The organism is Serratia bockelmannii, assembly GCF_051803255.1.
Classification (GTDB): domain Bacteria; phylum Pseudomonadota; class Gammaproteobacteria; order Enterobacterales; family Enterobacteriaceae; genus Serratia; species Serratia bockelmannii.
This window is the reverse complement of the sequence record NZ_CP196512.1, coordinates 2,102,993-2,212,949: the sequence shown is the minus strand read 5'-3', so window position 1 is coordinate 2,212,949 and position 109,957 is coordinate 2,102,993. Positions and strand designations below refer to the sequence as shown.

116 protein-coding genes, 1 pseudogene and 1 other annotated feature (2 of these 118 cut by a window edge) are annotated in these 109,957 nt (G+C 59.8%); of the genes and pseudogenes, 61 read left to right on the top strand and 56 right to left on the bottom strand.

The annotated features are described in order from the left end of the window. The 8 genes from pheS to ACSJLU_RS10645 all read right to left on the bottom strand — a co-directional run. Nucleotides 1-443, bottom strand: the start of a protein-coding gene (gene pheS / locus ACSJLU_RS10680) for a phenylalanine--tRNA ligase subunit alpha (RefSeq protein WP_043143373.1). 541 nt of this gene lie to the left of the window's left edge; only the first 443 of its 984 coding nucleotides appear in the window; its start codon is at nucleotides 441-443; its stop codon lies beyond the left edge, outside the window. Nucleotides 444-630: 187 nt separating this feature from the next. Continuing rightward, nucleotides 631-753, bottom strand: a sequence feature (Phe leader region). Then, nucleotides 705-749, bottom strand: coding sequence for a pheST operon leader peptide PheM (pheM, locus tag ACSJLU_RS10675; protein ID WP_121626058.1), 45 nt, complete (start codon nucleotides 747-749; stop codon nucleotides 705-707). Its footprint overlaps the feature before it by 45 nt. A gap of 113 nt (nucleotides 754-866) precedes the next feature. Beyond that, entirely contained in the window at nucleotides 867-1,223 is a 357-nt protein-coding gene (gene rplT / locus ACSJLU_RS10670; protein WP_004931417.1) for a 50S ribosomal protein L20, read from the bottom strand. A gap of 43 nt (nucleotides 1,224-1,266) precedes the next feature. Further along, nucleotides 1,267-1,464, bottom strand: a complete 198-nt coding sequence (rpmI, locus tag ACSJLU_RS10665) for a 50S ribosomal protein L35 (RefSeq protein WP_004931418.1) — start codon at nucleotides 1,462-1,464, stop codon at nucleotides 1,267-1,269. Nucleotides 1,465-1,562: 98 nt separating this feature from the next. Next, nucleotides 1,563-2,114 (bottom strand): translation initiation factor IF-3, encoded by a 552-nt coding sequence (infC, locus tag ACSJLU_RS10660; RefSeq protein WP_048233542.1) that lies wholly within the window; start codon nucleotides 2,112-2,114, stop codon nucleotides 1,563-1,565. A gap of 3 nt (nucleotides 2,115-2,117) precedes the next feature. Beyond that, nucleotides 2,118-4,046: a threonine--tRNA ligase gene (thrS, locus tag ACSJLU_RS10655; RefSeq protein WP_025159696.1), complete on the bottom strand. Its 1,929-nt coding sequence runs from the start codon at nucleotides 4,044-4,046 to the stop codon at nucleotides 2,118-2,120. A 218-nt stretch (nucleotides 4,047-4,264) separates the two neighbouring features. Further along, nucleotides 4,265-4,888, bottom strand: a complete 624-nt coding sequence (locus ACSJLU_RS10650) for a hypothetical protein (RefSeq protein WP_025302616.1) — start codon at nucleotides 4,886-4,888, stop codon at nucleotides 4,265-4,267. A 240-nt stretch (nucleotides 4,889-5,128) separates the two neighbouring features. After that, nucleotides 5,129-6,178 carry a YrzE family protein gene (locus tag ACSJLU_RS10645; RefSeq protein ID WP_043143370.1) on the bottom strand — a complete coding sequence of 350 codons (1,050 nt, stop codon included), beginning with the start codon at nucleotides 6,176-6,178 and terminating at the stop codon, nucleotides 5,129-5,131. A 223-nt stretch (nucleotides 6,179-6,401) separates the two neighbouring features. Here ACSJLU_RS10645 and ACSJLU_RS10640 point away from each other — a divergent pair, with 223 nt between their 5' ends. Then, complete coding sequence (locus ACSJLU_RS10640; protein ID WP_025302614.1) at nucleotides 6,402-6,629, top strand: hypothetical protein; 228 nt, start codon at nucleotides 6,402-6,404, stop codon at nucleotides 6,627-6,629. Between the two features lie 107 nt (nucleotides 6,630-6,736). Beyond that, nucleotides 6,737-7,423, top strand: a complete 687-nt coding sequence (locus ACSJLU_RS10635) for a MarC family NAAT transporter (RefSeq protein ID WP_025302613.1) — start codon at nucleotides 6,737-6,739, stop codon at nucleotides 7,421-7,423. A gap of 36 nt (nucleotides 7,424-7,459) precedes the next feature. Here ACSJLU_RS10635 and ACSJLU_RS10630 read toward each other — a convergent pair whose 3' ends face one another. From ACSJLU_RS10630 to ACSJLU_RS10605, 6 genes are all read right to left on the bottom strand, one after another. Continuing rightward, complete coding sequence (locus tag ACSJLU_RS10630; RefSeq protein WP_025302612.1) at nucleotides 7,460-8,593, bottom strand: ABC transporter substrate-binding protein; 1,134 nt, start codon at nucleotides 8,591-8,593, stop codon at nucleotides 7,460-7,462. A gap of 150 nt (nucleotides 8,594-8,743) precedes the next feature. Further along, the gene (locus ACSJLU_RS10625; protein ID WP_043143391.1) at nucleotides 8,744-10,027 is read right to left on the bottom strand and encodes a serine/threonine protein kinase; all 1,284 of its coding nucleotides are present in this window, start codon (nucleotides 10,025-10,027) and stop codon (nucleotides 8,744-8,746) included. A gap of 257 nt (nucleotides 10,028-10,284) precedes the next feature. Next, complete coding sequence (locus tag ACSJLU_RS10620; protein WP_043143369.1) at nucleotides 10,285-11,622, bottom strand: c-type cytochrome; 1,338 nt, start codon at nucleotides 11,620-11,622, stop codon at nucleotides 10,285-10,287. 12 nt (nucleotides 11,623-11,634) lie between these two features. Then, nucleotides 11,635-13,416: a GMC family oxidoreductase gene (locus ACSJLU_RS10615; protein WP_025302609.1), complete on the bottom strand. Its 1,782-nt coding sequence runs from the start codon at nucleotides 13,414-13,416 to the stop codon at nucleotides 11,635-11,637. Nucleotides 13,417-13,418: 2 nt separating this feature from the next. After that, the gene (locus tag ACSJLU_RS10610; protein ID WP_025302608.1) at nucleotides 13,419-14,144 is read right to left on the bottom strand and encodes a gluconate 2-dehydrogenase subunit 3 family protein; all 726 of its coding nucleotides are present in this window, start codon (nucleotides 14,142-14,144) and stop codon (nucleotides 13,419-13,421) included. 307 nt (nucleotides 14,145-14,451) lie between these two features. Beyond that, on the bottom strand, nucleotides 14,452-15,117 hold the full coding sequence (locus ACSJLU_RS10605; RefSeq protein ID WP_025302607.1) for a transglycosylase SLT domain-containing protein: 666 nt from the start codon (nucleotides 15,115-15,117) through the stop codon (nucleotides 14,452-14,454). 109 nt (nucleotides 15,118-15,226) lie between these two features. Here ACSJLU_RS10605 and ghoS point away from each other — a divergent pair, with 109 nt between their 5' ends. The 6 genes from ghoS (at nucleotide 15,227) to ACSJLU_RS10575 (ending at nucleotide 20,310) form a co-directional block, all read left to right on the top strand. After that, nucleotides 15,227-15,526: a type V toxin-antitoxin system endoribonuclease antitoxin GhoS gene (ghoS, locus tag ACSJLU_RS10600; RefSeq protein ID WP_025302606.1), complete on the top strand. Its 300-nt coding sequence runs from the start codon at nucleotides 15,227-15,229 to the stop codon at nucleotides 15,524-15,526. 131 nt (nucleotides 15,527-15,657) lie between these two features. Next, the gene (locus tag ACSJLU_RS10595; protein WP_342096762.1) at nucleotides 15,658-16,602 is read left to right on the top strand and encodes a metal ABC transporter substrate-binding protein; all 945 of its coding nucleotides are present in this window, start codon (nucleotides 15,658-15,660) and stop codon (nucleotides 16,600-16,602) included. Then, the gene (locus ACSJLU_RS10590; protein WP_043143367.1) at nucleotides 16,599-17,489 is read left to right on the top strand and encodes a manganese/iron ABC transporter ATP-binding protein; all 891 of its coding nucleotides are present in this window, start codon (nucleotides 16,599-16,601) and stop codon (nucleotides 17,487-17,489) included. The genes ACSJLU_RS10595 and ACSJLU_RS10590 overlap by 4 nt, the downstream gene beginning before the upstream one ends. Beyond that, complete coding sequence (yfeC, locus tag ACSJLU_RS10585; RefSeq protein ID WP_015377686.1) at nucleotides 17,489-18,349, top strand: iron/manganese ABC transporter permease subunit YfeC; 861 nt, start codon at nucleotides 17,489-17,491, stop codon at nucleotides 18,347-18,349. The genes ACSJLU_RS10590 and yfeC overlap by 1 nt, the downstream gene beginning before the upstream one ends. Next, the gene (locus ACSJLU_RS10580) at nucleotides 18,349-19,203 is read left to right on the top strand and encodes a metal ABC transporter permease (protein WP_025302603.1); all 855 of its coding nucleotides are present in this window, start codon (nucleotides 18,349-18,351) and stop codon (nucleotides 19,201-19,203) included. The genes yfeC and ACSJLU_RS10580 overlap by 1 nt, the downstream gene beginning before the upstream one ends. Nucleotides 19,204-19,440: 237 nt before the next feature. Then, complete coding sequence (locus tag ACSJLU_RS10575) at nucleotides 19,441-20,310, top strand: fructosamine kinase family protein (protein ID WP_033642864.1); 870 nt, start codon at nucleotides 19,441-19,443, stop codon at nucleotides 20,308-20,310. 35 nt (nucleotides 20,311-20,345) lie between these two features. On the opposite strand, the gene ACSJLU_RS10570 is transcribed toward ACSJLU_RS10575, so the two are convergent. Next, entirely contained in the window at nucleotides 20,346-20,906 is a 561-nt protein-coding gene (locus tag ACSJLU_RS10570) for a YniB family protein (RefSeq protein ID WP_025302601.1), read from the bottom strand. Nucleotides 20,907-21,091: 185 nt separating this feature from the next. On the opposite strand from ACSJLU_RS10570, the gene ACSJLU_RS10565 reads away from it, so the two are divergent. The 4 genes from ACSJLU_RS10565 (at nucleotide 21,092) to ACSJLU_RS10550 (ending at nucleotide 25,645) form a co-directional block, all read left to right on the top strand. Next, nucleotides 21,092-22,372 (top strand): HdeD family acid-resistance protein, encoded by a 1,281-nt coding sequence (locus tag ACSJLU_RS10565; protein ID WP_025302600.1) that lies wholly within the window; start codon nucleotides 21,092-21,094, stop codon nucleotides 22,370-22,372. Nucleotides 22,373-22,436: 64 nt separating this feature from the next. Continuing rightward, on the top strand, nucleotides 22,437-23,102 hold the full coding sequence (gene hxpB / locus ACSJLU_RS10560; protein WP_043143363.1) for a hexitol phosphatase HxpB: 666 nt from the start codon (nucleotides 22,437-22,439) through the stop codon (nucleotides 23,100-23,102). Between the two features lie 421 nt (nucleotides 23,103-23,523). Beyond that, nucleotides 23,524-24,072, top strand: a complete 549-nt coding sequence (locus ACSJLU_RS10555; RefSeq protein ID WP_004931456.1) for a metal-dependent hydrolase — start codon at nucleotides 23,524-23,526, stop codon at nucleotides 24,070-24,072. Nucleotides 24,073-24,253: 181 nt separating this feature from the next. Then, nucleotides 24,254-25,645 carry an L-cystine transporter gene (locus ACSJLU_RS10550; protein ID WP_197824787.1) on the top strand — a complete coding sequence of 464 codons (1,392 nt, stop codon included), beginning with the start codon at nucleotides 24,254-24,256 and terminating at the stop codon, nucleotides 25,643-25,645. A 63-nt stretch (nucleotides 25,646-25,708) separates the two neighbouring features. Here ACSJLU_RS10550 and phnX read toward each other — a convergent pair whose 3' ends face one another. Both phnX and phnW read right to left on the bottom strand, forming a co-directional pair. Beyond that, nucleotides 25,709-26,518 carry a phosphonoacetaldehyde hydrolase gene (gene phnX / locus ACSJLU_RS10545; protein ID WP_197770161.1) on the bottom strand — a complete coding sequence of 270 codons (810 nt, stop codon included), beginning with the start codon at nucleotides 26,516-26,518 and terminating at the stop codon, nucleotides 25,709-25,711. 9 nt (nucleotides 26,519-26,527) lie between these two features. Continuing rightward, nucleotides 26,528-27,631 (bottom strand): 2-aminoethylphosphonate--pyruvate transaminase, encoded by a 1,104-nt coding sequence (gene phnW / locus ACSJLU_RS10540; RefSeq protein WP_049209394.1) that lies wholly within the window; start codon nucleotides 27,629-27,631, stop codon nucleotides 26,528-26,530. A gap of 155 nt (nucleotides 27,632-27,786) precedes the next feature. Between phnW and phnR the strand changes: the two genes are divergently transcribed. The 5 genes from phnR (at nucleotide 27,787) to ACSJLU_RS10515 (ending at nucleotide 32,495) form a co-directional block, all read left to right on the top strand. Beyond that, entirely contained in the window at nucleotides 27,787-28,506 is a 720-nt protein-coding gene (gene phnR / locus ACSJLU_RS10535) for a phosphonate utilization transcriptional regulator PhnR (RefSeq protein ID WP_033633223.1), read from the top strand. Nucleotides 28,507-28,680: 174 nt separating this feature from the next. After that, nucleotides 28,681-29,691: a 2-aminoethylphosphonate ABC transporter substrate-binding protein gene (locus ACSJLU_RS10530; protein WP_049205185.1), complete on the top strand. Its 1,011-nt coding sequence runs from the start codon at nucleotides 28,681-28,683 to the stop codon at nucleotides 29,689-29,691. 2 nt (nucleotides 29,692-29,693) lie between these two features. Next, nucleotides 29,694-30,824 (top strand): 2-aminoethylphosphonate ABC transport system ATP-binding subunit PhnT, encoded by a 1,131-nt coding sequence (phnT, locus tag ACSJLU_RS10525; protein WP_376782269.1) that lies wholly within the window; start codon nucleotides 29,694-29,696, stop codon nucleotides 30,822-30,824. Nucleotide 30,825: 1 nt separating this feature from the next. After that, nucleotides 30,826-31,689: a 2-aminoethylphosphonate ABC transporter permease subunit gene (gene phnU, locus ACSJLU_RS10520; protein ID WP_025302593.1), complete on the top strand. Its 864-nt coding sequence runs from the start codon at nucleotides 30,826-30,828 to the stop codon at nucleotides 31,687-31,689. Between the two features lie 2 nt (nucleotides 31,690-31,691). Then, nucleotides 31,692-32,495, top strand: a complete 804-nt coding sequence (locus ACSJLU_RS10515; RefSeq protein WP_025302592.1) for an ABC transporter permease — start codon at nucleotides 31,692-31,694, stop codon at nucleotides 32,493-32,495. 46 nt (nucleotides 32,496-32,541) lie between these two features. Here the strand turns inward: ACSJLU_RS10515 and kdgR are convergent, their stop codons facing one another. Then, on the bottom strand, nucleotides 32,542-33,333 hold the full coding sequence (gene kdgR, locus ACSJLU_RS10510) for a DNA-binding transcriptional regulator KdgR (RefSeq protein WP_025302591.1): 792 nt from the start codon (nucleotides 33,331-33,333) through the stop codon (nucleotides 32,542-32,544). Nucleotides 33,334-33,564: 231 nt separating this feature from the next. On the opposite strand from kdgR, the gene ACSJLU_RS10505 reads away from it, so the two are divergent. Continuing rightward, the gene (locus ACSJLU_RS10505; protein WP_025302590.1) at nucleotides 33,565-34,959 is read left to right on the top strand and encodes an MFS transporter; all 1,395 of its coding nucleotides are present in this window, start codon (nucleotides 33,565-33,567) and stop codon (nucleotides 34,957-34,959) included. Between the two features lie 112 nt (nucleotides 34,960-35,071). Here the strand turns inward: ACSJLU_RS10505 and ACSJLU_RS10500 are convergent, their stop codons facing one another. The 5 genes from ACSJLU_RS10500 to ACSJLU_RS10480 all read right to left on the bottom strand — a co-directional run bounded on the left by ACSJLU_RS10500 (nucleotide 35,072) and on the right by ACSJLU_RS10480 (nucleotide 40,682). Further along, a complete protein-coding gene (locus ACSJLU_RS10500; RefSeq protein WP_043143349.1) occupies nucleotides 35,072-35,779 on the bottom strand; it encodes a hypothetical protein in 708 nt (235 codons plus the stop codon). 336 nt (nucleotides 35,780-36,115) lie between these two features. Beyond that, nucleotides 36,116-37,000, bottom strand: coding sequence for a protease HtpX (gene htpX / locus ACSJLU_RS10495; protein ID WP_016927998.1), 885 nt, complete (start codon nucleotides 36,998-37,000; stop codon nucleotides 36,116-36,118). A 309-nt stretch (nucleotides 37,001-37,309) separates the two neighbouring features. Next, a complete protein-coding gene (gene prc / locus ACSJLU_RS10490) occupies nucleotides 37,310-39,358 on the bottom strand; it encodes a carboxy terminal-processing peptidase (RefSeq protein WP_016927999.1) in 2,049 nt (682 codons plus the stop codon). Nucleotides 39,359-39,377: 19 nt separating this feature from the next. Then, on the bottom strand, nucleotides 39,378-40,088 hold the full coding sequence (gene proQ, locus ACSJLU_RS10485; protein ID WP_004931497.1) for an RNA chaperone ProQ: 711 nt from the start codon (nucleotides 40,086-40,088) through the stop codon (nucleotides 39,378-39,380). A gap of 96 nt (nucleotides 40,089-40,184) precedes the next feature. Further along, nucleotides 40,185-40,682 carry a GAF domain-containing protein gene (locus ACSJLU_RS10480; RefSeq protein WP_025302587.1) on the bottom strand — a complete coding sequence of 166 codons (498 nt, stop codon included), beginning with the start codon at nucleotides 40,680-40,682 and terminating at the stop codon, nucleotides 40,185-40,187. Nucleotides 40,683-40,937: 255 nt separating this feature from the next. On the opposite strand from ACSJLU_RS10480, the gene yebS reads away from it, so the two are divergent. The 10 genes from yebS (at nucleotide 40,938) to ACSJLU_RS10430 (ending at nucleotide 52,804) form a co-directional block, all read left to right on the top strand. Continuing rightward, complete coding sequence (yebS, locus tag ACSJLU_RS10475; protein ID WP_025302586.1) at nucleotides 40,938-42,185, top strand: membrane integrity lipid transport subunit YebS; 1,248 nt, start codon at nucleotides 40,938-40,940, stop codon at nucleotides 42,183-42,185. Then, the gene (locus ACSJLU_RS10470) at nucleotides 42,154-44,784 is read left to right on the top strand and encodes a PqiB family protein (RefSeq protein ID WP_025302585.1); all 2,631 of its coding nucleotides are present in this window, start codon (nucleotides 42,154-42,156) and stop codon (nucleotides 44,782-44,784) included. Before yebS ends, ACSJLU_RS10470 begins: the two co-directional genes overlap by 32 nt. A 102-nt stretch (nucleotides 44,785-44,886) precedes the next feature. Continuing rightward, nucleotides 44,887-46,323 carry a 16S rRNA (cytosine(1407)-C(5))-methyltransferase RsmF gene (gene rsmF / locus ACSJLU_RS10465; RefSeq protein WP_380827390.1) on the top strand — a complete coding sequence of 479 codons (1,437 nt, stop codon included), beginning with the start codon at nucleotides 44,887-44,889 and terminating at the stop codon, nucleotides 46,321-46,323. Between the two features lie 275 nt (nucleotides 46,324-46,598). Further along, entirely contained in the window at nucleotides 46,599-47,138 is a 540-nt protein-coding gene (locus ACSJLU_RS10460; RefSeq protein WP_016928005.1) for a Csu type fimbrial protein, read from the top strand. Nucleotides 47,139-47,140: 2 nt separating this feature from the next. Further along, entirely contained in the window at nucleotides 47,141-47,644 is a 504-nt protein-coding gene (locus ACSJLU_RS10455) for a Csu type fimbrial protein (protein WP_025302583.1), read from the top strand. A gap of 5 nt (nucleotides 47,645-47,649) precedes the next feature. Further along, nucleotides 47,650-48,198: a Csu type fimbrial protein gene (locus ACSJLU_RS10450; protein WP_162838013.1), complete on the top strand. Its 549-nt coding sequence runs from the start codon at nucleotides 47,650-47,652 to the stop codon at nucleotides 48,196-48,198. Nucleotides 48,199-48,223: 25 nt separating this feature from the next. Then, nucleotides 48,224-48,988 (top strand): fimbrial biogenesis chaperone, encoded by a 765-nt coding sequence (locus ACSJLU_RS10445; RefSeq protein WP_025302581.1) that lies wholly within the window; start codon nucleotides 48,224-48,226, stop codon nucleotides 48,986-48,988. A gap of 67 nt (nucleotides 48,989-49,055) precedes the next feature. Next, the gene (locus tag ACSJLU_RS10440; RefSeq protein ID WP_439041088.1) at nucleotides 49,056-51,476 is read left to right on the top strand and encodes a fimbria/pilus outer membrane usher protein; all 2,421 of its coding nucleotides are present in this window, start codon (nucleotides 49,056-49,058) and stop codon (nucleotides 51,474-51,476) included. Between the two features lie 20 nt (nucleotides 51,477-51,496). Beyond that, a complete protein-coding gene (locus ACSJLU_RS10435) occupies nucleotides 51,497-52,429 on the top strand; it encodes a Csu type fimbrial protein (protein WP_025302579.1) in 933 nt (310 codons plus the stop codon). Between the two features lie 135 nt (nucleotides 52,430-52,564). Continuing rightward, on the top strand, nucleotides 52,565-52,804 hold the full coding sequence (locus ACSJLU_RS10430) for a DUF1480 family protein (protein ID WP_025302578.1): 240 nt from the start codon (nucleotides 52,565-52,567) through the stop codon (nucleotides 52,802-52,804). Between the two features lie 55 nt (nucleotides 52,805-52,859). Here ACSJLU_RS10430 and ACSJLU_RS10425 read toward each other — a convergent pair whose 3' ends face one another. Beyond that, entirely contained in the window at nucleotides 52,860-53,459 is a 600-nt protein-coding gene (locus ACSJLU_RS10425) for a C39 family peptidase (RefSeq protein ID WP_025302577.1), read from the bottom strand. Between the two features lie 4 nt (nucleotides 53,460-53,463). Next, complete coding sequence (locus tag ACSJLU_RS10420) at nucleotides 53,464-53,856, bottom strand: ASCH domain-containing protein (protein WP_004931522.1); 393 nt, start codon at nucleotides 53,854-53,856, stop codon at nucleotides 53,464-53,466. Between the two features lie 338 nt (nucleotides 53,857-54,194). Between ACSJLU_RS10420 and yniD the strand changes: the two genes are divergently transcribed. Then, the gene (yniD, locus tag ACSJLU_RS10415) at nucleotides 54,195-54,287 is read left to right on the top strand and encodes a small membrane protein YniD (RefSeq protein WP_016928013.1); all 93 of its coding nucleotides are present in this window, start codon (nucleotides 54,195-54,197) and stop codon (nucleotides 54,285-54,287) included. A gap of 38 nt (nucleotides 54,288-54,325) precedes the next feature. Here yniD and ACSJLU_RS10410 read toward each other — a convergent pair whose 3' ends face one another. Next, entirely contained in the window at nucleotides 54,326-54,478 is a 153-nt protein-coding gene (locus ACSJLU_RS10410) for a hypothetical protein (protein ID WP_162837925.1), read from the bottom strand. 159 nt (nucleotides 54,479-54,637) lie between these two features. On the opposite strand from ACSJLU_RS10410, the gene ACSJLU_RS10405 reads away from it, so the two are divergent. After that, on the top strand, nucleotides 54,638-54,847 hold the full coding sequence (locus ACSJLU_RS10405; RefSeq protein ID WP_004931526.1) for a hypothetical protein: 210 nt from the start codon (nucleotides 54,638-54,640) through the stop codon (nucleotides 54,845-54,847). A gap of 146 nt (nucleotides 54,848-54,993) precedes the next feature. Here the strand turns inward: ACSJLU_RS10405 and ACSJLU_RS10400 are convergent, their stop codons facing one another. Together ACSJLU_RS10400 and ACSJLU_RS10395 are read right to left on the bottom strand one after the other, a co-directional pair. Beyond that, nucleotides 54,994-56,412, bottom strand: coding sequence for a serralysin family metalloprotease (locus ACSJLU_RS10400; protein ID WP_025302576.1), 1,419 nt, complete (start codon nucleotides 56,410-56,412; stop codon nucleotides 54,994-54,996). A gap of 332 nt (nucleotides 56,413-56,744) precedes the next feature. Further along, complete coding sequence (locus ACSJLU_RS10395; protein ID WP_043143342.1) at nucleotides 56,745-58,088, bottom strand: 2-hydroxycarboxylate transporter family protein; 1,344 nt, start codon at nucleotides 58,086-58,088, stop codon at nucleotides 56,745-56,747. Nucleotides 58,089-58,519: 431 nt separating this feature from the next. On the opposite strand from ACSJLU_RS10395, the gene pckA reads away from it, so the two are divergent. Then, the gene (gene pckA / locus ACSJLU_RS10390; RefSeq protein WP_141997885.1) at nucleotides 58,520-60,139 is read left to right on the top strand and encodes a phosphoenolpyruvate carboxykinase (ATP); all 1,620 of its coding nucleotides are present in this window, start codon (nucleotides 58,520-58,522) and stop codon (nucleotides 60,137-60,139) included. A 56-nt stretch (nucleotides 60,140-60,195) separates the two neighbouring features. Here pckA and ACSJLU_RS10385 read toward each other — a convergent pair whose 3' ends face one another. Further along, entirely contained in the window at nucleotides 60,196-60,840 is a 645-nt protein-coding gene (locus ACSJLU_RS10385) for a TetR/AcrR family transcriptional regulator (RefSeq protein ID WP_049204082.1), read from the bottom strand. Nucleotides 60,841-60,933: 93 nt separating this feature from the next. Between ACSJLU_RS10385 and ACSJLU_RS10380 the strand changes: the two genes are divergently transcribed. The 5 genes from ACSJLU_RS10380 (at nucleotide 60,934) to ACSJLU_RS10360 (ending at nucleotide 66,363) form a co-directional block, all read left to right on the top strand. Further along, nucleotides 60,934-61,632: a DAPG hydrolase family protein gene (locus ACSJLU_RS10380; protein WP_141997881.1), complete on the top strand. Its 699-nt coding sequence runs from the start codon at nucleotides 60,934-60,936 to the stop codon at nucleotides 61,630-61,632. 82 nt (nucleotides 61,633-61,714) lie between these two features. Then, nucleotides 61,715-62,101: a GFA family protein gene (locus ACSJLU_RS10375; RefSeq protein WP_025302571.1), complete on the top strand. Its 387-nt coding sequence runs from the start codon at nucleotides 61,715-61,717 to the stop codon at nucleotides 62,099-62,101. Nucleotides 62,102-62,191: 90 nt separating this feature from the next. Next, entirely contained in the window at nucleotides 62,192-63,496 is a 1,305-nt protein-coding gene (locus ACSJLU_RS10370) for an MFS transporter (RefSeq protein WP_337146778.1), read from the top strand. Between the two features lie 168 nt (nucleotides 63,497-63,664). Further along, nucleotides 63,665-64,924, top strand: a complete 1,260-nt coding sequence (locus ACSJLU_RS10365) for an MFS transporter (RefSeq protein WP_025302569.1) — start codon at nucleotides 63,665-63,667, stop codon at nucleotides 64,922-64,924. Beyond that, nucleotides 64,921-66,363 (top strand): glycoside hydrolase family 32 protein, encoded by a 1,443-nt coding sequence (locus ACSJLU_RS10360; RefSeq protein WP_380827372.1) that lies wholly within the window; start codon nucleotides 64,921-64,923, stop codon nucleotides 66,361-66,363. Before ACSJLU_RS10365 ends, ACSJLU_RS10360 begins: the two co-directional genes overlap by 4 nt. 41 nt (nucleotides 66,364-66,404) lie before the next feature. On the opposite strand, the gene ACSJLU_RS10355 is transcribed toward ACSJLU_RS10360, so the two are convergent. From ACSJLU_RS10355 to ACSJLU_RS10345, 3 genes are all read right to left on the bottom strand, one after another. Continuing rightward, nucleotides 66,405-67,406: a LacI family DNA-binding transcriptional regulator gene (locus ACSJLU_RS10355; protein WP_167324257.1), complete on the bottom strand. Its 1,002-nt coding sequence runs from the start codon at nucleotides 67,404-67,406 to the stop codon at nucleotides 66,405-66,407. Nucleotides 67,407-67,475: 69 nt separating this feature from the next. Continuing rightward, the gene (locus tag ACSJLU_RS10350) at nucleotides 67,476-68,033 is read right to left on the bottom strand and encodes a HutD/Ves family protein (protein ID WP_025302566.1); all 558 of its coding nucleotides are present in this window, start codon (nucleotides 68,031-68,033) and stop codon (nucleotides 67,476-67,478) included. Then, nucleotides 68,033-69,403 (bottom strand): formimidoylglutamate deiminase, encoded by a 1,371-nt coding sequence (locus ACSJLU_RS10345; protein ID WP_025302565.1) that lies wholly within the window; start codon nucleotides 69,401-69,403, stop codon nucleotides 68,033-68,035. The genes ACSJLU_RS10350 and ACSJLU_RS10345 overlap by 1 nt, the downstream gene beginning before the upstream one ends. Before the next feature lie 180 nt (nucleotides 69,404-69,583). Between ACSJLU_RS10345 and hutC the strand changes: the two genes are divergently transcribed. The 4 genes from hutC (at nucleotide 69,584) to ACSJLU_RS10325 (ending at nucleotide 74,304) form a co-directional block, all read left to right on the top strand. Beyond that, nucleotides 69,584-70,339, top strand: coding sequence for a histidine utilization repressor (gene hutC, locus ACSJLU_RS10340; RefSeq protein ID WP_049204077.1), 756 nt, complete (start codon nucleotides 69,584-69,586; stop codon nucleotides 70,337-70,339). 157 nt (nucleotides 70,340-70,496) lie between these two features. Next, entirely contained in the window at nucleotides 70,497-71,720 is a 1,224-nt protein-coding gene (gene hutI, locus ACSJLU_RS10335; protein ID WP_038877714.1) for an imidazolonepropionase, read from the top strand. Then, a complete protein-coding gene (gene hutG, locus ACSJLU_RS10330) occupies nucleotides 71,717-72,523 on the top strand; it encodes an N-formylglutamate deformylase (RefSeq protein WP_380827364.1) in 807 nt (268 codons plus the stop codon). Before hutI ends, hutG begins: the two co-directional genes overlap by 4 nt. Nucleotides 72,524-72,768: 245 nt before the next feature. Continuing rightward, nucleotides 72,769-74,304 carry a serine hydrolase domain-containing protein gene (locus tag ACSJLU_RS10325; protein WP_342096758.1) on the top strand — a complete coding sequence of 512 codons (1,536 nt, stop codon included), beginning with the start codon at nucleotides 72,769-72,771 and terminating at the stop codon, nucleotides 74,302-74,304. Nucleotides 74,305-74,307: 3 nt separating this feature from the next. Here the strand turns inward: ACSJLU_RS10325 and ACSJLU_RS10320 are convergent, their stop codons facing one another. After that, nucleotides 74,308-74,838: a chorismate mutase gene (locus ACSJLU_RS10320; RefSeq protein WP_049204074.1), complete on the bottom strand. Its 531-nt coding sequence runs from the start codon at nucleotides 74,836-74,838 to the stop codon at nucleotides 74,308-74,310. 115 nt (nucleotides 74,839-74,953) lie between these two features. After that, entirely contained in the window at nucleotides 74,954-75,439 is a 486-nt protein-coding gene (locus tag ACSJLU_RS10315; RefSeq protein ID WP_025302560.1) for an anti-virulence regulator CigR family protein, read from the bottom strand. A 442-nt stretch (nucleotides 75,440-75,881) separates the two neighbouring features. Between ACSJLU_RS10315 and ACSJLU_RS10310 the strand changes: the two genes are divergently transcribed. Then, nucleotides 75,882-76,061, top strand: coding sequence for a hypothetical protein (locus ACSJLU_RS10310; protein WP_025302559.1), 180 nt, complete (start codon nucleotides 75,882-75,884; stop codon nucleotides 76,059-76,061). A 52-nt stretch (nucleotides 76,062-76,113) separates the two neighbouring features. Here ACSJLU_RS10310 and ACSJLU_RS10305 read toward each other — a convergent pair whose 3' ends face one another. Further along, nucleotides 76,114-76,995 carry a nucleoside-specific channel-forming protein Tsx gene (locus tag ACSJLU_RS10305; protein ID WP_004941293.1) on the bottom strand — a complete coding sequence of 294 codons (882 nt, stop codon included), beginning with the start codon at nucleotides 76,993-76,995 and terminating at the stop codon, nucleotides 76,114-76,116. A gap of 356 nt (nucleotides 76,996-77,351) precedes the next feature. Beyond that, nucleotides 77,352-77,993 carry an HD domain-containing protein gene (locus tag ACSJLU_RS10300; protein ID WP_342096757.1) on the bottom strand — a complete coding sequence of 214 codons (642 nt, stop codon included), beginning with the start codon at nucleotides 77,991-77,993 and terminating at the stop codon, nucleotides 77,352-77,354. A 115-nt stretch (nucleotides 77,994-78,108) separates the two neighbouring features. Between ACSJLU_RS10300 and ACSJLU_RS10295 the strand changes: the two genes are divergently transcribed. Beyond that, entirely contained in the window at nucleotides 78,109-79,089 is a 981-nt protein-coding gene (locus ACSJLU_RS10295; protein WP_025302557.1) for a GlxA family transcriptional regulator, read from the top strand. Between the two features lie 2 nt (nucleotides 79,090-79,091). Here the strand turns inward: ACSJLU_RS10295 and ACSJLU_RS10290 are convergent, their stop codons facing one another. The 4 genes from ACSJLU_RS10290 to ACSJLU_RS10275 form a co-directional block, all read right to left on the bottom strand. Continuing rightward, the gene (locus ACSJLU_RS10290) at nucleotides 79,092-79,364 is read right to left on the bottom strand and encodes a hypothetical protein (RefSeq protein ID WP_025302556.1); all 273 of its coding nucleotides are present in this window, start codon (nucleotides 79,362-79,364) and stop codon (nucleotides 79,092-79,094) included. A 73-nt stretch (nucleotides 79,365-79,437) separates the two neighbouring features. Beyond that, on the bottom strand, nucleotides 79,438-80,331 hold the full coding sequence (gene yddG / locus ACSJLU_RS10285; protein WP_025302555.1) for an aromatic amino acid DMT transporter YddG: 894 nt from the start codon (nucleotides 80,329-80,331) through the stop codon (nucleotides 79,438-79,440). Between the two features lie 91 nt (nucleotides 80,332-80,422). Beyond that, complete coding sequence (locus tag ACSJLU_RS10280) at nucleotides 80,423-81,793, bottom strand: APC family permease (RefSeq protein ID WP_025302554.1); 1,371 nt, start codon at nucleotides 81,791-81,793, stop codon at nucleotides 80,423-80,425. A 308-nt stretch (nucleotides 81,794-82,101) separates the two neighbouring features. Further along, nucleotides 82,102-83,520, bottom strand: a complete 1,419-nt coding sequence (locus tag ACSJLU_RS10275) for a glutamine synthetase family protein (protein WP_167324254.1) — start codon at nucleotides 83,518-83,520, stop codon at nucleotides 82,102-82,104. 219 nt (nucleotides 83,521-83,739) lie between these two features. On the opposite strand from ACSJLU_RS10275, the gene puuD reads away from it, so the two are divergent. From puuD to ACSJLU_RS10255, 4 genes are read left to right on the top strand one after another with little or no spacing between them, the layout of a single operon-like run. Further along, entirely contained in the window at nucleotides 83,740-84,501 is a 762-nt protein-coding gene (gene puuD / locus ACSJLU_RS10270) for a gamma-glutamyl-gamma-aminobutyrate hydrolase (protein WP_167324253.1), read from the top strand. After that, on the top strand, nucleotides 84,498-85,055 hold the full coding sequence (gene puuR / locus ACSJLU_RS10265) for an HTH-type transcriptional regulator PuuR (RefSeq protein ID WP_016928041.1): 558 nt from the start codon (nucleotides 84,498-84,500) through the stop codon (nucleotides 85,053-85,055). Before puuD ends, puuR begins: the two co-directional genes overlap by 4 nt. Before the next feature lie 15 nt (nucleotides 85,056-85,070). Beyond that, nucleotides 85,071-86,567: an aldehyde dehydrogenase PuuC gene (gene puuC / locus ACSJLU_RS10260; protein WP_025302551.1), complete on the top strand. Its 1,497-nt coding sequence runs from the start codon at nucleotides 85,071-85,073 to the stop codon at nucleotides 86,565-86,567. 11 nt (nucleotides 86,568-86,578) lie between these two features. Next, nucleotides 86,579-87,859, top strand: coding sequence for an NAD(P)/FAD-dependent oxidoreductase (locus ACSJLU_RS10255; protein WP_025302550.1), 1,281 nt, complete (start codon nucleotides 86,579-86,581; stop codon nucleotides 87,857-87,859). 44 nt (nucleotides 87,860-87,903) lie between these two features. Here ACSJLU_RS10255 and ACSJLU_RS10250 read toward each other — a convergent pair whose 3' ends face one another. Both ACSJLU_RS10250 and ACSJLU_RS10245 read right to left on the bottom strand, forming a co-directional pair. Continuing rightward, entirely contained in the window at nucleotides 87,904-88,659 is a 756-nt protein-coding gene (locus tag ACSJLU_RS10250) for an SDR family NAD(P)-dependent oxidoreductase (RefSeq protein ID WP_016928044.1), read from the bottom strand. 315 nt (nucleotides 88,660-88,974) lie between these two features. After that, nucleotides 88,975-89,403, bottom strand: a complete 429-nt coding sequence (locus ACSJLU_RS10245; RefSeq protein ID WP_025302548.1) for a universal stress protein — start codon at nucleotides 89,401-89,403, stop codon at nucleotides 88,975-88,977. 253 nt (nucleotides 89,404-89,656) lie between these two features. Here ACSJLU_RS10245 and ACSJLU_RS10240 point away from each other — a divergent pair, with 253 nt between their 5' ends. Then, nucleotides 89,657-90,334 carry an isochorismatase family protein gene (locus ACSJLU_RS10240; protein WP_060447268.1) on the top strand — a complete coding sequence of 226 codons (678 nt, stop codon included), beginning with the start codon at nucleotides 89,657-89,659 and terminating at the stop codon, nucleotides 90,332-90,334. Between the two features lie 213 nt (nucleotides 90,335-90,547). On the opposite strand, the pseudogene ACSJLU_RS10235 reads toward ACSJLU_RS10240, so the two are convergent. Beyond that, nucleotides 90,548-90,625: pseudogene (locus ACSJLU_RS10235) on the bottom strand. A 114-nt stretch (nucleotides 90,626-90,739) separates the two neighbouring features. Then, on the bottom strand, nucleotides 90,740-90,952 hold the full coding sequence (gene cspE, locus ACSJLU_RS10230) for a transcription antiterminator/RNA stability regulator CspE (protein ID WP_025302547.1): 213 nt from the start codon (nucleotides 90,950-90,952) through the stop codon (nucleotides 90,740-90,742). 376 nt (nucleotides 90,953-91,328) lie between these two features. Between cspE and ACSJLU_RS10225 the strand changes: the two genes are divergently transcribed. Beyond that, a complete protein-coding gene (locus ACSJLU_RS10225) occupies nucleotides 91,329-91,952 on the top strand; it encodes a LysE family translocator (protein ID WP_043141429.1) in 624 nt (207 codons plus the stop codon). On the opposite strand, the gene ACSJLU_RS10220 is transcribed toward ACSJLU_RS10225, so the two are convergent. From ACSJLU_RS10220 to ACSJLU_RS10210, 3 genes are all read right to left on the bottom strand, one after another. Next, the gene (locus tag ACSJLU_RS10220) at nucleotides 91,942-92,586 is read right to left on the bottom strand and encodes a Qnr family pentapeptide repeat protein (RefSeq protein WP_261464024.1); all 645 of its coding nucleotides are present in this window, start codon (nucleotides 92,584-92,586) and stop codon (nucleotides 91,942-91,944) included. The two genes, ACSJLU_RS10225 and ACSJLU_RS10220, sit on opposite strands and share 11 nt — an antisense overlap. Before the next feature lie 75 nt (nucleotides 92,587-92,661). After that, nucleotides 92,662-93,735, bottom strand: a complete 1,074-nt coding sequence (locus ACSJLU_RS10215; protein WP_342096755.1) for an SMP-30/gluconolactonase/LRE family protein — start codon at nucleotides 93,733-93,735, stop codon at nucleotides 92,662-92,664. A gap of 153 nt (nucleotides 93,736-93,888) precedes the next feature. After that, on the bottom strand, nucleotides 93,889-94,098 hold the full coding sequence (locus ACSJLU_RS10210; protein ID WP_004941260.1) for a hypothetical protein: 210 nt from the start codon (nucleotides 94,096-94,098) through the stop codon (nucleotides 93,889-93,891). A 141-nt stretch (nucleotides 94,099-94,239) separates the two neighbouring features. Between ACSJLU_RS10210 and ACSJLU_RS10205 the strand changes: the two genes are divergently transcribed. Further along, nucleotides 94,240-94,590, top strand: coding sequence for a GFA family protein (locus tag ACSJLU_RS10205; protein WP_043141436.1), 351 nt, complete (start codon nucleotides 94,240-94,242; stop codon nucleotides 94,588-94,590). Nucleotides 94,591-94,603: 13 nt separating this feature from the next. On the opposite strand, the gene ACSJLU_RS10200 is transcribed toward ACSJLU_RS10205, so the two are convergent. The 5 genes from ACSJLU_RS10200 to ACSJLU_RS10180 all read right to left on the bottom strand — a co-directional run bounded on the left by ACSJLU_RS10200 (nucleotide 94,604) and on the right by ACSJLU_RS10180 (nucleotide 98,978). Then, nucleotides 94,604-95,776: a Gfo/Idh/MocA family protein gene (locus tag ACSJLU_RS10200; protein WP_142590470.1), complete on the bottom strand. Its 1,173-nt coding sequence runs from the start codon at nucleotides 95,774-95,776 to the stop codon at nucleotides 94,604-94,606. A gap of 14 nt (nucleotides 95,777-95,790) precedes the next feature. Further along, complete coding sequence (locus ACSJLU_RS10195) at nucleotides 95,791-96,714, bottom strand: TIM barrel protein (RefSeq protein ID WP_025302541.1); 924 nt, start codon at nucleotides 96,712-96,714, stop codon at nucleotides 95,791-95,793. 186 nt (nucleotides 96,715-96,900) lie between these two features. Further along, nucleotides 96,901-97,932 (bottom strand): LacI family DNA-binding transcriptional regulator, encoded by a 1,032-nt coding sequence (locus ACSJLU_RS10190; RefSeq protein ID WP_089180813.1) that lies wholly within the window; start codon nucleotides 97,930-97,932, stop codon nucleotides 96,901-96,903. Between the two features lie 72 nt (nucleotides 97,933-98,004). Next, nucleotides 98,005-98,421, bottom strand: coding sequence for a DUF2000 domain-containing protein (locus ACSJLU_RS10185; RefSeq protein ID WP_004941246.1), 417 nt, complete (start codon nucleotides 98,419-98,421; stop codon nucleotides 98,005-98,007). Nucleotides 98,422-98,519: 98 nt separating this feature from the next. Then, nucleotides 98,520-98,978 carry a hypothetical protein gene (locus ACSJLU_RS10180; RefSeq protein ID WP_043141449.1) on the bottom strand — a complete coding sequence of 153 codons (459 nt, stop codon included), beginning with the start codon at nucleotides 98,976-98,978 and terminating at the stop codon, nucleotides 98,520-98,522. 233 nt (nucleotides 98,979-99,211) lie between these two features. Here ACSJLU_RS10180 and ACSJLU_RS10175 point away from each other — a divergent pair, with 233 nt between their 5' ends. Next, complete coding sequence (locus ACSJLU_RS10175) at nucleotides 99,212-100,423, top strand: MFS transporter (protein WP_342096754.1); 1,212 nt, start codon at nucleotides 99,212-99,214, stop codon at nucleotides 100,421-100,423. A 64-nt stretch (nucleotides 100,424-100,487) separates the two neighbouring features. On the opposite strand, the gene ACSJLU_RS10170 is transcribed toward ACSJLU_RS10175, so the two are convergent. Continuing rightward, a complete protein-coding gene (locus tag ACSJLU_RS10170) occupies nucleotides 100,488-100,625 on the bottom strand; it encodes a hypothetical protein (protein WP_162837928.1) in 138 nt (45 codons plus the stop codon). 294 nt (nucleotides 100,626-100,919) lie between these two features. Here ACSJLU_RS10170 and ACSJLU_RS10165 point away from each other — a divergent pair, with 294 nt between their 5' ends. Together ACSJLU_RS10165 and ACSJLU_RS10160 are read left to right on the top strand one after the other, a co-directional pair. Further along, nucleotides 100,920-102,038: an AI-2E family transporter gene (locus ACSJLU_RS10165; protein ID WP_025302537.1), complete on the top strand. Its 1,119-nt coding sequence runs from the start codon at nucleotides 100,920-100,922 to the stop codon at nucleotides 102,036-102,038. A gap of 93 nt (nucleotides 102,039-102,131) precedes the next feature. Then, nucleotides 102,132-102,344, top strand: coding sequence for a hypothetical protein (locus ACSJLU_RS10160; protein ID WP_025302536.1), 213 nt, complete (start codon nucleotides 102,132-102,134; stop codon nucleotides 102,342-102,344). Here ACSJLU_RS10160 and ACSJLU_RS10155 read toward each other — a convergent pair. Then, on the bottom strand, nucleotides 102,341-102,760 hold the full coding sequence (locus ACSJLU_RS10155; RefSeq protein ID WP_164099523.1) for a GNAT family N-acetyltransferase: 420 nt from the start codon (nucleotides 102,758-102,760) through the stop codon (nucleotides 102,341-102,343). The genes ACSJLU_RS10160 and ACSJLU_RS10155 overlap by 4 nt on opposite strands. A 146-nt stretch (nucleotides 102,761-102,906) precedes the next feature. On the opposite strand from ACSJLU_RS10155, the gene ACSJLU_RS10150 reads away from it, so the two are divergent. Both ACSJLU_RS10150 and ACSJLU_RS10145 read left to right on the top strand, forming a co-directional pair. Beyond that, the gene (locus tag ACSJLU_RS10150) at nucleotides 102,907-103,197 is read left to right on the top strand and encodes a hypothetical protein (protein WP_025302534.1); all 291 of its coding nucleotides are present in this window, start codon (nucleotides 102,907-102,909) and stop codon (nucleotides 103,195-103,197) included. Between the two features lie 168 nt (nucleotides 103,198-103,365). Beyond that, nucleotides 103,366-103,902, top strand: a complete 537-nt coding sequence (locus tag ACSJLU_RS10145; RefSeq protein WP_025302533.1) for a GNAT family N-acetyltransferase — start codon at nucleotides 103,366-103,368, stop codon at nucleotides 103,900-103,902. Nucleotides 103,903-104,018: 116 nt separating this feature from the next. Here the strand turns inward: ACSJLU_RS10145 and tolA are convergent, their stop codons facing one another. After that, on the bottom strand, nucleotides 104,019-104,459 hold the full coding sequence (gene tolA, locus ACSJLU_RS10140) for a cell envelope integrity protein TolA (protein ID WP_043141467.1): 441 nt from the start codon (nucleotides 104,457-104,459) through the stop codon (nucleotides 104,019-104,021). A gap of 346 nt (nucleotides 104,460-104,805) precedes the next feature. Between tolA and ACSJLU_RS10135 the strand changes: the two genes are divergently transcribed. From ACSJLU_RS10135 to uspF, 3 genes are all read left to right on the top strand, one after another. Next, a complete protein-coding gene (locus ACSJLU_RS10135; protein WP_019454814.1) occupies nucleotides 104,806-105,039 on the top strand; it encodes a YgdI/YgdR family lipoprotein in 234 nt (77 codons plus the stop codon). Nucleotides 105,040-105,051: 12 nt separating this feature from the next. Next, nucleotides 105,052-105,279: a YgdI/YgdR family lipoprotein gene (locus ACSJLU_RS10130; protein ID WP_025302531.1), complete on the top strand. Its 228-nt coding sequence runs from the start codon at nucleotides 105,052-105,054 to the stop codon at nucleotides 105,277-105,279. 218 nt (nucleotides 105,280-105,497) lie between these two features. After that, the gene (gene uspF, locus ACSJLU_RS10125; protein ID WP_149570187.1) at nucleotides 105,498-105,953 is read left to right on the top strand and encodes a universal stress protein UspF; all 456 of its coding nucleotides are present in this window, start codon (nucleotides 105,498-105,500) and stop codon (nucleotides 105,951-105,953) included. A gap of 83 nt (nucleotides 105,954-106,036) precedes the next feature. On the opposite strand, the gene icd is transcribed toward uspF, so the two are convergent. Further along, nucleotides 106,037-107,290 carry an NADP-dependent isocitrate dehydrogenase gene (gene icd / locus ACSJLU_RS10120; RefSeq protein WP_015377612.1) on the bottom strand — a complete coding sequence of 418 codons (1,254 nt, stop codon included), beginning with the start codon at nucleotides 107,288-107,290 and terminating at the stop codon, nucleotides 106,037-106,039. 131 nt (nucleotides 107,291-107,421) lie between these two features. Between icd and rluE the strand changes: the two genes are divergently transcribed. The 4 genes from rluE to mnmA all read left to right on the top strand — a co-directional run. Further along, nucleotides 107,422-108,048 (top strand): 23S rRNA pseudouridine(2457) synthase RluE, encoded by a 627-nt coding sequence (gene rluE, locus ACSJLU_RS10115; RefSeq protein ID WP_043141474.1) that lies wholly within the window; start codon nucleotides 107,422-107,424, stop codon nucleotides 108,046-108,048. Nucleotides 108,049-108,070: 22 nt separating this feature from the next. Further along, entirely contained in the window at nucleotides 108,071-108,409 is a 339-nt protein-coding gene (locus ACSJLU_RS10110) for a lysozyme inhibitor LprI family protein (protein ID WP_025302527.1), read from the top strand. A gap of 9 nt (nucleotides 108,410-108,418) precedes the next feature. Then, complete coding sequence (locus tag ACSJLU_RS10105) at nucleotides 108,419-108,865, top strand: NUDIX hydrolase (RefSeq protein ID WP_025302526.1); 447 nt, start codon at nucleotides 108,419-108,421, stop codon at nucleotides 108,863-108,865. Nucleotides 108,866-108,971: 106 nt separating this feature from the next. Beyond that, nucleotides 108,972-109,957: the 5' portion of a tRNA 2-thiouridine(34) synthase MnmA gene (gene mnmA / locus ACSJLU_RS10100; protein WP_049204195.1), read on the top strand. It continues 115 nt past the right edge of the window; 986 of the gene's 1,101 nt are visible here — the first part of the coding sequence; its start codon is at nucleotides 108,972-108,974; its stop codon lies off the right edge, out of view.

The following is a 109,957-nucleotide window of genomic DNA, read 5'->3' as shown; positions in this document are numbered from 1 at the left end:
TGCCCTGGAATATTCAGCGCGTCGAAGTTATGGTAATCGTCTTCAATCTCCGGGCCGGTAGCGACGGAGAAGCCCAGCTCGCCGAAGAAGGTTTCGATACGGTCGATGGTGCGGGTCACCGGGTGCAGGCCGCCGTTTTCCATACGACGGCCCGGCAGGGAGACGTCGATGGTTTCAGCCGCCAGGCGCGCGTTCAGCGCGGCGCTTTCCAGCGCGTTCTTGCGCGCGTTCAGGGCGTCTTGCACCTCTTGCTTGGCCTGGTTGATCACCGCGCCGGCCGCCGGGCGGTCTTCCGCCGGTACGTCGCGCAGAGACTGCATCTGCAAGGTGAAATGACCTTTCTTGCCAAAATATTCGACGCGTACCAAATCTAACGCGGCAACATCCTGGGCATCTTCTACGGCTGCCTTGGCACTGGCAACCAGCTCTGCGAGATGTGGCATTGCTTTCCTCTTCCTCTGGCCGGGATGGCCCTAAGTAATTGTTATCTATTATTCGAACACGCCTTTGAGCAATCTTCAAAGACTTTTCAATGCGTTGTCGGCCGGATGGCTCACCTGCGCGGCACAGGGCCGGCTGAGTACCCGCCGTTCTCACCGCAACGCTTTGCAAGGCGAGCCGATGGCCAAAAACAAAAAAGCCTCCACGAGGGAGGCTTAGGCGCTACTTTTCGTTTCTTTTCTTACGCGCAAAGCCTCCTGAAATCAGGCGCTAAAGTAAAAAAAGAAACGAAAAATAGCTGCGTGCATGATTGCGGTACCTTGTCGATGATTGACCACCAGTGATATAGCGGCGGGCAATGAAAGTCAATATTTGTCGCTGAAAACAAAGATTAAAAGAGGGAGCAAGCTCCCTCTTCTACTGACTTACGCCAGAGCTGCTTTCGCTTTCTCAACCAGTGCGCCGAAGGCCACTTTGTCGAAGACTGCGATGTCAGCCAGGATCTTACGGTCAATTTCGATCGACGCTTTTTTCAAGCCGTTGATGAACTTGCTGTAAGACAGACCGTTCTGACGAGCAGCTGCGTTGATACGTGCAATCCACAGCTGACGGAACTGACGCTTACGTTGACGACGGTCACGGTAAGCATACTGGCCTGCTTTGATTACTGCCTGGAAGGCAACACGATATACGCGCGAACGGGCACCGTAGTAACCTTTCGCCTGCTTCATAATTTTCTTGTGACGTGCGCGTGCAATTACACCACGTTTTACGCGAGCCATATGCTCTCTCCTAAAGTCTTATTCTAAATTCAAAAAAAATGGCTTATGCGTACGGCAGGCACGCGGTAACCAGGACCAGATCGTTTTTAGACACCATGCCTTTCGGACGCAGGTGACGTTTACGCTTGGTTGCTTTTTTGGTCAGAATATGACGCAGGTTGGCATGTTTACGCTTAAAACCACCGCTGCCGGTTTTTTTGAAGCGCTTGGCTGCACCACGTACAGTTTTAATCTTTGGCATTTTAATTAAATCCACTTCGCATTGTTAAACAACGAATCAGTTGGGCGAATAAAACCCACACAGCGCAAGCGCCGCGCGGGTTCCATTACTTGTAAGCCTTACTGTTTCTTCTTAGGAGCGAGCACCATAATCATCTGGCGGCCTTCGATCTTCGTAGGGAAGGATTCGACCACTGCCAGATCCATATCTTCACACAGGTCTTTACGGACGCGGTTAAGCACTTCCATACCGATCTGCTGGTGCGCCATCTCACGCCCACGGAAACGCAGGGTGATTTTGGCTTTATCGCCATCTTCCAGAAAGCGAATCAGGTTGCGTAGTTTGACCTGATAGTCGCCATCATCGGTGCCAGGACGGAATTTGATTTCCTTAACCTGGATAACTTTTTGCTTCTTCTTCTGTTCTTTCGTCGACTTGCTCTTCTCGTAGAGGAATTTGCCGTAATCCATGATTCGGCAAACTGGCGGTTCGGCATTTGGGCTGATTTCTACTAAATCAACGCCCGCTTCCTCAGCTTTTTCAAGAGCTTCATTCAGACTGACAATACCAATCTGCTCGCCATCGACGCCGGTTAGGCGAACTTCTTGCGCGCGAATTTCTCTGTTAATGCGATTAGGACGCGCCGGTTGAACTCGTTTTCCGCCTTTAATACTTTATTCCTCCAGTTGATGAAGACTACGGCTGCGAATCTCTTTCAGCAGCTTGTCTACGACTTCGTTTACGTCCAGGCTTCCCAAGTCTTTGCCACGGCGGGTACGAACGGCAACTTTGCCTGCTTCGACCTCTTTGTCACCGCACACCAACATGTAAGGGACTCGACGTAAAGTATGTTCGCGAATTTTAAAGCCAATCTTCTCATTTCTCAAGTCCGCTTTCACGCGAATACCTGCATCCTGCAGTTTTTTGGTCAATTGCTGGACGTAATCAGACTGGCTATCGGTGATATTCATCACCACCACCTGCACCGGAGCGATCCAGGTCGGGTAGAACCCGGCATATTCTTCGGTAAGGATACCGATGAAGCGTTCCATGGAGCCCAAAATGGCGCGGTGAATCATTACCGGCACGACGCGATCGTTGTTTTCGCCAACGTACGATGCGCCCAAACGGCCCGGCAAGAAGAAATCGAGCTGCACGGTACCACATTGCCATGCGCGATCCAAACAATCATGCAGGGTAAATTCAATTTTCGGTCCGTAGAAGGCGCCCTCACCCGGCTGATATTCAAACGGAATGCCGTTCTCGGTCAGCGCGGCGGCCAGGTCTTCTTCCGCACGGGTCCACATGTCGTCGGTGCCGATGCGTTTTTCCGGACGCGTGGACAGCTTGACGGCAATCTTGTCGAAGCCGAAAGTGCCGTACACGTCATACACCATGCGGATACATTCGTTCACTTCGGCGCGCACCTGCTCTTCGGTACAGAAGATGTGGGCGTCATCCTGCGTGAAGCCGCGCACGCGCATCAGGCCGTGCAGGGAACCCGAAGGCTCGTTGCGGTGGCAGCTGCCGAATTCACCCATGCGCAGCGGCAAATCACGGTACGACTTCAGGCCCTGGTTGAAGATCTGCACGTGACCCGGGCAGTTCATCGGCTTGATGCAGTATTCGCGGTTTTCCGACGCGGTGGTGAACATGGCGTCTTTGTAGTTTTCCCAGTGGCCGGTTTTTTCCCACAGCACGCGGTCCATCATGAACGGACCTTTCACTTCCTGGTACTGATACTCTTTGAGCTTCATGCGCACGAAGGCTTCCAGCTCGCGGAAGATAGTCCAACCGTCGTTGTGCCAGAACACCATACCCGGCGCTTCTTCCTGCATGTGATACAGGTCGAGCTGTTTGCCGATCTTGCGGTGATCGCGCTTGGCCGCTTCTTCCAGACGCTGCAGGTAGGCGTTCAGCTGCTTCTTGTCTGCCCAGGCGGTACCGTAGATACGCTGCAGCATTTTGTTTTTGCTGTCGCCGCGCCAGTAAGCGCCGGAGGTTTTCTGCAGTTTGAAATGGTGGCAGAAACGCATGTTCGGCACGTGCGGGCCGCGGCACATGTCGACGTATTCTTCGTGGTGATACAGGCCCGGACGATCGTCATGGCTGATGTTCTCATCCAGGATCGCCACTTTATAGATTTCGCCGCGCTCAGCGAAGGTGTCACGGGCTTCTTGCCAGCTGACCTTCTTCTTGATGACGTCGTAATCCTTATCGGCCAACTCGTGCATCCGCTTTTCCAGCAGATCCAGGTCTTCCTGCGTCAGGGTGCGGTCGATGTCCACGTCATAATAAAAACCGTTGTCGATCACCGGACCGATCGCCATTTTGGTATCCGGCCACAGCTGCTTGATCGCATGACCCAGCAGGTGCGCGCAGGAGTGGCGCATGATTTCCAGACCGTCTTCATCTTTGATGGTGATGATGGCCAGCTGCGCATCCGATTCGATCAGATCGCCGGCGTCAACCAGCTCGCCGTTGACGCGGCCGGCGATACAGGCTTTCGCCAGGCCAGGGCCGATATCGCGCGCGACATCCATCGGGGAAACGGGGTGGTCGAAATGACGCTGACTTCCGTCAGGAAGGGTAATAACAGGCATTAATAATTCCTTATCTACAGTGGTGACCCACACGACAGATCACATGCAGTACGAAAATTGGATTTTGGGTTTGGTCAGCCAGGTTTCAGATCTCGCCCACAATTGCCAGATTGAAACCTCACTGGGTATACAGAATGGAACGCATACCTTCTCAGCCGCATTCGGCTAAGCGAATAGTATCACTAAAATTGTTCCGGATAAATAAAGTGCCACCGCCCTCACACTTTCGCCTCATTCGATGCCAAAACGCCTTTCAGATAGCTGAGGGTAGCCAACAGACACAGGCCGTAGCCCAACAGTTCGCACCCCTCTTCCACCATGTTTTTCACCACTCGGTTGTAGCCGTCCAGCATCAGCGTTTGCCACAGCGCGCTCATGCCGAACAGGCGTGAAAAAACCAGAATGCACAGCAGGCCGGCGCACATCATGCCGTAGCCGGGATGCGTCACGAAATAGGCCAGACCGCGCACCGTGGCCGCAATATGCCGTGCCGCATGCCACAGGCAGGCCAAGGCGACCGCCAGTGCGAACCACACCCAGGCGCCATGCCACAACGCATCGAACGCGAAGTCCATCTCGCGGATCAGCATGCAGAGAAAGAAGCCGCCAACCAGCAGCCAGGCGGAACGCCGTTCAGCCTGTCGCCGGGCCGCGGCGAAAAAACCGCCGGAGATGGCGAGCAGCAACAGTTCCTGTGCCGCTTCGGTCAGCGAGGTTTCATGAACGAAGTTATGCAGCCAGTGCACATCGATAAACACCAGGCCGACCAATGCCGCCATGAAGGCGGCGGAAAGCGCGAATGCGCCGATTTTCCCCAGTAAAAGATGCAGTTCTTGTTTCATAATCACACTCATTATTATTTACAGCGCATCTATGGTATCCACCTGTTCTCAGGGATCGTGGCAATTGGTGCCTAATGCCCTGAGCCACGCGAAAGGTGGTCGTTAATTACGCCGAAACAATAAAAAAACCCCGGCACCTGGGCCGGGGTGGGGCCAGTCTTTCCTGGCTGTCACTTCATCGTCGTCAGTATTCCAGGCTCTCATCCCTCTATCATCGAGACGCGCAAAGGAGCCCGAAGATTACGCCTGCGCAGGTGATACCGCGATACGGCGGGCATTGGTATTAACGCCCCACAAGCCTGCCAACGCACTGACCACTGCGCCAATCAACAGCGCAAAGAATGACCATAATGCAGCCCGCGACAATTCGTCTGCAGCAGCGGCAGCCTGTTCGCGCGCCTTCTGTTTCAGCTCCACATACTCCTGTTTTGCCTGATTGATTTTTGCTTCGGCGTCATCCAAACGCTGATTAACCAGCTGCGCAGTTTTATTTTTGGCTTCGACCAAATTCTTCACCGTCTGGTCCACTTCCTGCGGCGTCATATCGGTATTTTCTGCCAAGGCCTTTTTCAGGGCGTCTTGATCCACATCTTGCGAGATGGCCTCACCCTGTTTTTTAAGCTTGGCGACCAGTTGATTAATAATGGCGTCGCTATTGTCAGGCTGAAGTGCCAGGGCTTTTACTGCGTCCGCCAAATCAGTTTTGGCCGCATTCAACTGCTGTTGCATGAATTCAGGCTGCAATGACGGGATACCGCTTTTTTTAAGCGCCGTAACCACATCGCCTTGCAGCTGTTCAGGTTCCAAGGTTGTGTCAATGCCCAACTTGTCAAACACTTTACCGCCGGCGTCCGCCAATCCGGATGCCCCTTTGCCAATCGCTGAACCGGCGCCGGAGAGCAAGCTGCCGGAGGTCGAAGCGATAGCGCCCAGCGCATTGCCGGTCGCCTTCACTGCAGACCCGACCAGCATCCCACCCAGTACCGCCGCCACAATCAGTGACGTAGCCCAGACCAGGAAGCCATGAATAAGTCCGTCATTAGCAGCCAAACGCCCAGCAATAAAAGCGCCGGCGGCCAAACTAATAATGATTGAAACAGCGGACCAAATCACTACGGTGGTACCGGCGCCGTTTATCGGATCGTCTGATGTCGGATCCACGATGGAGAATCCAAGACTGGTGCCTAACGTCGACAGCAACAGTGAAACAGCCAATACGGTGATCACGCCGCCGATGACGCTGCCCCAGGAGATTTTTTTCGCCGCTACCCATTCTTTTGCCACTTCCATAGTAAAACTCCTTTTAAGTTTTCGATTATAAAGAAATGCCAGAAAGCCTTACCATTATAGACTCGCTTCATCAATCAGGCGGTTAAAGGGTGAAAACAGTTAAAAATAATTAATGATAATAACATCAAGAGTGCGTCTACTCTCAGCGGCGATACGCTGACAGACCGTCTTAGCATCACTATTCTTACGCTATCCACCAGTGAACAGGGTCTTAGCGCAAAACATGAACCGGTTACTCGCAGCCCTCATCGTGGCGTGCGCGGCATTGGCGACGTTATATGGGCTGGTGCATTTTGGCGCACGTTCGGTGCCGCGCGCGATTGCGGTCAACGAGGCGCCGCTGGGGTGTGAGGATGAACCTGAGCTCGCCGGCGAGTGCGGCGATGACGATGAGGCTCCCGCCGACGAATTTCGCCGGCCGGCGACGCTGAACGCCCGGGCCGACGGTTAATTAACGTTACGAGCTATCCCCATTGCCGCCAGGCGTACGGCAGGCTAGGCTGTTCAGCTCATGGGCCGCCGTTTGGCGGCTTGAACGTTGCACAGGGAGTCTATTTTATGACGGGTATTTTGCAGTTATTCCAGGCCATCGGACTGGGTTTGGTGCTGCTGTTGCCGCTGGCCAACCCGCTGACCACGGTGGCGTTGCTGCTCGGGTTGTCCGGCAATATGACGCGCGAAGAGCGTAATCAGCAGTCGCTGATGGCCTCGGTTTATGTGTTCTGCATCATGACGGTGGCGTTTTACGCCGGGCAGGTGGTGATGAACACCTTCGGCATTTCGATCCCCGGCCTGCGCATCGCCGGCGGCCTGATCGTCGCCTTCATCGGTTTTCGCATGCTGTTCCCGCAGCAGAGCCCCGAAGACGCGCCGGAGGTGGAGAGCAAGTCGCACGAGCTGCGCCACAAGACGTCGGCCAACATCGCCTTCGTGCCGCTGGCCATGCCGAGCACCGCCGGGCCGGGCACCATCGCGATGATCATCAGCTCGGCATCGAGCGTCAAAGCGAACTCGCTGGGCTTTGAACCCTGGGTGTTGGCCGTGGCGCCGGTCGCCATCTTCCTGACGGTCGCGGTGATCCTGTGGGCCTGCCTGCTCAGTTCCGGCGCCATCATGCGGTTGGTGGGGAAAAGCGGCATCGAGGCGATCTCGCGCCTGATGGGGTTCCTGCTGGTGTGCATGGGCGTTCAGTTCATCATCAACGGCGTGCTGGAGATCATCTCCACCTATACACCGACCGCCTGATCATACAAAACGGGCGCGACATCGCGCCCGTTGCCGTTATTTCCCCGCCGGCGCCTGCGCGCCCAAAATGCCCTTGCCTTCCGGCACTTCGGTAAAGCGACTGAGGATCTCGCTGTAGGTCTTGGCCGGATCCAAATCCGGGAACTGCGCCGGATAGATAAACTTCGCCAGATACTCCAGCCCGACGATGTTGTACGGGTGGTTGTAGAAGTTATGGTAGATGCCGTAGAACCGCCCTTCCTTCACCGCCGACACCTGTGAGAACCCTGAGCGCTGCTTCATGCGGTTGAAGGCCTCATCCACCTGCTGCTGCGTCACGCCATAGCCGAACGGCACCGCGGCATTGGTCTTGCTGGCCCACTGCGAGCCGGAAACGATATACGCATCCGGTTTCATACTGATCACTTTTTCCAGCGCCACGTCGCCGGTCGCACCCGGCAGCAGCGCAGAACCGATGTTACGCGCGCCGACCGCTTCGACCAACGCGCCCCAGCCGACGTGCGCATGGGTGAAGCAGCAGGATTCCAGGCCATTCAGACCGGCCTTGGCTTCGAAGAACACCAACGGTTTGGGTGCCACCGCCTGCGTTTTGGCCAGAATGGCCTGATAATGCTGCTGATAATAATCGGTATATTGCTTGGCTTCGCTTTCACGGTTGAGGGTTTCCCCCAACAGCGTCACGCTTTTCGGCGTGTTTTCCACCGGCTTGAGCATGGTATCGATAAACAGCACCGGCACGTTCAGCGCCTTCAGCTTATCCAGCACGCCGGTTTGGCTCAGCGAAGGCTTGGAGCGCAGCTGGGCGATCATCAGATCGGGGCGCTTGGCGATCACGCTCTCCAGATTCACTTCGCCTTTATCGCTGAATCCCATATCGATGATGTTTTTCGCCGCCGGCCATTTGCTCTGCAAGATTTCCCAGGTCGCCGCGTCGCTTTTCTTCAGCAGGTTATTCCAGGCCACCAGCCGGCCGAACGGGTTGGCGCGATCGAGCAGCGCCAGCGTGAGAATGTCGCGCCCGTCCTGCACCACGATGCGTTTCGGCTCCTGCGGGAGGGTGACCGTCTGGCCAGAGGTGTCGGTCAGGGTCAACGGATAGGTAGTGGCCATCGCCGGAGAGGCGAGTAAGGCGGCGCAGACCAGCGCCGGCAAAGTGATTCGACGGTGCACGAAAGACTCCTTAGTCATGAATACATTCAGGAAATACTAATGAGAATGGCTTGCATTATCAAAGATAACGCCCAGCATGCCGGCGATTAATTGCAAAGGGATGTGTAAAGGAAGGATAAGAGGCGCACCGGAGCCGGCGCGCCCAGGGGATCACATCAGGCCGTAGATCAGCGCCGACAGCGCAATCAAGCCCATCACCAGCACGAAGACGTTGCTCGCCGCGCGATATTGGCGCATGGCCGGCACCGCACGCACCGCGTACATCGGCAGGATGAACAGGATCGCTGCAATCAGCGGGCCGCTGATGGTTTCGATGATGTGCAGCGCGCTGGGGTTCCACACCGTCGCCGCCCAGGTGAGCAGGAACAGTGCCACCGCCGAGATGCGGTGCGTCATGCGCGAGCTGAGCGGCTTGCCGACCGCGCGCGTGACGCCATCGATCAGGCTGGTCGCCCCTTCCGTCACCCCCAGCGAGGTGCCGAGATAGGATTTAGCCATTGCCAGCATTGCCATCACCGGGCCGAGATAGGCGATCAGCGGGTTGGAAAACTTGTTGGCCAGCGTGGTCAGCACCGTGATGTTCTGATCTTTCGCCTGCTGCATGTCTTCATGGGACAGGCTCAGCACGCAGCTGAACACGAAAAACAGCACGGTAACGCAGATCAGCACATAGCTGTAGCGCATGATGCGCGCGCAGCGGCGCTCCGCCTTGTCGCCATACAGGCTCTTCTGCGTCGAGGCGAAGGAGGAGATGATCGGCGCATGGCTGAAGGAAAACACCATCACCGGCACCGCCAGCCACAGTGAATGCCACAGCCCCGGCGTGTCGAAGCGGGTGGTGGCCAGGCCGTGCACGAAGTTGGCGGTATTCCAGCTCGGCATCAGGTACAGCGAAATACCCATCAGGAACACCAGCAGCGGGAACACCAGCATGCCCATCGCCGCCACGATGCTGTCTTTGCCACGCAGCAGCACCAGATTGAGCACTACGACCACCGCCAGACTCAGCCAGATACGCGGCAGCGGCGCCACGTGGAACTGGTGGATCAGGAAGCTGTCCAGCGCGTTGGTGATCGAAATGCTGTACACCAGCACGATCGGGAAGAACGCCATCAGATACAGCATCATGATGATTTTTCCGGCCAGCACGCCGAAGTGTTCCACCACCACATCGTGAATATTGCCGTCGCGGCTGGAGCCAGAAAGCACGAAGCGGCTGAGCGCGCGGTGCGGCAAATAGGTCAACGGGAAAGCGAACAGCGCCATCAACAGCAGCACCAGCGGGCCGTTCAAACCGGCGTTGATCGGCAAGAACAATGTGCCGGCGCCCACCGCGGTGGCATAGAGACCGAACATCCAGACGGTGTCGGTTTTGTTCCATTTGGCAGGCTGAGCGGCCGTCAGCGTGCCTGAATCGGGAGAAATCGTACTCATGAGACAGTCTACCTTAATCTGCAGCGCCAACGATTGCGCCTAACGGGATATCCTTCTCCGCGAATTTTTTAATAGTAATCAGTGAATTAAAGCGATATTTCATACTTACGCCTGATGAAAGGACGGCAAAGGATAATGAAAAATCCGCTGCGGGTCTATGTTTTATCGGCTGAACGGATGATTTGCGAACAGAAAATGCTGAAAAAACCGGCACGGGCAGGAAAAACTAAGGGCTCCTTGCGGAGCCCTTAAGCGGTTTACTTCTTCGCGTCCGGATGGTCCGGCACCTCGGCGCTGCCCATCTCCTTCTCGTCGCGGATCATCGAGCGGTCTTTACGCACGTCGGCCACGTCGGAGGCGCTCACCGGTTTGGCGCTGTTGCCCCAGCTGGTACGGATGAAGTTCACCACGTCCGCCACCTGCTGATCGTTCAGACGCCAGCCAAACGGCGGCATGGTGATATTGGATACCGCCCCCTGCACCGCCGGCGTGGTGTTGCCGGTCAGCACGATGTGGATCAGCGAGGTCGCGTCCTCGGTCTGCACCACCGGGTTGCCCTTCAGCGACGGGAAGGCGCGCTTATAGCCCACGCCGTCGGTGCGGTGGCAGGCCGCGCAGTTATCGACATACAGCGCCGCGCCGGGCTTGCTGTCGTCACCGCGCCACAGATCCTTGGCCACGCTGTCTTCGACCGGTGCCGCCTGCTGCTTGCCGTCTTTCGGCGGCAGCGATTTCAGGTAGCGTGCGATGGCGGTCAGATCGTCGTCGCTCAGGTATTGCAGGCTGTGCTCCACCACGTCGCTCATGCCGCCAAACACGATCGCCTTGTCGTTACGGCCGGTTTTCAGGAACTCGGTCAGCTCGGCTTCGCTCCAGCTGCCCAGGCCATCCTTACGGTCGCTGCGCAAGCTGGAAGCCACCCAGCCGTCGATCGGCGCGTTGCTGCCGGACAGGTAGTCGTCGCTTTCGCTGTTGCTCAGCGCTTTTTCCTGCATGGTGATGCTGCGCGGGGTATGGCAGGCACCGCAGTGGCCCAGGCCTTCCACCAGGTAGCGGCCGCGCTCAATCACCGGATCGGCCTTGGCGTCAGCGACGAAATCCGCCGGCGACGGCGCGAACATGCCGCGCCAGATGCTCAGCGGCCAGCGCATCGACAGCGGCCACGGGATGTCGGAGTCCTTGTTGGCCTGCTCCACCGGCTGCACGCCGTGCATGAAATAGGCATACATGGCGCGCATGTCGTCCTCTTTCACCAGCGCGAACGACGGGTACGGCATCGCTGGGTACAGGGTGCTGCCGTTTTTGGCTACGCCCTTACGCACCGCGTTGTCGAAATCCTCGAAGCTGTAATCGCCGATGCCGGTTTTCTTGTCCGGCGTAATGTTGGTCGAGTAGATGGTGCCGATCGGCGTCTCCATCGCCAGACCGCCGGCGAAGGTTTTGCCGCTCTTGCCGTCGGTGTGGCAAGCCACGCAGTCGCCGGCGCGCGCCAGGTATTCACCGCGCTTGATCAGCTCGCTGCTGACGGTGGCGTCCTGCGCCCAAACGGAAAAACTCACTGCACTGAGAACCAGTGCCGGTACAAATGCTTTCATCGTTCGCCGTCCTTATGCCTGCACCAATGGGCCTGGGTTTTTCAGATACTGCTCGCGAATGGCGCGGGCAGACCAGTAAGCCAATGCCGCCACGGTGCCGGTCGGGTTGTAGCCCAGCCCTTGCGGGAAGGCCGATGCGCCGATCGAGAACACGTTGTGCACGTCCCAGCTCTGCAGATAGCGGTTGACCGCGCTGGTCTTCGGATCCTCGCCCATCACCGCGCCGCCGTTCATATGGGTGGTTTGGTAGCTGGTGGTGTCGAAGTGGCTGTTGGCGTTTTTCGGGCTGCCGGCGATCAGTTTCGGGTTCATCGCCTTGGCGATCGGCGCCATCTTGTCGTACATGAACTGCGCCATCTTGATGTCGTTTTCCTGCCAGTCGAACGTCATGCGCAGCAGCGGCTGGCCAAAGACGTTCTTGTAGTTGGGATCCAGATCCAGATAGTTGTTGCGGTACGACTGGTGCGCGCCGTGGGCGTCCATCGAGACGTGATGGGTGTAGGCATCCGCCACCGCCGCTTTCCATTTGCTGCCCCAGGCCGGGGTACCCGGAGGCGTCGGCAGGCCGGAGATCGGCTTGGTGCCTGCCTGGTTGACCCAGAACGGCGAACCGCCGACGAAGCCTTCTTTGGCGTGGTCGAAGTTATCGGCGTTGAAGTCGTCCACGCCCACGCCGTTGCCGCCGGCGCCGATGAACGGGTTGGTGAACACGTCTTTATCGAAGAACGCCTTGATGGTGGTCATGTTCTGGTAGGCGAAGTTGCGCCCGACCACGCCTTCGCCGGTCACCGGATCGTAAGGCTTGCCGATGCCGGACAGCAGCATCAGGTGCACGTTGTGGAACTGGAACGCGCCCAGGATCACCAGATCGGCCGGCTGTTCAATCTCGCGGCCCTGCGCATCGACGTAGTTCACGCCGGTGGCGCGGGATTTGTCGTCGGTCAGGTTGACCTTCAGCACGTTGGCGTTGGTGCGCAGCTCGAAACGTTTCTCCATGCGCAGCGCCGGCAAAATGTTGACGTTCGGCGAGGCCTTGGAATACATGTAGCAGGCGTAGCCGCTGCAGAAACCGCAGAAGTTGCACGGGCCCATCTGCGCGCCGTACGGGTTGGTGTAAGAGTCCGAGGTGTTGGCGGACGGCAGGTTGTAAGGGTGATAACCCACCTCCAGCGCCGCTTTCTCGAACAGCTGGGCGGAGTAGGTATTTTTCTGCGCCGGCAGCGGGAAGTCGCTGGAACGATCCGCCGCAAAGCGGTTGCCGCCCTTCTGCGCCACTTTCTGCCCTTTGATGGTCCAGGCGGTGCCGGAGGTGCCGAACACTTTCTCCGCTTTATCGAAGAACGGTTCCAGCTCGTCGTAGGTCACGCCGAAGTCCTGGATGGTCATGTCCTTCGGAATGAAGTTTTTGCCGTAGCGCTCTTCATAGTGGCTGCGCATGCGCAGTTCGATCGGATCGACGCGAAAATGCACGCCCGACCAGTGCAGGCCGGCACCGCCAACGCCGGTGCCCGGCAGGAACGCCGCCAGCTGGCGGTAAGGCACCGCGGTCTGGCTGCTGTTGTGGCGAATGGTGACGGTGCTTTTCGACAGATCCTGGAACAGTTTGCGGCGGATGTTATAGGTCAGCTCGTCGATCACCTGCGGATAAGAACCGTCCGGATAGGTGTCGCGCATCGGGCCACGCTCCAACGCCACCACGTTGAGGCCGGCCTCGGTCAGCTCTTTGGCCATGATCGCGCCCACCCAGCCGAAACCGACGATCACCGCATCTACTTTTTTCATTACCGTTGCCATGATCAGCCCCTCTCCCCACGAATCGAGACGGGCGGGAAGGGATAACGCTCCCCTCGCTCAACCCAGTCCATAAAATCGGCGCGCGCGCCCGGAAAATTAATCAGCTTCCAGCCCACCATGTCTTTGTTGCCGCCATGGATAGGATCGCTGAAGAAACCTTCGCGGGTGTTTTGCAACAGATAGGAGAAGAACAGTTTCGACGGCAGCTGCTGGAACTCCGCCTCGCCGGACTCGAACTTTTGCAGCATGGCGTCTTGCTGCGCGCCATCCAGTTCGGCGAAGGGCTTGCCGGCGGTTTTCTTGCTGTAGGCGTCGGCGTCACTGATGCCGAGGTTGTAGATTTGCTTGGGCACCAGCGGCAGCTGATAACCCATCTCCTTCGGCACATCGGGGTTGAATGGCCCCTGCATGTACCAGATGGAGCCGGTGGCGTATGGGGTATTCATCTGGCGATCGATAAACTCCGGTACGCCGGCTTCCAGTGCGCCAGGGCCGCGTTCGTCGGCCGGGATCAGGCGCGCGACGGCGGCCCTGATGAAGGCCCACTCTTCCGGGGTGAAAAAGGTCGGTTGGTAATCGTTCTGCGTTGAAGTGTTCGGGGCCGCGACCGCTGGTGCCGGTGCCGTCAGCGCGCCAACGCCACTGCCACCAATTACCGCCGCAGGAATTAAGGTCATCGATTTCAACAAGAAATCGCGCCGCGAATTGTTGGTTTTATGATTCGACATGTCACATTCCATCCAAAGATAGTCACAACTATTTAACCGCAACCTTGCGGTCGATACGGGTTTTTAAAATAATTTGTTACTTATTTGTCTATTTATTGAAGGTCAGAATGCGAGCAAATGCAAAAATGTTACCGGTAACTTATTGAATGAACGTAAAGATTTATCTGCTAACGTAAATTTAACTTTTTGTGCGGTTTTTCTGATAACCGGTGAGGAAATAACGAAAAATGAGAGGTGCGTCGTGCTCTTAAGCGGCGCCATAAACAAAATCGGCCGCGTTCAGCGGCCGATTCGACAAAAGAGAGGGTTACTGCGACATCGCCTGGTAGGCGGTGGTCACCTTCCACAAATAGCGCGGCGCCTGCGGTGCCGGGTGCTTTTTCTGGATGTGCTGATAAAACTCGTCCGGACTCATCTGATTGATGCGATTCACCGCCACACGCTTGTCCGAGGAGAAGGTGCGTAACATGGCACCCGCCCCGTTCACGTACGAAACGATGGTGGCATAACGCAGAGTCTGAGGGTTGTTGATCCCGGCTAGCTGCTGGCTTTGAAGAATATTGATATAGGCCGTTCCCAGATCAATATTGACCGCCGGATCTTTCAGCTCACGCGAGCTGGGTTGCCCGTTTCGTCCTTTCATGCGATAGGCGTCGCGGCCGGCGGTAGAAGCCTTAAGCTGCATCAATCCCACTGCGTTCGAGGTGCTGACCACGTTCGGGTTAAACCCGGACTCCACCTGAATAATCGCTTTAATCAGCGTTTCGTCAACGCCGTAGTTGCTGGCGGCCTGACGAATGTAATCGTTATAAGCAACCGGGGTGCCTGTGCGGTTTACCGGTGCCTGCGGAGGGGGTTTTAACCAACCGCCGCGCGTTGTGCCACTGCCTGAAATATTGCTTGCCGTTTGTGGGTCTTTGGCGCACCCCGACAAAAGCAAAATTGCCGTAAGGCAACCTATTTTTGTTTTCACAGAATCCCTCACTCCTTTCAATGAGTTGCGTAGCATATACAACTTGTAAGGACACCTGCAGTAATTTTTTGGGCTAATCTCAAGCTATCCATATACCAAGAGGTGATTTATGAGTCAATCTGCAACAAACTGCTTTGTGGTGACTTTTCGCTATCAGGAAGCGGGATTAACCGACCTGGCGAAGCTGACCGGGCAATTGACGCGCGAAGGTTTTGTCACGTCGGTGACAGACGAAAATGGCGTTCACCATGAGCTCGGCAGCAACAGTTTCGCGTTCATAACCGTGCTGGATCAAGAGGATGTACTGCGCCTGGCGCAGGGGTTCGGGCAGTTGGCATTGGGAAAACAGCCGGAGGTGACGATATGCGCCTGTGAGGACTACCTTCAGCGGTTACATACTGATACATAAAATGCTATAACTCCCCGGACGGTATTATTTTTTCAGTTGGAGAAATACCCCGCCGGCGGTGGGCAAGTGACGCTTGACTTCGCTTCAATTGATATTGATAATCATTTTCATTTGAACCAGGAGACGTCATCATGCCATTGATAAGTTGCGCTTTTCGTCGCAGTCGCCCTTCCCGCGCTGCCGCACTGTTACGCCCTTTTACGCTCGCCTGCCTACTGCTCGGCACCGCCTTGGTCAGTCAACACGCGCTGGCGGATAAAAAGCTGCGCGTGGTGACGACCTTTACCATCATTCAGAACATTGCCCAGAACGTGGCCGGTGACGCCGCCGTGGTGGAATCCATCACCAAGCCGGGCGCCGAGATCCACGACTATCAACCGACTCCGCGCGACATCGTCAAAGCGCAGCACGCCGACCTGATCCTGTGGAACGGCATGAACCTGGAACGTTGGTTCCAGCGCTTCTTCGAAAACATCAAACAGGTGCCGGCGGCGGTTGTGACCGAAGGCATCACTCCGCTGCCGATCCGCGAAGGGCCGTATAACGGCAACCCGAACCCGCATGCCTGGATGTCGCCAAGCAACGCGCTGGTGTACATCGAGAACATTCGCAAAGCCCTGGTGGAGCACGATCCGGCACATGCGGAAACCTATAACCGCAACGCCAAAGCCTACGCAGAGAAAATCGGCGCACTGGACGCCCCACTGCGCGAACGCCTGGCGCGCATTCCGACCGCACAGCGTTGGCTGGTGACCAGCGAAGGCGCTTTCAGCTACCTGGCGCAGGACTATCAGCTGAAAGAAGTCTATCTGTGGCCGATCAACGCCGATGAGCAAGGTTCGCCGCAGCAGGTGCGCCGGGTAATCGACGCGGTGCGCGCCCACCATATTCCGGTGGTGTTCAGCGAAAGCACCATTTCCGACAAGCCGGCCAAGCAGGTAGCGAAAGAAACCGGCGCCAAATACGGCGGCGTGCTGTACGTAGATTCGCTGTCCACCCGCGACGGCCCAGTGCCGACCTATATCGACCTGCTTAACACCACCGTGCAAACCATCGCCAAAGGATTCGATCAATGACCCATGAACCGTTTGTCCGCCCTGAATTGAACGTGGACGACGTCACCGTGACCTACAACAACGGACACACCGCCATTCACAACGCCAGCTTTACCCTGAGCGGCGGTTCGATCTGCGCACTGGTCGGCGTCAACGGCAGCGGTAAATCGACGTTGTTCAAAAGCATTATGGGCCTGGTCAGGCCCACCAGCGGCCGGGTGTCGCTCAGCGACAAACCGGTAGCGGACGCGCTGAAAAAGAACCTGATCGCCTACGTGCCGCAGACCGAAGACGTCGACTGGAACTTCCCGGTGCTGGTGGAAGACGTGGTGATGATGGGCCGCTACGGCAAGATGAATTTCCTGCGCATTCCGTCGCGCGAGGATCGTTTGCGGGTCGACAAGGCGCTGGAGCGCGTCGGCCTCAGCGAGCTGCGCGGTCGGCAGATCGGCGAGCTGTCCGGTGGCCAGAAAAAGCGCGTGTTTCTGGCGCGCGCGCTGGCGCAACAGGGCACGGTGCTGCTGCTGGATGAACCGTTCACCGGCGTGGATGTGAAAACCGAGAATGCCATTATCGAGCTGCTGCGCGCATTGCGCGACGAGGGGCATCTGATCCTGGTCTCCACCCACAACCTCGGCAGCGTGCCGGAGTTTTGCGATCGGGTGATCCTCATCAACCGCACGGTGCTGGCCGCCGGCCCAACCGAAACCACCTTCACGCAGAGCAACCTGGAGCAGGCATTCGGCGGCGTGCTGCGCCATATCAACCTCTCAGGCCCGGATCTGCACGACGACAACGATCCGCGCACCGTTACGGTATTGACCGACGATGAGCGCCCGGCGGTGTTCTACGGCCACACCAAGAGCGATCCGCCGGCCAACAGCCAGGCCAGGGAGAAACAATCCTGATGCTGGACCTTCTGCTGCAACCTTTCAGTTATAACTACATGGTGAAAGCCATCTGGGTCAGCGCCATCGTCGGCGCCGCCTGCGCGTTCCTGTCCGCCTATCTGATGCTGAAGGGATGGTCGTTGATGGGCGATGCGCTGTCGCACTCGGTGGTGCCCGGCGTGGCCGGCGCCTACGCCCTCGGCCTGCCCTACGCCGCCGGCGCCTTCTTTACCGGCATGCTGGCGGCGCTGGCGATGACGCTGGTGCGCCACATCACCCGCCTGCGCGAAGACGCCATCATCGGCTTCATCTTCTCCACCTTCTTCGCCGTCGGCCTGCTGATCGTGTCGCTCAACCCCACCTCGGTCAACGTACAGTCGATCATCTTCGGCAATATCCTCGGCATCGCCGACGAAGACGTGCTGCAGGTGGAAATCATCATCGGCGTTTCGCTGCTGATCCTGTGTCTGGTGTGGAAAGACCTGCTGGCGGTGTTCTTCGACGAAAGCCACGCGGTATCGATCGGCCTGTCGCCGCTGAAGCTGAAGATCCTGTTCTTCACCCTGCTCAGCGCCTGCACCGTCGCCGCGCTGCAAACCGTCGGCGCCATTTTGGTGATCGCCATGGTGATCACGCCGGGCGCCACCGCCTATCTGCTGACCGACCGCTTCAGCCGGCTGGTGATCATCGCCATCATCATCGGCGCATTGACCAGCGGCATCGGCGCCTACCTGAGTTTCTTCCTCGACGGTGCCACCGGCGGGGTGATCGTCACCCTGCAAACGCTGGTGTTCCTGGCGGCGTTCTTCTTCGCGCCGAAACACGGCCTGCTGGCGTCCCGGCGCCGTGTGGCGCATTCGCAAACCGGAGGCCGCTGATGGACACCCTGTATCAACTGCTCAGCGAACCCTTCGCCTACCCGTTCATGCAGCGGGCGATCGTCGCCGCCATCGTCACCGGAGTAGTGTGCGCCGTGCTCTCCTGCTATCTGGTGCTCAAAGGCTGGTCGCTGATGGGCGACGCCATCTCGCACGCGGTACTGCCCGGCATCGTGGTGGCGTTCGTGGTCGGCATCCCGCTGGCGATCGGCGCCTTCCTCTCCGGCATCTTTTGCGCGGTGGCCACCGGCTACCTGAAAGAGAACAGCCGGGTGAAAGAAGACACGGTGATGGGCATCGTCTTTTCCGGCATGTTCGCCTTCGGCCTGGTGCTGTTCTCGCGCATCGACACCGACCAACACCTAAGCCACATTCTGTTCGGCAACATGCTGGGCATCACCGACGGCGAGCTGAAGCAAACCCTGCTGATTGCCGGCATAACCCTGGCGGTGGTGTTGCTCAAGCGCAAAGACTTCATGCTGTACTGTTTCGACCCGCACCACGCCCGGGTGATTGGCCTGCCGGTCAAGCTGCTGCACTACGGGCTGCTTTGCCTGCTGGCGATGACCATCGTCGCCTCGCTGCAGGCCGTGGGGGTGATCCTGGTGATCGCCATGCTGATCGCCCCCGGCATCATCGCCTTTATGCTGTGCCGCCGGTTTGATCGCATGCTGATGGTGGCAACGGTGGTGTCGGTGTTCTCTTGCGTGCTCGGCACCCTGATCAGCTTCCACATCGACGGCGCCACCGGGCCCTGTATCGTCATCGTGCAGGCCGTGCTGTTCGTTGTCGCCTTGTTGTACAGCAAGCTGCGCCCGTTACAGGGTAACCAAAACGCCCCGATGGGCAGTTAAACGCCCCTCTGATGCGGCGGTGTGCCCCGCCGCATCCTATTCCTCCGCTGGCTTATTCGTTGTCATCAAGTTGCAATCGGTATTGCGCTTAAATTAATCAATAGGGTATATACTTTGAGCTGGCGAGGCGCTGAAAAAATCGCCGCCTTTGACGCCGGCTGTGCGCCGCGTCGTGTTTTCACCACGGGAAAGACGCTAACCTAATGAATTATCAGGCAGCACAGAGGGGGAAATACCATGTGGCAAGCCGTTAGCCGTCTGTTAAGTGAACATCTTGGCAGCGCAGAGATACGCGAAAGGATTGAACTGCCCGGGGGCGACATTCACCCGGCGTGGCGCGTGAGTTACGGTGACAACGAGGTGTTCGTGAAATGCGACGCCCGTGAACAACTGCCGATATTCACCGCCGAGGCCGATCAGCTGGCGTTGCTGGCGCGCAGCAAAAGCGTGCGGGTACCGGAAGTGTATGGCGTCGGCAGCGATCGCGACTACAGCTTCCTGCTGCTGGAGTATCAGCAGTTGAAACCCCTCGACGCCCACGGCGCCTACTGTCTGGGCCAGCAGTTGGCGCACCTGCATCAGTGGAGCGAGCAACCGCAGTTCGGTCTCGACTTCGACAGCGATCTGACCACTACCCCGCAACCCAACGCCTGGCAGCGCCGCTGGTCGGAATTCTTCGCCGAGCAGCGCATCGGCTGGCAGCTGCAGCTGGCGGCGGAAAAAGGCATGACCTTCGGCGACATCGACGACATCGTCGATCGGGTGTATCTGCGCTTGCAGCACCACCAGCCGCAGCCTTCCCTGCTGCACGGCAACCTGTGGCCGGGCAACTGCGCGATGACCGCCAACGGGCCGATACTGTTCGATCCGGCCAGCTACTGGGGCGACAGAGAGTGCGATTTGGCGATGCTGCCGCTGTATCCGGAGCTGCCGCCGCAGATCTACGACGGCTATCAGAGCGTGTGGCCGCTGGGGGCCGGATTTATCGAACGCCAGCCGCTGTATCAGCTGTACTACCTGCTCAACCGCAGCAATCTGTTCGGCGGCCAGCATTTGGTGGCTGCCCAACGCGCGGTGGAGGCGCTGCTGCAGCCGGAGGCGTCGTAACGTACCGGGGCGCCGAGCGGCGCCCCGGTCATGGTTCAGGCCGCGCCGGCCAACTGCCCCAACAGGCGGATCACGAACCAGGCGATCACCGCAATCACGATAGGCAGGATGTACAGCGGGAAGTATTGCAGGAAGATGGTGTGGTGCGGCAGCGTAATGCGCTCCTCAAGCTGTTGGCGCGTGTGCCCTTCGCTGCCCTTGGCCTGCTCCAGGATCATCTGGTCTTCCAACCCTTCGCGGATGAACTTGACCTGACGCGACATGCGCGCGCCGGAGGCCTGCAGCGCCAGCCCGACGAAGATCAGAATATAGATGATGATGAACATCAGATTGGCGCCGCTGAACAGGCTTTTATCCACGTCAGGCACCGGTGAGTTGTACCAGAAAAGGTTCAGGAACGGCGTGTTGAAACGCACCATGTCCACCATCACGTGGACAAAATCCAGCATCACTGCGTTGATGCCCTTGGTTTTTTCACTGTGCTGATAGATAAAGCCCAGCACGGAAATCAGCGTCGACAGCAACGCCGGGATAAAAACCACCCATCCGAGAATGCGTTTCAAAATGGCGAGACGCCCGGCCTGTTGATACGTCATGTGTTCCCCTTGTTAGCGACGTAACCGAATCGGCTAAGTCTACCTGCTGTTGGCGAAACTCGCCCACCGTTTTCTTCACTCCCTCTGTGCTACAAGCTTAGCCGAATTCGTCGAAATCAAAAACTTAACGGCGCCGGCACACTATCATTGAAGGGGTAACGTTATCCATTCGGACAGAGGCCGCCATGATTCGACTGATTATCTTATTGCTGGGCGCCCAGGCGCTGCACGGCCAGCGCCGCCTGCTGGTGCTGTTCGGTTGGCTGTGGATAGCCGCAGGGGCGCTGATGTTGTTCGACATCCTGCAGGATGGCCGGTCGGTGCTGGCGCTGGATGCGCTGGCGGTCATCCTGGCGCTGGAGGGGCTGGTGGCGATATCCGCTGCGCTGGTGATCGGCTCTTCGGCCAGCAGGCCGGTGTTGCTGAAGGGATTGGGTTTCGTGTTTATGGCCTTTTTAATGCTGGACGTGCCCGCAGACGATAACATCGTCGCCACCGTGGTGTTTGGCAGCGCGCTGCTGCTTGACGGCGCCGTGCGCATCGCCTCCTCCACGGTGATTCAACACAGTCGATGGAAAGGCGTGGCGCTGGCGGGCGGCGGCGAGATCCTGCTTTCGTTGATGATTTTTGTCGGCTGGCCGGCGCCGCATCGGATGACGGTGCCCTTTTGCCTCGGCGTGATGATGGTGCTTTCCGGCTGGGCCTTATTGCGTATCGCCCGGAGACTGACAAGCTTCTCTCTGAATCAGCACCCCGCGCGGCAGCCACCGCACCCGGAGGATGAGACTGCGCCACTCACGGTGTACGTCTGGACACCGATTGGTGCGGCTAAAGATCCACGCCGACGTTACATCGTCGACCGATACATCGCGGCGGTCGACGGCGGCGGCAATATCTCCACCGGTCATGCCGCCCTGGCGCTCGCGCCGGATGTGTATATCAGTCACTACCCGCTCAACGACATCAGCCATTCCGTTCAGGATTTCCGCCAGTTGTTGCATGCCGGCGAGCAGAACAACGTCGACGGGCGTTTCCTGCCCGACCTGCCGGGTGAGATCGCCGCCTGGTGCCCACCGGACAAGAAAATTCAATTCTACCGCTATAACCCGGCGGCGCTGCGCGCATTCTGGCTGCGTTATCGGCAAGACGCCACCTACAATCTGACCCGACGCAACTGCTCCACCACGGTCATCGGCGCGCTCGACAGCGCGTTGGAAGGCGTGCTGGGCGATAAACACCTGTGGCGCCGCTTTCTGTTGCTGGTGTTGGATCCCAATCTGTGGATGCTGGCGGTACTGCGCAGCCGCGGCGAAAGCATGACCTGGACGCCGGGTTTGGTGCTGGACTACGCACGCATGTTGCAACAGGTCACCGAGCGTCAACATCAGCGCTGGTGGCTAAAATTGCGCGAGGCGTGGAATATCCTGCGTTTTGGCAAAAGCCAAACGCGCAGGCAAAGGTTTTAGTCTCGTCACCGGCGATGATAAAGTGTCGGGCACATTCACCCGCGCCGGCAGGAGTTAACCGTTAATGGCTTATTCGCAACGCATTGAAACCGCAATTTTTGATATGGACGGCTTGTTGATCGACTCGGAACCGCTGTGGCTGCAGGCCGAGCTGGATATCTTCGGCGCGCTGGGTTTGGATCTGTCCGACCGTCACAAGCTGCCGGACACGCTGGGGTTGCGCATCGATCTGGTGGTGAAGATGTGGTACCAGGCGATGCCGTGGCAAGGGGTTTCGCTCGATGAGGTGTCGGCGCGGATTATCGAGCGCGCCATCGAGCTGGTGCACGAGACGCGCCCGCTGCTGCCGGGCGTTCAGCAGGCGCTGGAGCTGTGCCGCAGCCAGGGGCTGAACATTGGCCTCGCCTCCGCCTCGCCGCTGCACATGCAACAGCAGGTGCTGAAGATGTTCGATCTTGAAGGTTACTTCGATCAGCTGGTTTCCGCCGAATACCTGCCGTACAGCAAACCACACCCTGAGGTCTACCTGATCGCCGCCGAGCGCCTGGGCAGCGATCCGCTGCGCTGCATCACGCTGGAAGACTCCTTTAACGGCATGATCGCCACCAAGGCCGCACGCATGCGTTCCATCGTCATCCCGGCGGCCGAATACCGTCACGATCCGCGCTGGGCGCTGGCGGACCACAAGCTGGAGACCCTGGAACAGCTCACTCCCGCCCACTTTGCCTGACCTGCGGCGCCGGCCATCGGCGCCCTGGCTTTCCGCTCTGCGCCATAAAAGGGATCCGTGCCGCAAAACAAACGAAACATCGTTTCATTATTATTGAATCGGCATGCTGTTGTTATTATGCTGGGTGGCAGGGAAAGCGACGGCCCACGGCGCGTTGTCACTGCCACGCAGCGCGGTTCAAGGCCGCCGCTTCCTCCCGCCACACGCCAAGCCACCGTCTTTTTTCTCATCTTCATGCATCGCCCATCGCCCGCTTTTTGTTCTCGCCAGTCAAAATCGATGATTTGTTACGCAGCACCGTAACAAGCCGTTGTAAAACAGGGAAAAATAAACAATTGGTTACAGGGTAACTGCTTCCACTACTGGGAATTTTCCCATATACTGGATAAATTAACAGTTTACCAGCCGGAATCGCAACAGCATGACCGCGGAAGGACATCTCATTTTCTCTGTCGCTTGCGCGATCTTCGCCAAGAAGGCGGAAGTGACGCCAGAGCTGGCTACCGGCGACTGGTGGCACATCATACCCGCCGCGCTGCTCACCTCGCTGCTGCCGGACATCGATCACCCCAAGTCGGTACTGGGCCAGCGCCTGCGCTGGATCGCCCTGCCCATCGCCCGCGCCTTCGGCCACCGCGGTTTCACCCACAGCCTGCTGGCGATCGCCGGCGGCATGGCGCTGTTTCAGCTGGACGTGCCGCGTAGCTGGCCGATCCCGGCCGACGCGCTGCACGCCATGATCATCGGTTACTTCAGCCATCTGCTGGCCGACATGCTCACGCCCGCCGGCGTGCCGCTGCTGTGGCCGTGCCGCTGGCGTTTTCGCCTGCCCCTGCTCAACTCGCAAAAAGGCAACCAGCTGGAGCGCGTACTGTGTCTGTGCCTGGTGGCGTTTGCCATCTGCTGGCAAGGCGATTTCACCCTGCCGGTGCAATCCTATGTCGAGCAAATCAGAAATATCAGACTCTGATCACAAAAATACGCCCAATCCATCATCTTGATGTATATAAAACAAACAAAAACACACAAAAAGCTATATCAAATTCCATTTGGATATAAGTAGGCCACTCAGCAAACTGTTACGATATTTACATCGCGACATACGTGATGCGTAGTCGTTTTTATAAGAAAGATTATTGGAGACATTGGGGATGAATCTTCCGCTCGTGATTAACGTGCTGGTGTTTGTCGCGCTTCTTTTGCTGCTGGCGCAAACCCGCCACAAGCAATGGAGCCTGGCGAAAAAAGTGCTGGTCGGCCTGGTGGTCGGCGTAGTATTCGGTCTGGGCCTGCAGCTGGTGTACGGCGCCGACAACCCGGTACTGAAAGAATCCATCAGCTGGTTCAACATCGTCGGCAACGGCTATGTGCAACTGCTGCAAATGATCGTCATGCCGCTGGTGTTCGCCTCAATCCTGAGCGCGGTCGCCAAACTGCATAACGCCTCTTCTCTGGGCAAAATCAGCGTCCTGACTATCGGCACGCTGCTGTTCACTACGCTGATCTCGGCGCTGGTGGGCGTGCTGGTCACCAACCTGTTCGGCCTGACCGCCGAAGGCCTGGTGCAGGGCGCACAGGAAAGCGCGCGCCTGACGGCGATCCAGACCAACTACGTGGGTAAACTGGCCGATCTGACCGTGCCGCAGATGGTGCTGTCGTTCATCCCGAAAAACCCGTTCGCCGACCTGACCGGCGCCAGCCCGACCTCGATCATCAGCGTGGTGATTTTCGCCACCTTCCTCGGCGTGGCGTCGCTGCAGCTGCTGAAAGACGACAAGCCGAAAGGCGAGCGCGTGCTGGTGGCTATCGACACCCTGCAGGCCTGGGTGATGAAGCTGGTGCGTCTGGTCATGAAGCTGACGCCGTACGGCGTGCTGGCGCTGATGACCAAAGTGGTCGCTGGTTCCAACATTCACGACATCGTCAAGCTCGGCAGCTTCGTGGTGGCCTCGTACATCGGCCTGGCCATCATGTTCGTGGTACATGCCATCTTGCTGGCCTTCACCGGCGTTAACCCGATGAAATTCTTCCGCAAGGTGTGGCCGGTGATCACCTTCGCCTTCACCAGCCGCTCCAGCGCCGCCAGCATTCCCTTGAACGTGGAAGCGCAGACCCGCCGCCTGGGCGTGCCGGAATCCATCGCCAGCTTCTCGGCGTCCTTCGGCGCCACCATCGGCCAGAACGGCTGTGCGGGCCTCTACCCGGCGATGCTGGCGGTGATGGTTGCGCCGACCGTCGGCATCAACCCGTTGGATCCGGTGTGGATCGCCACCCTGGTTGGCATCGTCACCCTCAGCTCCGCCGGTGTGGCGGGCGTGGGCGGCGGCGCCACCTTCGCCGCGCTGATCGTACTGCCGGCGATGGGCCTGCCGGTGACGCTGGTCGCGCTGTTGATCTCGGTCGAACCACTGATCGACATGGGCCGTACCGCGCTGAACGTCAACGGCTCCATGGCGGCAGGCACCATCACCAGCCAGCTGATGAAGCAAACCGACAAAGCCGTGATGGACAGCGAAGACGAAGTCGAATTGGCTCACAGCTAACGCCCTCTCAGATCGAAAAAACCGGGGATTATCCCCGGTTTTTTTATGCCCCGCGTTCGGTCGTTACGGCCGCTCGCCGTTCGCCAGCCGCCGGTTGATATCGGCGATCACATCCGGTAATTGCGCCAGCGTGTCTATCACATAATGCGCGCCCGCCGCGTACAGCTTATCGGCGGCCGCCGTGCGGCGCTGCTCTATTTCCCCTGCCGCCATTTGACGGTACTCCGACCAGGTAGCGCCGAACTCGTTGCCGGACAGCGCCAGCCCGACGCTCCACATCCCGGCGTTCAGCCCTTCGGCAATGCCCGGCACCGCGTCATCGACCTTCACGCAGTGCGCCACCGCATCGATGCCCAGCGCGATGACGTTCTGCAACGCCATCCACGGCCCCGGTCGGCCGCCGGCCGCAAGATCGTCGGTGGCGACCCAATAATCCGGCGCATAGCCGCGCTGTGCGCCGGCCGGCGCCAGCACCTCCATCACCGCGCGCGGATAACCGGAGCAGGAACCGATTTTGATGCCCTGTTCGCGCAGCCCGGCAATCACCTGCGGCACGCCCTCGATGGGATCGGCAAAGTCGATCACTTTGGCGATTTGCAGCGGCATAAACGCCTGATACAGCGCGTCGATATCCTGGTGGCTCATCGAGCGGCCCAGCTTCTGCCGCCAGCGCGCGTCAACCGCCGGCAGTTTGCCCAGCGCCTCGATGTGCTGCCATTTGCCGAGCCCCATCGGAATGCGCGCCTCCGCCAGGCTGATGTCGATATCGAAGGTTTGCTTGAACGCCTCGACAAAAATCTGCGTTGGCGCAAAGGAGCCGAAGTCCACCGTGGTGCCGGCCCAGTCGAGGATCACTGCGTTGATCTGTTTCATGGTCAATCCTTATTGATTCCAGTACATCGCCTGCCCGACGGCCGCCAGCAAACGTTCGATATCCTGCGGATAAATTTCCCCGATGTTGCCGATGCGGAAACAGTCGCTCTGCGACACTTTGCCGGGATAAATCACGAAGCCTTGCTGCTTCAGGCGCTGATAAAACTCGGCGAAGCGGTAAGTGTCGGCCTTCGGCGAATAGAACGCGGTGATGATCGGCGAGTGCAGCGCATCGTCCAGCAGGGTCTCAAAGCCCAGTTCACGCATGCCCGCCACCAGCCGACGCTGATTGGTCTGATAGCGGTGGTGGCGCGCGGCAATACCGCCCTCGTGTTCCAGCTCTTTCAGCGCCTGCGCGAAGGCCAGCACGGTGTGGGTCGGCGACGTAAAGCGCCATTTGCCGGCCTGGTCTTCCATACAGCGCCACTGGGCATACAGATCCAGCGACAGCGAGCGCGAACGGCCGGCGCATTTCTCCAGCTCGCTGCGGCGGGCGATGACGAAAGCGAAGCCCGGCACGCCCTGAATGCATTTGTTGGCGGAGCTGATCAGAAAATCGATGCCCAGCGCGTCCACATCCAACGGAATGCCGCCGAAGCTGCTCATGGCGTCAACGATAAAGGTTTTACCGTTGCGCGCCGCCAGACCGGCGACCTTCTGCAGCGGGTTGAGCATGCCGGTGGTGGTTTCACAGTGCACCATGGCGATATGGCTGATGCGCGCATCGCTTTTCAGCACCGCCTCCATCGCCGCCACGTCCGGCTCATTGACCTCGCCGCAGTCGAAAGCGTGGTGGTCAATATCCATCAGCCGCGCCATTTCGATCATTCGCGCCCCATAGGCGCCGTTGTTGACGATCAGCAGCTTGTCCTGCGGGCCGATGACCGTGCCCAACACGCCTTCCACCGCAAAACTGCCGCTGCCCTGCAGCAGCACCGCGGTGTAACCGGCGGACGGCGTCGCCAGCGCCACCAACCGTTGGCGGATGCGCTGCACCACGCCCAGGTTGTAATCTTCATCCCAGGTGCAGCTGTCATACAGCATCGCCTCTTTCACCGTTTTCGATGTGGTCAGCGGACCGGGGGTCAACAGCAGGTAGTTACGATCGGACATGTCATTCACCTATTTGGTCTATACCAGATTACGGGCATTGTGGCGGCAAATTCCTTCCCCGGTCAAACGACAAAGCGCGGTGAAACAAAAAATTCATCTGGCTATGTATAATAAGCGCGTGCCGGAATGTCGGGCCGATGCCATAGCGAGATGAAATGAAAGAACATCAGGGCGATATGCCCCATTACCTGCAGATCAAGGATCAGCTTCAGGCGCGCATCACCCGCGGCGCGCTGCAGGCGGGCGACAAGCTGCCTTCGGAGCGCGAGCTGTGCGCCATCTTCTCCACCACCCGCGTTACCATTCGCGAGAGCCTGGCGCAGCTGGAGGCCACCGGCGCCATCTACCGCGCCGATCGCCGTGGCTGGTTCGTCACGCCGGAACGGCTGTGGCTGGATCCGACGCAGAACACCAACTTCCACCGCCTCTGCCAGGAGCAAGGGCGCACGCCGCGTACCGCGCTGCTGTCCGGCGAAAAAACCACGGTGCCGCTCGACGTGATGCAGCCGCTGGCGCTCGAGCCGTTCGATCAGGTGTATCTGCTGCGCCGCGTTCGCTATGCCGACGGCCGCGCCATCTGCTATTGCGAGAACCACTGCCTGCCGCAGCGGGTGCCGGAACTGCTCCGCCACGATCTCAACGGCAGCTTGACCGAGGTTTATCAGCAGCATTACGATTTGATTTACAGCAACATGCACCTGTCGTTCTACCCGACCGCCCTGCCTTACCGCGCCGCCAACGCGCTCGGCGCCATGGTCGGCCTGCCCGCCTTATTGCTGCGCCGCTTGAATTACGATCAGCACGGCCGCATTCTCGATTTCGATATCGAATACTGGCGCCACGACAGCCTGCGCATCGAGGTCGATACGCTTTAATCTCCTGAATATCGGGGCTGCGCCTGCCGCCCCCTTTTCTCTCCCACGCCCAATCCCCGTTGCCGGTAAATATATTTTGCCGCTTTCATTTGTTTGTCATATTCGCCGATTAGCTTGGCCGCATATCTGGTGTATACCAGTTCCGCATTAACCCGCAACAGTGAGGCTGAAGCTATGAAACTTTCTCGTCTGGTCGTGATGACCGCCATCGCACTCGGCTCCGCGCCGGCCTGGGCCGCCGATGCGGTGGTGACCGTCTACTCCGCCGATGGCCTGCACGACGGCGATCACAGCTGGTATCAAACCCAGTTTGACGCCTTCACTCAGGCAACCGGGGTCAAGGTGCAGTACGTCGAAGGCGGTTCCGGCGCCATCGTCGAGCGGCTGTCGAAAGAGCGCAGCAACCCGCAGGCCGACGTGCTGGTGACGCTGCCACCGTTCATCCAGCGCGCCGCCGCGGAAAAACTGCTGCAGGACTTCACCCCGCAGGATGCGGCGCAGATCGCCAACGCCCAGCCGCAGTTCGTGCCGCTGGTGAACAACTACCTGAGCTTCATCTATAACGCCAAACTGCTGCCGCAGGCGCCCGCCAGCTACCAACAGCTGCTGGACGCGCAGTTCCGCAACAAGCTGCAGTACTCCACGCCGGGCCAGGCGGGTGACGGTACCGCGGTGATGCTGCAGGCGTTCCACAGCTTCGGCAGCAAAGACGCCGGTTTCGACTACCTCGGCAAGCTGCAAAGCAACAACGTCGGCCCTTCGGCCTCCACCGGCAAGCTGACCGCGCTGGTCAATAAAGGGGAGCTGCTGGTGGCCAACGGCGATCTGCAGATGAACCTGGCGCAGATGCGCAGCAACCCGAACGTGAAGGTGTTCTGGCCGGCCGGGCCGGACGGCAAGCGCAGCACGCTGGTGCTGCCTTACTATGTCGGCCTGGTGCAAGGCGCGCCGCAAAGCGCCAACGGCAAAAAACTGATCGACTTCCTGCTGAGCAAAGAAGCGCAGAGCAGCGTCAGCGCCATTTCCTACGGTATGCCGGTGCGTAAGGACGTCACCCCGACCGACGATAACTTCAAGCAGTCGCAGGCGGCGCTGAAAGGCGTGGACATCTGGGCGCCGGACTGGAATCAGGTGGTGAGCAGCCTGTCCGCCGATATCTCCCGCTGGCACCAGGTGACCGAATGACGCTGACGATGCCTTCTACCCTCTCTTCCCGCGCCGAGGCGCGGGATCGCAGCCAGGACATCGCCGGGCCGTCGGGCATTCAGCTCGACCGCGTCAGCGTGTCGTATCGCGGCACCGAGGTGCTGAAACCCCTGACGCTCGCCATCGCCCCCGGCGAAGTGCTGGCGCTGATCGGCCCCTCAGGCTCGGGCAAAACCACCGTGCTGCGGGCCATTGCCGGATTCGTGCAGCCGTCCGCCGGGCGTATTGCCATCGGTGACGTCGATGTCACCGACGTGCCGCCTTATGAGCGCGGCCTGGGCATGGTGGTACAGAACTACGCGCTGTTTCCGCATATGCGCGTCGAAGACAATGTGGCGTTCGGCCTGCGCGCGCAAGGCAAGCCGCGCGGCCTCACCGCCGAGCGCGTCGAAGAAGCGCTGGCCATCGTCGGCATGTCCGCCTACGCCAAGCGCTATCCCAGCCAGCTTTCCGGCGGCCAGCAGCAGCGGGTGGCAATCGCTCGCGCCATCGCGGTGCGCCCCAAAGTGCTGTTACTGGATGAGCCGCTGTCGGCGTTGGACGCGCAAATTCGCCACAGCATGGTGGAAGAGATCGCCCGCCTGCACCGCGAGCTCCCAGAGCTGACCATCCTGTACGTCACCCACGATCAGGGCGAAGCGCTGACGCTGGCGGACAAGATCGGCATCATGCGCGACGGCCACCTGATCGCCCACGGCGAGACCCGCGCGCTTTACCATCATCCCACGAACCGCTTCGCCGCCGAGTTCCTCGGCCGCGCCAACCTGCTGCCGGCCACCGCGCTGGAGACCACTACCGGGCAAGGCATGACCACCGTCAGCTGCGCCGGCAAAGTGATCGGCTGTTTCACCTACGGCGCACAACGCGGCTTCGACAAGCTGCTGTGCATCCGGCCGCAGCATATTGCGCTCGATGCCGACGCCCAGCGCAGCAACAACCTCATCGGCACGCTGCGCGATATTCACTGGCAGGGGGAACTGACGCACCTGCAGTTCGACGTTCAAGGCCATCCTCTGCGCGTGGTCACCACCCATCGCAGCCGGATGCCGCAGATCGGCGAACGCGTGCCGCTCTATTTCGCCCCCGACGATGCGGTACTGATCGAGGACTGACATGATCGACTCTACGCTTATTCGCCCGGCCCTGCGGCTGCGTTTCCCGCGCCGCCTGTGGATCCTGCTGCCGCTGCTGGTGCTGGCGACGCTGTTTTTCTACCCGTTGGCGCTGATCGTCAAACAGGCATTTACCGACGATCAGGGGCTATTCAGCGCCGACGCGCTGCAGCAGGTGTTCGAATCCCGACGCTTTGTCGGCGCCCTGCTCAACACGCTGCAGATTGCGCTGCTGGCGACGCTGGGCTGCCTGGTGCTCGGCACCCTGCTGTCGCTGCTGCTGGTGTTCACGCCGTTCCCCGGCAGCCGACCGATCGCCCGGGTGATCGATACCTTTATCGCCATGCCGACCTTCCTGATCACGCTGGCCTTCACCTTTATCTACGGCTCCGCCGGCCTGCTGAACGGCACGCTGATGGCGACCTTCGGTTTCACCCTGCCGCCGGTAGACTTTCTTTACTCCATCTGGGGGGTGATCCTGGCGGAAATCACCGTGTTTACGCCGCTGGTGATGCGCCCGCTGATGGCGGCATTGTCGCAGATCGATCGCAGCCAGCTCGAGGCCGCCAGCATTCTCGGCGCCCGGCCGGGGCGCGTGGTGCGCCAGGTGATTTTGCCGGCCGCGCTGCCGGCCTTGCTGGCCGGCGGCAGCCTGTGCCTGTTGTTGACCACCAATGAGTTCGGCATCGTGCTGTTTATCGGCGCCAAGGGCGTCACCACGCTGCCGATGATGGTCTACTCCAAAGCGATTCTGGAGTCGGATTACGCCGTCGCCTGCACGATCGCCGTCGTGAATATCGCGCTGTCGCTCGGGCTGTTCTCCCTTTACCGCTACGCCGCGGCGCGCGCCGGGCTGAGGAACTGACAATGTTGATTTGGTCCCGCACCGGACGCACCCTGACCTGCACGTTGACGATCACGCTGTTCGCCCTGTTCTTCTGCCTGCCGCTGGCGGTGATCCTGATGTCCAGCCTCAGTGAGCAGTGGAACGGCGTGCTGCCGAGCGGTTTCACCCTCAACCACTTCCGCCAAGCGTTCAGCGGCGCCTCCTGGGACGCGCTGGTCGCCAGCCTGGCTATCGGTTTCAGCGCCAGCCTGTTCGCGCTGCTGTGCGGTACCTGGGCGGCGCTGGCGCTGCGCCACGTGCCTGAACGCGGCCGACAGCTGCTGGGCACGCTGTTTTTCATTCCCAGCGCGGTGCCTTCGGTCTCTATCGGTTTGGGGATGCTGGTGGCGTTCAGCCAGGGGCCGCTGCAGATGAACGGCACCTTCCTGATCGTGCCCGCCGCTCACTTCGTGCTGATTTCCGCCTTTACCTTCGGCAACGTGATGGCCGGGCTAACCCGGCTACCTGGCGACTACGAGAACGTCGCCGCCAGCCTGGGCGCGTCGCCGCTGTTTCGCCTGCGCCACGTCACCCTGCCGATGATCGCCCCCTATATGATCTCCGCCTTCGCGCTCAGCCTGTCGCTGTCGATGGGGGAGCTGGGCGCGACCATGATGATCTACCCGCCGAGTTGGGCGACGCTGCCGGTCACCATTTTTAGCCTGACCGATCGCGGCAGCATCGCCAACGGCGCGACGCTGACCATGATCCTGGTGGCGGCCACGCTGTTGCTGATGTTAGTACTGGAGCGGATTGCTCAGCGGCTGACGCCGGGCGCAAAATAGCAACAAGGCGCTGCCATGGCGGCGCCTTGTTCTTCGAAGCGAAGGGTCAGAACGGGTAGTCGTGATAGCCCTGCTGTTCGGAAATGCGTCGGGCGGCGACGTGCAGCAACGCCACATACTCCTCCCGCGCCGCTTCGGAAAAGCGCAGCGTCGGGAAAGAGATGCTCAGCCCGGCGATCGCTACCCCGAACCTGTCAAAGACCGGTACCGCGATGCAGCGGATCCCCGCTTCTTGCTCTTCGGCATCTTCGCCGTATCCCTGCGCTCGAACCCGATCCAGCACCGGCAACAGTTCGGCGGCGCTGGCCAACGTATGTTCGGTGCTGCGGGTAAACTCAATCTGCGACAGGATCTGCGCCACCTCATCCCGCTCGCGCCAGGCCAGCAGCACTTTACCGATGGCGGTGCTGTGCAGCGGGTTGCGGCGACCGATGCGCGAATACATACGCAGGTTATACATCGCGTCGATCTTGTGGATGTAGACGATGCCATCTTCGTCCAGAGCGCCGAGGTGGATGGTCTCGCGGGTAAGATTCGACAATTCGCGCATCTGCACGTCGGCGCTGCGGATCAGATCGACGTTCTGCAACGATTTGGCGCCCAGCTCGAACAGCTTGAGCGTCAGCGCATACTTTTCCGTCTCGCCCTCCTGTGAAACGTAGCCCAGCGCTTTCATGGTCTGCAGAAAACGGTAGACAGTGCTTTTAGACATCATCACCCGCTGGGACAGTTCGGTAATGCCAATCTCGCGCTCATCGCCGAGCGCCTGCAAAATGCCGAACACTTTCATCACGGATGAAACGGCATCCGGTTGCTTGTCTGAATCTGCGTTAGCCATGGTGCATACCCTACTTAACGGTTTTGTTTCAGGAAATTTAAACAAGGGTTTCAGTATAATCGGAACAGATCGCAGCGCGCAACGCAGCTGAGCGCTAAGCAATTGAAGCCAAATGGATAACCGTTGGCCCGCTCACCGCCGTTTACAATTAAGCGGACAAGGGGCATGCAATCACGGGCGAATATGATTAGCATGATAATACTCCCCTGAATAAATACCGCTGAGACCAACATGCGTCCTTGTTCCGACGGCCTCCCCGTCCCGCAACGCTATGGGGCGATCCTCGCCATCGCCCTCGGCATTACCGTATCCGTGCTCGACGGCGCGATAGCCAACGTGGCGCTGCCCACCATCGCTCGCGATCTCAACGCCAGCCCGGCCAGTTCCATTTGGGTGGTCAACGCCTATCAGTTGGCGATCACCGTCTCTCTGCTGTCGCTGGCGTCGCTCGGCGATCTGGTCGGCTACCGCCGTATCTACCAGGCCGGGTTGCTGGTGTTCAGCATCACCTCACTGTTCTGCGCCCTGTCCGACTCGCTGCTCACGCTGACCATCGCCCGCGTGCTGCAAGGCTTTGGCGCCGCCGCTATCATGAGCGTCAACACCGCGCTGATCCGCATCATCTATCCGCAGCGTTTTCTCGGCCGCGGCATGGGCATCAACTCGCTGATCGTCGCCTGCTCCTCGGCGGCCGGGCCGACGGTGGCGGCGGCGATCCTGTCGGTCGCATCCTGGCAATGGCTGTTCGCCATCAACCTGCCGATCGGCATCGTCGCGCTGCTGCTGGGGATGAAATTCCTGCCGGCCAACGGCCAAAAAAGCGATAACCGCCGTTTCGATCCCACCAGCGCCGTGCTGAACGCGCTGACCTTCGGCCTGCTGATCACCGCCATCAGCGGCTTCGCCCAGGGCCAGAGCCTGACGCTGATCTTCAGCGAGATCGCCGCGCTGCTGGCGATTGGCGCGGTGTTCGTGCGCCGTCAGTTACGCCAGGAATTCCCTCTGCTGCCCGTCGACCTGCTGCGCATCCCGATCTTCGCCCTGTCGATGGGCACCTCAATCTGTTCGTTCGCCGCGCAAATGCTGGCGATGGTGTCGTTGCCGTTCTTCCTGCAAAGTGCATTGGGCCGCGACGAGGTGGCGACCGGGCTACTGCTGACGCCGTGGCCGCTGGCGATCGTGGTGATGGCGCCGATCGCCGGCCGGCTGGTGGAGCGCGTACACGCCGGCCTGCTGGGCTGCATTGGGCTGGCGGTGTTCGCGCTCGGACTGTTCTCTCTGGCGCTGCTGCCGGCGGCGCCGTCGAATATGGACATCATCTGGCGCATGATACTGTGCGGCGCCGGTTTCGGCCTGTTCCAGTCGCCCAACAACCACACCATCATCTCCGCCGCGCCGCGCAACCGCAGCGGCGGCGCCAGCGGCATGCTGGGCACCGCGCGCCTGCTGGGGCAAACCTCGGGGGCTGCGCTGGTGGCGCTGATGTTCAACCTGTTCCCCACATCCGGCACCCACGCTTCACTGATCCTGGCTGGGGTGTTCGCCACCCTGGCGGCGGCCGTCAGCAGCCTGCGCATCACCCAATCGACGGCGCAAGCGGCGCAGCCGAGCCGCGAGGTGAAATAGCGGGTAAACGAACCGGGCTCCCATCGATTGTAAAACCGACGGGGCCAGCACTGACGGCCGGCCTGAGCCGGACCGCGTCGGATGCAATGCCGTGAGCATTGCAGGCCAGGCGTCAGTCTCCGTGCCTCAAGGGGCTTCGGCCTTGTCGTAAACAGGCTAAATAGGCGTCGTCATCCGGATACCAGCCAACAATGCGTTGGCCGTCGTGATCCATCCCCTCGAAGGCTTTCAGTAGGCCGGGGGTGAACATGCGCTTTATCAGATCTTCGGACTGCGCGCTGTCGATTCGACAGTCACAGCGCGTCTCTCCGTCAACCTGAACGAAGTTCTGCAACGAAGCGAGACATCGCGCGTCGAGGTCGCCATGGACATGGATAAACTCCCCCGTTTCTACCAGGGTGAGCGCGGTCAGGTCTCCCCCCACCACGAACGCGCCGTCGTTTCCTGAGCTGCAATAGGCATGGCGTATGCGGACATCGTCACGCACGACCAGTCCGCCCCAGCAAATCAGCGTATCCGCCTGCAGCCGCCCCAGCACGACAATGCCGCCGTCCTCTCGCTGCGGTGACACCGCCAGGCATCCCTCCACGATCACATCGCCGTCCACGATCAGGTAATCGTAATCGTGGCCGTCGTGCTCGTCGGGGAAAAACGCCGGCAGGCGCAGATCGCCTGAATGCCAGCGAATAGCCGGCGGTTCATCATCGTCATCATGCCGGTTCAACAATTCCGCAACCGCATCGGCGACACCGCCAGCCAATGCGGCCAGGCGCGCCGACACCTCATCACCGTTGAGTAAGGGAAGGTGGTTGATTTTCATAGGGCCTCAGGGACAAATGTCATTGCGCCAAAGCATATAACATGCGCATCCAAAGCCAAACAGGCGGTCGTGACCGAGCCCGATGCGGCTTGCCCTCTCACCGGATGGACTGGCACCGTGCCGGCCCAGACCGAGAAGCCGAAAGACGCTGTTTGCAGGTGGGCTTCAGGGACTTCGGACGCTGCTGCACCGCGTTAACGCCTGTAAATTCTGGTAAAGCGCTTTACCCCATTCATCGCCGAATTTCATTGCTGAATCCGCCGCCGCTGAAAAAGCGGTTCAGGCATGCCATAAAAAAACCCCGGCAAGCCGGGGTTTTTCCTTTCATTCAGCCGATTACTTCAGGTACTGGCCGGAACGCAGCGCTTCGATACGCTTGTCGAGCGGCGGGTGCGACATGAACAGCTCGCTGAACGACTTGGATTTGCCGTTGATGCAGAACGCCATCATGCTGCCCGCTTCCTGCGGTTCGTAGCTGGTTTTCAGGCGCTGCAAGGCGGCGATCATCTTCTCGCGGCCTACCAGTTTGGCAGAGCCTGCGTCGGCATAGAACTCGCGGTGACGCGAGAACCACATGGTGATGATGCTCGCCAGGATGCCGAACACCAGTTCCAGCACCATCGACACGGCGAAGTAAATCATCGGGTTGCCGTTGCCTTCCCCTTCGCCATCACCGTCGCGGTTGCCGAGGAAACCGGCGGCGACCTGCGCGATCAGGCGTGAAATGAAGATGACAAAGGTGTTCACGATGCCCTGAATCAGGGTCATGGTCACCATATCGCCGTTGGCGACGTGGCTGATTTCGTGCGCGATGACCGCTTCCGCTTCGTCGCGGCTCATGCTCTGCAGCAGGCCGGTGCTGACGGCGACCAGCGAGGCGTCGCGGCGTGCGCCGGTAGCGAAGGCGTTGATGTCCGGCGCGTGGTAGATAGCGACCTGCGGCATGGCGATGCCCGCCTGCTGCGACTGACGGCGTACCGTTTCCAGCAGCCAGTTTTCTGTTTCGTTACGCGGTTGTTCAATCACTTCCCCGCCGACGGAGCGCAGCGCCATCCATTTGGACATCAGCAACGACACGAAAGCGCCGCCGAAGCCGAACAGACCAGCCATGATCATCAGGCCCTGAACGCTACTGGATTGGATTCCTGTCAGGCTGAGCACCAGCCCGAAAACCAACATCACCGCCAGGTTGGTGAGCAGGAACAGAGCTATACGCATCATAAATTGTTTACTTCCTCATAAATGTTAACAAAACGCTGTCTAAGATACCCTAGATCGTATGGGCATTCGTCACAGTTTCAAGAGTCGCGCGTCATTAACCTACTAAAAATACGAAACTTTACAAAAACGGCACGCGACCGGGATTTGGCAAATTGTAAACGATTGTTGCGTAAGGCGTAGGGTTTTTTACCCTAAATTTGTCAGGCGATGCATCAGCCCACCTCCCTTCACCCTGCTGGGAAGCCGGCTTTCGCGTCGCCATAAAAAAACGCACCCGAGGGTGCGTTTTTCATCCTGCCGTACGCGGCCTTATTTGGCCGGCGTTGGCTGCTGAGCGGGCTGATCTTTTTCCAGATGAGCCAGGTCCAGCGCGATATGCACGGATTCATCCAGGTACGGATCCGGCTCCTGGTAATCCTTCGGCAGATCGTCGAGCGATTTCAGCGGCTTCTTGCCCGCACGTTCCAGACGCTCGTTGATGCGTTTCAGACGGGTCGCGTCGTCATCGTGGTTCTCTTTCTCGCGCACCGCCAGATTGAGGGACACGATGTTGCGTTTATCCTTCAGCGCCTTGTAATGCGCGATATCCTGCGCGATGTACTGGAACTCTGGATTTTGCGCAATGCGCTGCTGGTGATCTTTCAGCAGCTCCGGCTCGAACGGCGTCATATCGCCTGTCTTGCTGTAGGTCGCCGCATTGATGCTGTCCCACGGCATAGCGTTGTCTTCAAACGCTTCGCCGGTTTCCGCCGGATCGACGCCGGTCGGCATCAGAATGTCCGGCGTCACGCCCTTGCGCTGGGTACTGCCGCCATTGACGCGGTAGAACTTCTGAATGGTGTACTGCACCGAGCCAAGCGCTGGCCACTCAGGGCGCAGCATCTGGTCGTAGATGCGGTTCAGAGAACGGTACTGCTGCACGGTGCCTTTACCGAAGGTCGGTTCGCCGACAATCAGCGCGCGGCCGTAATCCTGCATTGCCGCCGCGAAGATCTCGGAGGCGGAGGCGCTGAAGCGATCGACCAGTACCACCAGCGGGCCTTTGTAGTAGGTCACGCCGTCGGTGTCGGCGTCTTCACGCACTTTGCCGTTGTTGTCGCGCACCTGCACCACCGGGCCGCTCGGAATGAACAGGCCGGACAGCGACACCGCTTCAGTCAGCGCGCCGCCGCCGTTGGTACGCAGATCGATGATCACGCTCTTGACGTTCTGCTTGGCCATCTTCTGCAGCTGCACTTTCACATCATCGGTCAGACCGACGTAGAAGCCAGGGATGTCGAACACCGCCACCTTCTCTTTGCCAACGGTCTTGATGGTCATTTTCACCGCGCGGTCTTCCAGGCGAATACGCTCGCGGGTCAAGGTGACCACGCGGGTTTTGGTGCCCTTGCCGGCCGGCAGGACTTCCAGGCGCACCTTGCTGCCCTTCGGCCCTTTGATCAACGACACCACGTCGTCCAGACGCCAACCGATCACGTCCACCATCGGTTTGCCGGCCTGGCCGACGCCGACGATGCGATCGCCTACGGTGATCGCCTTGCTCTTCGCCGCCGGTCCACCCGGCACCATCGAGTTGATCAGGGTGTAGTCGTCATCCATCTGCAGCACCGCGCCGATGCCTTCCAGCGACAGGCTCATCTCGGTGTTGAACTGCTCGGTGTTGCGCGGAGACAGATAGTTGGTGTGCGGGTCGATTTCATGCGCAAAGGCATTCATCGCCAGCTGGAAGACGTCTTCGCTGTTGCTTTGCGTCAGGCGCTTGATGGCGAACTGATAACGCTTGGTCAGCGTGTCGCGGATTTCTTTGTCGGTCTTGCCGGTCAGCTTGAGGTTCAGCTCGTCATACGTGACTTTCGCATCCCACAGGCTATCCAGCTCGGCCTTGTCTTTCGGCCACGGCGCTTTGCTGCGGTCGAGATCGATAGTGCCGTTGCCGGTGAAGTTCATCGGCTTGTCCAGCAACGACAACGCATAGGTGTAACGCTCAAAGCGGCGTTTCTGCGCCAGATTGAACAGCGCGTAGAAGGTGTCCAGCTTGCCGGTTTTCAGCTCTTCGCCAACCTGATTGCGTTTGCCGGCGAACTGCGCCACGTCGGAGGCCAGCAGCACGTTATGGTTGTAGTCCAGCATGTTCAGGTAGCGATCGAAGATCTTGCCTGAAAACTCCGCATCGAGGGCGAACTGGCGGTAATGAGAGCGAGTGAAGCGCGAGGTGACGCGCTCACTCACCGTAGCGTGCTGGGGTTCCTGTTGCAGTTGGGGCAGTTGGCCGATGCGGATGTTGGCTGTTTCCGCGCCGTAACTGACACCCGCCCACAGCAGCCCTGCAATCGCTGTTAATCTGACGAATTTGTTCATGCCTGGGTTGGCCTCCGTATCAGAACTGCAAGTGTTCTGCGCGCACAATCATCGCCAGACCGGAAGAGAGCTGCACACGTACGCCATCTTTAGCGATTTCGAGTACGGTAGCATCCATCGCGCTCTTGCCTGCTCTGACTTTGATTTCCTGGCCAATTTGCAGTTTAGAGATATCCGTGACTGGCGCATAACGCGGCTGGCTTTCCTCTTTGGCTGCACGAGGTTGGCGAGCGGGCTGTGGGCGAGTTTGTGGGCGCGGCTTGCGGTTTTCCGGCGCGGCTCCGCCTTCGCGACGTGCAGCGGGTTTTTTACCGGCTGGACGCGGACGGCGCGGAGCGGCATCGGCGGATTCGCCGGCGGCTTCACGTTTTTTGGCGTTTTGTTCGGCACGCTGTGCCTGAACGCGCGCTTTGGCTTCTTCAAGCTGCTGGCGAGCATGATCGACATGCTGCTGCTCAAGTTCACCGCACGGATTGCCGTCCAGATCGACGCGCTGTGCGCCAACCTTGACACCGTACAGATAACGCCAGCTTGAGGTATATAGGCGCAGGGCAGAACGCAATTGCGTTTTGCTGAGATTTTCTTCCCCCTGCACGCGCTCTACCAAATCCTGAAAAATACCGATTTTCAGCGGACGAGCTTCGCCTTCGGCGCTAAAGCAGAGCGGAAAACGCTCGGCAAGAAAAGCAATGACTTCTTTACTAGAGTTCAACTTAGGTTGATTTTCCATGAAATTTCCTGATTACAACGGTATTGCCAACAAGCCACAGGCATGAACAGGCGTCATTATAATGACGCCATCGGTAATTGCCACGTTAACCGTCGATCAACTTGCCGCTACAGTCACATATTTCGCACTGTCACACTGTTCCAGTTGCTCACAAAGCCCCGCCACCACTGCTTTCAGGCCCACTTCATCCTGTTCGTCGAAGCGTTGATAAACCGTGCTGTCGATATCCAAAACGCCGATCGCTCGGCCGCCAACCGCCAGCGGCAGCACGATTTCCGCGTTGCTGGCCGCATCGCAGGCGATATGGCCCGGAAACGCATGCACGTCACCGACGCGCTGCACGCGATTTTCCGCCACCGCCGTGCCGCACACGCCCTTGCCCACCGGAATGCGCACGCAGGCAATCTTGCCCTGGAACGGCCCCAGCACCAGTTGGTCGCCCTCCATCAGATAGAAACCGACCCAGTTCACGTCATCCAGACGCTCGTTGAGCAACGCGCTGGCGTTGGACAGCGCCGCGATAAAGTTGGTTTCCCCGCCGAGCAACGCGCTCAGGTCACGTTTTAATTCCGCGTAGAATTGTTCTTTTGTCATGTGTTAACCATTGAAACAGTGAAGATGGCCAGAAGCCCAAAGCTTAGGCCCTATAAAATAAGCATTAAATGCGTATAGCCACAAGGTTAATCATCTGTTGCTTCACAAAACCCCGTCGCTCGGGGTATGTTTGCCGCTCAGAATCCCGGTTTACCTCGTTTTACCGTCCGGCGCCCGATCGCCGGTGACGCGGCCGGTTTATTTTTCAGCTACGCTGACACTTCCGGCGGGCTCAAGGGCAGCTACTTGTCAAAAATGAAAATACACGCGATCACCGCTCCCCTTTCCAAAGCGCGTCACCAGCGCTGCTGCGAGTGCGACCTGCTGTTCGTGCTGCCGCCGCTCAGCGGCAATCAGGCCGCCTATTGCCCGCGTTGCAACGCCAAGGTGGTGAACGGCCGCGACTGGTCGATGACGCGTCTGACCGCCATGGCGATCGCCATGCTGCTGCTAATGCCGTTCGCCTTCACCGAACCGCTGATCAGCATTCGTCTGCTCGGCACGCGCATCGACGCCAGTTTGCTGGAGGGCATCTGGCAGATGAGCCGCCAGGGCGATCCGCTCACCGCCAGCATGGTGGCGTTTTGCACCCTCGGCGCCCCGCTGACGCTGGTGCTGTCGCTGCTGTACCTGCGCGTCGGCCATGCGCTCGGCATGAACCTGCGCCCGGTGCTGCTGATGCTGGAGCGGCTCAAAGAGTGGGTAATGCTGGACATTTATCTGATCGGCATGGCGGTGGCGGCGATCAAAGTGCAGGATTACGCCGACATCCAGCCCGGCAGCGCGCTGATCGCTTACCTGTCGCTCACGGTGCTGAGCATCCTGACGCTGATCCACGTCAACCTGGAGCAGCTGTGGGAGCGCTACTATCCGCAGGAACAGCCGGAAGGCCCGCCGACGGCGCTGCACATCTGTCTGTCCTGCCACTATACCGGCTATCCCGACGCGCGCGGCCGCTGCCCGCGTTGCCATGTGCCGATGTGCCATCGCCAGCCCTACAGCCTGCAGAAAACCTGGGCGGCGCTGATCGCCGCGATGATCCTGCTGATACCGGCCAACCTGCTGCCGATTTCCATCATTTACGCCAACGGCACACGGCTGGAAGACACCATTTTCTCCGGCGTGGTCTCATTGGCCACCTCCGGCAACGTGCCGATCGCCGCTATCGTGTTCATCGCCAGCGTGCTGGTGCCCTTCACCAAGGTGATCGTGCTGATCATGCTGTTGCTGAGCATCCACTTCAAAACCTCGCACAGCCTGAAGACGCGCATTCGTCTGCTGCGCCTGGTCACCTGGATCGGCCGTTGGTCGATGCTCGATCTGTTCGTTATCGCCTTGATGATGTCGCTGGTAAATCGCGATCAACTGTTATCTTTTACTATGGGACCGGCCGCGTTTTACTTTGGCTCGGCGGTCATTTTGACTATTCTTGCCGTTGAATGGCTCGATAGCCGATTGATTTGGGATGCACATGCAACAGGAAACGCCGACTACACCGACTGAAGCGCGGGTCAAGAACAAACGCCGCATTTCACCGTTCTGGTTACTGCCGTTCATCGCCCTGCTGATCGCCGGGTGGCTGGTCTATAACAATTTCCAGGAGCGCGGCACCACCGTCACCATCGATTTTCAATCAGCGGCAGGCATCGTCGCCGGCCGCACGCCGGTGCGCTACCAGGGCGTTGAGGTCGGCACGGTGCAAAAAATCAGCCTGAGCAAAGATTTACGCAGCATCGTGGTGGAAGCCAGCATCAAAAGCGATCTGGAAGACTCGCTGCGCGAAGGCACCCAGTTCTGGCTAGTGACGCCCAAGGCCTCGCTGGCCGGGGTATCCGGGCTCGATGCGCTGGTCGGCGGTAACTATATCGGCATGATGCCCGGCAGCGGCAAGGAGCAAACCCACTTCACCGCGCTCGATACCCAGCCGAAGTACCGCCTGAACACCGGCGAACTGATGATTCACCTGCATGCCGACGACCTGGGTTCGCTCAACAGCGGCTCGCTGGTCTATTACCGTAAAATCCCGGTCGGCAAGGTGTATGACTACACCATCAGCGAAGGCAACAAGGGCGTGACCATCGACGTGCTGATCGACCGCCGCTTCGCCAACCTGGTGAAGAGCAACAGCCGCTTCTGGAATGTCTCCGGCTTCAAGGGCGATTTCAGCCTGTCCGGCGCCACGGTGCAAATGGAGAGCCTGGCGGCGCTGGTCAACGGCGCCATCGCCTTCGATTCGCCGGCCGATGGCCAGCAGGCCAAGGGCGATCAAAGCTATACCCTGTATCCGGATCTGGCCCACAGCCAGCGCGGCGTCAATATTTTGCTGGATCTGCCGAGCGGCAACAGCCTGAGTGAAAACCGCACGCCGCTGATGTACCAGGGACTGCAGGTCGGCACCCTGACCAAGCTGACGTTGCAACAGGACAGCAAAGTCATCGGTGAACTGACCATCGATCCTTCGGTGGTCGATCTGATGCGCAGCGGCACCCGCATCGTGATGCGCAGCCCGCGCATCAGCCTCAACGACGCCAAGCTCAGCCAACTGCTGACCGGCACCACGCTGGAACTGGTGCCGGGTGAAGGCGAACCGCAGCAGCGCTTCAACGTGCTGGACAGCAGCGAAACGCTGTTGCAACAGCCGGGTGTGCTGACCGTCACGCTGAATGCGCCGCAAAGCTACGGCATTGACGTCGGGCAGCCGCTGGTGGTGCACGGCGTGAAAGTCGGCCAAATCCTGAGCCGCACCTTGACCGCCGGCGGCGTGGTGTTCACCGCCGCCATCGACGCGCAGTACCGCGGCCTGCTGCATAAAGACAGCAAATTCGTGGTCAACAGCCGTCTCGACGTTAAGCTCGGGATAGACGGCATGGAAGTGCTCGGCGCCAGCGCCCAGGAATGGGTGGACGGCGGCGTGCGCATTATCCCCGGCAGCAAAGGGGAACCAGGCGGCCAGTACCCGCTGTACGCCAACAGCGAAAAAGCCGAGGAAGGCATCGTCGGCAACGCCCCTTCTACCACCCTGACCCTCAGCGCCACCAGCCTGCCGGACGTGCAGGCCGGCTCGGTGGTGCTGTACCGCAAATTCCAGGTGGGCGAGATCGTCAACGTCCGGCCGAAGGCCAACGAGTTTGAGGTGGACGTCTACATCAGCCCGGAATACCGCAAGTTGCTGACTCGCGAAAGCATCTTCTGGGCCGAAGGCGGCGCCAAAGTGCAGCTCAATGGCAGCGGCCTGACGGTGCAGGCCTCCCCGCTCAACCGCGCGCTGAAAGGCGCCATCAGCTTCGACAACCTGCAGGGCGTGACGCTGAACAAAGGCGCCAACCGCGTGCTCTACGCCAGCGAAACTGCCGCTCGCGCGGTGGGCAGCCAAATCACGCTGAAAACCTACGACGCCAGCAAGCTGTCGGCGGGCATGCCGCTGCGTTACCTCGGCATCGACGTCGGCCAGGTGGAGTCGCTGCAGCTGGCGCCGGAGCGCAACGAAGTGTTGGCTAAAGCGGTGCTGTATCCGGAATACGTGCAGACCTTCGCGCGCCTCGGCAGCCGCTTCTCGATCGTGTCGCCGGAGATCTCCGCCGCCGGCGTCAGCAACCTCGATACCCTGCTCCAGCCTTATATCAACGTGGAGCCGGGGCGCGGCCGCGAGCTGCGCACTTTCGAACTGCAGCAGGCCAGCATCACCGACTCGCGCTATCTCGACGGCCTGAGCGTCGTGCTCGACGCCGCCGAAACCGGCTCGCTGCAGATCGGCACGCCGGTGCTGTTCCGCGGCGTAGAGGTCGGCACCATCACCGGTTTCTACCTCGGCGCCATGTCAGACCGGGTGCACGTCGCGCTGCGCATCAGCAAGAAGTATCAACATCTGGTGCGCAACAACAGCGTGTTCTGGTTGGCGTCGGGTTACAACCTGCAGTTCGGCCTGACCGGCGGCGTGATCAAGAGCGGCACCTTCCAGCAGTTCATTCGCGGCGGTATCGCCTTCGCCACCCCGCCGACTATTCCGCTGGCGCCGAAAGCGACGCCGAACAAGCACTTCCTGCTGAATCCGGAAGAGCCGAAGGACTGGAAAACCTGGGGCACCGCCATTCCGCGCGATTAACTTTCGCGTTTTCCTCAGGGCCCGGCAATGCCGGGCCCTGTTTTTTTCCGCTTTGTGATAAACTCTCGCCCTTGTCTTTATTGCACCCTGAGAGTTCGCCCCGTGGCCAAATCCACCGCCGTTTTTCTGCCCCCCGCTTTCCTCGACGCCACCCGCGCCATCATGCCCGCCGAGCTGGCGATGGACGATTTTATCGCCGCTTGCCAGCGCCCCCTGCGCCGCAGTCTGCGCGTCAACACGCTGAAAATCAGCGTCGCCGACTTCCTGGCGCTGGTGCAGGATTACGACTGGCGATTGGAGCCCATTCCCTGGTGCGCGGAAGGGTTCTGGATCGAGCGCGACGATGAAGAGCTGCGATTAGGCAGCGCCGCCGAACACCTGAGCGGTCTGTTCTATATTCAGGAGGCCAGCTCGATGTTGCCGGTCAGCGCGCTGTTCTCGGGCGACGCGGCGCCTACTCGAGTGCTGGACGTGGCGGCGGCGCCGGGCTCCAAAACCACCCAGATCGCCGCGTTGATGGGCAACCAGGGCGGCATCGTCGCCAACGAATACTCCGCCAGCCGGGTGAAAGTGCTGCACGCCAATATCAGCCGCTGCGGCGTGAAGAACACCGCGCTGACCCACTTCGATGGCCGGGTGTTCGGCGCTGCATTGCCGGAGAGTTTCGACGCCATTCTGCTCGACGCCCCCTGTTCCGGCGAAGGTGTGGTGCGCAAGGATCCGGACGCCATGAGCAACTGGTCGCCGGACAGCGTCGCCGAGATCGCCGCCACCCAGCGCGAGCTGATCGACAGCGCGTTTCATGCGCTGGCACCGGGCGGCGTGATGGTTTATTCCACCTGCACGCTCAATACGCAGGAAAATCAGCAGGTGGTGCGCTGGCTGCTGGATACCTATGGCGACGCAGTCAGCGTCGAGCCGCTGGGTGAGCTATTCCCCGGCGCCGACAAGGCGTTGACCGCCGAAGGCTTACTGCACGTCTTCCCGCAGATTTACGACAGCGAAGGGTTTTTCGTCGCCCGCCTGCGTAAAAAACACGCCGTGGCGCCGTTGGCGAAGCCGACCTATAAAGTCGGTAAATTCCCGTTCAGCCCGCTATCCGGCAAAGAGGCGGCGCTGGTCGCCCAAGCCGCCGCCGCATCCGGCTTAACCTGGGGCGATGACAGCCGACTGTGGGAGCGCGACAAGGAAATCTGGCTCTTCCCGGCCGAGCTGGAGCCGCTGTTTGGCAAAGTGCGCTTCTCGCGTATCGGCCTCAAGCTGGCGGAGCGCTTCCCGAAAGGTTTCCGTTGGCAGCACGAAGCGGCGATCGCCCTCGCGGGTGCCGGCGGCAAACAGCATTTCGAGCTGGACGCCGCGCTGGCCCAGGAGTGGTATCACGGCCGCGATCTCTACCCTGAGCAGCCGCCGGCGGGCGACGAGTGCATCGTCACCTATCAGGGGCAACCGCTGGGCATCGCCAAACGCATCGGCAGCCGCATAAAGAATAACCTGCCGCGCGAACTGGTGCGCGACGGCGTGCTGGATTTCCACCTGTAAACGATACCGCGCCGGGGAATGAAATTCCCCGGCAATAAAATAACGCTAATAATATTCCCATCGCCGTTCGTTATTATTCTAATCATTTCACTTTATCGGTATACCTCGCCTACAAGCCCCGTCAACCGGGGGAATGAGAATAAAAAGTTTCTCGTTTTCATCAAGACAATTCCCGATTCTTATTCTATTAATTAAAGTGCAGCTAAATGAATACGTTCAACTCACCTCTGGGTGGCGTCTTTGCGGGCTTTCTCTCATACGGCAAGGAATATAAGATGAAAAAAACTCTGATGGCATTGACCTCGGTAGCAACCCTGCTGTGCGCCAACGGCGCGGCTAACGCAGCAGGCACCATTCAAGGCACGTTAGGCGTGACGCTGACCATCGGCGCCGGTTGCGTCGTGGGGGGCGGCAGCAGCAGCGGTTCCGTCAACGACTTCGGCTCCATCAGCTTCGGTACTTACTCTTCACTGGCCAACATCATCGACGCCAGCGCCACCGGCGCAGGGGGGGCCGGTACGCTGTCATTGACCTGCACTACCGGCACAGACTACACGGTGGCGCTGGACAACGGGCTCCATGTCACTTCAGGCACCCAACGCCGCATGGCCAGCACGGCAGGTGCCTTCATCAGCTATAACCTGTACCAGGATGCCGCACGCACCACCGCCTGGGGCAGCGGCGCCAACGCGCGGACCGGCACCGGCACCGGCGCCGCCGTTCCGCTGATCGTGTATGGCCGCGTCCCGGCGGCCGGTTCTACCCCGGCGGCAGACACCTATAACGACACCGTCACGATGACGGTCACCTGGTAACGGTGCGGCGCGCGCTTTGCTGCTGCGGATTATGGGCGTGCAGCCTGTTGGCGCAGGCCGACAGTAAAACCGCGACCCTCGGCGTCAGCGCGACCTTGCTCAGCGCCTGTGAGGCCGGCAGCAGCTCAGGCGGCAATGTCAGCTTCGGCACGCTGAATTTCGGCACGCTGTATTTTCTCAGCACCGCAACCAGCGTCGCCGGGCAACAAAACGCCGGCGCCATTCGGGTGAAATGCACCAACGGCACCAGCTACAGCGTTCTGCTTGGCGGCGGGCAAAGCGGCAATACCGCTGCCCGCTACCTGCAAAGCGCGGCCGGCCAACGGGTGAATTACAACCTGTATACCAACGCCGCCCACAGCACCATTTGGGATAATCTGACGGGCGTGTCACAAACCGCCAACGGTTCGGACAACTGGCTGCCGGTCTATGGCATGATTCCGGCGCAATCCACACCTCCGACAGGCAGCTACACCGATACGGTACAGGTCACGATCAATTGGTAATGACGATGCGCGCTTCAATTTGCGGTTTGCTGTTCTGCCTGCCGCTTTCCCCGGCCCAAAGCGATACCGGCGTCAACGACTTGACCAAAAGCCAGCCGTTCACCGTCAATGCAACCGTGGTTAAAGGCTGCGTATTGGGCAGCGGCGTCAGTGACGTGACCACCTTCGGCACCCTGAACTTCGGCCAGTTGTCCTCACTGAGCAACGCAGTCAGCGTCGTATCCAGCAGCGGCGCCGGTTCGGTGCTGTTTCGCTGCAACCCGGGGCTGAGCGTCACGCTGGCCCTCGGCGTCGGCAATCACGTGACCGGATCCATCGCCGGCGGCAGAAAATTACAAAACACCGTCACGTCGGAAACGCTGCTGTATCAACTTTATCAAGACAGCAACTACGCCACCCTTTGGGGCGATGGCGCTAACGGCGGCGCGGCGCAGACCGTCGCCGCCACCGGTAGTACGCAAGAAATCAAGGTTTACGCCCGTCTGTTTTCGACCAGTACCCTGCCCACCAGTGGCGTTTACAGCGATACGGTCTTGTTGACGGTCACTTATTAAGTTTTTTTGCAATAAGGATTGAGTTATGCGCATACCCTTCCGTCTGCCGTTAACGGCAGCCTTGCTCCTGGCAAGCCAACAGCACGCCCTGGCCGCGGCTTCCATTCTCATTTGGCCGATCGATCCAGTGATTGAAGATCAACAACAGGCCACCGCGCTGTGGCTTGAAAATCGCGACAGCAAACCGGTCTATATGCAAATTCGCGTGTTGGGTTGGAAGCAAACCGCCGGCAAAGACGATTACAGCAACCAAAGCGACGTGATCGCCAGTCCGCCGGTGGCGTCGATCGCGCCAGGCAAACGCCAGCTGATACGCCTGATCAAACAGTCGGCGCCGGCGGCGGGACAGGAGCGCGCCTATCGCATTTTGGTCGATGAAGTGCCGGTGAAAGAACAATCATCGGATGCCGCCCCCGGCGGTGCAGAGATGGGGCTGAAATTCCAGATGCGCTACTCGGTGCCGCTGTTCGTCAGCGGCAAGGGGATTTGGACCAAACAGGACAGCGAAAAACCGCGCGATTACGCGACCGCCAGCCAACCCAAGCTCAGCTATCGTTTACAGCAGCAAAGCAGCGAACGCTGGCTGGAGGTGCGAAATCAAGGCGCAGTGCATGCCCGAATCTCGAAAGTGACGCTGCAAGGGCGCAGCCTAAATCCCGGCCTGATGGGATACGTGCTGCCCGGTTCACAGATGCGCTTCGCTTTGCCGCCCGCCGGCGGTTTCAGCAGCGGCAAGCTGATGGCCACGGTCAATGACAACAAACAGCCCGTAGCCATTCCGTCTTATTGAGGCCCAGGTGCAGCCGACAGGGAGGCTATCGACGCGGCGTTTCAACCTCAAGCCGCTGGCGTTTGCCATGCTGAGCATGGCGGCCGGCGGCTGGCTGCCGTTCGCGTTCGGCGACGATCTGCCCCCGCCGCCCAGCGCCATCAGCATGCCGGACACCACGCTGTATCTGGAGCCGGTCGTCAACGGGCGCCAAACCGGCAACGTCGTGCCAGTCAACTACCGCGGCGGCCATTACTACATGACGCCCCAGCAACTGCTCGACGCCGGGCTGCCGGTAGCGGATAAACAGGCGAAAGACATCGCCGTCGATCGGCTGGAGAAGGTGGATGTCAGCTACAGCGGCGAGAGCCAGCAGTTGCTGATCAACGTGCCCAACGACTGGTTGCCGCAGCAAACCATCGGCGCCCATTCACCGCTGCAACGCTTGCCGGCGCAAAGCAGCCTGGGCTTGCTGTTTAACTACGACATCTATGCCAGCCAAAGCAACGGCAATGGCCGACCAGGCTACCTGTCGGCGTGGAGCGAACAGCGGCTGTTCGACGGTTTCGGCGTCATCGCCAACACCGGCATCTACCGCAGCGGGTTTAACGGCGGGCCAAACGACGATGGCGGCCGCTATATTCGATACGACAGCTACTGGCGCTTCAACGATGACCAGCGGATGCTGAGTGTGATCGCCGGTGACTTAACCACCGGCTCGCTCCCCTGGAGCAGCGCCGTGCGCATCGGCGGCTTGCAATTGGCGCGCAATTTCGCGGTACGCCCGGATCTTATCACCTATCCGCTACCGCAGTTTTCCGGCCAGGCGGCATTGCCCAGCAGCGTCGATTTATACATCAACAGCTATAAAAACAGCACCACCAACATCAATCCCGGGCCGTTTACCCTCAACAGCGTGCCCTACATTAACGGCGCGGGTCAGGCCACGGTCGTCACCACCGACGCCCTCGGCCGTCAGGTCAGCACCACGGTGCCGTTCTACGTGGCCAGCAACCTGCTGCAGACCGGCATGAGCGATTTCAGCATTTCCACCGGTTTGCTGCGGCGCAACTACGGGTTGAATTCTGCCGATTACGGGCAATGGGTAGGCAGCGCCAGTTTACGTTACGGCGTCACTGATTGGTTAACCCTGGAAGGACGCGCCGAAGGCGCAGCCGAATTGGCGGTCGGCGGCGGCGGCGCCGACATTCGCGTCGGACAATGGGGGGTTTTCAACGCGTCCTACAGCGTCAGCCAGGCCGGCGACGAAGCGTTTAACGGTGGCCGGCCGATACAATCCCCCACGTATTATGACCCGCTGACCGGCAGGCCGTTGCAACAGCCGGATCCCCAGCCCGTCTATCGCTACACCGGCAACCACGGCGATCAGAGCAGTTTTGGCTACACCTACAGCAACTCACGCTTCAGCCTCAACGCGCAACGTATCCTGCGCAGCGCCGATTTTGGCGACATTTCCGTGTATAAAAGCGACTACCGCCTGAGCCGCCGCACCGATCAATTGACCGGCAGCGTCAGCCTGGGCCGGCTCGGCAGCCTCGGCGCCGGTTATTTTGACGTACGCGACGCCATCGCCCAACGAACTCGCCTGATGAACCTGTCCTACAGTGTGTCGCTTTGGCGCAACAGCAGCCTGTACGCCTCGCTGAACCGGGAAATCGGCAGCAGCGGTTACAGTGCCCAACTGCAGCTCTCCATTCCGTTCGACAGTTGGGGTACCGCCATCTTCAGCGCCGCGCGCGACAACAACAACCGCTGGAGCGAACGCGTCAGCTACAGCCGCGCCGCGCCGACTGATGGCGGTTTCGGTTGGAATCTGGCCTACGCCAATAACCCGAGCGGCGGCGATTACCGCCAGGCGGATCTGACCTGGCGCACCCGCAGGCTCGAAGCCCGAGCGGGCGTATACGGTACCCGTGATGAAACCAACCACTGGGGAGAAATCAGCGGTTCGCTGGTGGCGATGAACGGCGGCGTGTACGCCACCAACACCATCAACGATGCCTTTGCGCTGGTGTCCACGCAAGGATACGCCGACATTCCGGTGAGCTATGAGAACCAGCCGATCGGCAAGACCGATGCCCAGGGCTATTTACTGGTGCCGACCGTCACCTCTTACTACCATGCGAAATTCCAGATTGATCCGCTCAGCCTGCCCGCCGACGTCGCGCTGCCGACGGTGGAAAAAACCGTCGCCATTCGCGATCACAGCGGTTTTCTGGTCGAGTTTCCCATCCAACCCATCTCCGCCGCCGACGTCGAACTGGTTGACGAGCAAGGCAAACCGCTGGCCAACGGCAGCCAGGTGGCGGTGGTTGGCGGCCATCAGCAAAGCTATGTCGGTTGGGATGGCATGACCTATATCGACCCGGTGCAACAACACAATCGCCTGAGCGTGATCCCGGCCGACGGCGGCCCGCCGTGCCAAGCGGAATTCAGTCTGGCGAAGCCTCAGGGCATCCAGCGCGTCGGCCCGGTTGTCTGCCGCTAATTCAACGACGGAGAGTCACTATGTTTCGGGGATTGAAAGCCTTATTGTTAACCCTTTCGCTGCTGCTCTGTCAGCGCGCATTCGCCGACTGCGCCACCACCAACGGCACCGTCACCTTACCGGGGAGCAGCTCTTTCGTGGTCTACAATGGGCAGATCAACGCCCAGGGCACCGCCGGCCTCAACTGCACCGGCCTCGGCCTCAATTTGCTCACGCAAAACACCGTCACGGTCAAGATCGCCTCCACCACCAACAATATGGCGGTTGCCAACACCGACGGTTCCGGCGATAAAATCGCTTACCTGATCTACCCCGACGCCAACTACCAATATCCTTACAGCATCGGCCAAACCATCGACTACAGCTCGCTGAACCTGCTGTCGCTGATCCTGATTTCCTCCAACGTCAACTTTCCGCTGTATATCAAAACCACCGCCGGCGCCAACGTGCGCGCAGGCACCTATACCGACAGCATCAACCTGATCTGGAATTACCATATTTGCGGCCTGGGCGTGCTCGGCCTGTGCGTTTGGTGGGACGGCGTCGACAAACCCAGCACGGTCAGCGTCAGCGTCACCATCACCAAAGACTGCCTGATCGGCACCGCGCCCAACGTCAACTTCGGCAGCATGGCGTTGGTCGGGCAGTTCAATCCTGTCAATCAGAGCATCACCCTGACCTGCACCAAAACCGAGGGATACAACACCTATTTCACCAACGGCAATAACCCGGTTTCCGGTTGGCGACGCATGAAAAGCGGTACCAGTAATTTCATGCAGTACCAGATTTACTTGCCTAATACGACGACCGTTTGGGATAGCACCAACAAACAGAGCGGCGCTGGCACCGGCCTGGCGCAAAGCATCCCGTATAAGGCGGCGGTCAATGCGGCGCAGACGGAAGTGGCGGTCGGCAGCTATCAGGACACGCTCAGTTTTGTGGTGGAGTACTAGGCGTTGTGTTTTGCCGGCGTGGAAATTGTTTCCAAAATGTAATTTTTATGTGGCATTTTTTGCTCATTTGGCTATGCTCTTACCAACGGCCAAACTGGTCTAACCTCCTACCACACCATTGAGCAAGGAGTTCCCATGAGCAAAACCGTCGTAAAAATTGGCAGCTTCGAGGTCGATGACGCGCATCTTCACGCCGGCGCCGACCGCACCGGCACCCTGAGCATTCCCTGCAAGTCCGATCCGGATCTGTGCATGCAGCTGGACGGCTGGGATGAACATACCAGCATCCCGGCCATCCTCGACGGCAAACAGTCGCTGCTGTACAAGCAACACTACGATCGGCAAGCGGACGCCTGGGTGATGCGGCTGGCATGAAAATGCATCAGAACTGCTGACGACGCGCTGTTTTCATCGGAAACAGCGCGTTTTTTTATGCGATGGCGATGCCGCGGCCGGCAAAGAAAGGGGCGAAGCGGCTGAGCGGCAGGTGCACCCGCTCCCGCGTCGCCGGGCTGTCGCCCGAAGGATTGTGGAAGATCACGCTTTGCGCATCGGCGGCGGTGATCAGCACCAGATGCCCGCCCCGCTGCGGCGGCGTACTCTCCGGCCGGCGAATGGAGGGATGCACCGAGGCGATAAAGTAGCGGCATTCATGAAGCAGCGCCGGCACCTCGGCGGCCTCTAGCCCCACCTTCACCTCCGCTTGCAGCGCGAACTGCTCGCGCACATACTCGACGAACGGCGCATAAATCAGCCCCTTTATCCGCTCACCTTCGCGTACATAGGCGCCGTAGGGCAGGCTGCGGCGCGCCAGCTCCAGCAGCGGCGGCGCTTCGCCGTCGCGGTGGCCCAGCACCATTTTCAGGCAGGCCATGCCGCACACGTGGTTGGCCCACTCGACGTACTCTGCCCGATCGCGGGCGCCGCTGCGTGCCCAATTTTCGTCTTGCGCCAGCGTCGCGCGGCCGGCGATCAGATCGGCGGCCAGCTCCGGGCTCGCCCACTGGCACTCGTAGGGAACGGCGCGCATAAGATTAAAATTTGTCGACGACTTTGAAATTCATCAGCACCAGCGTCATGTCCGGCGAGAACAGGTCATACTCTTCGAAGAAGCGCTGCAGCTCTTTGCGCCAGTGCGCCAGCGAGCGATCGCCCTCGCCTTCGGCAAAGGCGTGCGCTTCATCAACCTGATCGTAAGTTTTCATTTCCACCGCGGTCAACTCGACTGCGCAAACCGGCTCACCCTTGCCGTCCACCACCAGGAACAGATCGCCGGCCTGTGGGATCCCTTCGCCGTCCAGGTTAGAACAGGTGGCCGTTTTGGTGCCATTGAGGATCAATTGCACGACTTCATCGGCCTGCTGCTCGGTATCGCCGAACGCCCAGCGCTCAAGGTGCTCGTATTTCTGTGGAATTGCCGTCGCCATGATTATACCTTTAGGAAAAATGCATCAATGCAGACAGGATAGTACAACGTATTGCCGGCCGTCTGCATCCGTCGCAAGCGCGACTGCGCGTTTTGCCAGCGCCACTTTTACGCGTTTTTACCTTTCTTCGCTGTGCCTGCCGCGCTGCCGGGCGCATACTGTGAACATTATTCACCCAATGGCGACTGCCAGGCGGTAACATGCAGCAAAATGACATCGATGCTGACGATACCTTCAGCGATTTACTCAACGGCGTCGCGTTAGTGACGCTTGTCCTCATCACCCTCGCCGGCGGGTGGTATTTCAGCTAAAAGGGGCGCAACGTGGCAACAAAACGCATGGGCAACAAGCTCAGTAAAATGGTCGTGGTGCTGCTGCTGATCTGCCTGGCGTTGCTGCTGTTGCGTTGGGCGGCGATCGCCTTCGGTTAATGCCGCGAGACGACGCCGGCCGAACGCCGGCGCCCTGTTCATCGCCGCCGTGGCGCGGTCGGCTCCAGCAACTCCTGCAAATAGGCCAAACGCGCCTCCCCCTGAAGCAACCAGCGGCGACACAGCCAATGCTGCGTTTCACCCGTGCGGCTCAGGCGGTAGTACTCCGCCAAGGTTTCGACCCAGTTCATGATGTTTTCTCCTGCTTTTCGACACCGTCAGTATTGAGCGTAAAAACCAGAAGAAATACTGATGGATTGTTTTTTATGCTTCCTGTTTTAGGCGGCGGGTAGCGAAGCCGCAGTTCAGCTGTTACATTGGGCAAAAATCAACCCACCGAGGTGTAGACCATGACGTTCTCGGAACAGGAGATTAAACCCGTATGGGATGAGGTCGCACGCCTGATCGGCGACGGCGTGATGCAGCTGCGCCATCGCGGTGAAGCGCTGTCGGTGGAAACGCTGGAAAAACATCTGGCGCGGCAGTTGGCGGACAGCAACGATATCGAACGGCGCATCCTACTCGGCGCCGCCATCAACATGCTGAAAGGCGGAAAATGAATCGCCAACCGAAAAGGTTGGCGATTCGACAGAAGCCCGAGGTATGCAAGCCCGGCCTTCTGCGCGCTACTATGTCACGCTAATATGACGTAATTAATAGGAATTGTCGGGTTTTTGCCCAAAACGCCCTATTTTTGTTGCCTGCATTACGCCAACACGAAATCGCCGGCATCCAGCGGCTGCCCCACCACTTTCACCAGGAAGTCGTTGCCGTCAAAGGCGCCGCCCAGGTTGATCGCCACATCGCTGACGTGATTTTGCTCATCGTAGCTCAGCTTCGCCTCGCCCGCCTTGCCGCTGAACTGATCGACGAAGCGGATGCCGTCGGCGCTGCCGGTGTTGAACAACGTCAGATCGATCTTGTCCTCGCCGCGCACGAAGTCGCGGATCCAATCCGGCGCCGCCGCCGTCGACTCATCCGCCGCAAAGTAGACGAAGGTGTCCTTGCCGGCACCGCCCCACAGCTGATCCGCCCCTTTGCCGCCGTACAGCACGTCATCGCCCGCGCCGCCCTTGAGCACGTTATCGGCGGCGTTCCCGACCAGCACATCGTTACCCGACCCGCCGATGGCATTTTCAATCGTCACGCCTGCGGCGATAGACACATTGCCTTTCAGGCCACCGACGTCCGAGAACGCCTTTTCATTCAGGTTGATGCGCTGATTTTGACCGAAGCCGGAGAAGTCGAAGGTGTCGTTGCCGCCGGCATCCCAGGCGGTGAAAATTATCTTGTCCTGCGCGCCGGTGGCGGTGAGGAAGTCGCGGTCGGTGTTGGAATTGAAACCGTAAACCGTGTCGCCGGTGCGGGTGTTCATGTTGGCGCCGTAGAAATGCTGGATCGCCGTAATGTCATTGAGCAACGGCCCGGAAGAGTACGCGCCTTTAAAGTCCTGCCCGGTGTTACTTTCGCTGAAATAGCTCATCAGGCTGTGCGCGCGGCTGTCCTCAAAGTAGGTCGCGTCTTTAGCGTAGGTGATGCTGACGCCCGGCGCGGCGTTATAGTCGCCCGGATGCTGCAACCCCAGCGCATGGCCGATTTCATGGGTGAAGGTCTGGCGACCGTACTCGTTCTCATGGATCTGGTTGTTGACGAAGGTATGGTTCTTGGCGTTATACCAGGTTTGCCCGGCGACCGAAGGCGAGGTGTCCGGGTTATACGCAAAGGCATAGGAGCCGCGCGAGCTGTAGTCGAACAGGCCGAATTTGATGTTGGCAGCGGCAGTGTTGCTGGTTTCGGTGAAGGTGATGTTAGCCACGTCTGACCATGACTGCAGCGACAGTTTAGCCTGCTCGCGCTGTTCGGCGTTAAAGCTGCTGAAGCCGCTGATGCCCATGCTCGACATGTTGCCCGGCGCCTTTTCCCAGAAGCTGTAGGTCAGAGAGACCGGCGTGTCGGTCACGCCCTTATCGTGCCAACTGCGATCGCCGCGCACCAGCTCCAGGCCGGCGTTTTCGAACGTTTTCGACGGATGAAGCACGGTAATGGTGTCGTCTTCATCGGGTTTATAAGCGCCCAACAGGGCTAATACGCCTTCGGCCTTAACGGAAGCATTGCTTGATGACATAACCTTATCTCCATATTCGTCAATTCAATCGGGGGGATGCCCCAACTGGCGGATTGCCTGAACGGCAGCGGCCCGGTGTTGAATCAATACGGGGATATCGGTAATGCGGTGGCGCCTTCCCTCGGCACTCTGAATGAGAACGATAATCCCTTAAGAGAAAAGAATAGACACATTTTCGTCGAGTACAGAATTTTCTCAGATAAAGTCCGACTATGCATTTGCGCCATACGAATGATTTTCAAGATAATCATCAGCATTATCACGATGAGCGGAAAAAACGCATAAAAAAACCGGGGCAATCCAACCCCGGTTATCCATAAGAAACTCTGGACTCAGACTAACCAACCGAGCAGCAGCGTCGCGCCAATGACCGTGGAAGCGCCGCCAATGCGCGTGGCGATTTGGGCGAATGGCATCAGCCCCATACGGTTCGACGCCGACAGGATCGCCACATCGCCGGTGCCGCCCAGGCCACTGTGACAACAGGTGACGATTGCCGCCTCCACCGGGAACATCTTCAGGTAAGGCGCAATCAGGAAACTGACCAGCCCCATCGACAGCACCACCGAGCCGCAGACCACCACATAACCGACCGAGAACACTGCCACCACGCTTTCCAGCGGCACGTACAGCATGCCCAGACCGATCATCAGCGGCCACACCAGCGCCGTGGAGACGAACTTGTAGAAACTGTGCGCGCCGGTTTCCATCGAGGCCGGGATCACCCGGCAGTACTTGCACAGCACCGCGAACAGGATCATCAGCACCGGGCCGGGAATATGCACGATGTGTTCGAACAGGCCGCCGACGATAAAGAAGGCGCAGATCACCAGCAGCCCGCCGCCCATCAGTTGGAAATCGACGTTGCCGCTTTGCTCCTTGATGGCGAACATCGCGTTCTCCTGCGCCGAACGGATCAGCATGCCGTCGCCGCTCAGCGTCTTGCGCTGCATGCCGATACGCGCCAACACCCCGGCGGTCACGATGGCGAAGATGTTACCCAGCACCGCCGCCGGCGCCAGCTGCGCGACGTAGACGTCCGGCGTCGAGCCCAGGATCGCCGAATAGGCCAGCGACAGCGGTAAAATCCCCTCGCCGATGCCGCCACCGATGATTGGCACGATGATGAAGAAGAAGGTGTGATAGAAGGTAAAGCCGAACAGCTTGCCCACCAGCAGCCCGGTGATCACCGCCGTGATCGTACCCACCACCAGCGGCACGAACATGCGAATCATCCCCTGGATCAGGATCACCCGGTTCATGCCGAGAATGCTGCCGACCACCAGACTGGCGATGACGAAATAAAGCAGGTTGGCGTCTTTCATCAGCAGATGGACGGTGCCCATAACGTTGGGCTGGAAGACATTGAAATAGACCAGCACCGAGGGCACCATCAAACACAGAATGGCCGGCCCGCCGATATCGCGCAGCACGGGAATGCTTTTTCCCAACTGAGCCAGCGCAAAGCCCAGCGTCATTATCACTGCCAGGCCGCCGATCATATTTTTCGGCAGGAAGTTGGCATAGGCGGAAATCGCCACGATGGCGCAAATCGTGATAAACAACGCGATCGGTACCGCGCCGATATCCATTTGACGAAGTTGATTAATTAATCCTGAGGATTCGGACGATGCCGTATTTTTATCACAGGCCAGTTCTGCATTTATCTGTTTCATTATTCACCCTGCTGACAAGCGTACAGTACGGTTAGATTCACCTGGCGCAACATCCCGCCATTGCCAAGCAAAAACAAATGATTACGAAAAATCCTATTGTGGATTTCGCTTTTTCTAATAAGAAATAAAACAGTAGACAGCCCTGAAGATATGATAAAAAATAAAAATGCAAAACTAAATTACACCGACGAAATTCAATATTGTGACCCTCCGCCAAGGTTGGTTTTAATTAATTATCGTCAGCATTTTGTAATTAAAGTAAGCAGGTTTAAATTCGCTGCTATGCTATAGGAGGGCGAAAAAGCCCCCTGATTTATTAATAAAGAACCGGAAACGCAGTAGCTGAATCCGGTCAGCTTGATCCGAACCTTAATCCTGCGCGCGGCACCGCTCGGGAAAGAGGCATAATATGACTCATAAGGAAGTAGAATATGTCTTCACGCGCTGTTACCCCACAAACTCTCGCTCGCTACGGCATCCATCAGGCCGCCGATATCGTCTATAACCCTAGCTATGAATTGCTGTTCGCCGAAGAGACCCGCGCCGACCTGCCGCCGCTGGAACGCGGCACCCTCACCCAACTGGGTGCGGTCAACGTCGCGACCGGTGAGTTCACCGGCCGTTCGCCGAAGGACAAATACATCGTGCGCGACGACACCACGCGCGATACCGTCTGGTGGTCGGACAACGGCACCGGCAAGAACGACAACCAGCCGCTCTCGCCGGAAGTCTGGCAGCATCTGAAGACGTTGGTGGGCAACCAGCTCTCCGGCAAGCGTTTGTTCGTGGTGGACGCGTTCTGCGGCGCCAACGCCGACACGCGCATGAAAGTGCGCTTCATTACCGAGGTGGCCTGGCAGGCGCACTTCGTGAAAAACATGTTTATTCGCCCGAGCGACGCCGAACTGGCGGACTTCGAGCCGGACTTCGTGGTAATGAACGGCGCCAAATGCACCAACCCGGACTGGCAGCAGCAAGGGCTGCATTCGGAGAACTTCGTCGCCTTCAACCTGACGGAACGCATGCAGCTGATCGGCGGCACCTGGTACGGCGGCGAAATGAAAAAAGGCCTGTTCTCGATCATGAACTACCTGCTGCCGCTGAAGGGCATCGCCTCGATGCACTGCTCGGCCAACGTGGGCGAGAAAGGCGACGTGGCGGTGTTCTTCGGCCTGTCCGGTACCGGCAAGACCACCCTTTCCACCGATCCGAAACGCCAGCTTATCGGCGATGACGAGCATGGCTGGGACGACGACGGCGTGTTCAACTTCGAAGGCGGCTGCTACGCCAAGACCATCAAGCTGTCGCCGCAGGCGGAGCCGGAAATCTATCAGGCGATCCGCCGCGATGCGCTGCTGGAAAACGTCACCGTGCGGGCCGACGGCAGCATCGACTTCGACGACGCCAGCAAAACCGAGAACACCCGCGTCTCCTATCCGATTTATCATATCGAGAACATCGTCAAACCGGTGTCCAAAGCCGGCCATGCGCGCAAGATCATCTTCCTGACCGCCGACGCCTTCGGCGTACTGCCGCCGGTATCGCGCCTGACGCCTGAGCAAACCCAGTACCACTTCCTGTCCGGCTTCACCGCCAAGCTGGCCGGCACCGAGCGCGGCATCACCGCCCCGACGCCGACCTTCTCCGCCTGCTTCGGCGCCGCTTTCCTGACGCTGCACCCGACGCAGTACGCCGAAGTGCTGGTGAAACGCATGGAGGCCGCCGGCGCCCAGGCTTACCTGGTCAACACCGGCTGGAACGGCAGCGGCAAACGTATTTCTATCAAAGATACGCGCGGCATCATCGACGCCATTTTGAATGGCGACATTGAACAGGCCGACACCTTCACGCTGCCGATCTTCGGGCTGGCAGTGCCGACAGCGCTGCCGGGCGTCGATCCGTCGATCCTCGATCCGCGCAAAACCTACGCCGACGAATCGCTGTGGCAGGAGAAAGCGCAGGATCTGGCGCAGCGCTTTATCGATAACTTCGCCAAATATACCGTCACCCCGGCGGGCGAAAAGCTGGTGAACGCTGGGCCGAAGCTGTAACGCAGACGTTTTGCATCCTGTTGTTCAAGGGCCGATTCGTCGGCCCTTTTTTGTATTCACGCTTCCGCCAGCAAACCCGGCATCACCAGCGCCACCGCCGCCGCGATGCGCTCGTCGATCGCGCTGCCCGGCGGCAACAGTCCCAGCGTCATCTGCCGTAGCGGTTCGGCGATGGTCATCGCCAACAGCAGGTCGCTGGTTTGCGCCCAGTCGCGCGCACGCAGCCAGCCGCACTGCTGCTGGCGCTGCAGCCAGTCCGCCACCGTAGCCCGGCCGCGCTGAATGCCGTTGCGCTGATAGCTGTCCAGCAGCGCCTCGCGCCCCGGAAACTCGCTTTGCAGCAGCCGAAACATCCCTACCGCCTCGGCGCTCAATACCTGCTGCGCGATGGCCTTCAGCCCCTTTTCCAACAGCGGCGCCACCGCCTCCCACCGCCCGGCATCCTGGGCGAAGGCCGGCTGAAACGCCTCGGTCCAGCCGCTCACCGCCTGCGCCACCAGTTCGTCGCGATTGGCCGCAAAGCGATACAGGGTTTTTTTAGCCACCCCGGCGCGTTTCGCCACCGCGTCCACCGTTGCTGCGGCATAGCCGCCGTCGAGCAGCAACGCCAGCGTCGCTTGCGCCAGCGCGGCGCGCAGCGCCGTTTCCGGCGTGGCCGGCCGGCCGCGAGCGCGCGGCGGTTCTTCATTCGGGTTCGCCATATTTATTCCTCACAAGCATTGACAGACTCAGCATACCGGCATAGTTTTATTTTGGAAACACAATTCGTTTCCAAAATAAAACAGGAACCCATTATGACACATCCTTCCCTGCTGGCGCCGTGGGGCGTTAACGATATCAACGAGTTGCTCAAACCTGAACCGCTGCGGCTGGAGATGGGGCTGAGTCGCAGCGCCGACGGCCTGCTGACCGTCGCGGTCCGTACCGATATGCACGGCTGCAAGGGGCGCATGCTGGACTGGTGGTTCACCTTCTTTGAGAACACGCAGCACATCAACTGGTGGCACCCACACGATCACGTCGAACATCGCGGCTGGGACCGCCATTGGAAAAAAGGGGAAAGCTACGTCGGCGCCAGCATCGAAGCGGTCGAATGGCTGGCGGAACTGCCGCCGATCGCGGCACGCCTCAAGTTTCACGCCGCCGAGGACTTCTTCGCGCCGCAGCCGCTGCGCCAGGCGCGTGATGCGCAGGCGCTCTCCGCCGCCGTGTGTGCGCGCATCGGCTTCGGCGATCAGGTGGCGTTGGATGACAACGGCGATCCCTGCGACGGCGAGATGCTGCATCTGGCGCGCGATACGCCGTACGGGTGCGTGCTGCGCAGCCGTTTCCTGCTGGGTAAAGCCTGCGCCAACGCCCACGACGAACTCTCGGACGACATCGGGTTTAACCTGATGCGCCACTGCTACAACGAGTTCAGCTATCTAGCACAGTTCCTGCCGTCGCTGTACTACGCCGAAAACGGCCGCGAGCTGGCGCCGTTACTCTGGTAAGCCACCGGCGGGGCCTGTTATTTTTTCGCGATGCCGCTATAGTGATTTTCATCGCCATTCCCGCGTTTATGACGGAGAACACATGGAAAATCCAGGCTATAGCGGCGGCTGCCTGTGCGGACATATTCGCTTTCAGGTGCACGGCCTGCCCGGTAACCCACACAGCTGTTCCTGCGAATTTTGCCGGCGCCACTCCGGTGCACCGACGCTCTGCTGGGTCGAATTTCCGCGTCAGGCCGTCGAGTGGAACGGCCCGGGCGGCATGCCCACGCTCTACCGCTCTTCCCCCTATTCCAGCCGCGCCTTTTGCCCGCGCTGCGGCAGCACGCTGGGGGCGATCGACGACGAGCCGACGGTGGCGTTGAGCACCGGCAGCTTCGATCGGGCCGATCTGCCGGAGCTGCGCCCGGTCTCGCACGCGTTCGCCGATGTTTGCCCCGAATGGTGGCATATCGACGGCATGCGCTGAGCGCCTCACAGTTCCCGCTGAAATCAATTGATTGTTTTGTCGTATAAATTTAGAACTGACGAACAATAATTCAAATGTATGGGAACGGGGATGAATCAACAGACTCTCGACGCGCGCCGTTCGCGTCAGGCGTTGCTGGCCGGCTCGGTTGGCAACTTTATCGAATGGTATGAGTTCGGGGTGTACGGGTTCCTGGCTACCGTCATCGCCGCCAATTTTTTCACGCTGCAGGGTGAAAATGAAGTCACCAGCCTGATCCTCACCTACGCCGCCTTCGCGCTGGCGTTTTTCTGCCGGCCGATCGGCGCGGTGATCTTCGGCCGCATCGGCGATCGCATCGGCCGTCGCCCGACGCTGATTGCGGTTCTGTTGTTGATGACGCTGGCCACCGCACTGATCGGCGTCATGCCGACCTATGCCTCGATCGGCGTCGCCGCCCCGCTGCTGCTGACGCTGCTGCGCATGTTTCAGGGGCTGTTCGCCGGCGGCGAATTCGGCGGCGCCGTATCACTGATGACCGAATTCGCCCCGAAGGGCAAACGCGGGCTGTTCGGCGCCTGGCAATCGTTGACCGTCGCGCTCGGCCTGCTGGCCGGGGCCGGGCTGGTGGCGCTGCTGGCCGCGCTGCTCAGCGTGCAGCAGCTGCATGACTGGGGCTGGCGCATTCCCTTCCTGCTGGCGCTGCCGATGGGCGCTGTGGCGCTGTGGCTGCGGCTCAAGCTCGAAGAGACGCCCACGTTTACCCAGGCGCAACAGGCCGCGGAACACAGCGCCGCACCGCAGGAGGCGAGCTTGGGCGGCGTGGCGAAAACCATATTGATCGGCATCGGCCGTATGATGGGCTGGTCGGCCGCCGGCTATACCTTCCTGGTGGTGATGCCTTCCTATTTGCAAACCTCGTTGCACGCCACTTTCCAGCAGGCGCTGGTGGCGACGGTGCTGGCCAACGTCGGCTTCGCCCTGACCATTCTGCCGGCGGGCATCATCAGCGACAAACTGGGGCGTAAAACGGTGATGCTGACGGCGGTGGCGGCGGTGATCCTGTTCACCTTCCCGCTGCTGCACCTGTTGCAGGATGCGCAGAGTTCACTGTGGGTCAAAGGGCTGGCAGTGATGGTCGCCGGCGCCGTAGTCGGCCTGCTGGCCGGCCCCGGCCCGGCGATGCTGGCGGAGATGTTCCCGACCCGGGTGCGCTATACCGGTTTGGGGCTGGCTTACTCGCTGTCCAATGCGGTGTTTTCCGGCTCGGCCGGGCTGATTATCACCGGCCTCATCAAACAGACCGGCAATATCGACATTCCCGCCTACTACGTGGTCGCCACCTCGGTGGTCAGCCTGTTTGCGCTGATGACGCTGCGCCGCGACGATCATCTGCGCTCGCTTAACGAACGTTAATCCTCCGGGGGCACATCGCCCCCTTGCCAACTCGTGACCTCGATCACAAGGCAAAAATGTTAACGTTAACTTTTGTGATTAACATCTCATGCGTGATATCTGGCCGCTTCATCCCCTTGCGAGTTAACGTTAACAATAGAGCTAACTTCACTCACCGGGGCCCTACCCATGAACCGCGAAACTAAAAAATATTACGTGCTGCTCAGCGGCCTGCTGTTCTTCTTTTTCTTCACCTGGTCTTCCAGCTTTTCGCTGATCTCGCTGTGGCTGAATCAGAAGATCGGCCTGAAAGGCGCCGAGACCGGCCTGATCTTCTCCGCTATCTCGTTGGTGGCGCTGTGCGCCCAGCCGCTGTACGGGTTTATTCAGGATAAACTTGGGCTGCGCAAACACCTGCTGCAGTTTCTCGGCGTGATGCTGCTGCTGACCGGCCCGTTCTTTATCTACGTTTACGCCCCGCTGCTGGCGAGCAGCCTGCCGCTCGGCGCTTTGGTCGGCGGGGTGTTCATCGGCGCGACCTTCTTCGCCGGTATCGGCGCGCTGGAATCTTATACCGAGCGAGTCAGCCGCATCAGCGGTTTCGAATTCGGCCGCGCCCGCATGTGGGGCTCGCTCGGCTGGGCCAGCGCCACCTTTGTGGCCGGTTTTATCTTCAATATCAATCCGAACATCAATTTCTGGCTGGCCTCCGCCGCCGCCGTGGTGTTCCTGGTGCTGCTCAGCCAGGTACGCGAGCTGAAGCCGAACGCCATGGCCGGCCTGGCGTTCGGCAAACCGGAAAACCTGCGGCTGCAGGACGCGCTGGCGCTGCTGCGCATGCCCGGCTTCTGGGCACTGGTGGTGTTTGTGCTGGGGATCAGCGTATACAACGTTTTCGATCAGCAATTTTCGGTCTACTTCGCTTCACAGTTCGCTTCTCGCGCACAGGGCAACGAGATGTACGGTTTTCTCAACTCGCTGCAGGTCTTCCTCGAGGCCGGCGGCATGTTCCTGGCGCCGCTGCTGGTGAACCGCATCGGCGCCAAACAGGGGCTGTTGCTGGCCGGTGGCGTGATGGCGCTGCGCATGTTCGGTTCCGGCTTAGTCAGCGGCGCCCTGATGATCTCCGCCATGAAACTGCTGCACGCCGTAGAATTGCCAATCCTGCTGATCGCTATCTTCAAATACATCGCGAGCCGCTTTGACAGCCGACTCTCCTCCACACTGTACCTGGTAGGCTTCCAGTTCATCACCCAGGTGATGGCCAGCTTCCTGTCGCCGCTGGCGGGTTACGGTTATGACCGCATCGGCTTTGCCGACACCTATCTGCTGATGGGCTGCGCGGTCGCCGCCACGACGCTTGTCTCCTGTTTCCTGCTGCGCGGCGAACGTTCCGCCAGCGTAGCCCCCTTTCAATCCGCCATTAAATCAAGTGAGTCTGTCCAATGAACACTGCCTTAGCTCAAGCCGACCATGCGGTCGAAGCCCTGCGTGCAGAGCGCCGAGACGATTACTACCCGCAGTTCCATCTCGCGCCGCCCGCCGGCTGGATCAACGATCCCAACGGCCTGATCTGTATTGACGGCGTCTATCATGCCTTCTTCCAGCATCACCCCTATAGCGAACACTGGGGCCCCATGCACTGGGGGCACGCGACCAGCCGCGACCTGATACGCTGGCAGCATCAGCCCATCGCCCTGGCACCCGATGCGCCCTATGACAAAGACGGTTGCTTTTCCGGCTGCGCCGTGGATGACAACGGTGTGCTGACGCTGATTTACACCGGCCACGTGTGGCTGGGCGAACCCGGTGACGACAGCCAGGTGCGGGAAGTGCAATGTCTGGCCACCAGCGAAGACGGCATACGCTTCATCAAACACGGGCCGGTACTGGCCCCGCCGGACGGCATTCAGCATTTTCGCGATCCGAAAGTCTGGTGCGAAAACGGCGAATGGTGGCTGGTGGTCGGCGCCAAAGAAAACGGCCTGGGCCAGGTGCGCCTGTACCGCTCTGCCGACCTGCGCGCCTGGCGCTTCGATCGGGTGCTGGCCGGCGCGCAAACGGCGCATCAGGGCTATATGTGGGAATGCCCGGATTTCTTCCCGCTGGGGGAGCAACACCTGCTGCTGTTTTCGCCGCAGGGGTTGGCGGCGCAGGGCTACCGCTATCGCAATCGCTTCCAGAGCGGCTATCTGCTCGGCCACTGGCGGCCGGACGGCGACTTTACGGTGACCCAGCCCTTCTGTGAGCTGGATGCCGGCCACGATTTCTATGCGCCGCAGACCTTCACCGCCGCCGACGGTCGTCGGCTGCTGTTTGCCTGGATGGATATGTGGGAATCACCGATGCCCAGCAAAGCGCACCGCTGGGCCGGCGCCCTCACGCTGCCGCGCGAACTGACGCTGGCCGCCGACGGCAGCGTCCGCATGAACCCGGCGCGTGAACTGGCGGCGCTGCGCCGAGAGCCACACACGTTTTTGGCGCAGACGCTGACCAATCAGCATCTGCCGCTGACGAACGACGTGCAGGAACTCACCCTGACGTTGAGGCCGGCCGACAACGACGCCGAGCGTTACGGGCTGGCTATCGGGAGTGCGGCGCGCCTGTTTGTCGACAATCAGGCGCACCGACTGGTGCTGGAGCGTTTTCATGAAAACCCCGCCCTGTGCACCTGCCGCAGTGTGCCGCTGCCGGGGGGTGACATCCTGTCGCTGCGGATCTTTATCGATCGCTCATCGCTGGAAATCTTCGTGAATCAGGGAGAGGCCTGCCTGACCAGCCGCTTCTATCCGACGGCGGGCGATCGCCGTCTCCGCCTGTTCGCCGAAGGCGGCCGGGCGCAGTTCGAGCCCATCACGGGATGGCAGTTGGCGAGCATCTGGGGGTAATGGGAATGAGCGCCGGGCGCGCAGCGGCGCGCCCGGTGTGGCTACAGCGAACCACGCTCCAACAGCGGGCAAGGCACTTTCACCGTATCACGCTGTTCCCGCCGCTCAATCACATGCAGCGCCGCAAGGCGGCCCAACTCGTAATGCGGCAGCTGCACCGTCGTCAATGCCGGCAGGAACAGCTCACCGGTGCCGACCATATTGTCGTAGCCCAGCACCGCCACCTGCTGAGGTATCCGCCATCCTTGCGCCAGCAATACCTGATACACCAGAAACGCTATCCGATCGTTTCCGCACACCACGACATCGCAATCGCGCCGTTCTGCTGAGAAATGCCGCTCCAGCAACGCGACGCAGTCGCGATAGCTTTGATCGCCGGCGCTCAGATCGAGATGATACTGCCGCAGCTGTTCAACATCGCGCCCCGCTTCGCGCCAGGCGCGTTCCAGACCGCGGCGGCGCAGCCCCGCCGCCAGCGTATCCGCCGGTAAATGAATGCACAATGGCGCGCGATAGCCTTTGGCGATCAGCGTGCGCGTGGCGTCATACTGCCCTTGCTCATCATCAGGAATGTAGCTGGCGATCGCATGCGCCGGGCTGACGCAGTTGGCCAGCACCAGCTTTTTGTCCAGCAGTTTGGCCGGTAGCGTCACCTCACGCAGCCCCATCGTGGTGAATATCACCCCATCCGGTCGATGCGCCAACAGCAGATCGACGGTCTGTTCGGCGTTGTCGTCGGCAAACAGGTTGACGACGAAGCTGTTCCAGCCGCGCTCACGCGCGGTTTTTTCAATCGACAGGATCATTTCCACCGAGAACGGCGTCGTGGCGGTGTCCAGCGCCAGCACGCCGAGCGTCTGCACGCGAGTTCCGTCACCGCGAATACGCCGCGCCGACAGATCCGGCACGTAGTCTAACTGGTCGATCGCCTGTTTAACGCGGTGATAGGTTTCCGGCCGCAGCTTGCCGGGTTCATTGATGGCGCGGGACACCGTCATCAACGAGACTCCGGCAAGTTTTGCGACGTCTTTCAGCGAAGCCATGCGCCCTTCTTTATGATTAATGGGGAAAAGTGAATAATCCCATAACCGGGCGCAGGACTCTACTCTGCGTTAGCAGGCTGTGATGTTCGCCCACAGGATCGCGCCGTCGGCCGTCAGCGGCGCCACTTCGCCGCCCGCCGCCGTCCACCAGACACCCTCGCGCGCCCGCAGTTCTCCGCCCTCCGGCAGCGACCAAACGCCGCTCAGCACATACAGCACGCCCGCCCGGTTGGGTGACAGGGTGACGGGCACCGTGCTGCGCAGCACCTCGGCCGCCTGCCGGCCGCGGCGTGTCATGATGTTGAAATCCTGACTGGCGCCACCCAGCAGCGTCGCTTCCAGCGCCACGTCGCCGGAAAAGGCGAACGGCTCCCCGATACGCGCCAACTGATGGTCGATATGCCCGGCGCTGAACAGCCGCACGCCGTCGCCTTCCAGCAACGTTATCGAACGATCGATGCCCGCAAAGGCGGAAAACGGCCCGTCCTGCGCGATGGTGGCGATACTGGCGCGCCAGTCGAAATCCGGCTCGCCCGGCGGCCAGCTGACGATTTCACGGGTTTCCCCACCGCCGTTGCGCCACGGGCTGACCGGCAGCGCGGCGAAGTTAAAACGGGTCAGGCTCATTACGCCTCCTGCTGAAAGGTTTTCAGCACCTGCAGGAACTCTGCGCTGCTCTGCTGTTGCAGCGCGTGCCGCCCCTGCTCGATCACCTGCCGGCCACCGACGAACACGTCGCGAATTTGCTCCTTGCCGCCGGCGAACAGCCAGCGATTGAGGATCGAGGCGTCCGGCGCCGCCGCCAGATACGGATCGTCGCCGTCCAGCACCAGCCAGTCGGCGCGATAGCCGCTCTGCAGCCGACCGATCGGCGCGCCGCACGCCTGCGCACCGCCCTGCAGCGCCTGCAGGTACAGCACATCGCCCACCGCCGACTGTTCCGGTGTCGTCAGGCGATTGCGACGCTGATCGCGCAGCCGCTGGCCGTATTCAAACCAGCGCAGCTCTTCCACCACGTTGAGCGAAACGTGGCTGTCGGAACCGATGCCCCAGCGCCCCTGCTGCTGCAGGTAAGCGTCGCCAGGGAAAATGCCGTCGCCGAGGTTGGCTTCGGTGGTCAGGCACAGGCCGGCCACCGCGCGGCTGCGCGCCAGCGCTTCCAGCTCGTCGCGATCCAGATGGGTGGCGTGCACCAGACACCAGCGCTGATCGACCGGCAGGTGGTCATACAGCCAGGCCACCGGGCGCTGTCCGCTCCACGCCAGACAGTCGTTCACCTCTTTTTGCTGCTCGGCGATATGAATATGCACCGGCAAGGTGCGATCCGACGCGGCCAAAATCTGCTGCATCTGCCCCAGCTCCACCGCACGCAGCGAGTGGAAGCACAGCCCCTGGTTCTGCAACGGGCGATCCGCCAGCTGACGGGCAATCACCTGCTGCTGATGCAGATAGCTTTCGGCATCCTGGATAAACCGTTTCTGCCCCGGCTGGGCCGGCTGGGCGCCAAAACCGGCGTAGCTGTACAGCACTGGCAGCATAGTCATGCCGATGCCGGCCTGATGCGCGGCCTCGCTGAGGCGGCCGGTCATCTCACCGCGATCGGCGTAAGGCTTGCCGTCGGCGTCGTGATGCAGGTAGTGGAATTCGGCCACCTGGGTATATCCGCCCTTGAGCATTTCGATATACAGTTGACGGGCGACTACCTCCACCTGCTCCGGCGTCAGGCGCTGCACCAGGCGGTACATCAGATCGCGCCAGGTCCAGAAGCTGTCCTGCGGGTTGCCCGCCACTTCCGCCAACCCGGCCATCGCGCGCTGAAAGGCGTGGGAGTGCAGGTTCGGCATGCCCGGCACCGCATCGCCATGCAGCCGAATGCAGCCTTGCGGCTCAGCGTTGGCGGTAACTTGAGTCAGATAACCTTGCGCATCGACGTCCAGCCGGACGTTATGCGCCCAGCCCTCAGGGAGCAAAGCGCGTGGGGCAAAATAAGCAGGCATGGCAGTATTCCACGGTTGATGTAACGGCGAATAAGGCGCGGCGATGGCGCGTCTTCAGGAATTTTTGGCGGTCGCCGGCAAGTTTCTGGCGCGACGGCCACTAGTTGTATATACATATACATACGCCGACATCAACAGTAAACTGGTGTTATTATTTTTTTATTTGACGAGGTTAACGTCGTGGCTGAACAACAGACCGTGTTACAACTGGCGGCTGCAATGAGCGATGCCCCCGCCCCGATCTACCAACGGGTCAAACAGGCGATCGTGAATCAAATCCGTGCGGGGCACTGGCAACCGCACCAGCGCGTGCCCTCCGAAAGTGAACTGGTGGCGGAACTGGGCGTCAGCCGCATGACCATCAACCGCGCGCTGCGCGAGCTGACCAGCGAAGGTTTTTTGATTCGCATGCAGGGCGTCGGCACCTTCGTCGCCGAAGCCAAGGCGCACACCGCGCTGCTGGAAGTGCACAACATCGCCGATGAGATCGCCGCGCGCGGTCATCGCCACAGCAGCAAGATCCTCGAGCTGAAGGCCCGCCCGGCCAGCGAGGAAGAGGCGGCGGCGCTGGGCATCCAGCCCGGCCAACGGCTGTTCTACTCCCAGATCGTGCATTACGAAAACGACGTGCCGGTGCAGGTGGAAGACCGCTGCGTCAATCCGCTGGTGGCGCCGGATTACCTGAAGCAGGATTTCGACCGCGTCACGCCCTACGCCTATCTGACGCAGGCCGCGCCGCTGACCGCCGGCGAACACATCGTCGAAGCGGTGATCCCCACCCGGCGCGAACGCGAGCTGCTGCAGCTGGAGGACCACGAACCCGGCCTGCTGATCCATCGCCGCACCTGGTCCGGCAAAACCGTGGTGACCTCGGCCCGGCTGCTGTACCCCGGCAGCCGTTATCAACTGTTCGGCCGCTTCACCAGCGAAGTCTGATCCCCGGCGGGCGCGCCCTGCGCCCGCATCTCCGCGGTCGATCACATCCTGATAACAAAATCTCTCCCGCCTCTTGTGACATCCCGGTGAATGCGTTAGGTTGTTTTTAATTGTATATACAACCATGTGGGAGCTGCGGCTCCGGCGGAGGAAAGCAATGACGTCTGAGATTCACTGCGACAGCCTGTGGCACGGCGCCGATATCGTCACCATGCGCGACGGCAACTATCACACCCTGACCGACGGCGCGATCGCCGTACGCGACGGCAAGATCGTCTGGATTGGCGAACATGCGGCGCTGCCGCCCGGCCTGATCGCGGACGAAACGGTGAAATTCGACGGCGGCATCATCACCCCCGGCTTTGTTGACTGCCACACGCACCTGGTGTTCGGCGGCAACCGCAGCGGCGAGTTCGAACAGCGGCTGAACGGCGTGAGCTATGCCGACATCGCCGCGCAGGGCGGCGGCATTATCTCCACCGTGAAAGCCACCCGCGAGGCCGACGAAGCGCTGCTGCTGGAGCAGGCGCTGTTCCGCCTGCGTCCGCTGCTGGCGGAAGGCGTCACCTGCGTGGAGATCAAATCCGGCTATGGTCTCAGCCCGGAAAGCGAGCTGAAAATGCTGCGGGTGGCGCGCAAGTTGGGCGAGCTGCTGCCGGTCGAGGTGAAAACCACCTGTCTGGCGGCCCATGCGCTGCCGCCGGAATACGCAAACCGCGCCGACGACTACATCAATCTGGTCTGCGATACCATCATCCCTCAGGCCGCCGCCGCCGGCCTGGCGGATGCGGTTGACGCCTTCTGCGAACACCTGGCGTTCTCACCGGCGCAGGTGGAGCGAGTCTTCGCCGCCGCCGAAGCCGCCGGTTTGCCGGTCAAACTGCACGCCGAGCAACTCTCCGCCCTCGGCGGCAGCACGCTGGCGGCGCGCCATCACGCGCTCTCCGCCGACCATCTCGAATACGCCACCGAGCAAGATGCCCGCGCCATGGGCGACGCCGGCACCGTGGCGGTGCTGCTGCCGGGCGCCTACTACCTGCTGCGCGAAACCCAGTGCCCGCCGGTAGAGCTGTTCCGCAAGCACCACGTGGCGATGGCGATCGCCAGCGACGCCAACCCTGGCACGTCGCCGGCGCTGTCGCTGCGTCTGATGATCAACATGGCCTGCACGCTGTTCCGCCTGACGCCGGAAGAAGCGCTGGCGGGCGTTACCACCCACGCTGCCAAAGCGCTGGGGCTGCAACACAGCCACGGCACGCTGGAAACCGGCAAGGTGGCGGACTTTGTTCACTGGCCGCTGTCGCGGCCGGCGGAACTGGCTTATTGGTTGGGCGGCCAGCTGCCCTGTACGGTGATTTTCCGAGGAGAAGTACGTCAATGACCATTCGCGATCCTTTTAGCTTCCAGACCGGCAGCCTGCCGCTGCTGATCAGCATCCCACACGCCGGCACGCAACTGACGCCGGCGGTCGAGGCCGGGCTGACCGACGATGCCCGCCCGCTGCCCGATACCGACTGGCACATTCCACAGCTGTACGACTTCGCCCGGGCGATGGGCGCCAGCGTACTGGTCGGCAACTATTCGCGCTTCGTCATCGACCTGAATCGCCCGGCGGACGACAAGCCGCTGTACACCACCGCCACCACCGGTCTGTATCCCGATGTGCTGTTCGACGGCCGCCCAAGCTTCCTGCCGGGCAAAGCGCCGACGGACGAAGAACGCGCCGGCTATCTGCAGCAAATTTGGCAACCTTATCATCAGCAGCTGCAGGACGAGTTGGCACGCCTCAAAGCGCGGCACGGCTATGCGCTGCTGTTCGACGCGCACTCCATCGCCTCGGTGATCCCGCGGCTGTTCGACGGCAAACTGCCGGATCTCAACCTCGGCACCAACGGCGGTGAAAGCTGCGCCCAGGCGCTGAGCGATCGGCTGGTCGCCTGCTGCGAGCAGCAACAGCAGTACACCCACGTGCTGAACGGCCGCTTCAAGGGCGGTTACATCACCCGTGCCTACGGCCAACCGCAGCAGCAGCAGCAGCATGCGATCCAGCTCGAGCTGGCGCAGGTCAACTACATGTCCGAACAGTATCCTTTCGCGTTCGAACCGCAGCGCGCCGCCTCGCTGCAGCGCCTGCTCAAGCAGATGATTGAAGGCCTGTTGGACAGCGCCGCCAGACTGAACTGATCCCCTTTACAGGCGCCGCCGGGCGCCTGTTCCTCTCCCTGTCCTTAACCGTAACGTCAGCCGCAATCTGCGCGCTGTATCAAAGTTTCGCGTGATTCCCTACTGACTGGTCTAAACAGCGCACAAAACAGCGGCCGACGAAAAACGCGCTGCGCCACAATCAGCCGAAAAGCCCGCGCTCATCGTCAGCGCCGGGCGGCGTGTGGCCGAGCTGGCCCGTTTCGAACCATCACTCTGGAGGCCCTATGTCTGTAACACCGTTAAACTGGCGCGCTGCCGGCGCCCTCGCCGAACAATTGCTGGCCGGCTGGCAACGGCGTGGCGAACCCGGCGGCGCCATCACCCTGTTTGACGCCGAACAACTCCGCGCCACCGCCAGTGCCGGCTTGGCCGATCTGGCGCAGAATACCCCCTTCACCGCCGACAGCGTGGTGCGCTACGCCTCAGTGACCAAGCACATCTTCGCCGCGTTGGCGCTGAACGCCACCGATCGCGCCATTCGACTCGAACAACGCCTGGGCGAACTGCTGCCCACCCTGCAGCCCGCGTTGGCGGACGTTACCGTCGGCCAGGCGCTGGATATGACCGGCGGTCTGCCTGACGTGCGCGAGACGCTCGGTCTGCTGGGCATATCGCTGCATGCCGTCAGCGAGGCGCAACCGGTGATGCAGTTTGTCGAGGGGCTGGAAAGATTGAACTATGAAGCCGGCAGCGAGATCGCCTACAGCAATACCGGCTATCGGCTGCTGGAGGCCGTGCTGCGCAGCAAAGGGTATGATTTCGACCAACTGGTGCAACAGCACATCGCCCAGCCGCTGCAGGTGCAGATGCGGGCGCCGGAAAGCTGGTTCGACGTGGTGCCAGGGTTGGTGCCGGGTTACTGGCGTGCGGCGCGGGGCTGGCAACACGCCAGCGCCGGTCTGCACCTTTCCGCCTCCGGCAGCCTGACCGGCAGCCTCAACGCCCTCACCCGCTGGCTGCAAACGCTGCTGGCCGACCAGGGCCCCGGCCAGGGCGTGCTGGCGCAACTCGGCGCACCGCGCCGCCTCAATCAGGGTCAGCTCAGCGCCTATGGACTGGGGCTGGCGCAGACGCCGCTAGGCCGCCGCCGCTTGCTCGGCCACGGTGGTTCCCACGCCGGTTACAAAACCTATTTCCTGCTGGCGCCCGATCGCCAGGTCGGCGTTGCGCTGGTGGCCAACCGCGAAGACTGCGACAGTTTCGGGATGGCTTTGCAGGTGATGGCAGCGCTGCTGGGCGAACCTTTGCCGCAGCGCAGCACGGCGATCCCCGACGGTCTCTACGCCACGCTGGCGGAGCCGCACTGGCTGGAGGTCAAAGACGGCAACCTGGCCTATCTGGGCAGCGATGAACCGCTGTATCAGGGCGAAGACGGCTACGCGGTGTCGCTGTCCGCCCATATGCCAATTAAATTGAAGTGGACCGGCGAAGCGGTCGAGGGCGAAGTCGGGCATGTGGCGCGCCGTTTCCTGCCGGTCACGGCCAACGGCGACTGCCTGAAGCATGTGCAGGGGTTGTGGTATCACCCGCACTATCGCACCGCCTTTGAAATTCGCGGCAATCGGGTGCATATTGGCGTCGGCCCGGCGGCGCAGACCGGCACGCTCAGCCCGCTCGGCCAGGGCCGCATGCTGGTGGAGTGCCAGGACGGCCCATGGTTGAAACGCTTTTGCCTCTATTTCCGCGGTTACAACGTGGATCTCATCGCCAACCGCAGCCGGATGCTGACCTTCCGCCGCAGCACCGTCGGCCGCGACTGACGCTCAGCGTGCGCTGCCGGTTCTGACCGCCAGCAGCGCATCCGCCAGCCGCCGCTTGTCGGCGGCGCTGAGATTCACCTGATCCACAGACGCCATAAACGCCGCCTGATCCGCCTCGCCGAGCGGGCCGGTACGCAGTCGCTCCGCCAGCCGTTGCAATATCTGGCTGCTCAGCTGCGCGATCTGTGGGCGCACCTGCGCCAACGGGCGTGGCTGCCAGCCGGGCTCCGGGCTCGCCAGCCAGTCGGCGCGATAGCGGTACTGAATCGCCTTGGCGGCGTCCATCTGCGCGGCGATAAAAGGCCGCACCGACGCCGGCTCCAGCCCCAAACGCCCCGCCTCCGCCTGCGCGCTGGCCAACACCTTCGCCTCCTGCGCCAGGTCTTCGATCGGCAAATGCTGCTGCGCCTTGTAACCGGCAACGTCTTTCATCAACGACAGCCGTTGGTTCACCAGTTCGCCGATGGCGGCAGCGCCGTCTGCCAACGCTGGAAAACTGGTCAAACAGCAGGCTATCAATAACGCCCTGAACATGGCGCCTCCCTTATGATGCAGTGAAAAGGTCAGGCGCCAAGTTCACCACGTCAGCCCTGCGCCGGCAAATAAAAAAGGCCCCGCCGCAGCGAGGCCCGATGAGATCCAACCGGCGTTAGTCGAACACGCCGTTGATGACGGAGGCCACAATCGCGGTGCTGAGTGCGACCAGCACCAGATCGTCGCCGGCGATACGCCACTCATAACCCGGGTACTGCGGCAACTCACGCAGCATCGAGTAAGGCACCACTTTTTTGGCGATGCCCGGCGGAAGCGGTTTACCGCGAGCCAGATTCTTGGCGATGCCCGGTGGCAGCGAGCTGTAGCCTGTCAGGCCGTAGTTGTGCGCCAGCGAACGGGCGCGGTCGCGCGAAAGGCTGACGGAGACCAGATTATCGTCGTTCCTATAGCCGCCTTTATCTTTATTGCCTTTGTTGCCGTGATTACCGTTGTTGCCATGGTTACCGTTATTGCCGCTGTTGCCATGGCCGTTCCCGTTGCCGTTACCATTGCCGCCTTTGTCGGCCAAGGCCGGGGCGGATGACAACCCCAGCGATGCAATCAGCGCTAACACCGTGAGAGTCGTACGACGTTTGTTCATGTTGTGTATTCCTGCGTGGGTGACTCTGTTGACTATAGCTAGCCTTTTCCAGACAAAGTATAAGGAAAACTCCGAGATAACGGCGCGCTTTTACGGCATTCGCTTTCAAACCTTGTCTCAACGCAAAACGCCTCGAAAATGCCGATGCTTGTCTCAGATTTTTCTTGAAGAAAAATAAGCCTTACGCTAGCGTGGGAAGGTAACAAAAAAGAGTTAGCGTGCTCTTTTTCGTCGCACCTCAAATCTTATTCTTATCATCCATAATGATAATAGCGAACACTTCCCGCCTCTCCGTGCGGGATTCTTTTTCCCGCCGCCGTCGCCCCAATCTGGTGCTTTATGTTGAGATTTGGTTGCCGATAATTTACATTCGCTGTCTGAGAAACCTCAACCTCCCGCGGTGGCCAGGCTGGCAACGGGTGGGCGTTCAGGAGCAAAAGACGTGCAAATGACCCTCATGGAATACATCACTCGACACTTTAACGGCGATCTTCATCGTTACGCGCAGTCGGAAGGCGTCAGCCGTGAACAAATCATTAGTTGGATAAATAATGAATGTCACGTGATCAAAGGCAGGCTGTTTATGCCGGTGAAGCATCTCCCGGCTGAACAAGCACAGTGATGACAAAAAAACCCCGCCAGGCGGGGTTTTCTGTTTCTGATAGCACGGAAAATCAGAAGTTATAGCCGACCACGAGGTAATAACCCCAACCGGTAGACTTGATCGGGCCCTGCGGGGTACCGATATCCGCGCCATCCTGCCACTGGCCGCCGTTATGGAAATAACGCGCCACGAAAGAATAGTGCCAGTGATCGTAGTTCAGCGCCAAAATGTGGCTGGAGGCGATAGAGTTGCTGGTGCGCACCTGTTTGCCGGTGCCGTCAACCCAATGGCTGTCCTTGCCCAGATCGGAACCAAAGTCGAAGTTGGTGAAGCCGATGTAGCTCAGGTTGCCGCCCCACACCTGGGTCAGCGGCACGAAGTATTTCACCTTGAAGCGGTAACCGTCCCAGCTGTTCTCGTTGGCAGCCTGGTAGTTTTCCCACTGGTATTTGGCATAGATGTTCATCGACAGGCTCATCGGCAGGCCGGTGTCGATATCGGTGCCCAGACCCATGTACCAGGTGTTTTGACGACCGTCGGCGTTGTGGCCCAGGTCATAGATGTAGTTGTTGGCGAAGTACCACTCTTTGAACGGACCGAAGCTCAGATCGGTGCCGGTCAGCTTGTCGATGGAGAAGCGCGGTTCAATCTCCATAAACAGCGGGGAGCCTTTGTCCCAGATGCCGCGATCCGGGGTATTGCCCACGCCGAAGAACTTCGGCACGTCAACGTAACCGTAGAAGTCGAACCAGTCTTTCTTGGCGAAGGCTTCGTATTCGAGATACACGTCGTTATTCAGCTGCGGTCCGAAACGGGTGTGGTAGCTGCCCACCACGTTAACGCTCTGGTGCCACCAGTCGGAGACATATTGACTGTCTTTGCTATCAGCCATTGATGATGCACTGTAAGACGCTGCGAGCAGTACACCTGCTGCGAGAGCTATTTTTTTCATTTTATTACCACATGCTTAAAGGGCCATTTCCTGCCCGTTTAGAAAAGATGACAATGAGTCTGCCGACACCTGGCGTTGTCTTCACACAGAAACTCGGATGACGCGCGCATTATAGAAACCACTGACTGTAAGAATCTGTGATCCAGTTACGCATTTCGCGAATAGGTAATCGATTGCGTTCACATTTGTCAAATTATGTTTCATTCAAATTCACATTCGCTGTGATTTTTGTCATGCACATCGATTTTTAGCGCAGTTTTTGAGCCAACTGTCATCAACCGGCAATGAAGAGGAGTACGGCATTCAAGCGGGAAATGCCGGCGAAAACTCGCCGGCGAGAGAGAAGCGGCAGCCGATCACGCTGGCCACATCGAACGACGAATGAGGCTGCAAAAATTACCGCGAACAAAGCTCGGTTCCTTATCCGCCAGCACGTCCGCTTTGACGTTGCCGAAGGTGCTGTCCGGCTTATGTCGAATCCCGTCGTAAAACGCCTGAATAATCGCTTCCTTGAAGTTTGCCCCGCGGGGATGCAACTCCACTACCCGCTCTCGCAGCGCCGCGTCATAGCCCTGGTAATTGATCCCTAACACATCCATCTCTACTCCCGCGGTCACCAGCGCAATCAGCGGGTGCATGTATTCCGGGATCCCCGGCGTGGTGTGTAACGCGATCGCCGTCCATACCCGATCGATATCCTGACGGCTGACCCCGTGCCCGCGTAAAAACTCGGCCGCCGCATCGGCGCCATCCACTTCGAAACGTTTGTCGCAGCTGCAGTGATCGTGCGTCAGTCCCATATCGTGAAACAGGCAGCCGACGTACAGCAGTTCAGGATCGTAAACCAGCTTGCGCTGCTGCCCCGCCAGCGCCGCCCAGTAATACACCCGGCTGGAGTGGTGAAACAGCAGATCTGATTCGGTGTCGCGCACTAACTCGGTCGCCTGACGCGCCATCGCGCTATCCGGCACGCTGATGCCGTTGATGGTTAAACTCATAACTTGATTCTCCCGTTGTCTGGAACCCGGTTAGATTAGGCGTTACACTGAATGTCCTCAATTGCCATTAATCAACGATTAGTGACATCCCCCATCCATCGGGATATCGCATGCCATGAGTAAAACCATCGCTATTCTCGCCGTGCCACAGGTGCAGCTGCTGGACGTTTCCGGTCCGCTGGATGTTTTCGCCGAGGCCAATCTGCAAGCCGGCTATGCCGCCTATCATCTGCAGGTAGTCGGAAAGACGCTGGCGCCGATCGTGTCCTCATCCGGCGTCAAACTCGTGCCGGATCTCGCCATCACCCAATGGCGTGAACAGGCGATCGACACGTTGCTCATCGCCGGTGCACCGGGTATCGCCGACGGCGAAAGCGAAACACGCACGCTGGACTGGCTACGCAGAGTGGTACCCCGCACTCGCCGCTACGGCTCGGTGTGCAGCGGCGCTTTTCTGCTGGCGGAGGCCGGCCTGTTGGATGGGCGGCAAATCACCACCCACTGGGCGGTAGCCGATCAATTGTGTCGCCGCTATCCTCAGGTCACGGTGGATAAAGACGCCATTTATGTGCGTGACGGGCGCCTGCAGACTGCCGCTGGCGTGACCTCAGGGCTGGATCTGGCGCTGATAATGGTGGAAGACGATTTAGGGCGTGAGATCGCGCAGCGGGTCGCGGCCCAGCTGGTGATGTTTTTCCGCCGTCCCGGCGGGCAGATGCAATTCAGCTATCGGGAACAGGCGACCCTGGCCGGGCGCTCAATGCTGCAGGAAGTGCAACGCTGGGCGATAGACAATATCGGGTTACCGCACAACGTAGCCAGCCTGGCGGAACGCGCCGGCGTCACCCCGCGGCATTTCAGCAGGCTGTTCGGCAACGAGGTCGGCACCTCTCCCGCTAAATGGCTCGAGGAAGCCCGCATCGCCGAAGCGCGCAGGTTATTGGAGCTCGGCGTATTGGCGCCAAAACAGGTGGCGGCGCATTGCGGTTTTTCCAGTGCAGAGCTGATGCGGCGGGCATTTATCCGCCGGCTGGGGGTAACGCCGGCGGACTATCGAAAAATGTTTCTCGGTAAACAACTGCGGCGCGAAAGCTGAGATCAGTTTACCGCCGGCACCGCCTTGGCGATGTTTTCCTGGCGGAACGCCACCTCTTCGCCGTTTTTCACCTCCCAGTTGGCAACCGGAATGTCGGTCTTGGGCGCCGCCGCGACGACCGAACCGTAAATCAGCTTGTCGTCGCGGCGCAAAATATAAACGTCGAGCTGATATTCGTGCCGCAGATTCGCCGTGGTCAGGCGCACGGTATCGCCGCGCTCATAGTGATGCACGTCGATTTCAGGCTGTTGAATAAATTGAATGTCGCTTCTCATCGTCGTCGTTCCTTCAGGCAACATGGCTAGTTAAATTCTAGTTCAACATTGCGCCGACGGCGGATAATTTCCGTTAATTTCCGCGAGTTGCCCGCCAACAGATCAGCGAGCCAAGCGTGACCATCGCTACGCCCTGCCAGAAATTGGCGGTCAGCGAGGTGTGCAACACCAGCGCGGCGAACACCGCCGACAGCACCGGGGTGAAATAAGAGACGGTGGCCAGCAGCGTCATGTTGCCGTGCAAAATGCCAACGTTCCAGGCGGCATACCCCGCCCCCATCGCCACTCCGGCGCACAGCAGCGTTACGGTCACGCCAGCGCTGAACTGCATGCCGCTTTCTGCGCTGAAGGCATACTTCAACCACAGCGCCAGCGCGGTCAGCACGATGAACAGCACCACACCGTTGCTGCCCTGGGCGATCTTCTTGGTCAGGTTGCAATACAGCGCCCAGATCACTGCGCCACTGAACGCCAGCGTATAGCTGAGCGGATTGCTGCGCACGTTGGCCAGCATCTGCGCCGGTGACCAGCCGCCCTCGCCGCTCATGATCCAGCCGATGCCGAACAGCGACAGCAGCAGTCCCGGCAGCAGCCACCATTTCGCCTTTTGGCCGTTGAGCGCCAGCGCCATCAGCACGGTGAAACAGGGCCACAGGTAGTTGATCATGCCCACTTCTATCGCCTGCAGGCGGGTATTGGCGTAGCCGAGCGACAGCGACAGGCAGATCTCGTAGCTGACGAACAGCAGGCTGCCGACGATCAGATAAGGCCGCGGAAAGCTGCGCCATTTCGGCACGCCGAGCGCCACCAGCAAAAACACCGCGCTGACGCTGTAGATCATCGCCGCACCGCCTATCGGCCCCAGCCCTTCGCTGACGCTGCGAATAAGGCCAACCACGCTGCTCCACAGCACAATGGCCAACAAACCGAACAGCGTGGCGCGGGTACGCGAGGGCAAAGCGGGCATAAGACAGGTCCAATGGGTTATTTTTTATCAGGTTTTTCACTCTACTGCCGCACGTGCCAAAAAGAAAGGCGGGATACTCCCGCCTGTGAATTTATTGCTGCGGTTGCCGCTCCAACTGCGGCGGCGGCTGGCGAAAGCGTCGGGTCAGCCAGGCCAAATAGCCGAAGCCCAGTGTCGCCCAGATCAGCCCCATGGTCAGCGAGCTTTTCTCCAGGTTCAGCCACAGCACCCCCACCGTCAGCGCCCCCACCAACGGCAGGAACAGGAAGTTGAAGCGATCTTTCCAGCTTTTGTTGCGCCCTTCGCGAATGAAGAAGTGGCTGATCACCGACAGGTTAACGAAGGTAAAGGCTACCAGCGCACCAAAGTTGATCAGCGCCGTGGCGGTCACCAGATCGAACGACAGCGCTGACAGCGCCACCAGCCCGACCATCAGCACGTTCAGCGCCGGGGTGCGCCATTTGGGGTGGATATAGCCGAAGAATTTCTCCGGGAACACGTTGTCACGCCCCATCACGTACAGCAGGCGCGATACGCTGGCGTGCGACGCCAGGCCGGAGGCCAGCGTGTTGATGAAGGTCACGCACAGGAAGATCGACTGGAACAGCTTGCCGCCGACGTACAGCGCGATCTCCGGCAGCGCGGCGTCGGGCTGGTGAAAGCGTTGAATGGACGGGAAAAACAGCTGAATGAAGAACGAGACGCTGATAAAGATCACCCCGCCGTACAGCGCGGTCAGGAAGATGGCGCGCGGGATCACCTTGGCGGCGTCGGGCGTCTCTTCACACAGCGTGGTGACCGCGTCAAAACCGAGGAACGAGAAGCACAGAATAGTCGCGCCGGTAATGATCGGCAGCAGATGCGCATTCTCGCTGAGGAACGGCCGCAGGCTCCACACCGTGCCCATCCCCTCGCCGTTGTGCAGGCCGCGCACCACCAGATAGATGAACACCAGAATGATCGCCACCTGCGCCAATACGAACAGGGTATTGAAGTTGGCCACCAAATTGACGCTTTTCAGGTTGATGGCGGTGATAAGGATAACGAAGCCCACGACCCACACCCAGGGCGGCACTTCCGGGAACAGCGCGGTCAGGTAAATCTTCGCCAGCAGCGTATTGATCATCGGCAGGAACAGATAATCAAGCAGCGATGACCACCCCACCAGAAAACCGACGTGCGGGTTGATCGCCTTCTGCGCATAGGTATAAGCAGAGCCGGCGGTGGGAAACTGGCGCACCAGTTTGCCATAGCTGATGGCGGTGAACAGCACGCCGGCCAGCGCCAGCAGATAGGAGGTCGGCACATGGCCGTCGGTGAGGCCGGAGACGATCCCGAAGGTGTCAAACACCGTCATCGGCGTCAGATAGGCCAGGCCCATCATCACCACCTGCCACAGCTTGAGGGATTTGCGCAGCTGCGGTTTGCCCGCCGGGCCGCCGTCGATGGCTTTAATCGTCATGGCATTTCCCCTCTTGGTCCTCTGCTGTCAACCGTGCAACGTCATTCAGAGAGGCCGCAGGGAAACTGCTGCTCAGGCGGCGGTAAAAACGGGTTGGTATCGCTGTCGGGCGGCCGGCGACCGGCCCGTAGGCACTGCGGCACAGACAAACGTCTGCGCAGGGGGCTGACTGAGTCATGGTTATTTCCTCGTCGGCGTCCTGTACGCCGTGATAGAAGAAATTCTGTACCGCAGCGCGCAGCCTCGCCGGCCACAGGAGAGCCGATGAAATGCGCCGGACGCGCGCGGTAGTCGCAGGGTGAGCGGGATCAGGCGTTTTTCAACATCCACTCGATTTCGGTTTCGGTGATCAGGCGCTCGAACTGCACCAGCTCATCAGTTTTGCAGGCCAGATAGACGTGGCTGAAGCGTTCGCCCAACAATGCATTGAGCACCGGCTGATGTTCGAACTCGTACAGCGCGTCGCTCTGGCGGATCGGGAACGGCAGCCCGTCCTGCTCCAGACCGTTGCCGGTCACCGGCTCAGGCAGCGGCAATGCGGTTTCCAGGCCATAAACGATGCCGGCCAGAATGGTCGCCATCACCAGATAAGGATTGGCGTCGGCGCCCGCCACGCGATACTCCACGCGGTGGTTGTCGCGATCGCCGCAGGGAATGCGCAGCGCCACGGTGCGGTTGTTATGCCCCCAGGAAGCCTGGGTCGGCACATACATGCCAGGCTGGAAGCGGCGGTAGGCGTTGACGTTCGGCGCCAGCAGCGCCATCGAAGACGGCATCAGGGCGATCATGCCCGCCAGCGCCTGTTTCAGCAGCGCCGAATCTTCGCCGTCATCGTCGGCGAACACGTTGTTGCCCTGCGCGTTCAGCATGCTGATGTGCACGTGCATGCCGCTGCCGGCGTGCTCCTCATACGGTTTGGCCATAAAAGTCGCCTGCATATTGTGGTTCTCGGCCACCATGCGCACCAGCCGCTTCAGCGCCAGCGCGTGATCGCAGGCCTGCAGCACATCATCAGTATGATGCAGGTTGACCTCGAACTGCCCCGGCGACGCCTCCGCCACCGCGCCGTCCGCCGGAATGCCCTGCAAACGCGCCAGTTCGTCGATCTCGCTCAGCACATCGGCGAAATGGTTCAGGTTATCGACGGAGTACACCTGGCTTTGGGTGTTGCGTTCTTGCGTGCCCGGCGCGCACGGCGGCTGCAGATAGCCTTCCGCGTCACGTTGACGATCGATGAGATAGAACTCCAACTCTACCGCTACCACGGGGGAAAGCCCGCGCTGACGCAAACGCTGCCACACTCGGTTCAGCACATTGCGCGGTTCAACGTCAAAGGGAGTGCCATCTTCATCCAACATGGTGAGCAGCACCTGCGCAATATATTGCGGGTCCGCCGCCGACGGCGTCAGCGTGCCCGGTACCGGCACGCACACGTGATCCGGCTCGCCCAACTCCTGCCCCAACCCGGCCTCTTCCACCACGTTGCCGAGAATATCCATCGCAAATACCGACGCCGGGAAGTAACAGCCCTTCTCCAGTTTGTTCAGGCCGCCGACCGGGATGCGTTTGCCGCGGAAGCTGCCGTTCAGGTCGGTCAACAGTACGTCGACATGTTGGGTTAACGGATAACGTTCCAGATACTTCTTCACTTCGCGCTGGAACGCGCTACTTCGTCTCTCTTCACTGTGCTGAACAAAGTTTTCCACTTCTATGATGTTGGTCTGCATGGTTCACCCGCCGTTTGTGTTTTGCTGTCGTCGATGTTTATTGACCGTCTTGTTCAATATAATGCCCACAAATGAAACGTAGATGAAACAAATTTGTTTTGCAAGTGTTACTTTTGGTTTGAATATTGCCCAATCGACTGCTAGATTTATAGAATATTGAACGAAATCGGCGGTGGAGAAGCTTATCGTTCATAATTTCGAACGTACCAAGGGGATAGCATGGACAATATATTTAACAGACCAGTCATTGGCGTCGTCATGTGCAGGTATAGGTTAAACGGGCACCTCACACAGACCTTGCAAGAAAAGTACCTGAATGCCGTTATCACCGCCGGCGGCTTGCCGATCGCCCTGCCGCACGCGCTGGCGGAGCCGGAAATGCTGGCGGAGCTGCTGCCGCGCCTCGACGGCATTTTGCTGCCGGGCAGCCCCAGTAATGTGCAGCCGCACCTTTATGGTGAAAACGGCGATGAGCCTGACGCCGATCCTGGCCGAGACGCGTTGAGCCAGGCGCTGATCCGCCAGGCATTCGACAGGCGCATTCCCCTTTTCGCCATTTGCCGCGGCATGCAGGAAATGGTGGTCGCCACTCAAGGCACCCTGCATCGCCGCCTGTACGAACTGCCCGAGCTGCTGGAGCATCGTGAAGATCACGATCTGCCGCTGGAACAGCAATACGCCCCCGCCCACGAAGTCATCGTTCAGGAAGGGGGGCTGCTTTCGCAACTGATACCGGATTGCAACAGATTCTGGGTGAACTCGCTGCACGGCCAGGGTGCCAAAACCCTGGGCGCGAGCGTTCGCATCGAGGCGCACGCCGCTGACGGGCTGGTGGAGGCGATCAGCGTGCGCGATCAGCCCTTCGCGCTCGGCGTGCAGTGGCACCCCGAGTGGAACAGCGACGAGTATGCCCTGTCGCGCCTGTTGTTTGATGGTTTCATCACCGCCTGTCGGAACTATCAAAAGGAAAAACGCCCATGAGCGACGTCAGCTTGGCACCGGGAAAACGTCTGTCGCAGATCCGTCAACAATTGGGGTTGTCGCAGCGCCGGGTCGCCGAACTGTCTGGGTTAACCCACAGCGCCATCAGTACTATCGAGCAAGATAAGGTCAGCCCGGCCATCAGCACGCTGCAAAAGTTGCTGACGGTGTACGGTCTGTCGCTGTCGGCGTTTTTCGCCGAGCCGGAAAAACCGGCTGAGCCGCAGATCGTGATAGACAGCGACGACCTGATCGAAATCGGCAGCCAGGGCGTTTCGATGAAGCTGATCCACAACGGCGACCCGAATCGTACGCTGGCAATGATGATCGAGACCTACGAACCGGGCACCACCACCGGCGAGCGCATCAAACACCAAGGGGAAGAGATCGGCACGCTGCTGGAAGGCGAAGTGGTGCTGCAGGTCAACGGCCAGAGCTATCACCTGCTGGCCGGGCAGAGCTACGCCATCAATACCGGCATCCCCCACAGTTTCAGCAACACGTCGGCGCGCATTTGCCGGATTATCAGCGCCCATACGCCGACGACATTCTGATCAACGGAGCCAGGCATGAACTTTCACCACTTGCAGTATTGGCAACAACGGGCACAGGCCCTGAAGATTGAGCACCAGCTGTTTATCGACGGCCGCTACCAGCCGGCCGCCGCGGGGAAATGTTTCGCCGTGGAAGATCCCGCCGGCCGCCGTGAGCTGGCGCAGGTCGCGCGTGGCGAAGCCGCCGACATCGATCGGGCAGTCAGCGCGGCGCGCGCCGCCTTTGAGCGTGGCGACTGGGCGCAGGCCGCCCCGGCGCAGCGCAAAGCCACGCTGCTGCGTTTCGCCGATCTGATGGAGCAGCATCACGAAGAGCTGGCGCTGCTGGAAACGCTGGACACCGGCAAACCCATCCGCCACAGCCTGCGCGACGACGTGCCGGGCGCCATCCGCTGCATCCGCTGGTACGCCGAAGCGATCGATAAGGTCTACGGCGAAATCGCCCCCACCGGCCGCGAGGCGCTGGCGCTGATCGAGCGCGAGCCGATCGGCGTGGTCGGCGCCATCGTGCCCTGGAACTTCCCGCTGCTGCTGGCCTGCTGGAAACTCGGTCCGGCGCTGGCCGCCGGCAACAGCGTGGTACTCAAACCCTCCGAAAAATCGCCGCTGAGCGCCATCCTGCTCGGCAAATTGGCGCAGCAGGCCGGGTTGCCGGACGGCGTGCTGAACGTGGTGCCCGGCTATGGCCACGACGCCGGCAAGGCGCTGGCGCTGCACCGCGACGTCGATGCCCTCACCTTCACCGGCTCCACCCTGGTGGCGAAACAGCTGATGATTTACGCCGGCGAATCGAATATGAAGCGTGTCTGGCTCGAGGCCGGTGGCAAAAGCGCCAACATCGTCTTTGCCGACTGCCCGGATCTGGATCAGGCTGCCCGCAGCGCCGCCGCCGGCATCTTCTACAATCAGGGGCAGGTGTGCATCGCCGGCACTCGCCTGCTGGTCGAAGCGAGCATTGAGCAAGCGTTCCTGCAGGCGCTGCGCAAACACGCGGCGGCCTTCGTCCCCGGCGATCCGCTCGATCCCGACACGGTGATGGGCACGCTGATCGACAGCGGCCACTGCGAGAAAGTGGCCGGCTATATCGATCGGGGGCTGAGCCAGGGCGCCGCGTTGTTCCTCGACGGGCGCGACCATCCGCAGGGCGACCACGCCGGCTATCTGGGGCCGACCATCCTCACCCAGGTGAACAACGCCATGAGCGTGGCGCGCGATGAAATCTTCGGCCCGGTGCTGGCGGTGACCACCTTCGACGACGAGCAACAGGCGCTGCAGCTGGCCAACGACAGCGACTACGGCCTCGGCGCCGCGGTCTGGACCCGCGATCTGGCGCGCGCGCACCGCATGGCGCGCCAACTGAAGGCCGGCACGGTGTTCGTCAACAACTACAACGACGGCGACATGACCGTGCCGTTCGGCGGCTACAAGCAGAGCGGCAACGGCCGCGACAAATCGCTGCACGCGCTGGACAAATTTACCGAATTGAAAACCACCTGGATCTCGCTGGAATAAGGGCTTATCTCATGACTGAACACGTAAAAAGCTACTATGCGGCCACGGCCAACGCACATCAGCCCTATCCGCAACTGAATGAATCGATCGAATGCGACGTCTGCGTGATCGGCGGCGGCTATACCGGCCTCTCCTCCGCGCTGTTCCTGGTGGAAGCCGGCTATAACGTGGTGGTGCTGGAAGCGGCGCGCATCGGTTTCGGCGCCAGCGGCCGCAACGGCGGCCAGTTGGTCAACTCTTACAGCCGCGACATCGATGTGATTGAAGAGCGTTACGGCGCGGAAAGCGCCCGCCTGCTCGGCAGCATGATGTTCGAAGGCGCGGAGATCATTCGCAGCCGCATCAGCCGCTACGCCATCGACTGCGACTACCGCCCCGGCGGCATCTTCGCCGCCCTGAACAACAAGCAGTTCCATGCGCTGATCGAGCAAAAGCGCAACTGGGAGCGCTACGGCAATACCCAGCTCGAGCTGCTCGATGCGGATCGGGTGCGTCAGGAGGTCGCCAGCGATCGCTACGTCGGCGCGCTGCTCGATCACAGCGGCGGCCACATCCATCCGCTCAATCTGGCGCTGGGCGAGGCCGAGGCGATCCGCCTGCAGGGTGGGCGCATCTTCGAACAATCGGCGGTGACGAACATTCGCCACGGTGAACCGGCGCTCATCAGCACCGCCAACGGCCAGGTGAAGGCGCGCTTCGTCATCGTCGCCGGCAACGCCTACCTGGGCGATAAGCTGGAGCCGCGGCTGGCCAAGCGCAGCATGCCGTGCGGCACTCAGGTGGTGACCACCGAACCGCTAGCGCCGGAGATCGCGCAGGCGCTGATCCCGCAGAATTACTGCGTGGAGGACTGCAACTACCTGCTGGATTACTACCGCATCACCGCCGATCATCGTCTGCTGTACGGCGGCGGCGTGGTATACGGCGCGCGCGATCCGGACGATATCGATAACCTGATCCGGCCGAAGCTGCTGAAGACCTTCCCACAGCTGAAAGGGGTGCGCATCGACTATCGTTGGACCGGCAACTTCCTGCTGACGCTGTCGCGCATGCCGCAGTTTGGCCGGCTGGAGAATAACGTGTACTACATGCAGGGCTACAGCGGCCACGGCGTGACCTGCACCCATCTGGCGGGCAAGCTGATCGCCGAGCTGATGCGCGGCGACGCCGAACGCTTCGACGCCTTCGCCAAGCTGCCGCACCTGCCGTTCTTCGGTGGACGCAATCTGCAGATCCCGTTCACCGCCATCGGCGCGGCCTACTACACGCTGCGCGACCGCATCGGCGTCTAAAAACAACAGGCCCGGTCATCCTGGCCGGGCCGGTAGGTTAACGCTTAGACGATCTTCGGTTGGCCGTCCGAGGCGGTCGCCCCGCCATCGACCGGAATGTTGGCGCCATTGATAAAGCTGGCGTCGTCGCTGGCCAGAAACGCCATCACCGCCGCCACTTCTTCCGGCTCCGCCGCACGCCCCAGCGCGATGCGCTCATTGAACTTGTCGCGGATCTCCTGCGGCCAGCCGTTGGTCATGTTGGTTTTGACCAGGCTCGGGCAGACCGAGTTGATGCGCACGCCGTCACCGCCGTGATCCAGCGCCATGGCGCGCGTCAGGTTGACCACCGCGCCTTTCGCCGCGCAGTAATAGGCCGCACCCCAGTCGCCACCCAGGCCGGACACCGACGCGGTATTGACGATACAGCCCTTGGTTTTCAGCAGGTGCGGCAAGGCAAATTTGGAACAAAACACCACGCCATCGATATCGACCCCGGCGATGCGACGCCAGTCGTCGATGCTGGTTTCCAGCACGCTGCCCGCCACGTGTACGCCGGCGTTGTTCAGCAGGACGTCGATGCGGCCCAGTTTTTCCGCCACCTCGTTCATCATTTTTTCAACCGCGACGTGATCGGAAACATCGATATGCACCGCCATCGCGCGGCCCTTCGGCAGCGAAGCGGCGACCTTGTCTACCGCTTCCTTGGCCCAGTCGGCCAGCACCACGATGGCGCCCTCGGCGGAGAAACGCCGCGCCGCCGCTTCCCCCATACCATTGCCCGCACCGGTGATAACCACGACTTTATTGTCAAAACGCATGAGACCTCCTCCATGTGAACGTATTTATATAAGTCATACAAATCTCATTACCCCGAGGATAAGACGCAGGCTCCCTGAGAGCCAGTCAAAACGTGCGGTTTATTAACCAAAAGGAGGTATGTCAGTGATTTCAATGCGCTGAGTTAATCTTTATCGGATTTTGGCCAACATATTGATGGAGATAATAAAATTGCGGCCAGTCACTATTTTCCTGGCAGATTGTCAGCAAGCGGGATTATTGCGGATAGACGGTTATGGCTGCTCAGAGATAAGCAATACGAATGAAAAAAGGCAGCCGCCCGCAGGCGGCGGCGACTATTTTTTCTCGATGGGGACAACCAGCAGATCGACGTTCAACTCATTGATCGCCTGACGCGCCGAAGAAACCAGCCGGCTCCAGACATCGTGGTGATGGCCGAAGATCACCAGATCGAACCCTTTCTCTTTCGCAACCCGGTTCAGCTCTTCCGTCAACGCGCCACGGCTGACAATCACCTCTTCGACCGGGTAGGACGACTGCCCTTTGATCGCATTGAGCATATTCTTCACCCGCTCCGAAAAGGTGCGATCGGTGTAGTTGTAATCTCCCACGCCCAGATCGACGTAATAGCCGGCGCGGTGGATGTCGATATAGATCAGGGAAAGTTTGGCATGGAGCGCGGCAGCCAGCCTGGCGCCCTTGCCCAGCAGAAACTCGGCGTCTTCGCTGAGATCCGTGGCGACAACGATATGCTGATAAGCCATGACGGTGGCCCTCCGCGTCAAACCCATGAACAGGATGGCGTTCCTTGCCGCATGTTTCTTATGCACCTTAAGTTTAGCCCAGCGCCGAGCCCTTCGCCTGCGTCAAAATCGTTCCATTTATGGAACGATGTATCCCGACTTCAGGCTCTACCGGATTTCTCTCTTCTCCCTACACTATAGGCAAGTGCTGAGTTTCAGCCTTATCAATCAAAGAAGATACCCACTGACCTCACGACGAGAAAAGGAAAACACCATGATCACTCCAGCCAACTTCAACGGCCAGCGTCCTGTTATTGATGCCAATGACGCAGTCATGCTCCTGATCGACCACCAGAGCGGCCTGTTCCAGACCGTCGCCGATATGCCGATGACCGAGCTGCGCGCCCGCGCCGCCGCCCTCGCCAGCATCGCTACCCTCAGCAAACTGCCGGTGATCACCACCGCCTCGGTGCCGCAGGGCCCCAACGGCCCGCTGATCCCGGAAATTCACCAGAATGCGCCGCACGCGCAGTACGTCGCCCGTAAAGGGGAAATCAACGCCTGGGACAACCCTGACTTCGTAGCGGCGGTCAAGGCCACCGGCCGCAAGACCCTGATCATCGCCGGCACCATCACCAGCGTCTGCATGGCCTTTCCGTCCATCAGCGCGGTGGCCGAAGGCTATAAGGTCTTTGCGGTGATCGACGCCTCCGGCACCTACTCGAAAATGGCGCAGGAAATCACCCTGGCGCGCGTGGTGCAGGCCGGCGTGGTGCCGATCGACACCGCCGGCGTCGCCTCCGAGCTGCAGGGCAGCTGGAACCGCGCCGACGCTCAGCAATGGGCCGAGGTTTACACCAAAATCTTCCCGGCCTATCAGCTGTTGATCGAGAGCTACCTCAAGGCGCAGGACGTGGTGAAAAACAACGAACTGCTGGACTCGCAGCGTTAAAATCGCGGGCATAAAAAACCCCGGCTAAGGCCGGGGCTATTGATCATGTGCCGGTGGCTTTCCCGGCTGTCATGTTATGGCGTAAGCGTCCATCCAACACTCCAACATTACGCAGCCTAAGCACAACTTTTTCACAACAGAAAAAAAGACTGAAAAGTGGCATTATTATTTATGCGATAATCTGTTTTTCTGTTGCCAATAATAATTAATTATTGGAACATCATCGAGGAATCGAACCCCAGTCCGCCAACGAATATTTCGCTGCCGCTCTTCCTACTGAGCTAATGACGTATCGATAAAGACTCCGGGCGAACCCGGAGTTTATTCAGGCTAAAGGTGTTATTTCTTAACTGCTCCGGCTTAAACCCTCATCGCTGTCGTAAGAAACCGCACCTCGACCGAAAATTACAACGCGACCACGTTGCCGGCAGAAGGACCCTTCATACCCTTTTCGATAGTGAACTCAACCTGTTGGCCTTCGTCCAGCGTTTTGAAATCGTTGCTCTGGATAGCAGAGAAGTGTACGAACACGTCTTTGCCGCCGTCTGCCGGGGTGATAAAGCCGAAGCCTTTCCCTGCATCAAACCATTTTACCAAACCCGTCATTTTAGTAGACATAGAGATATTTCCTTTATATTTTTGCGACGCCATAGGGCGATAGAGGTCTGTTTTTATTGGAAACTTATGGGGCACTAGAGAAGAAAATTCGCGGAAGAAGAGGTATCTGGGGGATATCACTAACACTGAGAACTGCTTTACTAAAACTGCTTTCATAAGGTCTGTATGACAAACCGATGACGCTATTTACACACAGCTAATTTATTTAAGCAAGATATATTTTAAATTATATTCATATGGCTCATAAATTTATTATCGCAAAAGGCCGCTGACGCCTGTCGCTACGGGCAGGTAAAAAAAGGTTTCACCCTGCTGGATTATATCGGCGATTCATTATAAAACTAAGGCTAACTCGCTGCTTACAGGCCGTTAACCGATGATCGATATGCCAGCCGTGCTCGCCGTTTTCACCGTCTATATCGTTGGCGTGGTGATCCCCGGCCCCAATTTTGTCGCCGTCGCCCACAAAGCCGTTTCCGCGCGCCGCAGCGAGGCTTTCGCTCTGGTGGCGGGCATTGTCTTGGTCAACCTGTTCTGGGCGAGCAGCGCCCTGCTCGGCGTCGGTATAATTTTCGCCTTGTTCCCCTGGTTGGCGCTAGCGGTAAAAGTGGCCGGCGCAGGTTATTTGATTTGGTTCGGTTATCGGCTGATCGCCCATGCAGCTCCCGGCTCAGGGGTTATCGGCGCGGCGGGTGGGGTGAACTCCGGCTTCAGATCGGCATTCTTGCAAGGGGTCGCCACCAACATCGCCAACCCCAAATCCGTCGCCTTTTACGCCGCGGTGTTTTCGTCGGCGGCGCCTGCCCATGTCTCCATGCCCACCTTCGCCGCCATGCTGCTGGAGGTCGCGGTAGTCGCTAGCCTGTGGTATGGCCTGGTGGCGCTGGTGCTGTCGCACGCGCCGATCGCCAGCGCCTACCGACGCAGTAAAGCCTGGATCGATCGCGCCTGCGGCGTGCTGATCATCAGCCTGGGCATCAGGCAGCTCTTCAGCCGATGATCGCGATCCCGAGCCGCTCCAACAGCTGCGCGGCCTGGTGGCTGTCCATTTTGACGCCCTGCAGATCGGTAGTGCGCAAATCCAACTCGCCCAGTTCCGCGTTGCTCAAATCACACTGGGTGACGTCGGCGGCACGCCAGTCGAAACCGGAGAATTCGCCGCCGGACAGATCGGAGCCGCTGAAGCTGGCGCCGAGCACCTGTGCGCCGTGCCAGCGGTTTTCCCACAGCTCGCATTTCTCCAGCACCACCTTGGCGAAGTTGGCATAGCTCAGGTTGCTTTTGGTGATATAGGCGCTGCAAAACCAGGTGCGGCTGGTGATCATGTTCATAAAGCTGGTGCCGCGAAAATCGGCGCCCTGCGCGCGGCATTCGCGGATCTCGATGCCCAACGCGTTGGCATGACGAAAATCGGCCATCGATAAATCACAGCTTTTAAAACTCGCGTCTTTCAGTATCGCGCGGCTGAAGTTGCCGCCCTGTTGGCTGTCGCGATCGTAGAATTGGCAGCCGATAAATTCGGTGCCGGTCAGATCGGCACCCGAAAAATCACACAGCATAAAGCTGCCGTTTTCAATCTTCTCGCCGGTAAAGCGGTTACGTTCGATCTTCTCACCCTTCAGCGCCAGGCTCATTGCAACACCCCTGTCTATTTATACAGTCAGGGCAGCATTTAATCCTATTCCGACAAGGTTGGCAACCGTCGTCGATCAGCGTGCCTCAGCTGCAGGCCGTGCTAACGCCACCTTGACGATGCTGAACGTCCTGATGCTCTCCGCCTGAGCGACGTCAGCAAACAGTTTGGGGTAACGGGAGTTGACCACCCACACCTCGCCATCGCGCAACGCGGCGCCGGTCGGCCCATCCAATCCCGGCGGCGTGGCGACCGCGGCGACATGGGCGCTGGCCCAGCCGTCGGCCGAGGCGAGCAGCGTCACGTCGCCGGACATGCTCCCCTTTTCAGCCGGAAAAGACTGTACGATCACCAATTCGTTGGCGTTTTTGAGCCGCAGCCCGTCCGGCCCTTTCAGCCGATGCGGCAGCCTGATTTCACTTATCGCAGGCGTGTTATCCATCGTCACCTTCCACAGCAGCCCGCGGGTGTAGTCCGACGCAATCAGGTAGCCATCCGGGTGATAGACGATGCCGTTGAGATAAGGCTGTGTGCCCTGCGCAGCGGCGGGTGCGTCGGCGGGCAGCAGAAGCGATGAGCGCACCAGGATCGACACGTGGCGCGTTGCCCGGTCGATCTTGTAAATCTGCGGCTGGAAGCTGTCAGTGACGTAGATATTGCCCTGCGCATCGAGCGTCAGATCGTTGGCCAGCGTCGGCCCACGGCTTAACGATGAGAGATCGTACGTCTGCTGCAGCGCGCCGGTATCGAGATTGAACTCCAGCACCTGCGCCACGCGATTGCGCGTGCCAGGGGCTGAATGGAGGGAGACGCCCACGTCTTCGTTGCATACCAGCACCCGGTTGCGCTCGGTGTCCACCAGCATGCCGGAGGTGGTAATCAGTCCCTTGTCGGTGGAAAACCGCCGATAGCGGCCATCCGGGTAGACCAGGCCCAGCTGGCCACCGCGCAGGGAGGAGATCAGGAACGCACCGGCGCGCGGCTCCCAGGCGATGCCCTCAGGGTAGGCGCCGGCGGGATCCGGCGAAAAATCGATGCGTTGCGTGGCCTGCGCCTGCATAACGACGCCGAGAAGCAGTGTGGCGCCGGCCAGCTGGGTGACGCGCCGGCGGCGCAACAATAAGAAAGACAAGAGACTGAAGCGGAACATGAGCATGACCCTGATGAGGACTCGGATCGCTAGAGTAGGATCGCGCCGCTTACGGCACCAGCCGGGAAAAAGGCAATGCGCCACTAAAAAAATCGCAGTAATCAGCGCAAAAAAAAACCGCCCGATGCGGGCGGTTGAGGTGACGGCGAACCGTTACTTCAGAGCTTCCTGAATGGCGTCGGCCATTGGGCCGATGTGCTTTTCCGCCGCTTTCAGCTGGAAGTCCACGCCGTTGCCGTCGTTGGTATCCGACAGCGTGGCCTTGATCAGTTCCAGCGCCGCCTGCACCGCCACCAGCCGTTTGTGCTGTTCGTCCGTGACCGGTTCGGCGCCCATATTGGCCGGATAGTAATGTTCTAACATCGCGATCTCCTTTTGATGACGTTAACCTCTAACCTACCAGAAAACCGCGCATTTACTAAGGAAACCAAGCCGGGCGCGGCCGAGTGACGATAAATTGCACTATACTGGGCAAACACTCCCCCCTGATACAGGATCATCGCCATGTCATTCCAGGGAAGCTGCCACTGTGGCGCCGTCACCTTCTCCGTAGACGCCGAACTGCCCACCGAAGCCCTCAGCTGCAACTGTTCTATTTGCCGCCGCAAAGGGCTGCTGCTGTCGTTCTTCCCCATCAGCGCTTTCACGCTCAACAGCGGTCAGGACCAGCTCAGCACTTACACTTTCAATCACCACAGGATCCGCCATCAGTTCTGCCGGACCTGCGGTGCCCAGCCCTTCGCCTACGGTACCGCGCCGGACGGCGCCGCGATGTGCGCCGTTAACCTGCGCTGCGTGCCTGACGTCGCGCTGGATGCGTTACAGATCCACAGCTACGACGGGGCCAGCGTCTGAGCGAATCGCGCACTCAGTCGAAGGCGACCCAGCCGGCGTCGGTTTCAGCGGATTGCACGCAGCACGCCACCCACTTCACGCCCAGTGCGCCGGCCTGCACGTCCGGGTACCAGAAGTCGGCCAGGAAGGCCGCGTCGCGCCGATCGGTGGCGTCCATCGCCAGCGCGAAGCGGCGGTAGAGATTCGACCAGGCTTCAAACAACCCCTCCGCATGACCGCCGCCGATGCGATCGTCCGCCAACGCCGGCGCATCGAGATACGGCATGCCGCGCTCCAGGATCCGCACCGGCTCGCCCTGCACTTCGAAGCGTAGCTGATTGGGTTGTTCATCCCACCACTCCAGGCTAGCCTTTTCACCGACGATGCGCACCTTTTGACCGTGCATCGAACCGCAGTTGACCGCCGAACACCACACGGAGCCGACGGCGCCGTTGTGATACTCCATCAGCACATAGGCGTTGTCCTCCAACGGCGCGCGCGACGGCACAAAGCTTTGCCGGCTGCAGATCAACCGCCGGATCTTCAGCTGCGGCGCCATGGTTTCCGCCAGAAACAGCGTGTGGGTCGCCAGATCGCCCAGCACATAGCTGGGGCCGACAAAGTGCGGATCGACCCGCCAGCGAGTGCTGGGATTATCCTGCTCCACCGGCGCGGCGTGAAAGCCGTGAGCGAACTGCATATTCACCAGCCGGATTTCCCCCAGACGGCCATCGGCAATCATCTGCCGGGCCTGTAAAATCATCTGGTGCCCGGCATAGCCGTAGGTCACGCCGATGACTTTGCGCTGCCGCTCGCACAACGCCGCCAGCGCCTGCGCCTCATCGACGCTGAAACACAGCGGCTTCTCGCACACCACGTGCAATCCCGCCTCCAGCGCCGCCCGGCAAATGGCGTAATGGGTGTTGTTCGGCGTGGCGATCGAGACCGCTTCAATGCCGTCCGCCCGCGCGGCTTCGGCGCGGAACATCTCGGCATAATCCGCATAACAGCGCTCCGCCACCACGCCCAGGCTCCGACCAAAATCACGCCCGCGTTCGGCGTCAATGTCAAACGCGCCGGCCAACAGAGTAAACGCGCCGTCGCGCAAGGCCGCCGAACGGTGGATGTAACCTATCTGGCTGGTGCCGCCGCCGCCGACCATGCCCCAACGCAACGATCTCGCCAAAGGTTTGCTGCCGTTGATCATCGTGTTTCTCCTGATTAAAAGCCGAGGCCGCGCAAGTAGCGCAAGCTGGCGGTGACGTCCTGCAGGCTGCCCTGCACATTGCGCGGATCGCGTTCCTGCTCGATAGTGATCCAGCCCCGGTATCCGCGCTCGGCCAACAGCGCGCGCAGCTGCGGATAATCGATCGCCCCGCTGCCCAACGGGCACATGACACCCTCGGCGCAGGCGGTGAAAAAATCGACGCCGCGCGCCAGCACCTCGCGGAACACCAGCGGATCGACGTCTTTAAAGTGCAGATAATCGAGACGTTCAAAGTGCTTGCTCAGCCAGGCCGCCGGGTCCAGCCCGGCGTAATACAGATGGCCGGTATCCAGGCACAATCCGGCGGTGTGATGCGGAATGTCCGCCGCCAACCGGTCGATTTCGTCGGCGAACTCGATGCAGCCGCCGGCGTGCGGATGCACCACCGGCCGCACGCCGTATTCCCGCCAGGCCAATTCGCTGATGCGCGTAATGTGCCCGATCATCCTCTGCCACTCTGCCTGCGACAAACGCGGCGCTAAATCTGAACGCCCGGCGAACCTGGCGCGTTGCGGATTGCCGAAATCGATAATCACCAAGAACGGCGGCGCGGCGCGATCGCCCTCGGTCGGCTCCGCCCTGGGCGCCCGCGAGAGGTTGCGGCATATCCGATGAGTCAGGGCCAGCAGGCGCTCAATGTTCGCCTCGCTGACCAGATCGTCAAAAATCGTGCCGGCCACCAGCGACAGACGATGCTGCTCCAGCGCGGCGCACAGCGCCTCGCTCTGCGTCGGCAAATAGCCCCACGGCCCCAGCTCGATGCTGCGGTAGCCGGCCGCCGACGCTTCTTGCAGAACCGTGGCGTAGGGCGGCAAATGGGGATTGTTTGGGTCATCCACGCCCCAACTGCAGGGCGCATTGGCGATAGGCAAAGTCATGGCGACGGCTCCTTTCTTGCGGGGAATGCCGGCAGTATCAAACAAAAATTCCAAAACCATCAATAATGAAAATTTTATTTTTTGATAGAGATCGCGCTATTTTTGATGAATTATTTGATAGTTTTTAATCAAATTGAGGCGACGCCTGACTGCGCCATGACCTCGGCAAACACCACTCAGCGGCCGTCAGAGGTTTTCTTTGGTGATCACATCGAAGCGATTAATGATGTGGCGTAATCCCGGTTGTTCATCGGCAGCGAGCAGCGTCTCGACAATCGTGGCGGCCAACTCAGAAATGCGGTGACACAGCAACAGATCCACCGTGCCGTCGAGCAGCGCCATTTCACCGCCCTGCACCGGGCCGTGGCACACCAGCGTGATGTCGCGCTGCCGGCCGCTCTCTCGTAACGCCTGAATAATGCCCTCTACACCGCCGCTCGGCGCGTACAGCGCCGCCAGCTCCGGGTGGTTCGCCAGCAGTTCACGCGTGACCCGGCGCGCCGTTTCCGCGTCCTCGAGGCTGCGCACCGGTTCCAGCACACGCTGGCCGCTCATCTGCTCACGCAGGTAGGAGCGAAAACCGATCTCGCAGGCTTCCTGGCAAGTAAAACGGTTGTCGCCGATGATCACGCCAACATCTCCCTGACGCCGGCACAGACGGTCCACCGCCCAACCGGCGGTGCGGCCCGCTTTTTGATTATCCAGACCGATGTAGCCGGCGCGGCTGGGCACCGATAAATCCGACAGCAGCGCGAAAACGTTGATGCCCGCCTGCGCGGCTTCTTCTACGGCATAGTGGATCAGGGGGTGATCCAGCGCCAACACACCGATCGCGTCCACCTGGCGGCTCAATTGGCTAATGGCGGCGGCGGTATCGCCGATGGCATTGAGAGAGTGGAAGATGAACTGCGGCGGCTGCCCCGGCTCATGATACGGCGCCGCTTGCACCATCAGTTCATCAGCCAGTTGCGCATAGAAAGAGTGTTCGCGCCGCAGTAGGATGAACCCCATTCTCAGGCGGCGTTCCGGCCTGCCCAGCACCGCCGACAGGCAGTGGGACTTTTCCAACGCGAACCCCAACTTTTTCGCCGCCTCAATCACCCGGCGCTGGGTGGCGGGCCGCACCGACGCGCGTTGGTTGATCACCCGATCGACGGTGGCGATGCCGACCCGCGCCTCTCTGGCGATCGCCGCCATGGTGGTTTTCTTGCCGCTCATGTTCATCTCCATCAACGATTTGATGGAAAAATATCATAGACGTTGACGCCCCTGATGTGATGCCGTTCGCGATTAACGGTAGACGGAGAACTTCTTGGTGAGCGGCTTAAGCTGTTCAGTGTCGCCGTAGAGCGCTACCGCCACGAAGTCCAACTGCTCGTAGGGGGTATTGGCGGTGTCGGCGATCTGCTGCTCGGCGGAGTGCGACAGCATGGTGGTGGTGAAGAAGTTGGACAGCACGCCCTCCTCCTTGCACTTGAGGATCAGGTTGCTGAGCTGGCTGCTGTTCTTGGCCTGCAGGATGACGATCGGGTAGTGGCTCATATTGGCGCTGACGCCGTCGAGGCTGCTCGGGTAGTGGTGAAACTCGCGCTGCTCGATAAGATCGGTGATGCCCGCCGTCAGATGGCAGGAGGCGTTAAACAGAGTGGCCGGTTCGTGGTTGCGGTTGAGGATGATGTAGAATTTTTTCTCGTTATCGCTGTACATACTCTTCTCCTTGAATAGACAACCCTTTTTACCCAAGCCAAGGGCGGTTTTCAAGGCGAGATAAGGGCCGCGTCCGGCCCCGTGATGACGTTTCAGCCTCAGATCCCGCCTTCGCCCGGGCCCAGCGGCTGCGCCACCTGATGCAGCACGGTGATGTTCTGCAGGATAGTGCCGCCGTCAATCGGTTTCATCTGGCCGTCGCGATCTTTATAGTGCGTCGGTTTGGCGCCGTGGAAGAACAGGCCAGCGTTAACCTGCACGCCCAGATAGCCTGCGCTGGCCGGCAGGCGCTGCACGTCGGTCCAGGGGTTGGAAACCGGCACGTACTGGAAGCCCTCGCCCGTCTTGGCGTATAGCGGGCGCAGCAGCGTGACAAAGGCCATCATCGGCGACAGCGCTTCTTTAAAGATCTGCACCGGCCGATCGACCGTCATCAAGAAACCCTGCGGTTGCTCCTCAACCGTGTCGAGGCTCAGGCTGCTGCTGATATCATCACCCCGGCCGCCATAGCTCCACTCCATCACCGGCGCTCCATTTTCATTCATCATCTCTGACATACACTGCTCCTTATAAATAAAATTGATCGGGCACGCTCGCTGCGTGCCGGAACAGTAAACCGCTGAACGGACACCCGCGTCCACGCAGGGTGGTACGCTGGCGAACCAAACAACGAGGTGCGCAAAAATAAAGCTCGAAATGAATAATTTCTCCGCGTGATAGCGCAGCATTTGAACGACGTCTGTCATGGCGCAGACGCATAGTGAGGGCGTTACCGCCTCTGGAGAGTGTTATGACCGCGATGAAACCGGACGCCATCGACCGCGTCCTTCCCGCCGCTACGCCCTGGCTAGCCGTCATCAACGTGCTGTTCGCCGGCATCGCTGCGGCGCTGCACGTAGGTAAGGCCACCATCGCGCTACCGGCGCTGCAGGCCGAATTCGGCCGTTCGCTCGAAACGCTGAGCTGGGTCATCTCGGCCTTTCCTTTCGTCGGGGTGTTCGGCGGCATCGCCGCCGGGCTGCTGGTGCGCCGCTGGGGCGATCGGCGCCTGCTGGCGGCGGGGTTACTGATCGTCAGCGCCGCCAGCTTTACCGGCGCCACGCTGCACGACTTCAACGGATTGATCGTCAGCCGCTTTGTCGAAGGCCTCGGCTTCGTGATCGTGGTGGTCGCCTCGCCGGCGGTGCTGAACCGCATCGTCGCCCCGGCGCAGCGCAGCCTGGTGTTCGGCATCTGGAGCACCTTCATGCCGGCAGGCATCGCCATTTCATTGTTTTTCGGCCCCCATCTCGCCGGCTGGCAACAGAGTTGGCAGGCCGGTGCGGCGTTGACGCTGCTGGCCGCCCTGCTGCTGCCGCTGACCACGCCCCGACGCGCCGCCAAGACGCACGTTCCGCCGTTGCAGCTGCGGCATGCGCTGGGCGCGATGCTGCGGGCACGCCAACCGCTGTTGCTGGCGCTGATGTTCACCACTTACAACCTGCAGTTTTTCTCGGTGATGACCTTTCTGCCGATCTTCCTGATGCAGCGCATCGGCCTGTCGCTGGCGGCCGCCGGCGGCATCAGCGCAGCGGCGGTGGCGGCGAACATCATCGGCAACCTCGCCGCCGGGTTCTTGCTGTCGCGCGGTCTGCGGGCCGGTAGCCTGCTCGCGGCCACCAGCCTGGTCATCGGCATCTTCGGCATCGGCATTTTCCTGCCGATGACGCCCAACGGCCTGCTGATCCCACTGTGTTTCCTGTTCTGCGCCATCGCTGGCATGCTGCCCGCCACCATTCTGGCCGCCACGCCGGCGGCGACGCCGGAGCCCACGCTGTTGCCGCTGAGCCTGGGGCTGGTGATGCAAGGGAACTATCTCGGCCAGGTGATCGGCCCGGTCGCGCTGAGCGCCATCGTGGCCGCAGCCGGTTGGGTGGCGCCGGCGTGGCTGGTGCTGGCGGCGGCCCTGTTAGGGGCGCTGTTAGCGCTGGCTTTTCTCAGCAGGCGGCATAATGCAGGGTGATAAGCAGAAAAGTCGTTCTGTTTGTTATAAGCGGTGCTGAATTTTCCCTGGTGCAGGTGCCTGCCTATCGCGAAGGATAAGGCCAATGATGATCGAGACCCGACAATGACAATGCGCCAGTGGCCGCGAAATACACCAGCAGGCCGGCAAAGGCGATCAGTAGCGTTTTCTCGATGACACCGAGTCGTTTGTGTTCAGTCATTTGCATACTCCTTCGTGATATCGGACGAAAGGCCGCCCTCCTAAAAACTAGGAAAGCCTGGCGCAGGCGGCAAGCGCGGCTCACAAAATGAAACACAATCGATAAATTTTGTTAATTATTTAGCCCTCTTTCTTTTCTCGCGCCGCCGCCTGTTCACCCTGCAGCGCCCGCCTTTCCCTTAGTAACCCTATGGTATACGCCGTTAAAAATCCCCTACCGGTTAAGCAAAGGTGATGATAGTGTTGTTTTCATTCAGTTCATCTATGCTGAAAATTCATCTTTTGAGGGACGACTATGATGTCTAAAGGCATTTCCAAGGGATTCTTTATTCTGATCCTGTTCATCGTTACCGCCGCCTTTCTCGACGTGCTGGGGCCTTATTACTCCTCAGTGCTGTGGGCGGTTATTCTGGCGGTGATTTTCCATCCGGTGAAAAAGAAGTTGAAGCAGTACGTCGGCGAACGCAACGGCGTAGTGTCGCTGCTGACGGTGGCGCTGATCTGTCTGATCGTGTTCACGCCGTTGGCGATCATCGCCTCATCGCTGGCGATGGAATTCAACGTGATCTACACCAAGCTGCAAACCAACAACAGCCAATTGCCGACCATGCTGGCGGACTTTATGCGTCACCTGCCCGGCTGGGCGCAGCGCTTCCTGGCGGAGCATAACCTCAACAGCGCCGCCGAGATCCAAAAGCAGCTTTCCGACGTGGCGCTCAAGGGCGGGCAATATCTGGCGGGCAGCGTCTTCCTGATCGGCAAAGGCACCTTCAACTTCGTCGTCGGCTTCGGCGTGATGCTCTACCTGCTGTTCTTCCTGCTGAAAGACGGCCCCTATCTGGTGAACCTGGCGCTCGAAGCGCTGCCGCTCTCCCAGCACGTGAAGCACCACCTGTTCGTGAAGTTCGCCGCCGTCTCCCGCGCCACCGTCAAGGGCACGGTGGTGGTCGCCGTGGTGCAAGGTGCGCTCGGCGGGCTGGCATTTTACTTTACCGGCATCGACGGCAGCCTGCTGTGGGGCGCGCTGATGGCGTTCCTGTCGATCATCCCGGCCGTGGGCTCCGCCATCATCTGGGTACCGGCGGTGATCTACTTCTTCGCCACCGGCATGCTGTGGAAAGCCATTTTCCTGGTGGTATTCTTCGTGGTGGTGATCGGCCTGGTGGACAACATTCTGCGCCCACTGCTGGTAGGCAAAGACACCAAAATGCCGGACTACCTGATCCTGATCTCCACCCTGGGCGGCATGGAGATTTACGGCATCAACGGCTTCGTCATCGGGCCCTTGATCGCCGCGCTGTTCATCGCCTGCTGGAACATCCTGTCCGGCCGCGACAGCGAGGAGAACATCGAAGAGATCGACGAAGAATTCATCGAGGAAGGCAAAAATCATCCCGACGCGGCGGCGGAGTAACCCTCTCGCAGCGAATCACACAGGGGCCCAATTGGGCCCCTTTTTTTGTCTGTGGTATCCTTGCCGCGCTTACAAGGAAGAACGGGTTTCGTTATGCTTATTTTTTACGCCACGCTGGCTATCGCCTTCACTCTGCTGTGCCTGTTAGCCTTTATCTATTGCGCCTATCAGCTGTCAAAGCACGGCGACGTCAAGTTTTTGGCCTCGCTTTCCGTGCTGCTCTTCGCGCTGCTGGCCTTCTATGCCGCTTATGGTTACGTCAGCACCTGGCTGCAACAGCAGGCGGTCGATGTCCGGCTGTATTAGCGCTGCGGGATGAAAAAGACCTGCTCCGGGTCGCCGTCATCGAGATTGTCAATTTGGCCGCTGGCGACAAACCCGGCGTTCAACAGCAGCCGCTGCATCGGCAGGTTGGAACGATTGGTGGAGGTGAACAGCTTCGGATGTCGGCAATGGGATTTCAACGCCGCAATCAGCGCCTGCCCGACGCCCCGGCGGCGATAGCGCTCGCCGACCATCAGCATCTCGACAAAGCCGCAGCCGAAGAAGTGATAGTGCAGCACACCGTAGCCCATCACCACGCCCCGTTCTTCGGCAAGATAGCAGACACTCTGTGCGCACCAGGTGCGGATCTGCGCCGTGCGCTGCGGCTCGTCTTCGGCGACGCTGTCGAGGGCGATCAGGGCTGCGGCATCGGTTTCAGTGGCAAGACGAACAAACATGTTTACCCCTTCATTCTGATGGGTGACGGCGACACCGCTTCAACGAAACGGCAACCGAAGCGGGATAACTTTTACATCCCCGCCGAATTTTGTAATCCTATTATAGAGTTACTAAAACACACGCCAAGGAAGGAAAGCTTTTCCCGATGAGAATACCGCAAATCTCCGCCGCCCTGCTGTTTACCCTGCTGCTGGCGGGCTGCCAGTTCCACAAAACCGTGTTCCCGCCGCCGTATATCGGCACCCCGCAAGAGATCAGCACCTACGAAGTGAAAGGGCTGACATTCGTCACCACCGTCACCTTCAGCGGCCTGTTCGCCGAAGATCTGGTGCGCGAATACGCACAGAAACATCACTATCGCTACTATGTGGTAACGATGCGCAGCAACGGTTTTAAAGATCGGGCCGAGCGCGTGAGCGCGATGATGTATCGGTAATACCAAACAAGTAGCCGGCGCGTTAAACCCAATGATAAAGTGATTTGCGACAAAGAGCTTGCCCGCACCTTAGCCGTAACCTTGTCATCTGCGCGCCAAGACGGGAAATTATCGCTCGTTCTCTCAGGGTAACATTACGATACGCTGCAACGCAGAAAAGGAACCGTTATGCCTTTACTCCCTGCCGTGCACATCGAAACCGAACGGTTGATATTACGTCCTCACAACCTGGCCGATTTCGATGCCTGGTATGCCATGTTTACAGATAAGGAACTGTTCAAATTTATCAGCGCCCCCAATCTTTCACCTGAAGACGGTTGGAATAGACTACTGCGCTATATTGGCCACTGGTCGGTTTTCGGCTATGGGCTGTTCGCCATATTTCGCAAAGTGGACGGACAGTTCCTGGGCGAGACCGGGTTGGCGGATTTTCATCGGGGTCTGGGCAATGACTTCGATGGGAGCCCTGAAGCCGCATGGATTATTGCCCGGGAGGCCCAAGGTCAGGGAGTCGCGCAAGAAGCGGCTGCCGCAGCGCATCAATGGATTGACAGCACGTTATCACCCGCTCAAACAGTTTGCCTTATCGGTGAAAACAATCGGCCTTCCGTTAAAATAGCTCAACATCTGGGTTACCAAATATTTGGCCAATGCGAATACAAAGGCGCATCTTGCTTAAAACTAAGACGGACAATAAAGACTTAAATCTAAATCCACCAGCCGCACAGGCTGGTGGAAGTCACGTGAACACCTAAATTTTTTACTAAAAGATCCCGCTGCAAAACACTGCGTTATACCAACCCCTTATTTCATCTAGCTGCTTAAGGACGCAGTTGCAACGTGATAATTTGGAACGCATTATGGGCCTCTGCCGTCGGCGGCTTAGGGAAGCGCGAATCGGCAATTGCCTTCATGGCGGCGCGGCAAAGATCCGGATCGCCTCCTTCAGTTCGAACACCGATTGGCATACCGTCCGGCGCCAGCGTGATACGCAATGTGCAACGCTTGCCCGAGTAGGCTTCGGCATCTTTCAAATGGCTTTGAATCACGGCCTGCAACTGGGCGATATAGCGTTCTTTCTCTTTTCCCGGTGCCGGCGCCTTTGGGTCGCCAAGATTGGCGAAAAGATCGTCAACCTTTTTATTTTCCGGATTGCTTTGGCTGGGGGCAGTACTCTTGGCACACCCCGTTAATGCCAGTGCGAACATTCCCGCCAATAATATGGCGGCGCCGGTTTTGTAGCCTGAATGCGTAATTTTCATATCCCTGTCCTTATGGATGATTATCAGCCAAATCAACGTGGTATTTGACAAGACCCCCGGTCAATACTTATACAGAATTCACGTAAAACCGCCAATGACATCAAGCTCTGGCGCGCGGAAAATCGTGAGTAGATGATGATATGAAACTCTAACCCCATCGGCGGGCCGTACGCCTGAAGGCCATGACTTATCGACACCCCTCGAATGGGCAATCACTCCATCAATAAATTAAGAAATTCTTAATTTTTTATCGCATTAAAAGCACTTTTAACGCTAGCAATCTGGAGATTCTGCCTATACTTACTTTCCTGCCATTAAATTCATTTAAGTAACCAGGATGGTAAGTATGAAAAGTAAACGACTCTTTGCCGCGCTTCTTACTGCGACCACGGTGATGTTCATGGCGGGCTGCGCTTCCAATCAGGCGATTAAAACAACGGATGGCAAGACTATTGTCACCGACGGCAAGCCTCAAGTCGATAAAGATACCGGGTTAGTCTCCTACCGAAATGCAGAAACGGGCAAAACGGAACAGATCAATCGAGACCAGATTGCAAACATGAGTGAGTTGGATAACTAAAAGGAGCTTCAAATGAAAAAAGCGCTTGTTCTTCCCGCGATCGCCCTGGTTGCTATCGCCACACTGTCAGGCTGCACACGCACCAGCTACGCTATTCATACCCACGATGGCCGAACGCTCATCAGTGACGGTAAACCGAAAGAAACCTCTGCCGGTTTGCTCGGTTATACCGATGCCAATGGCGTTAAACAGCAAATCAACAAGACGGAAGTCAAAGAGGTTTCAGAGATCCCTCATTAAGGTTCCGATAATCTTAGCCCGCTAAAACCTAGGGAGCCCATGGCTCCCTCCCAACTCAAACACCAACCGTGCCTGCCCGCGTTTAATGAGAACGTCGATAACCACCTGACATTTCAGCAGACAACGTTCTCAGGTTTGCCATACGGATCTCCCCTTTCCCGGCGTCGAACGGCTATAATCCAAGAAGTGGAGTTATTTGATAACGATAAGGAGGGAGTATGTACAAAACTATTTTGGTTCCCGTGGATATTACCGAGCCGGAATTAACACAGCAGGTCATCCCGCATGTCAATGCGCTCGCCAGGCTCGAAGACTCCCACGTCCATTTCCTGGCGGTGATCCCGTCTCGCGCCACCTACGCGGCCTTCGGCTTTGCCGCCACCGCGGCGGTGGAAACCAAAGATGAAACTATTGCGGTAGCGACCGAGGGGCTGGCAAAAGCGGCGAAACAATTCAGCGTTCCCGAGGATAGAGTGACCACCCATGTGGCCGTCGGCGATCCCAAAGATCAGATCCTGGAACTCGCTGATGCGCTTAACGCGGAGATTATTGTGATGGGTTCCAACCGCCCTTCTGCAATGACTTACCTCCTCGGCTCGAATGCCACCGCCGTCGTCCGCCACGCCAATTGCCCGGTGCTGGTCGTGCGTGAATCGGCTAACGCCGCTCGCTGAGCCTGTCCGATACCTCACTCATATTTGAACCATAAAAAACGGGAGCCCTAAGGCTCCCGCTCTCATTCAAGCGCTGAACACACTTACATGTGTTTAACGATAGCGTCGCCAAACTCTGAACATTTCAGCAGTTTAGCGCCTTCCATCAGGCGTTCGAAGTCGTAGGTCACGGTCTTGGCAGCGATTGCGCCTTCCATGCCTTTAACAATCAGGTCAGCCGCTTCGAACCAGCCCATGTGGCGCAACATCATCTCTGCGGACAGGATGATGGAGCCTGGGTTCACTTTGTCCTGGCCGGCGTACTTCGGTGCGGTGCCGTGAGTCGCTTCGAACAGCGCGCAGTCGGAGCCGATGTTGGCGCCCGGCGCGATACCGATGCCGCCAACCTGGGCCGCCAGGGCGTCGGAGATGTAGTCGCCGTTCAGGTTCATACAGGCGATCACGTCGTATTCCGCCGGGCGCAGCAGGATTTGCTGCAGGAAGGCGTCGGCGATCACGTCTTTAACCACGATCTCTTTGCCGGTGTTCGGGTTCTTGATCTTCAGCCATGGGCCGCCGTCGATCAGCTCGCCGCCGAACTCTTCGCGCGCCAGCTCATAGCCCCAATCCTTGAAGGCACCTTCGGTGAACTTCATGATGTTGCCTTTGTGAACCAGGGTCACGGAGTCGCGGTCGTTGGTGATGGCGTATTCGATCGCCGCACGCACCAGACGCTTGGTCCCTTCTTCGGAGCATGGCTTCACGCCGATACCGCACTGCTCTGGGAAGCGGATTTTCTTCACGCCCATTTCGTCGCGCAGGAATTTGATCACTTTGTCCGCTTCGGCGGAGCCGGCTTTCCACTCGATGCCGGCGTAGATGTCTTCGGCGTTTTCGCGGAAGATCACCATGTCGGTCAGCTCAGGCTGTTTCACCGGGCTTGGAGTGCCCTGGTAGTAACGCACCGGGCGCAGGCACACGTACAGGTCCAGCTGCTGGCGCAGGGCCACGTTCAGAGAACGGATGCCGCCGCCGACCGGGGTGGTCAGGGGGCCTTTGATGGCGACGCGGTAGTCGCGGATCAGGTCCAGAGTTTCGTCCGGCAGCCACACGTCTTTACCGTAAACGTGGGTAGATTTTTCGCCGGTGTAGATTTCCATCCAGGAGATTTTACGTTCGCCGTGGTAAGCCTTTTTAACGGCCGCATCAACCACGTGGATCATGGCAGGAGTCACGTCAACGCCAATGCCGTCGCCTTCGATGAACGGGATGATCGGGTTATGAGGAACAACCAGTTTACCCTGGGCGTCAACCGTGATTTTTTTACCTTCTGCCGGAACAACTACTTTGCTTTCCATCAACCTCTCCTTCAAGCGCAATTTTGTTAATGCTTTGTAAGATGCGTGTAGATACTACTTGAATATTCGGTCCGCGCCAATCCGAAACGGATTCGGTTATAATGCGCTTATCATCCGTAATCTCAACTGTTATGAAAAAATTCTCTGTTAGAAATCACAACGTTAAACGATTCAGCAAGCCGAATGCCGCCAAACCCGCCGCGCCGAAGGGGCCGCGTCGAATTGTGTTATTCAACAAGCCCTTCGACGTGCTGCCGCAGTTCACCGATGAAGCCGGCCGCGCCACGCTGAAAGAGTACATCCCCTTCCCCGACGTTTACGCCGCCGGGCGTCTGGATCGCGATAGCGAAGGGCTGCTGGTGCTGACCAACGACGGACAGCTGCAGGCGCAGCTCACCCAGCCGGGCAAGCGCACCGGCAAAATCTATTATGTGCAGGTCGAGGGCGCGCCGCAGGAGAGCGATCTGGCGCCATTGCGCAGCGGCGTCACGCTGAAAGACGGCCCGACGCTACCCGCCGGTGTTGAGTTGGTGGCCGAGCCTCAGTGGCTATGGCCGCGCAACCCGCCGATCCGCGAGCGTAAATCCATCCCCACCAGTTGGCTGAAAATCACCCTATTCGAAGGGCGAAACCGCCAGGTGCGTCGCATGACGGCGCATATCGGGTTCCCTACCCTGCGCCTGATTCGCTACAGTATGGGTAATCTTTCGCTGGGTTCACTGCAGCCTGGTGAATGGAAAAGCATCGATTCCCTGTAGACCGATAACTGATGGAGGCGCCATGAAATCCACGCCGATCGCGCTGCTGCTCGCCGCTCTGGCGGCCCCGTTCGCGGCCCAGGCCGCCAGCTTCGACTGCGCCAAGGCAGCAAACCGCGATGAGCAAGCCATCTGCGCCAACCGCACGCTGAACGATTTGGATGTGCAAATGGCCACCAAGTACCAATTCCTGCGCGGCCTGTTCGCCATGGGCGCGCGTGGCGCGATGCAGGACAGCCAGCAGGCCTGGCTGGCAAAACGCCAGCGGTGCGGCGGCGATACCGCCTGCCTGCTGCAAAGTTATCGCACCCGCATCGCCGAGCTGGACGACATCTACCGGCGCATCGACAAACCGCTGTAAGGAGACCGCATGTTCAAACCGCACGTCACTGTGGCCTGCGTGGTACACGCCGCCGGCAAATTTTTGGTGGTCGAAGAGACCATCAACGGCAAAGCGCTGTGGAACCAGCCGGCCGGCCACCTGGAGGCCGACGAGACGCTGGTGCAGGCCGCCGAGCGCGAGCTGTGGGAAGAGACCGGTATCCGCGCCACGCCGCAGGCGTTCCTGCGCCTGCACCAGTGGATAGCGCCGGATCGCACGCCGTTTCTGCGTTTTTGCTTCGTTATCGAGCTGGAACAGCCGCTGCCGACCGAGCCGCACGACAGCGACATCGATCGCTGCCTGTGGCTGAGCGCCGACGAGATTTTGCAGGCGCCCAACCTGCGTTCCGCGCTGGTGGCGGAGAGCATTCGCAGCTACCAGCAGCCGGAGCGCTATCCGCTGTCGCTGGTCGGCAGCTTCGCCTGGCCGTTTTAAGGGCGCCGAGCAGCACAAGATGACCAGTGCGCCGGCGCGGCCAACGTGGTAAAATCCTGCGCTTGTTTTTATCAGCACGGTTCGTGTTCAAGTTCGTGAGATCCCCATGTCAGACAACAGCCAGAAAAAAGTAATCGTCGGTATGTCCGGCGGCGTCGACTCCTCCGTTACCGCCTATCTGTTACAGCAACAGGGCTATCAGGTCGCTGGGCTGTTCATGAAAAACTGGGAAGAAGACGACGACGAAGAGTACTGCTCCGCCGCGACCGATCTGGCCGACGCGCAAGCGGTCTGCGACAAGCTGGGCATCGAACTGCACACGGTGAACTTCGCGGCGGAATACTGGGACAACGTGTTTGAGCTGTTCCTGGAAGAGTACAAGGCCGGCCGCACGCCGAACCCGGACATCCTGTGCAATAAAGAGATCAAATTCAAAGCCTTCCTGGAGTTTGCCGCCGAAGATCTGGGGGCCGATTTTATCGCCACCGGCCACTACGTGCGTCGCCAGGACGTGGATGGCAAGAGCCGCCTGCTACGCGGCGTCGACGGCAACAAAGATCAGAGCTACTTCCTCTATACCCTGAGCCACGAGCAGGTGGCGCAAAGCCTGTTCCCGGTCGGGGAGTTGGAGAAGCCGGAGGTGCGCCGCATCGCCGAGCAACTGGAGCTGGTCACCGCCAAGAAGAAAGACTCCACCGGTATCTGCTTTATCGGCGAACGTAAATTCCGCGACTTCCTCGGCCGCTACCTGCCGGCGCAGCCGGGCCCGATCGTCAGCGTCGACGGCCAGACCGTCGGCGAACACCAGGGCCTGATGTATCACACCCTGGGCCAGCGCAAAGGGCTGGGCATCGGCGGTATGAAAGACAGCAGCGAAGATCCGTGGTACGTGGTGGATAAAGACGTGGCCAACAACGTGCTGGTGGTCGCGCAGGGGCACGATCACCCGCGTCTGATGTCCGTCGGCCTTATCGCGCAGCAGCTGCACTGGGTTGATCGTCTGCCGCTGACCGGCCCGTTCCGCTGTACGGTGAAGACCCGCTATCGCCAGCAGGACATCCCTTGCACCGTGACCCCACTCGACGGCGAGCG

Excerpts from the sequence above, each read along its gene's own strand:
- rplT (WP_004931417.1), bottom strand. The coding sequence starts at position 1,223 with ATGGCTCGCGTAAAACGTGGTGTAATTGCACGCGCACGTCACAAGAAA.
- rpmI (WP_004931418.1), bottom strand. The coding sequence starts at position 1,464 with ATGCCAAAGATTAAAACTGTACGTGGTGCAGCCAAGCGCTTCAAAAAA.
- thrS (WP_025159696.1), bottom strand. The coding sequence starts at position 4,046 with ATGCCTGTTATTACCCTTCCTGACGGAAGTCAGCGTCATTTCGACCAC.
- ACSJLU_RS10650 (WP_025302616.1), bottom strand. The coding sequence starts at position 4,888 with ATGAAACAAGAACTGCATCTTTTACTGGGGAAAATCGGCGCATTCGCG.
- ACSJLU_RS10645 (WP_043143370.1), bottom strand. The coding sequence starts at position 6,178 with ATGGAAGTGGCAAAAGAATGGGTAGCGGCGAAAAAAATCTCCTGGGGC.
- ACSJLU_RS10640 (WP_025302614.1), top strand. The coding sequence starts at position 6,402 with ATGAACCGGTTACTCGCAGCCCTCATCGTGGCGTGCGCGGCATTGGCG.
- ACSJLU_RS10635 (WP_025302613.1), top strand. The coding sequence starts at position 6,737 with ATGACGGGTATTTTGCAGTTATTCCAGGCCATCGGACTGGGTTTGGTG.
- ACSJLU_RS10625 (WP_043143391.1), bottom strand. The coding sequence starts at position 10,027 with ATGAGTACGATTTCTCCCGATTCAGGCACGCTGACGGCCGCTCAGCCT.
- ACSJLU_RS10620 (WP_043143369.1), bottom strand. The coding sequence starts at position 11,622 with ATGAAAGCATTTGTACCGGCACTGGTTCTCAGTGCAGTGAGTTTTTCC.
- ACSJLU_RS10615 (WP_025302609.1), bottom strand. The coding sequence starts at position 13,416 with ATGGCAACGGTAATGAAAAAAGTAGATGCGGTGATCGTCGGTTTCGGC.
- ACSJLU_RS10610 (WP_025302608.1), bottom strand. The coding sequence starts at position 14,144 with ATGTCGAATCATAAAACCAACAATTCGCGGCGCGATTTCTTGTTGAAA.
- ghoS (WP_025302606.1), top strand. The coding sequence starts at position 15,227 with ATGAGTCAATCTGCAACAAACTGCTTTGTGGTGACTTTTCGCTATCAG.
- ACSJLU_RS10595 (WP_342096762.1), top strand. The coding sequence starts at position 15,658 with ATGCCATTGATAAGTTGCGCTTTTCGTCGCAGTCGCCCTTCCCGCGCT.
- ACSJLU_RS10590 (WP_043143367.1), top strand. The coding sequence starts at position 16,599 with ATGACCCATGAACCGTTTGTCCGCCCTGAATTGAACGTGGACGACGTC.
- yfeC (WP_015377686.1), top strand. The coding sequence starts at position 17,489 with ATGCTGGACCTTCTGCTGCAACCTTTCAGTTATAACTACATGGTGAAA.
- ACSJLU_RS10580 (WP_025302603.1), top strand. The coding sequence starts at position 18,349 with ATGGACACCCTGTATCAACTGCTCAGCGAACCCTTCGCCTACCCGTTC.
- ACSJLU_RS10575 (WP_033642864.1), top strand. The coding sequence starts at position 19,441 with ATGTGGCAAGCCGTTAGCCGTCTGTTAAGTGAACATCTTGGCAGCGCA.
- ACSJLU_RS10570 (WP_025302601.1), bottom strand. The coding sequence starts at position 20,906 with ATGACGTATCAACAGGCCGGGCGTCTCGCCATTTTGAAACGCATTCTC.
- ACSJLU_RS10565 (WP_025302600.1), top strand. The coding sequence starts at position 21,092 with ATGATTCGACTGATTATCTTATTGCTGGGCGCCCAGGCGCTGCACGGC.
- hxpB (WP_043143363.1), top strand. The coding sequence starts at position 22,437 with ATGGCTTATTCGCAACGCATTGAAACCGCAATTTTTGATATGGACGGC.
- ACSJLU_RS10555 (WP_004931456.1), top strand. The coding sequence starts at position 23,524 with ATGACCGCGGAAGGACATCTCATTTTCTCTGTCGCTTGCGCGATCTTC.
- ACSJLU_RS10550 (WP_197824787.1), top strand. The coding sequence starts at position 24,254 with ATGAATCTTCCGCTCGTGATTAACGTGCTGGTGTTTGTCGCGCTTCTT.
- phnX (WP_197770161.1), bottom strand. The coding sequence starts at position 26,518 with ATGAAACAGATCAACGCAGTGATCCTCGACTGGGCCGGCACCACGGTG.
- phnW (WP_049209394.1), bottom strand. The coding sequence starts at position 27,631 with ATGTCCGATCGTAACTACCTGCTGTTGACCCCCGGTCCGCTGACCACA.
- phnR (WP_033633223.1), top strand. The coding sequence starts at position 27,787 with ATGAAAGAACATCAGGGCGATATGCCCCATTACCTGCAGATCAAGGAT.
- ACSJLU_RS10530 (WP_049205185.1), top strand. The coding sequence starts at position 28,681 with ATGAAACTTTCTCGTCTGGTCGTGATGACCGCCATCGCACTCGGCTCC.
- phnU (WP_025302593.1), top strand. The coding sequence starts at position 30,826 with ATGATCGACTCTACGCTTATTCGCCCGGCCCTGCGGCTGCGTTTCCCG.
- ACSJLU_RS10515 (WP_025302592.1), top strand. The coding sequence starts at position 31,692 with ATGTTGATTTGGTCCCGCACCGGACGCACCCTGACCTGCACGTTGACG.
- kdgR (WP_025302591.1), bottom strand. The coding sequence starts at position 33,333 with ATGGCTAACGCAGATTCAGACAAGCAACCGGATGCCGTTTCATCCGTG.
- ACSJLU_RS10505 (WP_025302590.1), top strand. The coding sequence starts at position 33,565 with ATGCGTCCTTGTTCCGACGGCCTCCCCGTCCCGCAACGCTATGGGGCG.
- ACSJLU_RS10500 (WP_043143349.1), bottom strand. The coding sequence starts at position 35,779 with ATGAAAATCAACCACCTTCCCTTACTCAACGGTGATGAGGTGTCGGCG.
- htpX (WP_016927998.1), bottom strand. The coding sequence starts at position 37,000 with ATGATGCGTATAGCTCTGTTCCTGCTCACCAACCTGGCGGTGATGTTG.
- prc (WP_016927999.1), bottom strand. The coding sequence starts at position 39,358 with ATGAACAAATTCGTCAGATTAACAGCGATTGCAGGGCTGCTGTGGGCG.
- proQ (WP_004931497.1), bottom strand. The coding sequence starts at position 40,088 with ATGGAAAATCAACCTAAGTTGAACTCTAGTAAAGAAGTCATTGCTTTT.
- ACSJLU_RS10480 (WP_025302587.1), bottom strand. The coding sequence starts at position 40,682 with ATGACAAAAGAACAATTCTACGCGGAATTAAAACGTGACCTGAGCGCG.
- yebS (WP_025302586.1), top strand. The coding sequence starts at position 40,938 with ATGAAAATACACGCGATCACCGCTCCCCTTTCCAAAGCGCGTCACCAG.
- ACSJLU_RS10470 (WP_025302585.1), top strand. The coding sequence starts at position 42,154 with ATGCAACAGGAAACGCCGACTACACCGACTGAAGCGCGGGTCAAGAAC.
- ACSJLU_RS10460 (WP_016928005.1), top strand. The coding sequence starts at position 46,599 with ATGAAAAAAACTCTGATGGCATTGACCTCGGTAGCAACCCTGCTGTGC.
- ACSJLU_RS10450 (WP_162838013.1), top strand. The coding sequence starts at position 47,650 with ATGCGCGCTTCAATTTGCGGTTTGCTGTTCTGCCTGCCGCTTTCCCCG.
- ACSJLU_RS10445 (WP_025302581.1), top strand. The coding sequence starts at position 48,224 with ATGCGCATACCCTTCCGTCTGCCGTTAACGGCAGCCTTGCTCCTGGCA.
- ACSJLU_RS10440 (WP_439041088.1), top strand. The coding sequence starts at position 49,056 with ATGCTGAGCATGGCGGCCGGCGGCTGGCTGCCGTTCGCGTTCGGCGAC.
- ACSJLU_RS10435 (WP_025302579.1), top strand. The coding sequence starts at position 51,497 with ATGTTTCGGGGATTGAAAGCCTTATTGTTAACCCTTTCGCTGCTGCTC.
- ACSJLU_RS10430 (WP_025302578.1), top strand. The coding sequence starts at position 52,565 with ATGAGCAAAACCGTCGTAAAAATTGGCAGCTTCGAGGTCGATGACGCG.
- ACSJLU_RS10425 (WP_025302577.1), bottom strand. The coding sequence starts at position 53,459 with ATGCGCGCCGTTCCCTACGAGTGCCAGTGGGCGAGCCCGGAGCTGGCC.
- ACSJLU_RS10420 (WP_004931522.1), bottom strand. The coding sequence starts at position 53,856 with ATGGCGACGGCAATTCCACAGAAATACGAGCACCTTGAGCGCTGGGCG.
- yniD (WP_016928013.1), top strand. The coding sequence starts at position 54,195 with ATGGGCAACAAGCTCAGTAAAATGGTCGTGGTGCTGCTGCTGATCTGC.
- ACSJLU_RS10410 (WP_162837925.1), bottom strand. The coding sequence starts at position 54,478 with ATGAACTGGGTCGAAACCTTGGCGGAGTACTACCGCCTGAGCCGCACG.
- ACSJLU_RS10405 (WP_004931526.1), top strand. The coding sequence starts at position 54,638 with ATGACGTTCTCGGAACAGGAGATTAAACCCGTATGGGATGAGGTCGCA.
- ACSJLU_RS10400 (WP_025302576.1), bottom strand. The coding sequence starts at position 56,412 with ATGTCATCAAGCAATGCTTCCGTTAAGGCCGAAGGCGTATTAGCCCTG.
- ACSJLU_RS10395 (WP_043143342.1), bottom strand. The coding sequence starts at position 58,088 with ATGAAACAGATAAATGCAGAACTGGCCTGTGATAAAAATACGGCATCG.
- pckA (WP_141997885.1), top strand. The coding sequence starts at position 58,520 with ATGTCTTCACGCGCTGTTACCCCACAAACTCTCGCTCGCTACGGCATC.
- ACSJLU_RS10385 (WP_049204082.1), bottom strand. The coding sequence starts at position 60,840 with ATGGCGAACCCGAATGAAGAACCGCCGCGCGCTCGCGGCCGGCCGGCC.
- ACSJLU_RS10380 (WP_141997881.1), top strand. The coding sequence starts at position 60,934 with ATGACACATCCTTCCCTGCTGGCGCCGTGGGGCGTTAACGATATCAAC.
- ACSJLU_RS10375 (WP_025302571.1), top strand. The coding sequence starts at position 61,715 with ATGGAAAATCCAGGCTATAGCGGCGGCTGCCTGTGCGGACATATTCGC.
- ACSJLU_RS10370 (WP_337146778.1), top strand. The coding sequence starts at position 62,192 with ATGAATCAACAGACTCTCGACGCGCGCCGTTCGCGTCAGGCGTTGCTG.
- ACSJLU_RS10365 (WP_025302569.1), top strand. The coding sequence starts at position 63,665 with ATGAACCGCGAAACTAAAAAATATTACGTGCTGCTCAGCGGCCTGCTG.
- ACSJLU_RS10360 (WP_380827372.1), top strand. The coding sequence starts at position 64,921 with ATGAACACTGCCTTAGCTCAAGCCGACCATGCGGTCGAAGCCCTGCGT.
- ACSJLU_RS10355 (WP_167324257.1), bottom strand. The coding sequence starts at position 67,406 with ATGGCTTCGCTGAAAGACGTCGCAAAACTTGCCGGAGTCTCGTTGATG.
- ACSJLU_RS10350 (WP_025302566.1), bottom strand. The coding sequence starts at position 68,033 with ATGAGCCTGACCCGTTTTAACTTCGCCGCGCTGCCGGTCAGCCCGTGG.
- ACSJLU_RS10345 (WP_025302565.1), bottom strand. The coding sequence starts at position 69,403 with ATGCCTGCTTATTTTGCCCCACGCGCTTTGCTCCCTGAGGGCTGGGCG.
- hutI (WP_038877714.1), top strand. The coding sequence starts at position 70,497 with ATGACGTCTGAGATTCACTGCGACAGCCTGTGGCACGGCGCCGATATC.
- hutG (WP_380827364.1), top strand. The coding sequence starts at position 71,717 with ATGACCATTCGCGATCCTTTTAGCTTCCAGACCGGCAGCCTGCCGCTG.
- ACSJLU_RS10325 (WP_342096758.1), top strand. The coding sequence starts at position 72,769 with ATGTCTGTAACACCGTTAAACTGGCGCGCTGCCGGCGCCCTCGCCGAA.
- ACSJLU_RS10320 (WP_049204074.1), bottom strand. The coding sequence starts at position 74,838 with ATGTTCAGGGCGTTATTGATAGCCTGCTGTTTGACCAGTTTTCCAGCG.
- ACSJLU_RS10315 (WP_025302560.1), bottom strand. The coding sequence starts at position 75,439 with ATGAACAAACGTCGTACGACTCTCACGGTGTTAGCGCTGATTGCATCG.
- ACSJLU_RS10305 (WP_004941293.1), bottom strand. The coding sequence starts at position 76,995 with ATGAAAAAAATAGCTCTCGCAGCAGGTGTACTGCTCGCAGCGTCTTAC.
- ACSJLU_RS10300 (WP_342096757.1), bottom strand. The coding sequence starts at position 77,993 with ATGAGTTTAACCATCAACGGCATCAGCGTGCCGGATAGCGCGATGGCG.
- ACSJLU_RS10295 (WP_025302557.1), top strand. The coding sequence starts at position 78,109 with ATGAGTAAAACCATCGCTATTCTCGCCGTGCCACAGGTGCAGCTGCTG.
- ACSJLU_RS10290 (WP_025302556.1), bottom strand. The coding sequence starts at position 79,364 with ATGAGAAGCGACATTCAATTTATTCAACAGCCTGAAATCGACGTGCAT.
- yddG (WP_025302555.1), bottom strand. The coding sequence starts at position 80,331 with ATGCCCGCTTTGCCCTCGCGTACCCGCGCCACGCTGTTCGGTTTGTTG.
- ACSJLU_RS10280 (WP_025302554.1), bottom strand. The coding sequence starts at position 81,793 with ATGACGATTAAAGCCATCGACGGCGGCCCGGCGGGCAAACCGCAGCTG.
- ACSJLU_RS10275 (WP_167324254.1), bottom strand. The coding sequence starts at position 83,520 with ATGCAGACCAACATCATAGAAGTGGAAAACTTTGTTCAGCACAGTGAA.
- puuD (WP_167324253.1), top strand. The coding sequence starts at position 83,740 with ATGGACAATATATTTAACAGACCAGTCATTGGCGTCGTCATGTGCAGG.
- puuR (WP_016928041.1), top strand. The coding sequence starts at position 84,498 with ATGAGCGACGTCAGCTTGGCACCGGGAAAACGTCTGTCGCAGATCCGT.
- puuC (WP_025302551.1), top strand. The coding sequence starts at position 85,071 with ATGAACTTTCACCACTTGCAGTATTGGCAACAACGGGCACAGGCCCTG.
- ACSJLU_RS10255 (WP_025302550.1), top strand. The coding sequence starts at position 86,579 with ATGACTGAACACGTAAAAAGCTACTATGCGGCCACGGCCAACGCACAT.
- ACSJLU_RS10250 (WP_016928044.1), bottom strand. The coding sequence starts at position 88,659 with ATGCGTTTTGACAATAAAGTCGTGGTTATCACCGGTGCGGGCAATGGT.
- ACSJLU_RS10245 (WP_025302548.1), bottom strand. The coding sequence starts at position 89,403 with ATGGCTTATCAGCATATCGTTGTCGCCACGGATCTCAGCGAAGACGCC.
- ACSJLU_RS10240 (WP_060447268.1), top strand. The coding sequence starts at position 89,657 with ATGATCACTCCAGCCAACTTCAACGGCCAGCGTCCTGTTATTGATGCC.
- cspE (WP_025302547.1), bottom strand. The coding sequence starts at position 90,952 with ATGTCTACTAAAATGACGGGTTTGGTAAAATGGTTTGATGCAGGGAAA.
- ACSJLU_RS10225 (WP_043141429.1), top strand. The coding sequence starts at position 91,329 with ATGATCGATATGCCAGCCGTGCTCGCCGTTTTCACCGTCTATATCGTT.
- ACSJLU_RS10220 (WP_261464024.1), bottom strand. The coding sequence starts at position 92,586 with ATGAGCCTGGCGCTGAAGGGTGAGAAGATCGAACGTAACCGCTTTACC.
- ACSJLU_RS10215 (WP_342096755.1), bottom strand. The coding sequence starts at position 93,735 with ATGTTCCGCTTCAGTCTCTTGTCTTTCTTATTGTTGCGCCGCCGGCGC.
- ACSJLU_RS10210 (WP_004941260.1), bottom strand. The coding sequence starts at position 94,098 with ATGTTAGAACATTACTATCCGGCCAATATGGGCGCCGAACCGGTCACG.
- ACSJLU_RS10205 (WP_043141436.1), top strand. The coding sequence starts at position 94,240 with ATGTCATTCCAGGGAAGCTGCCACTGTGGCGCCGTCACCTTCTCCGTA.
- ACSJLU_RS10200 (WP_142590470.1), bottom strand. The coding sequence starts at position 95,776 with ATGATCAACGGCAGCAAACCTTTGGCGAGATCGTTGCGTTGGGGCATG.
- ACSJLU_RS10195 (WP_025302541.1), bottom strand. The coding sequence starts at position 96,714 with ATGACTTTGCCTATCGCCAATGCGCCCTGCAGTTGGGGCGTGGATGAC.
- ACSJLU_RS10190 (WP_089180813.1), bottom strand. The coding sequence starts at position 97,932 with ATGAGCGGCAAGAAAACCACCATGGCGGCGATCGCCAGAGAGGCGCGG.
- ACSJLU_RS10185 (WP_004941246.1), bottom strand. The coding sequence starts at position 98,421 with ATGTACAGCGATAACGAGAAAAAATTCTACATCATCCTCAACCGCAAC.
- ACSJLU_RS10180 (WP_043141449.1), bottom strand. The coding sequence starts at position 98,978 with ATGTCAGAGATGATGAATGAAAATGGAGCGCCGGTGATGGAGTGGAGC.
- ACSJLU_RS10175 (WP_342096754.1), top strand. The coding sequence starts at position 99,212 with ATGACCGCGATGAAACCGGACGCCATCGACCGCGTCCTTCCCGCCGCT.
- ACSJLU_RS10170 (WP_162837928.1), bottom strand. The coding sequence starts at position 100,625 with ATGACTGAACACAAACGACTCGGTGTCATCGAGAAAACGCTACTGATC.
- ACSJLU_RS10165 (WP_025302537.1), top strand. The coding sequence starts at position 100,920 with ATGATGTCTAAAGGCATTTCCAAGGGATTCTTTATTCTGATCCTGTTC.
- ACSJLU_RS10160 (WP_025302536.1), top strand. The coding sequence starts at position 102,132 with ATGCTTATTTTTTACGCCACGCTGGCTATCGCCTTCACTCTGCTGTGC.
- ACSJLU_RS10155 (WP_164099523.1), bottom strand. The coding sequence starts at position 102,760 with ATGTTTGTTCGTCTTGCCACTGAAACCGATGCCGCAGCCCTGATCGCC.
- ACSJLU_RS10150 (WP_025302534.1), top strand. The coding sequence starts at position 102,907 with ATGAGAATACCGCAAATCTCCGCCGCCCTGCTGTTTACCCTGCTGCTG.
- ACSJLU_RS10145 (WP_025302533.1), top strand. The coding sequence starts at position 103,366 with ATGCCTTTACTCCCTGCCGTGCACATCGAAACCGAACGGTTGATATTA.
- tolA (WP_043141467.1), bottom strand. The coding sequence starts at position 104,459 with ATGAAAATTACGCATTCAGGCTACAAAACCGGCGCCGCCATATTATTG.
- ACSJLU_RS10135 (WP_019454814.1), top strand. The coding sequence starts at position 104,806 with ATGAAAAGTAAACGACTCTTTGCCGCGCTTCTTACTGCGACCACGGTG.
- ACSJLU_RS10130 (WP_025302531.1), top strand. The coding sequence starts at position 105,052 with ATGAAAAAAGCGCTTGTTCTTCCCGCGATCGCCCTGGTTGCTATCGCC.
- uspF (WP_149570187.1), top strand. The coding sequence starts at position 105,498 with ATGTACAAAACTATTTTGGTTCCCGTGGATATTACCGAGCCGGAATTA.
- icd (WP_015377612.1), bottom strand. The coding sequence starts at position 107,290 with ATGGAAAGCAAAGTAGTTGTTCCGGCAGAAGGTAAAAAAATCACGGTT.
- rluE (WP_043141474.1), top strand. The coding sequence starts at position 107,422 with ATGAAAAAATTCTCTGTTAGAAATCACAACGTTAAACGATTCAGCAAG.
- ACSJLU_RS10110 (WP_025302527.1), top strand. The coding sequence starts at position 108,071 with ATGAAATCCACGCCGATCGCGCTGCTGCTCGCCGCTCTGGCGGCCCCG.
- ACSJLU_RS10105 (WP_025302526.1), top strand. The coding sequence starts at position 108,419 with ATGTTCAAACCGCACGTCACTGTGGCCTGCGTGGTACACGCCGCCGGC.